Genomic DNA, 115,343 nt, shown 5'->3' on the forward strand with positions numbered 1-115,343 from the left:
ACTGACATTCATCGACACACTGTTGAGTTCTCAAAGAACACGCACACACCATCACTTCAACCAGGTTGAAAGCTCCGGGGCAAGGGTTACAATCTTAGCTTGTTCACTCCAGGGAAGCAAGTTCTCGCTGAGCGTGATTGTCTCCGACTTCGTCCAACCGCGTTTCCCCGGCCTGTCGGTCGGGGTTGGTGTCCGTGTCGCTCTGACTTGGACAAAGTTACGCGAATGAAAACTGAGCGTCAAACGTGCAGGTCGCAGATGTTCGACAGGTTAAATCCGCTGGTAGCCCGCCCGGAGGCGGGCCACCAGCGGCCACAGGAGCCCCGCTAGACAACTGTGACCCCACACACGTCAGTTTGGAAGGATTCTCACGCCGGCGAAGTTGCGCTTTCCGCGCCGGACGACCAACCAGCTGCCGTGAAGCAGATCGGATGCGGTGGGCTCCCAGTCGTCGGCCGACACCTTCTGGTTGTTCACCGAAGCACCGCCCTCTTTCACGGCGCGTCGAGCGGCCCCCTTGCTCTCGCACAAGCCGCTCGTCACGAGCAGATCGATGATCGTGCGCGGCTCCCCCGGCGCCAATTCGCTGACCGATGCTTCTTTCAGCGCCGCGGCTAGCGTCGACTCGTCGAGTTCCGCCAGCTCCGCCTTGCCGAACAACGCCTGACTGGCGAGCTCGACAGCACGGGTGTTGTGTTCCCCGTGAACCAAGGTCGTCATCTCCGCGGCAAGTCGCTTCTGCGCTTCTCGCGCATGCGGCCGCTCCGCTGTTGCAGTCTCCAGCTCCGCGAGTTCGTCCGCAGTCAGGAAGGTGAACCAGCGCAGGTACTTGATCACGTCGGCGTCGCCAGTGTTCACGAAGTACTGGTACCAGGCGTACGGGCTGGTCATCTCGGGGTCGAGCCACAAACTTCCGCCACCGGTCGACTTTCCGAACTTTTTGCCATCGGCCGAGGTCACCAGCGGAACCGTCATTGCATGAACGCTCTCACCGTCGACACGACGGTTGAGTTCGACGCCGGCAATGATGTTGCCCCACTGATCGGACCCGCCGACCTGCAGAGTGCAGCCGAGGTCGCGTCGCAGGTGCAGGTAGTCGTTGGCCTGGAGCAGCATGTAGCTGAACTCGGTGTACGACATCCCGTCCGACTCGAGACGACGCTTCACGGTGTCACGCGCAAGCATGACGTTCACGGAGAAGTGTTTGCCGACATCACGCAGGAAGTCGATGGCCGACATCTTGCCGGTCCAGTTCATGTTGTTCTCGATGACCGCGCTCGTCGGCGAATCGTCGAAATCCACGAATCGTTCGAGCTGACCACGGATGCGACCTGCCCAGTCCGCGACGGTATCGGCGGAGTTCATCGTCCGTTCCCCGACGTCACGGGGGTCTCCGATCAGGCCCGTTGCACCGCCGGCAAGAACGATCGGGCGGTTGCCGGCGCGCTGAAACCGCTTGAGCGCGAGGAGCGGAACCAGGTGACCTGCGTGCAGGCTCGGTCCTGTCGGGTCGAAGCCCGCATACAACGTGACCGGTCCGGCCTCGAGATCTTTACGCAAAGCGTCGAGATCGGTTGATTGGGCGATCAGCCCGCGCCAGGTCAGTTCGTCGAGAATATTCTCAGTCACGGACTCGATCATCCCATCTTCACGAAATGACCGGCGCTCGCGGGCTTCGGCGATACGCGGACACCGCTCGCGAGTCCGGAATCCACAGGCGCCACGGAACCTCCGCCGCGGTACTGACCCCCACCCGCGGTCCACTGACCCATTCCTTCGACTCCCCCAATTCGAGCCGAATCCGAGAGGCAGGGTTGAACACGTCTGTTCCGTTGTCCGCCAACGTGATTGCGACAGAAGCACCGAGATTACCCGGCCCTCTGGCCCATTGGTGAGACGGCCGGTCCGGCGATCTCCGAGCAGACACCACATCGTGACCGGCCTCGATTTCGGCCGCTCGGAGCAGAACACCACCCGCGACACCATCCGGGCCGTACGAGATGTTCATACAAAAGTGCATTCCATAGCTGCGGTAGACGTAGAGACGCCCCGCCCGCCCGAACATCACGCTGTTCCGCGGCGTTCTCCCCCGATACGAATGTGCTGCCGGATCCGGCCATGGCCCGTCCTTCTCCCCTCCGTACGCCTCGACCTCGACGATCCTCAGCGAGATGTCGTCGACGGTCAGGGTCGAGCCGAGAATTGTCAGGCCCGCTTCCAACGGGTTCTCCACATTTTCCAAGGTCTCGATGCTCACCCTTCGATTGTGCCCACGCCGTTGACTCATCGGTCGGCCGAGTCGCATAATTCAACAAGTGATGAATTATTGAAACGAGGCGAACCGTGACCACAACGCCGGCAATAGATATCCGCGGACTACGAGTCATTCGCGGCAAGCACGAAGTTCTTCACTCGCTTGACCTGCAGGTATCAGCAGGATCGATCACCGGACTGCTCGGCCCGTCCGGCTGCGGCAAGACAACCCTGATGCGCGCGATTGTCGGAACACAGATCGTCGAAAGTGGTGAGGTCAGAGTGCTGGGTGATCTCGCCGGTTCCGTTGCTCTTCGCCACCGGGTCGGATATGTCACCCAATCCCCCAGCGTGTACGGCGACCTGACGGTCACTCGAAACGTCCAGTACTTCGGCGCTCTATACGGCAAGTCCGGCGCCGACGTCGCAGCAGCGGTCGACGCCGTCGGATTGAGCCGATACGCCGACCAGACCGCCGCCGATCTGTCTGGTGGTCAACGCGGGCGAGTCTCGCTGGCTTGCGCGTTGGTGGCGTCACCTGATGTGTTGATCCTCGACGAACCGACCGTCGGCCTCGATCCGGTGCTTCGCGTCGAATTGTGGGAACGATTCGCTGACCTTGCTCGCAGCGGAACCACCCTGTTGGTCTCCAGCCACGTCATGGATGAGGCCGACCACTGCGCTGAGCTGATCCTGATGCGAGACGGGCACCTCCTCGCTCAACTCACACCCGATGAATTGCGCGCCAAAACCAGATGTGAACGGCTCGAGGACGCCTTTCTCGAGCTGATTCGGACTTCACCCGTCGGAGGCGAAATATCATGAGCATCAGGATCTTCGGTGCTACGACCGTACGCATTCTGCTTCAGCTCCGCCAAGATCACCGCACGGTGGCCATGATCTTGTTGGTCCCGTCGTTACTGATGATTCTGCTCTATTTCCTCTACCAAGACGTCCCGACGCCACCCGGCCAGGTTTCGCTCTTCCAACGAGTGGCGATCACGATGTTGGGAATCTTGCCGTTTGTCGTCATGTTCCTGGTCACGTCCATCGCGATGCAACGCGAACGCAGTTCAGGCACACTCGAACGCCTGCTCACCACACCGATGGGCAAACTCGACCTTCTCGCCGGATACGGGGCGGCATTTTCGCTCTCCGCCGCCGCTCAGGCAGCCCTCGCGTGCGCGGTTGCTTTCGGATTCCTCGGACTCACCATCGCCGGCAGTCTTGCCTGGGTCATCGTCATTGCAGTTCTCGGCGCAATACTGGGCGTTGCGCTAGGCCTGTTGGCCAGCGCATTCGCGAAGACCGAGTTCCAAGCGGTGCAATTCATGCCGGTAGTTGTGGTTCCACAGCTCTTCCTCTGCGGACTCCTGGTACCGCGCGACCAATTGCCGACCTGGCTCGAATGGATCAGCAACGTCCTCCCCTTGAGCTACGCCGTCGACGCACTTCAGCAAGTGTCGATGCATGCCGACGCGACGGGTCAGATGTGGCGTGATCTCGCCGTCATGGCGGGCTTCGCCGCCGCCGCACTCTCGCTGGCCGCGGCCACACTCGATCGCCGCACTCCATGACCGACAAGGACACGAGTCCTGCACCGATTCGTTCGGGGCGACGACCGGGCAAGTCGGAGACTCGCGCGCAGATCCTCGATTCGGCGCGACGGGCGTTCTCCCAGAACGGTTTTCGACGAACAACCGTTCGATCGATAGCTGCGGCCGCTGACGTCGATCCGGCTATGATTCATCACCATTTCGGGAGCAAGGAGCAGTTGTTCACCGCTGCGATCGCGCTACCGATCGATCCAGCAAAGGTACTGGGACCGGTTCACACCTCCCCGACCGAAAAACTCGGCGAAAGCCTTCTCCGGGCGGTGATCGGGCTATGGGATTCGGAACACCAGCCGGCGATTCTGGCGGCTTTTCGATCAGCCATTTCCGGCGACGGATCGCAGTTGATCCAGAGCTTTCTGCTCGATGTCGTATTGCGCGACATCATTCCGCGGGTGGACACACCACCTGGTACCGGCTTGATCAGAGCGGAATTGGTGGCATCTCAGATGGCCGGACTGCTTGTCACGCGATATGTGCTCGGACTCGAACCACTCGCATCATTGAGCGTTGACGCGTTGGTACCGCTGGTGGCGCCGAACCTCCAGCGGTACCTGACCGGTGAATTACCGATCTAGCCTTCAGCCCGCGCGAGCAACTTCTCGTGTTCGTCGTCCGCTACATCGCGTGCCTCGTCGATCAACAGAACGGGAATGCCGTTCTCGATCGGGTAGGCACGCCGCAGGCGCGGGTTGTAGAGCAACTCGTCCCCGACCAGCAGCAGCGGGCCTTTGTCCTGGGGGCAGGCCAAAATGCTGAGCAACGTCGAATCAATAGCCACGTGTGTCCTCTCGAACCGATCAAACAGAATGTCCTCAGGCTACCGTGCTCCGGTGCTCACCCTCGTCGGCATCAACTGCGCGGCAATTGCCTTGGTCAGCCGCTTGTACGACTGCGACTCGGAATCGAGGAACCAGGTCCGTGGCCCCGGCGCCGGCAATCCGGCCGCAGCCAAAGCAGTGGAGCTCGGACGGTACGACGAACCCACCGGGATCTCGTCAACCACCTGCACGATATCCGGACGAGCGTCGAAAGCGATGCGCGAGAGGGCCTCTGCAAGCTCGGCAGAACGGAACTGCCGCCCCGGACGCCAAGTCACGGCAGCGACCGCCAGCTGATGCGGCGCGTCACCGACTCCGTATGCGACGGCAAGATCCACCCGCGCCACACTCGACAACGCGTCGACGATCGGCTGGGTGAACACGGGACCGCGGAGCGTGGAAATGACCGTGTTCTTGTGGTCGATCAGCCAGTAGTCGCCGTCGGCGTCCCGGCGGAAGAGATTTTCGGTGGGAATCCACGAATCGCCGGCTTGGAAGAGACCTCGCATGGCTCCGCCCGAAAGATCGGCGGTGAATCCCGCGCGCCCGAGCAGCAATCCGACCTCGTCTTCGGCGCACTCACGGACAAATCCGTTTCCGTTCTCGAGGAGCCGACCACTCAGCGGGTCGTATGCCGCCAACCGCACCTGCGCGCTACCCGGCAGCGGGCGCCCCTTGGAACCAACTTTGGAGCCTGCAACATTGGCAAGAATCACGTCGCCTTCGGTCGACGCATAGAACTCGAGTACCTGCGCGGGGTCGAACGCCTCCGTTGTCCGCTTCCAGAGACCATGGGGCATGCCCGAACCGATGAACAGGCGGACCGGATGACTACCGTCGATGAGAAGAAGATCCTCGTCGAGTATCTCGCGCATCATCGACCACGTGTAACTCACGACCGTCACGCCGTAGCGGTGGATTTCCTCGACGAACCTCGCGGGGTTCAGTCCACGTGAGAGCGCAATGCGTGAGCCACCGGCCATGGCACCACCGATGGTCGCGAGCAGACTCGACGAATGATGGAGTGGCGCAAGGCAGTACACGGTGTCACCGCGATCGAGATCTGCCGCCGTGGCCGTGCCGAAGGCCGACAATGCCCACCGGTAGTTGGTGATCTGCTTGGCCTCGAGCACACCGCCGGATTCCGCAAAGATGATGAAGGCGAGTTCGCGGGCGACACCGGGATCCGGTCGGTACCACCCGGGCAGATTGACCTTCGTCGGATCGATTTGTTCGAGATCGATCACGTCGTGTGACGGATCCACCTCGAGGCCACGGGCATCGCCGCCGCCGAGCACCAGTACCGGCCGACCGGTAACCACTGCAGCATCGACGTTTTCCGGATCGGTGATGATCCGATCGACCGACCCCAGCTTGACCGCCGCCGTGATGTCGGAGCCTGGCGGAAGCATGACCGCGACGGCACCAAGTCGCGACAGGGCCGCGATGGCCGCGAGTGCGCTGGGGCGGGTCTCCATCAGGACACCGACATGCGCTGCCGGACGCACTCCCACGGAGATCAATCCACGCACGACATTGTCGATACGCGCGTTGACCGCTTCATAGGTGTGCACGCGATTGTCGAAGAGGAAGCACTCGCCGTTCGGCGCCTTTCGACGCTGCTCCGCCAGCAACTGGCTCAGCGAGATCTTGGTGTGCGGCTGAATCTGGTTGAGTCGAGCCAGACGTGGCAACGCTCGTGCCGCTTCTCCCGACAATTCGAAAGTGCCGCGCAACGCACCGGCGGCAAGGTCACTGATTCCCTTGGTGACTCCTGCACCTACTTCAGCGACCGAGGCGACGGTGTGGATGATCCGATTGCTGATCGACACACCGGTCTGGTCTTCGAGGTCGGCGCCGTAGACCATGTTCGCGATACGGTCCGGGAGGGGTCCACCCGTCTCGGTCCACTGTACGAATTCACCGGTGGTCGGCCAGGTGTGATTGGCCGCGGTGGAACCGACAACCAAACCGAAATGGCCTGCACGCAAGGTAGATTCGTAGACCTTCGCCCGCGGAGCGGCTTGACTGATGCCTCGAACCGCTTGCGGCTGGCCGATGTCGTCGACCTCGCCGACGAATGCCAGGATGGGGCAGGTGATCTCGGCGAGCGAGACCAATTGATCCTTGATGACGAACCCACCGGTCATCATTCGGTTGTGCACGATGAACTGCTTGAGCAGTTCGGCTACCGCGGGCCCCGACCACGCGACCCAACCCTCGGTCGCGAGGAAGCGTCGTTGCTGCTCCCGCGGAAGCAACGCCTCCCGGTCGTGCAGTTGAAGCAGAAAGTCGACGCGCATCTTCAGCGTCTTCACGGGATCGAGCAACTGGAACCCGGTACGGGCCATCCACCCGGTGACCGCCAGGCGATTGAAGACGTGATCGGCGAGGAAATCTGCACCCTTGGTTGCCAATCCCGCCGGGATGCCGAAGGGTAGCGCGGCGAGTGTGTCGACCGGACTGCCGAAGGTGATGACGCTGGCGATGTTTCGACTACGCCGATAGGCGGCAGCCTGATAGGCGAACATGCCACCCTGCGAATAACCGGAGATGTGAACATCTTTTCCGGTGTGACGGTGGATGTGATCGACGATGTCGCTGAGAGCGATGATGTGATCGGCGAGGTTACGATCCCAACCGCCCTCTTCGGAGTCGGGCGAACCGAAATCGACGACCCAGGGATCAAGGCCCATCTCGTGCAGAATTCCCACAGCGCCCTGGTCACGGGTCACGTCGTACACGTTCGCCGACATCATCATCGGCGGGATCAGCAAGATCGGTGCGCCGACGGTTTCCGGGTCACTGTCCGGGAAGTAGCGCCGTAGCCGATACATCGCTGCGCGTTCGACGATCTCGAACGGCGACGTGGTCGCATCCGTTTCCAGCCCACCCAACCGGACGACCTCGAGGCCGTTTTGTGCTGTCGCAACCACCCGACGAATCGGGCCCAGCACAGACTTGGAATTCAATCCCACCATTTCACTCCCAAGTTACTCACCATGTGACGTCAGTCTCATTTTTCCCGCGCGCGACAAGCCTACTGACGACGAATACGCGTACGCGGTCAGGGAGCAAATTCTGCTACCTGACCGCGTACGATCGAAGGACTACTGCCGAAAAGAGAGCGACAACACTCGTGACCGCGAGGTCACAGGGTCCATTCCCGCAGTGACTGCGCCACTGCTTTGACTCCGTCCAGCTGCTCGGCAACCCGCACCCCCGCAGTGCCGCCTCGCGCGTTGCGCGAAGCAATGGAACCCTCGACTGTCAGCACCTCACGAACAGCGGGTGTCAGCGCGCTGTCGACGCCGGCCAGCTCCTCGTCGGTGAGATCTTCGAGTCCGACTCCTCGTGCTTCGGCGACACGCACACACGCTCCGGCTGCCTCGTGGGCAACCCGGAACGGCACGCCCTGACGCACCATCCACTCCGCGATGTCGGTGGCCAACGTGAACCCTGCCGGAGCTAGTTCCGCCATGCGCTCGGTGTGGAACTCGAGCGTCTGCACCAGACCGGTGATGGCCGGGAGCAGCATCTCAAGCTGCGCAACCGAGTCGAAAACCGGTTCCTTGTCCTCTTGCAGATCGCGGTTGTACGCCAGCGGCTGAGCCTTGAGCGTCGCCAACAATCCGGTCAGGTTGCCGATCAAACGACCCGACTTACCGCGCGTCAGTTCCGAGACATCCGGATTCTTCTTCTGCGGCATGATCGACGATCCCGTCGACCACGCGTCGGCAAGCGTGATGTAGCCGAACTCCGGTGTGCTCCAGATGATGATCTCTTCCGCCATGCGGGAGAGGTCGACACCGATCATCGCAAGCACGAACGCTGCCTCGGCCGCAAAATCACGCGAAGCGGTTGCGTCGATCGAGTTCTCGGCCGAGCTGTCGAACTTCAATTCCGCTGCAATGGCTTCGGGGTCGAGACCGAGCGAGGAACCGGCGAGTGCACCGGAACCGTACGGGGACACCGCAGCTCGCACGTCGAAGTCGCGAAGGCGCTGCACGTCCCGCAACAGTGGATGTGCGTGAGCGAGCAGGTGATGCGCCAACAGGACCGGCTGAGCCGCCTGCAGGTGCGTCTTGCCCGGCATCACGGCATCCGGATGGGCCCCGGCCTGAGTCGCCAATGCGTCGACCACGTCGAGAACTCCGGTGGAGATGCGGCGGACCGCATCGCGAAGCCACATGCGGAACAGCGTGGCCACCTGGTCGTTTCGCGAACGTCCAGCACGCAGGCGCCCACCGACCTCAGGCCCGACACGCTCGATCAGACCGCGCTCGAGTGCGCCGTGTACGTCCTCGTCCGACTCGCTGGGCCCGAAGGCGCCACTGGCAACATCTGCCGCCAGGCGGTCGAGACCGTCGAGCATTGTCACGAGGTCGGCTTCGCTGAGCAGGCCTGCCTTGTTCAGCACACGCGCATGCGCCTGCGACGCCCGCACGTCGTACGGAGCGAGGACCCAGTCGAAGTGAGTCGACTTGCTCAGCGCCGCCATGGCAGCGGCCGGTCCGGACTCGAACCGCCCGCCCCACAGCGCACCTTCGTTGGTGCCGTGTTTTTGAGCGTCTCCGTCACCGTGAGCCGTCATGGCTCAGAGTCCCAGATCGCGCTTCGCGGCGACCTTCGACGACAGACCGTGGATCTCGACGAAGCCCTTCGATGCGGACTGGTCGAAGCTGTCGCCCTCGTCGTACGTCGCGAGGTTGAAGTCGTAGAGCGACTCCGGGCTGCGACGACCGTTGACGGTGATGGCTCCACCGTGCAGGAAGAGACGGATGTCGCCGGTAACGCGTTCCTGCGTCTTGTTGACGAACGTGTCCAGTGCGTCCTTGAGGGGCGAGAACCAGAGGCCGTCGTAGACCAGCTCGGACCAACGCTGCTCCATCTGACGTTTGTAGCGACCGAGTTCGCGTTCGAGGGTGACGTGCTCGAGTTCCTGGTGTGCGGTGATGAGAACCATGGCGCCGGGAGCTTCGTAGATCTCACGGCTCTTGATGCCCACGAGACGGTCCTCGACGACGTCGAGACGGCCGACGCCCTGAGCGCCTGCGCGCTTGTTCAGTTCCTGAATGGCTTCGAGAACCGACACCGGGCGGCCGTCGATGGCGACCGGGCGGCCCTTGTCGAAGCTGATGATGAGCTCGTCGGGTGCGTTCCAGTTGACCGTCGGGTCCTGGGTGTAGTCGTAGACGTCCTTCGTCGGCGCGTTCCACAGATCCTCGAGGAATCCGGTCTCGACGGCGCGGCCCCAGACGTTCTGGTCGATCGAGAACGGCGACTTCTTGGAGACGTTGATCGGGATGTTGTTCTCTTCGGCGAAGGCGATGGCCTTCTCGCGGGTCCAGGCGTAGTCGCGGACCGGTGCGATGACCTGCAGGTCGGGTGCGAGGGCGCCGAATCCGACCTCGAAGCGAACCTGGTCGTTGCCCTTACCGGTGCAACCGTGCGAGACGATGGTGCCGCCGTGCGAGCGTGCAGCTTCGACGATGTGCTTGACGATCAGCGGACGGCTGATGGCCGAGACGAGCGGGTAGCGGTCCATGTACAGGGCGTTGGCCGCGATGGTCGGCAGGCAGTATTCGTCCGCGAACTCGTCGCGGGCGTCGACGACAACGGATTCGACTGCGCCGCAGTCGATCGCGCGCTGACGCACGACCTCCATGTCCTCGCCACCCTGCCCCAGATCGATGGCGACGGCGACAACTTCAGCGCCCGTCTCCTTACCGATCCAACTGATGGCAACAGAAGTGTCCAGCCCGCCCGAGTAGGCGAGTACGACGCGATCGGCCATGGTTTTTGTGCTCCTTCGGTTGAAAATCTCTATCAAAGAATAAGGGGTCAGGCGAGCGATTCGATCATGGCCGCGAGTTCCGCTCCGGAAAGCGGTTCCCGGGCCACTACGAAGATGGTGTCATCTCCGGCGATCGTGCCCACGATGTCCGGCATCGAGGACCGATCCAGTGCGCTCGCGAGGTAGTGCGCGGCCCCCGGCGGTGTCCGGAGGATCGCCATGTTGCCGCTGAAATCGGTGGAGACCAACAACTCACCCAACAGCCGTGAGAGGCGGTCGGTACCGCCGGCCACACCGCGTACCGGGTTCCCGTCCTCCGGCACCACGTAAACACCGGCGCCGCCGTCGGCGGCACGCAGTTTCACCGCTCCCAGCTCTTCGAGGTCACGCGAGAGCGTCGCCTGCGTTGCTTCGATGCCCTCGGCACCGAGCAGGGCCGCCAGCTCCGTCTGACTTCGGACAGGGTGAGCCGCCAGAAGCGCGATGATGCGCGACTGGCGACCAGCCCGAGTGGGAGCGACGCTCACGCCGGGTCCAGTTGGGTTCGCTGTTCCAGCAGCCACACGAGCAATGCCTTCTGGGCGTGCAGACGGTTCTCCGCCTCGTCCCAGACAACACTCTGCGGCCCGTCGAGAACCTCGTCGGTGACTTCTTCGCCGCGATGCGCGGGCAGGCAGTGCAGGACGACGGCCTTCGGATCTGCCTTTGCGAGCAGCTCCTTGTTGATCTGGAACGGACGGAAAGGTCCGACCCGATCGAGTCCGTCGTTCTCCTGACCCATCGAGGTCCAGGTATCGGTGACCAACGCGTCGGCACCGTCGACGCCGGCCTGCGGGTCCTGCGTCAGCGTAATGGTCGCGCCGGTTTCCTCGGCGCGTTTGCGTGCTGCTGCCACTACCCAGTCCGCCGGTTCGAAGCCCGCGGGGCTGGCAATGGTGACGTCTATGCCTGCGGTCACTCCGCCGAGCATCAGCGAGTGAGCCATGTTGTTGGCGCCGTCGCCCAGGTAGGTCAGCTTCAGCCCCTTGAGCTCACCCTTCTGTTCGATCAGCGTTTGCAGATCGGCCAGAACCTGACAGGGATGAAATTCGTCGGACAATGCATTGACGATGGGAATCGTTGCGCCCGTAGCCATTTGCTCCAGGCGCTTCTGGCCGAACGTGCGCCACACGACGGCATCGACGTAGCGGGAGAGAACGCGTCCGGTGTCCGCCAAGGTCTCTTCACGACCGAGTTGAGTGCTGCGCCCGTCTACGACGACAGCGTGGCCGCCCATCTGTGCGATGCCCATCTCGAACGAGAAACGTGTACGCGTCGAGTTCTTCTCGAAGATGACACCGACTCCGCGGGGACCCTCGAGCGGACGCCGAGCGAACGGGTCCTTCTTGAGAATCGCTGCGAGTTCGAGAACTTCGGCCTGCTGCGCAGGAGTCAGATCGTCGTCCCTGAGAAAGTGTTTCACCACGGTAGTCACTTCTCCCCCGGCTGGTCAGCCGATAGTGCGCTGTCGAAGATGGCAGGTAGTGCTGCCACGAAGGTTTCGGCCTGCTCGTCCGTGAGGATGAGCGGCGGCGCCAACCGGATCACTCCGGGTTGCGCTGCATTCACAAGGTACCCGGCTTCGCGCGCTGCGTTTTCCACCGCCGGCGCGACGTCCTCGGTCAGCACGACACCCAGCAACAGTCCTGATCCCCGTACGTAGTCGACCAACGGATGGCCTAGATCTTCGATGCCCGCCGAGATGGATTTACCCAAACTGTCGGCGCGTGAGATCAGGTCTTCCGCTGCAATGGTTTTCAGCACGGCAAGTGCCGCCGCAGCACACACCGGATTGCCACCGAACGTCGTACCGTGCTTACCCGGTCCGAACAACTCGGCCGTTGCCCCGGTCGCGATGCAGGCGCCGATCGGCATTCCGCCACCGAGTCCCTTCGCGAGGGTGATGACGTCCGGCACGATGCCGACTGCCTGATGGGCGTAGAACCAGCCGGTCCGGCCGATGCCGGTCTGCACTTCGTCGAGCACGAGAAGTGCACCGCGCTCGGCGGTGATCCGCCGAGCCTCGACGAGGTATCCCTCGGGTGGCACCACGACGCCGCCCTCACCCATGATCGGTTCGAGGAACACAGCGGCGGTGTCGGAATCGACGGCCTGCTCGAGTGCCTCGACGTCGCCGTACGGCACGAACTCGACACCGGCGGGCATCGGTTCGAACGGCGCCCGCTTGGCCGGCTGACCCGTCAGAGCGAGTGCGCCCATCGTGCGACCGTGGAAGGAGCCTTCGGCTGCGATGATCTTCTTCCGGCCGGTGGCGCGAGCGAGCTTGAAGGCAGCCTCGTTCGCCTCGGTACCGGAGTTGCAGAAGAACGCGCGCCCGGTGACGTTGCCGAGATGAGCGAGCAACTGCTCCGCCAACTCGACGACCGGCTCGCTGGCGTACAGGTTGGACACGTGGCCGAGTGTCGACAACTGAGTAGTGACGGCTTCGACGACGGCCGGATGTCCGTGTCCGAGGATGTTGACGGCGATTCCGGCCAGGAAGTCGACGTACTGCTTGCCGTCGGCGTCGGTGAGTACGGCGCCGTCACCGCGGACGAGAGCAACCCGGGGTACGCCGTAATTGTTCATCAGCGAAGCGGACCACCGCTGCTGCAGATCGATCGTGCTCATGAGCTAGCTCCCTGCTGGGGACCGGCGACGGAGGGACCCGGCACGACCATCGTGCCGATTCCTTCACCGGTGAAAAGTTCGAGTAGGACTGAATGTTCGAGCCGACCGTCGATCACGTGCGCCGACGGCACACCTCCGCGCACCGCGCGAAGGCAGGCCTCCATCTTGGGCACCATGCCGGCGTCGAGACTCGGCAACAACTGGGCCAGGGCGTCGGTGTCGATCTCGGTGGCCAGCGAGGCTCGGTCCGGCCAATCGGTGTACAGGCCCTCGACGTCGGTGAGGACAACGAGCTTCTCGGCACCGATCGCCTCGGCCAGTGCTGCAGCAGCGGTATCGGCGTTGATGTTGTGGACGACACCGTCGGCGTCGGGTGCGATGGTCGAGACGACCGGAATACGTCCTGCCGCAATGAGATCGAGTACCGCGTCTGGGTTCACGGTGGTGACGTCCCCGACCAGTCCGATGTCGGTCTGCTCCCCCTCGACCGCAACAGTGCGTCGAGTAGCGGTGAACAGGTGCGCATCTTCACCGGAGATACCGACCGCGTAAGGACCGTGCGCGTTGATCAAGCCGACGAGTTCACGGCCGACCTGACCGAAAAGCACCATCCGCACGACGTCCATCACCTCGGGCGTCGTCACCCGGAAACCACCGCGGAACTCACCCTTCATGCCAAGGCGTGCCAGCATCGCGTTGATCTGCGGGCCACCGCCGTGCACGACGACGGGATGGATGCCGACAGTCCGCAGGAACGCCATGTCGGCGGCAAATGCCGTTTTGAGCGTCTCGTCGATCATGGCGTTTCCGCCGTACTTGACCACGACCACCTTGTCTCGGAATCGCTGCAGCCACGGCAGCGCGTCGGCGAGGACATGCGCCTTCTGATGCTCGCTGATCACGGGATACGTCTCGGTCATGACGAATACGCCGAGTTCTCTTCGACGTAAGCATGCGAGAGGTCCGTGGTGCGAATGCTCACGGACTCGTTGCCGATTCCCAGATCGATGTCGAGTTCGATGTCGATCCCACTCAGGTCCACCTCACGCGCCCCCGGAGCACCGACGCCGTCGATGCAGACGGGACTCCCGTTGAAGGACACACTGATTCGATCGGGATCGAGCTCGATGGGAGCGATACCCACTGCGGCGAGAACGCGACCCCAATTGGGATCGGAACCGAAAAGCGCTGTCTTGACCAGGCTGTCGCGGGCGATGGTCCGGGCGCCGATCAACGCATCGGACTCGGACGCCGCGCCGCGAACCGTCACCTTGACCCGCTTGGTGACACCCTCGGCGTCTGCCATCAACTGATCCGCGAGATCATCACACACGGCCAGCACTGCGGCGTTCAGTTCGTCCTGCGTCGGCGTGACACCGCTGGCACCGGAGGCCAACAGGAGCACTGTGTCGTTGGTGGACGTGGCGCCGTCGACGTCGAGGCGATCGAAGCTCAGGTGGGTGGCGGCGCGCAGAGCGGTATCGAGCTGATCCGCCGTTGCGACAGCATCGGTCGTGACGACGCACAGCATGGTGGCCAGTGCAGGCGCGAGCATGCCTGCGCCCTTGGCCATTCCGCCGACGTTCCATTTGTTCGCGTGGTGCAGCGACGCCTGCTTCGGCACGGTATCGGTGGTCATGATCGCGTATGCCGCGTCGGTGCCTCCGGAGATTCCGCCGGCCAGTTCGTGCACCACCTCGGTGACACCGGGGATCAGCTTGTCCATGGGCAAGCGGTCACCGATAAGTCCGGTCGAACAGACAGCGACCTCGATCGCGCCCGTCTCGGTGCCCCAATTACTCAGTGCCGAAGCAACTTCCTCGGCAGTCTTGTGTGCATCCTGGAATCCACCCGCGCCCGTGCAGGCGTTCGCGCCGCCCGAGTTGAGCACCACCGCGCGCAGCTTGCCCGTCGTCAGGACCTGCTGAGACCAGAGCACCGGAGCTGCCTTGACCTTGTTCAGGGTGAAGACGCCGGCAGCGGCCAGATCGGGTCCCTCGTTGAGCACCAATGCGAGGTCCGACTTGCCACTCTTCTTGATACCGGCAGCAATTCCGGCACCGCGGAATCCGGCAGGTGCGGTGACGCCCTGCGTGCGGAGCAGACGTCCCCCGGCGACGTGAACCACGTCTGCAACGGTCGCGTCAGGCTCGATTGCGTTGTCGATCTGCTGCGGATTGTCGGTGCTCACGGAGCTACTCCCACGGTAGAGAGACCTGCGGTCTCGGGTAGGCCAAGGGCGAGATTCATCGATTGCACCGCGCCACCGGCGGTGCCCTTGGTGAGATTGTCGATTGCCGAGATGACAACGAGCTGACCGGCGTCGGCGTCAACGGTGACCCCGATCTGCACGGCATTGGATCCGATCACGGCACCGGTCTGCGGGAAGACTCCGGCAGGCAGCACGTGGATGAACGGCTCGTCGTTGTATGCCTTTTCGTAGATTTCGCGCGCTTGCTCTTCGGTGGCCGTGGTGGCTGCCGTGCAGGTCGCGAGGATGCCGCGCGGCATGGGCGCGAGGACCGGAGTGAAGGAGACACTGATGTCCTTGCCGCCTGCGGCCGAGAGATTCTGAATGATCTCGGGGGTGTGGCGATGGACACCGCCGACGCCGTACGCACGGACGGAGCCCATGACCTCGGAACCCAGCAGATCAGCCTTCGGTGCCCGGCCGGCGCCCGAAGTGCCACTGACCGCAACCACGTTCACGTGTGAGTCCACGATCCCCGCGGCAACGGCGGGGGCCAGCGCGAGGCTCGCTGCCGTCGGGTAGCAGCCCGGAACAGCGATGCGGGTTGCGCCTACCAATTTCTCACGGGCACCGGGCAATTCAGGAAGACCGTATGGCCAGGTACCGGCATGAGTGCTCTTGTAGTACTTCTCCCAGGCTGCGGGATCCTGCAGCCGGAAGTCCGCGCCGCAGTCGATGATGACCGTCGACTCGGGCAGCAACTTGGCGTACTGAGCCGAATTTCCGTGTGGGAGACCGAGGAAGACGACGTCGTGACCCGAGAGGATTTCGACAGTGGTCTCTTCGAGTACCCGCGAAGAGAGTGGAAGCAAGTGCGGATGATGCTCACCGAGCGTCGAACCGGCGTTGCCACCGGCGGTCAGCGAACCGATCACCAGACTGCCGTCGGCATAGGAGGGGTGCCCGAGGAGCAGACGCAGAACCTCACCACCGGCGTACCCACTGGCGCCGGCAACGGCGACTCTGATCGGCTTGCGTGCGTTCTCGGTCGTACCACCTTCAGTCATGTCACACAGTATGCATCATTGTGCATCGGAATGCATAATTACTTACCCATGGATCGCCGGATCTCCTCGAGCTTGGCCTTTGCGGCCTTCTGGCGCTCGTCCCACTGCTCGTCGACGGACTTTCCGGCAGGACTCTCGTGCGCCAGTTCGGACGAACCTATTGAAGTACCGAAGCGCCCCTCTATCTTCTCCCGAACGCGGTCGAAAGTGGGCACTCCGCCTTCGGTGTAGTCGGGTTCGGGAATTCTCGGATCGGTCGCAAGTACCACCGGGACGTCGATGATCTCGTCGACCTCCACAACGGTGTCGGGCAGTTCGACTTCTTCGGCGTCGGTGATCTCGTTCTCGTCCTCGACGCGGTTCGGCTCGAGGCTCGCGGCAGCGGTGTCCACCACGGAAAGAAGGACCGACAAACTCGGACGACGCTCGACCACTGCGCGGACGACCGCGAGGAAGTCCTTGTCGTCGAGTGCACTGGCGGCCTCGACTACCTGGTGCACGGAACCATCGTGCTCGGACCCATCATGTTCGGGCCCATCATTTCGTGACACTGTCAGTCCCTTCTCGAAAATGCCGACGGACAATTCCGATCCTTCCACGACCGTCCGTCGAAGGGGTCAGCGTGACGCGAGATACGCGGCAAACGCTTCCTCGCTCGAATATTCGGGGACGTATCCGAACTGTTCCTTGAGCCGCCGATTGTCGAGAACCGGTCGGTACTGGAGAAATCCGACGCGCTCCGGACCGTGTTCCGTTACGCCCAATCGCCGTCCGACGCGTAGAACGCCTCGCAACAACCATGCAGGAAGCGTCACCGTGCTCTTGCCCATCCGGGAAGCCAACTCGTCGACGGTCAACGAGCCGTCGCCCGCGACATTGAAGATGCCCACTTGGTTTCCGGTCACGGCCTCCGCAAAAGCGCCCGCGACATCGGTGTGCCAGACGAAGACGAAGGGGCTGTCGCTCCCGGCAACCTTGAGCAGCTTGCGGCGATCGAACAACGCGGTGATCTGATTGTCGACGCTCTCACCCAAGACCGTGCCGATCCGGAAGACAACCTGTTCCAACTCCGGGTGTTCGACGCGATATTCGGCGAGCATCTCTTCGACCAGGCGTTTGTGGCGACTGTATGTGAATTCGTCGTTGCCTCGGACAGGTACGTCCTCGGTGATCCACGGTGGGCTGTCGGAGTGGTAGCCGTACGCCGCTCCGGACGAAGACACGACGATCCGTCCAACCCCGTGTTCGACGCAGGCCGCGAGCACGTTTCGTGTCCCGTCGACGTCGACGCGGTACTCCTGCTCTGCTGTCGTGTTCTTGCCGGGATTCACGATGGACGCAAGGTGGATCACGACGTTCGGTCGGTACTGACCGAACACCCGCCCCAATTCTGTGGGGTCGCAGACGTCCGCCCTGACGCGGCGGATGCGATCGTCCGGCGTGTCCTTGACCGTGAGGTCGACACAGACGACGGTGATGCCCTGCGCGATCAGTGCGTCGATGACAGCGGTACCCAGGAACCCGTTTCCGCCCGTGACGAGTGCGACGGTCATGCCGGTACCGCCTTTCGGGCGCGTCGCTTGGACCAGATCGTCGCCAGAGCCAACCCGGCGATGATGTCCCAGATCCCCCACCAGCCGGCCACGACGGCCATGCCACCGAGACCGTCGAAGAACGTGAACACCAGGCCAAGCCCCAGCCCCGCATTGCGGATGCCGACCTCGAAAGAAACTGCGCGACGGCTGTATTCGTTCAACCCGGTGACGGCGCCGCAGAAGTATCCCAGTGCGAGGGCAACCGTGTCGTGCAGGAAGACCGCGAGCAGTACCACCCCGATGTAGTCGACGAAGTACGACGCGTTCCCCGACACCCCCGCGACGATGAAGATCAACAACGCCACCAACGAACCGTTTTTCACCCAAGGCTGCGCTTTCGCGGCGATCTCCGGAAACCTTCGTGCCGCCCAGATGCCGAGAACGAACGGCACACCGATGATCAGGGCGATTTGCGCGACCATCTCGAGCGCATTCAGGTTCACGGACTGCAACAGAGCGTCGGTCTCCGGGCGTCGGCTCCCCCAGAACGCAAGATTGAGCGGCATAAGGAAGATCGCGAGGACGTTCGACACCGCCGTCATGGACACCGAGAGTGCGACGTCGCCGCCCGCCCGGTGAGTCAGGACGTTCGAGATGTTCCCTGGCGGGCAGCACGCCACCAGGATCATGCCGAGTGCTACCGACGGAGCCGGCGAGAGAATCAGCGTCAGGAGAAAAGTCACTGCCGGCAACAGCAGGAACTGCGCAGCAATACCCACCGCCATCGCCTTGGGTTTGGTGAGCGCACGACGAAAGTCGTCTACCGAGGTGTCGAGGGCGATCCCCAGCATGATCGCGGCCAGCACCACGTTGAGGATCATCAACGATCCCGGGTTGAAGTTGAGCACCACGTCGTCGATCGGCATCACTGTCCTCCCTTCGTCAGAGCGGCATCAAGCAGTCCGATGTGTCGCTTGATCGCCGATCGGTAGGCGTCCTTGTTCACGTAGTAGGCCATTCGTCCCAACTTCAGGTACTTGTATCCCCCGGACAGATCGGGAGGAGGACCGGCCGCCGCCGCCGAGAATTCCCGCGCCGCGGCGGGGGCTTCGGTACGTGCGGTGATCAATTTGGCCACCAACTCGGCCTGCTCGAAACGGCCCTGCCATCCGAGACCGGATGCTTCGACCATGCCGAGAACAAAGAGATTGTCGTGGCGGCGACTCGCGACGTTGAGGAACAGGTCCGGGGCAGCGCCCGACCAGTCCAAGTCCTCGCGCGCGATGAAGGGATAGTCGAGGTGATACCCCGTGGCGCAGAGAACGAGGTCGTAGTCGGCAGACGATCCGTCGACAAACCGCACCGTCCTCCCCTCGAACCGGTCGACGTCGGCGCGCACGTGCACATCACCGTGCCCGATGTGGTGCAGGATCAACGAGTTCACGACCGGATGCGATTCGTAGATCTTGTAGTCCGGTGCCGGAAATCCGAACCGCACCGGATCACCCGTGAACTGCTTGAGTACCAAGGTGTCGACGCGTTGTTTGATCCACGGCGGCAACGGCTTTCCCTGATTCAAGGTGTCCGAGGGTCGGCCGAACAGATACTTGGGGACGAAGTAGTAGCCTCGCCGAACGCTCAGGTCGACGCACCCGGCCTGGTGGACGGCATCGACGGCGATGTCGCATCCACTGTTGCCCGCCCCGATGACCAGTACCTTCTTCCCGCGGAAGATCTCGGCGCTGCGGTACTGGCTCGTGTGCATCAACGTGCCGGTGAAGTCGCCCCGGAAAGTCGGCATGTTCGGCTTCGACAGCGTTCCGTTCGCGATGATCACGCCTCGATACCGCGCGACTGTTGTCTCACCGCTGCGACTGCGCGTGGTGACCTGCCACAGCGAATCGACCGGCGAAACGTCGGCGACGGTAGTGCCGAAGGCAAAGTGCCTGCGAAGATCGTGAGTATCGGCGTAGTCGCGGAAATAATCGGCAAGTTCGACGTGGCTCGGGTAGTCGGCCACCGAATCCGCCATCGGGAACTCCGCGAATGCGGTGGTGCCCTTCGAAGAGATGAGGTGCGCCGACTCGTAGACGGTGCTGTGCGGGTTGTCGATGTCCCAGAGCCCACCGACGTCGTCGTGGCTCTCGAAGCCGTCGAACGCTATCCCGGCCCGATCGAGGTTTCGCGCGCCGGCCAATCCAGACGGGCCCGCTCCGATCAGCGCGTACTTCTCCTCTGTGATCATCCGTCGAGCGTCGCAGATAGTCCGAATCTTGCAGCAATATGCCGGATAATGACGTTATGAGTGCACCAGATGCCGGCAACGGTCGCAGGATAGATGAAATCGATCTGAGGATAATCAATGCGCTCCAGCTCGCACCGCGATCGAAGTGGCTTTCGTTGGCCGAACCACTCGAACTCGACGCCGCGACTCTCGCCCGTCGTTGGAATCGACTCTCCGAATCGTCGTTGGCCTGGGTCACGGTCACTCCAGGGCCACAGGTGCTGGGCAGCATCGTCACAGCGACCATCGAAATCGATTGCTCACCTGCTCTTCTCGACACCATCGCGGCACGGCTGACTCGCTCGGCCCACGCCGTGACCATCGAAGCATCAACGGGCAGAGCAGATCTGCTCGTCACAGCCGGTACCGCGGATCTGGCGTCGATGTCGCGCTTCATCTCGGAAGACGTCGCAACGATCGACGGTGTACTGGCGACACGAACCTCGATCATCACACGCTGGTTCACCGAAGGTGGGCGATGGAGACTCAATGCGCTGGCACCGTCCGAGAAGGGTGTGCTGACCACCAGCGAAAACCGTCCTGCCGTGCGCGCTCGGCCGACCGGGATATCCGAACAGGATCGCAAGGTTCTGACGAAGCTCGCTTACGACGGGCGCACTCCCATGAAGGAACTGGCCGACGCGATCGGTGTCAGTCCCGCTGCGTGCAAACGCCAGATCGACCGGCTCACGTCTTCGGGGTTGGTGGCGCTGCGGTGTGAATTTGCCCGGCCGCTGGCCGGCATTCCCGTGCTCGCCACACTGTGGTGCCGCGTCGAACCCGAGCTTCTCGATACGGCAGGACGAGTGCTGAGCCGAGCGCCGGAAGTCCGAAACTGCTTCGCTGTGGTCGGCGCCGACAACCTGGTGGTTCAGTTGTGGCTGCATTCTCCTGCAGAACTCGATGCATTCGAAACTCGTCTGCGCAAGGAGATTCCGGGTCTTTGCGTCACGGAACGATCCATCGTGCTGTATCTGCGCAAACTGCTCGGCCACGTGCTCGACCAGCAAGGGCGACGGACGGACACCGTTGCGCCAGATGTGTGGCTTTCCGATTCACCTCAGTCGAAAAGCCGATAACACGACAGAGCCCACGACCACCGGCAACGGTCGTGGGCTCTGTGATCAGTTGAGGAAATCAGCCACGCATCTGCGCACCGACAGCCTTGGAAGCCGCCTCCACTGCTGCATCGCGCGCGGCACTGGCCTCGTCCTCGGTCAGCGTCCGGTCGACACCACGGAATCGCAACGCGAACGCGAGCGACTTGCGGCCTTCACCGACCTGCTCGCCCTCGAAGACGTCGAAGAGGCGGATGTCTTCGAGAAGCTCACCGCCGCCGGAACGCAGAGCTTCCTGCACCTTGGCTGCCGGAATGTCGCGATCGACAACAACTGCCACGTCCTGGAGCACTGCGGGGAAGGGCGAAATGCGCGGCGCCGGCAGGTTCTCGACCAACGGCAAAGCGTCGAGGTCGATCTCCAGTGCACAAGTGCGCGCAGGCAATCCCGCACGCTCGAGAACAGCCGGATGCAGTTCGCCCGCATGACCGACTACGTTGCCGTCAACGACAACCTCGGCGCAACGGCCGGGATGCCACGGCAGGTACTGCGCCGCACGCAGTTCCACCTCGACGCCTGCTGCAGCTGCAATGACCCGCACGGCTGCAAAAGTGTCCGAAGCCTCGGCCTGACGGCCAGGACCCCAGGGGCCGCTCGGCTCACGCAAACCACTCAACACTGCAGCGATGTGCACCGGCTGTGCCGGCAACGACGCGATCAGGTTCGCGATCTGCTCGTCCGTCGGGCGACGATCCACCGGCAATGCATCCACCGGTTCGGTGTCAGGGCCCGGCAGGACGACCTGCGCGATGCCGTACAGCGACAGATCACGCTGACCGCGAGAAGCGTTGCGAGCCAGGATCTCCAGCAGACCCGGGAGCAGCGTGGTCGCCAACTCCGGACGATCGGCTTCGAGCGGGTTGAGGACCTTGCTGGTGTTGCGGCGCGGATCATCCGCGTCGAGGCCCCAGACGTCGAAGACGTTCGTCGGCAGGAAGACCGGAGGAAGGACCTCGATGTAACCGGCGTGAGCCACGGCCTTCGAGACCGTGCGCTTTCGCCGCTGCGACGGAGTCAACCCACGTCCGGCCGGAGCGGCGGGAAGCACAGACGGGATCTGCTCGAGACCTTCGAGGCGAAGAACTTCCTCGACGAGGTCCGCAGGCTGCACCAGGTCCGGACGCCACGACGGCGGCGTCGCGACCAACTGGCCGTGTCCCTCTTCGCTGACGCCGACCTCGACGTTGCAGCCAACCTGGGTGAGGCGGCGAGCTGCGGTGCCGTTGGGGTACGTGACTCCGGCGACACGGTCGGGCAGGTCGATATCCATGCGAATGGCAGCGCGAGGGGCGACATCGCCCACGTCGGTCAGGACCGGTTCGATCCGTCCGCCGGCAATCTCGACCAGCAGAGCGGCTGCGCGGTCGACGGCCGCGAGCGGAATCGCCGGATCGACGACGCGCTCGAAACGCTTGCTCGCCTCACTCGGCAGCTTGTGCCGGCGCGCCGTCTTGAAGACTGCGAGCGGATCCCAAGTAGCTCCTTCGAGGAGGATGTCCGTCGTTGCCGTTCCCACCTCGGTGGTTGCGCCGCCCATGACGGCAGCCAGCGAGATGACTCCGGAATCGTCGGCGATGACAACGTCTTCGGGATCGAGCGTGCGTTCGACGTCGTCGAGCGTCGTCAGCTTCTCCCCCGCCTTGGCGCGACGGACCACCAGGTCGCCCTGCACTGCGGTCGCATCGAACGCGTGCAGAGGCTGACCGAGTTCGAGCATCACGTAGTTGGTGACGTCGACGGCCGGCGAGATCGGGCGAACACCCGAGAGCAGAAGTCGACGCTGCAGCCACCACGGGCTCACTGCCTGCGGATCGATACCCGTGATCTTCCGCATCACGAAACGCGAAGCCTTGGACTCCGGTTCGAGGCGCACCGGCCAGGCTTCACCCTCAGCCGGGTGCGCGGGAACCGAAGCAGGATCGGCGTATTCGAGATCGAAGCCGCACGCGAGCTCTCGCGTGAGACCGCGGACCGAGAAGCAGTAGCCACGGTCCGGGGTGATGTTCAGTTCGATGATCGTGTCACCGAGACCGAGCAACTCGTTGCCATCTGCGCCGGGTTCGGCGGTACCAGGCTCGAGCACCAAGATGCCCGAATGGTCTTTGCCGATACCGAGTTCCGAGACGGAGCAGATCATGCCGTCGGACACCTGGCCGTACGTCTTGCGAGTGGCGATTTCGAATCCGCCGGGCAGCACCGCGCCGGGCAACGCAACGACGACGAGGTCACCCTCGTTGAAATTGCGCGCGCCACAGACGATGCCACGGGGCTCGGGTTCGCCGACCTCGACCTGGCAGAAGCGGATCGGCTTCTTGAACTCGGTCAGTTCGGTGATGGAGACGACCTTGCCGACGACCAACGGGCCGTCGATCGCCTCGAGTGTGTCGAGTTCCTCGACTTCGAGTCCCACCCGGACGAACCCGGCGTCCAGCTCTTCCGGGGTCACCTCCCAGTCCGGAGTTGCCCGCTGCAGGATCTCGGTCAGCCAGGATTGCGCTACTCGCACGTCTGCTCAGCTCTCTCGTTTGTCGATAAGTCTTTGTGAAGGTTCCGCGGACCGGATCGGTCAGCCTGCGACACCGAAGGGCAGCGTGAAACGCACGTCACCCTCGACGATGTCGCGCATGTCCGGGATACCGTTGCGGAACTGCAGGGTCCGCTCGAGGCCCATGCCGAATGCGAAACCCGAGTACTCGTCGGGATCGATACCGCTGGCGCGCAGAACGTTCGGGTTGACCATGCCGCAGCCGCCCCACTCGACCCAGCCTGCGCCGCCCTTCTTGTTCGCGAACCAGACATCGACCTCGGCCGACGGTTCCGTGAACGGGAAGTAGTTGGGGCGCATACGGGTACGCGTCTCGGGGCCGAAAAGGGCACGAGCGAACGCGTCGAGAGTCCCGCGCAGGTTGGCCATGGTCAGGCCCTTGTCGACGGCCAGGCCTTCGACCTGCGAGAAGACAGGCGTGTGGGTCGCATCGAGTTCATCGGTGCGGAACGTGCGGCCCGGGCACACCACGTAGATCGGTACCTCACGCGAGAGCATGGTGCGGACCTGCACCGGCGAGGTGTGGGTACGCAGCACCTGGCGCGAGTTCTCGGGTGCCAGGTGGAAGGTGTCCTGCATCGTGCGGGCAGGGTGATCCGGCAAGAAGTTGAGCGCGTCGAAGTTGAAGTGCTCGGTCTCCACCTCCGGACCCTCGGCAACTTCCCAACCCATCGCGACGAATACGTCGGCGACCTGCTCGGAAATCAGGCTGATCGGGTGACGCGCCCCGACGGGGTGACGATCGGAAGGCAGAGTGACGTCGATTGCCTCGGCAACCAACACCGCGGCGTCACGCTCGGCGAGGAGGACCTCACGACGAGCGTCGTACGCGTTGTTGATCCGAGTGCGGAAGATGTTGACGCGCTTACCGGCGTCCGCCTTTTCCTTGCCCGGAAGGCTGCCGAGTCCCCGGCGAGCGAGGGCGATCGGGGACTTGTCCCCCAGGTGCTCCACCTTGACGTGCGCCAGCGCATCCAGGTCAGCGGCGTCCGCCAGCGCCTTCTCGGCGTTCTCAGCCGCAGCGGTCAACGCCTCTTCGGTGAGTACACTCGCGTCGACCTCCGGCGGTGTCGCGCCCTCATTTTTGGCCACGGCTGTGACGCTCCTGTCGCTTCTCGGTTTACTTCTCGTACTGCGTGCTTCTTGTACTGCTTACTTCTTGTACTGCGAGCGAGCTTTCGAACTCGCTCGAGCATTGTCTCTGCTCTTGTATTGTCTCAGGCTTCCGCAAATGGGATTCCGTGAGGTCTTCGCGTGCGTTTTCAGCCGTGATCGGTGGCGCGATTTTGCACCCGCGCGCTTGCGTACAGGCAAATTGCCGCCGCTGTCGCGAGGTTCAAGCTTTCGGCGCGGCCATGGATCGGAATCCTGACCCGATGATCAGCCTGCGCGGCGATCGCCGGATCGAGACCGTGCGCTTCGTTACCGAACAGCCAGGCCGTCGGCTTGCCCAGCAACTCGTCGGCCTCGTCGAGATCGACCTCGCCGTCAGCTGCAGTCGCGAGAATCTGAATGCCGGCTGCGCGAATCTGCTCGATCACCGACACTGTGTCTCGATCGCGGACGACTGGCAGGTGAAACAGGCTGCCCGCCGACGAACGAACGACCTTGCCGTTATGCGGATCGACGCTGTCGCCGGCGAGGATTGCCGCATCGGCACCCACTGCGTCGGCGATGCGAATGACGGTGCCCGCGTTACCTGGTTCGTTGACCTCGACCGGCACTGCGAGCAGGCAGGTCTCCTGATGGACGGCTGCGCTCAGCGGTACATCCAGTAGATCGCTGACGGCAACGAGACCGGGCGGCGTGACGGTATCGCTCAGAGCTTTGATTGCTCGATCGGTCACAAGAGCAACACGAACTCCAGCGGTCAGCGCCCGATCGATGACGTGCTGATAGCGCTCGGCTGCGTCCTCGGTGTAGAAGAGGTCGTGTACCGGGCGGGCCTCGCCATTCGAGAGTGCACCGTTCAACAGTTCGGTGACCGAGTTCTCGCCCTCGACGAGGAAACGTCCTGCTTTGCGTCGTTCTGCTGTGCGCAGGAGCTTGACAGCAGAAACGACCCGCGGAGTCCGCTCGGTGAGCGGGTCCACGGGCCGTTGCTGTGATGCGTGAATCAGGCTGCTTCTCCGGCAGGAGCGTTCACGTCAGCCGGCAAAGCGGCCTTCGCGAGTGCGACCAGGCCGGCAAAGGCCTCGGCATCGGAGACAGCGAGCTCGGCCAGGATCTTGCGGTCGACGTCGACCTCTGCCAGACGCAGGCCCTGGATGAGGCGGTTGTACGTGATGTCGTTTGCACGAGCTGCAGCGTTGATACGCGTGATCCACAGCTTGCGGAACTCGCCCTTGCGCGCACGACGGTCGCGGTACGCGTAGGTGAGCGAGTGGAACTGCTGCTCCTTGGCCTTGGTGTACAGACGCGAACGCTGTCCACGGTAGCCGCTGGATGCAGCAAGAATTGAACGACGCTTCTTCTGGGCGTTGACCGCCCTCTTTACGCGTGCCACTTGAAAAATCCTGTCAATCTAGGGGCTGAAAGTGCGGCCCCGGGTGGTCAGTAAGGGGGCGACTCAGATGCCGAGCATGCGCTTGATGCGCGGAGCGTCGTCAGGGCTGACAACAGCGACACCGTCGAGACGACGGGTAACCCTGCTGGACTTGTGCTCGAGAAGGTGGCGACGGCCGGCCTTCTGGCGCATGAGCTTTCCGCTGCCGGACACCTTGAATCGCTTCGAGGCGCCGCTGTGGCTCTTCATCTTGGGCATGGAGTCCTCAGTTCTTGTTACGTGGTGGATCTTGGGAAATCGACTAGCTGGCCGGAGCCTCGGGAGCGGCATCGCCGGTCGCCGGTGCTTCCGGAGCTGCTTCACTGGAAGCCGGTGCGGCCGGAGCCGGACGCGGAGCAGCCTGAGCCACTGGCGCCTGAGCGCTCTCCTGCGCCTTGACACGAGTCTTGGCGCCCTTGTGCGGTGCCAGGACCATCGTCATGTTTCGGCCGTCCTGCTTTGCCGAGGTTTCGACGAATCCGAGATCTGCGACGTCTGCTCCCAGACGCTGCAGAAGGCGGTAGCCGAGTTCGGGGCGTGACTGCTCACGTCCGCGGAACATGATCGTGACCTTGACCTTGGAACCGGCTTCGAGGAAGCGAACGACGTTGCGCTTCTTGGTCTCGTAGTCGTGGTCGTCGATCTTGGGTCGGAGCTTCTGCTCCTTGATGACCGTCAGCTGCTGGTTCTTACGTGACTCACGTGCCTTCTGTGCAGCCTCGTACTTGAACTTGCCGTAGTCCATGATCTTGCAGACCGGTGGACGGGCGTCAGGAGCTACCTCGACCAGGTCGAGGTCGGCCTCAAGGGCCAAGCGGAGTGCATCTTCAACACGCACGATGCCTACCTGTTCGCCGCCAGGTCCGACCAAACGAACCTCGGGAACGCGGATACGATCGTTGATGCGGGTCTCAGTGCTGATGGGGCCTCCTAGGTTGAACGGTGCGGTCTTCATGACCGCACGCAGCCCGTACCGCCCGCACCCCAACAAAAAAGCCCCGCTGTGATGATTGCTCATCCGCGGGGCCCGATGTCGACCGATCACATAAGATCCAGCTCACGCCGAAACCTATCTCCTCGACTGAGCGAGGAACCTGACGAAGAATGATCTCCGATAACAGGTGACCGGAACCACTGAACTGCAGTTTCACCTGCCGCGCAGAGGTGGGAGTCGGACTCCACTTGCTGCCCCCGAACAAGTCGGAGGCGGTCGTTGCAACAAGAGTAACAGGTCGCCACAGATGAAAGAAATCGGTGCCGCTCCCAGTGCTGCCGGGAGAGGCCCGATTCAACACCGTCACGGCCTGATGGAATCCTTACATCCATGAGTGAGAACTTCGAGGCAGAACAGAACACCGACGGCGCGAACCCCGACGTCCGCGAACTCTCCGAAGTTCCCGCGGTCGAGGTCATCAGCCGCGCTGCAGTGATGCTGATGAGTTCAGCTGCCGAAAAACTCGGCCTCTCCGACGCCGATCCGTCTTCCAGCCCCTACCTGGACCTCGACGAAGCGCGTCGCGTCATCACGGCACTTGCCGGACTCGTGACTGCGTCGGTCGAATACCTCGGCCCTCATGCCGGACCCATCCGTGAAGGCCTCCAAGCCCTGCAGCGCGCATTCCGTGAGGCGTCCTCGCACCCGGACGAGCCAGGAAAGGGACCGGGCGAGAAGTTCACCGGTCCGGTCTACTGAGTTGGCAACCGCCAACAAGACTCAACCGACGCCCGAGGACGTCGACGCATTCATTTCACGCGTCGACGACCGCAAACGCGCCGACGCCGTGGAGCTGATCTCCCTGCTGTCGGCCGCAACCGGCGAGCCTGCTGTCATGTGGGGCTCGAGCATCATCGGATTCGGGGCACGGCACTACCGATATGCGAGTGGCCACGAAGGTGACACCCCACTGATCGGATTCTCCCCCAGGGCCACCGCGCTCACGTTGTACTTGTCGCTGAACTTCGACGACTTCACCGACACGCTCGCTCGCCTCGGCAAGCACAAAATCGGCAAGGGCTGCCTGTACGTCAAACGGCTGAGCGACGTCGATATGACGGCCCTGACCGAACTGATCACGGATTCCGTTGCCGCAGCCCGCAACATGATCGACTGAGTCACTCACCTACGGGAAGAAACAGGCCGAGCGTCTTCGGGCGGTTGCCCGAAGACGGTCGAATCGCGTGGTGTGAAGTGATCGTTCGTCAGCGTGGCCCGACGCATTCGATCAAGTCGAAACCACCGCACGGCGTCGCGCTCGCGACACCAGCCGATGAGAAACCACTGACCACGGTCCTGCGCCAGAATGTGCGGCTCAACTGCCCGCACCGTCTCCGCACCGTCCCCATCCACGTAGTGCAACGACACGACGCGACTCTGCTCGAGACCCTGCTCGACGGCCTGCCGGTTCGCGCGCGAATCCGTCAGAGCCCCGCCGTCACCGCGAATCCACACGCGGCCACCGAGCTCCGCGACCTTGCGACGACTCTCCTCGTCCATCACATCGAGCAGTTTCGCCAGCGCTGCTCGCCCATCCGGCGCAAACGGAGCATCACCCATCGCCGTCAAGGCCAATGCGATCGAAACTGCTTGCGGAACAGTGAAATTCACCGGCGGTAGCGTAGCGCGACCTACGAGTCGGTAACCACCCCCGGGGCCTGAGCGCGCTTCGATCGCCGCACCCGACATCATCAGCGTCTCGATATCCCTCTTGATCGTCCGGGTGGTGACACCGAATTCCTCGGACAATCGGGAGCACGTAGTCCCTCGATCACCCTGTCGCCGAAGTTCCTCGACGAGAGCATGCAATCTCGCAGCTCGATTCACGTTCACCAGTGTCTCAGATTCCGATACCAAACGGTGACATAATTGGTGACACTCTGTTGTCACCAACCCGGGTGCACTGTGAGTACATGAAAACTCACATCGTTCTTGTTCCCGGATTCTGGCTCGGTTCATGGGCTTGGGATGCAGTACTCCCACACCTCGAACGTTCCGACACCCGCGTGACCAGCCTGACACTGCCCGGGCTCGACGCAGTAGACACAGATCGATCAGCGGTCACCTTCGACGCTCACGTCCGTGCAGTCGTCGACGCCGTATCGGACTCCGACGAGCGCACGGTCTTGGTCGTACACAGCGGCGCCGGCCCGGTGGGGTACGCCGTCACCGATCGCATCCCGGATCGCGTCGCTCGGATCGTCTACGTCGACTCGGGCCCCATGCCCGACGGCGCGGCGCTGCGACCGGATCTGGCCGCTGACGTCGTCGAGATACCGCTGCCGACGTGGGCAGAACTTGAAGCAGACGGCAGCAGCCTCGAAGGACTCGACGAGAAGGCTCTCGAGGCGTTTCGCGCCAACGCCGTCCCCGAACCGGCCGGGCCGGCGCGTGAGCCGATTGTCCTGACGAACGAAAAGCGCTACCAGGTGCCGTCAACCGTCGTTTGCAGCACGTTCCCGTCCGCGGTGATTGCCCAGATGGCCGACGGAGGTCATCCGATGGCCGCCGAACTGGCGAAACTCCCCGTGACGTACGTCGACCTCCCGACCGGCCATTGGCCGATGTGGTCGCGCCCCGAAGACGTCGCCCAGGTGATCCTCGAGGCCGCCGCTTCCTGATCGACAAAGCAGTGATGCCGGATCGGATTCCGACCCGGCATCACTGACCGACTTCTACTTGCTCACCTTCTACTAGCTCACGGAAGCAGCTTTCTTCCGTGGCGCCGCCTTCTTTGCGGCAACTGCCTTCGTTGCACGCTTCTTGGTGATCGGCTTGGCCTTGACCGGCGCGTGCTGTGCGGTGAGAACCTCACTGAGGAACTTGCCCGTGTAGCTCTCGGGGACCGCGGCAACGTCCTCCGGGGTACCTTGCGCCACAACGGTTCCGCCGCCGGATCCACCTTCGGGCCCCATGTCGACGACCCAGTCCGACGTCTTGATCACGTCGAGGTTGTGCTCGATCACGATCACGCTGTTGCCCTTGTCCACCAGACCGTTGATCACGATCAGGAGCTTGCGGATGTCCTCGAAATGCAGACCCGTGGTGGGCTCGTCGAGGATGTACACCGTGCGACCGGTGGACCGCTTCTGCAATTCGGCGGCGAGCTTGACGCGCTGCGCTTCACCACCGGACAGAGTCGGAGCCGGCTGACCCAGTCGGACATAGCCCAGGCCGACGTCGACCAGCGTCTTGAGGTACCGGTGAATTGAGGTGACCGGCTGGAAGAACTCGGCTGCTTCCTCGATAGGCATGTCGAGTACCTCGGCGATCGACTTGCCCTTGTAGTGGACCTCGAGCGTTTCGCGGTTGTACCGGGCGCCGTGGCATACCTCGCAGGGCACGTACACGTCCGGCAGGAAATTCATCTCGATCTTCAGCGTTCCGTCGCCGGAGCACGCCTCGCAGCGTCCGCCCTTGACGTTGAACGAGAATCGGCCGGGCTGGTAACCGCGGACTTTCGCTTCCGTGGTGGCCGCGAACAGGGTTCGGATCTTGTCGAACACGCCGGTGTACGTCGCCGCGTTCGATCGTGGAGTCCGGCCGATCGGAGACTGATCGACCTGCACGAGCTTGTCCAGCTGATCGAGACCGTTGATTCGTGTGTGACGCCCAGGTACCTGGCGTGCACCGTTGAGCTTGTTCGCCATGACGGTCGCGAGAATGTCGTTGACCAACGTCGACTTGCCCGAACCGGAGACACCGGTGACAGCGGTGAGAACACCCAGCGGGAAACTCACGTCGATGCCGTCGAGATTGTGCTCGCGAGCTCCGACGACCGTGACCTGGCGTTTGCGGTCCACCGGTCGACGAATGGCCGGAACCTCGATGAAGCTACGACCTGACAGGTAGGCGCCGGTCAGAGATTCTTCACACGTCAGCAGTTCTTCGTATGGCCCGCTGTGGACGACCTTGCCGCCGTGCTCGCCGGCGTACGGTCCGATGTCGACTACCCAGTCGGACGTGCGGATCGTGTCTTCGTCGTGCTCGACGACGATCAGCGTGTTGCCGAGGTCGCGCAAGCGCGTCAGGGTTTCGATCAGTCGTCGATTGTCACGCTGATGCAGGCCGATGGACGGCTCGTCGAGTACATACAGCACGCCGACGAGTCCGGAACCGATCTGCGTTGCCAAGCGGATTCGCTGGGCCTCGCCACCGGACAACGTGCCAGCGGCACGCGAGAGGGAAAGGTATTCCAAGCCGACGTCGAGCAGGAACCCGAGTCGTGCCTGAACTTCCTTGAGGACCTGACCCGCAATCGCCTCTTCGCGCGAGCCGAGAGTGAGGCTGTTCAAGAAGTCCGCGCAATCGGAGATCGACAGTTCACAGACCTCGGCGATGGACTTACTGCCGAAGTCCCCAGCCGCGATAGTTACCGACAGGATTTCCGGGCGCAGGCGAGCACCACCACACGCCGGGCACGGGGTGTCGCGCATGTACCCGTCGTACCGTTCCTTCATCTGATCCGATTCGGTCTGCTCGAGCCGGCGATGCAGGAACGGCATCACACCTTCGAACTCCGCGTAGTAAGAACGGGTACGGCCGTACCGGTTCTTGTACCGGACGTGAACCTGCTCCTCGCTGCCTTCGAGGATTGCTTTACGGGCCTTCGCCGGCAACTTGTTCCACGGCGTCTTCATGTCGAATCCGAGAATGTCGCCGAGGCCGGACAGCAAACGTCCGAAGTACTCCGAACTCTGGCCCATCGACCACGGCGCGATTGCTCCGTCTTCGAGACTCAGGTCGGGATCGGGAACCACCAGATCCGGGTCGACCTCCTTGCGGATACCGAGGCCGGTGCATTCCGGGCAGGCGCCGTAGGGCGAGTTGAAGGAGAACGAGCGCGGTTCGAGATCGTCGATCGCGAGTGCGTGGCCATTCGGGCAGGCCAACTTCTCGGAGAAACGACGCTCACGATCAGGTGCATTTTCTTCACGGTCGACGAAGTCGAGGACCACGATGCCTTCAGCCAAGCGAAGTGCGGTCTCGACGGAGTCGGTCAGGCGCTGCTTCGAACTCGCCTTGACCTGCAATCGGTCGACCACTACTTCGATGTCGTGCTTTTCCTGCTTCTTGAGCTTCGGCGGATCGGCCAGCGAATGGACGACACCGTCGACGCGCACTCGCGAGTAGCCCTGGGTGTTGAGCTGATCGAAGAGATCGACGAACTCGCCCTTACGAGTACGGACCACTGGTGCGAGGACCTGGAACTTGATGCCCTCCTCCATCTCGAGCACCTGGTCGACGATCTGCTGGGGCGTCTGACGTGCGATCTTCTCACCACACACCGGGCAGTGCGCCGAACCCGCGCGGGCATAGAGAAGTCGGAGGTAATCGTAGACCTCGGTAATGGTGCCCACCGTCGAACGGGGGTTGCGGTTGGTCGACTTCTGGTCGATCGACACCGCAGGAGACAATCCCTCGATGAAGTCCACATCCGGCTTGTCCATCTGACCGAGGAACTGACGCGCGTATGCCGAGAGCGACTCGACGTAGCGGCGCTGACCTTCGGCGAAGATCGTGTCGAACGCGAGGCTGGACTTGCCGGAGCCGGACAACCCGGTGAAGACGATCAGGCTGTCTCGCGGGAGGTCGAGATCGACTCCTCGCAGATTGTGCTCACGCGCACCCCGCACGATCAGGCGATCCGCCACACCAATTCCCTTCATTGTCAATCGTCCGGGGCCGTCCCCCCGGAGAAGTCTCGAGTGGCCTCGCAAACGCGAGTCCTCGAGCGATCGTCATCGTAGGCCGAGCCACCGACACGTTTTTCTCACCAGGCGAGCCCATCGCTCTACCTGCCCCTATTCGAAGGTAGCCTGCGTTTCATGACGAATCAGCCCATCGTGATCGACGACTCCTACACCGGTCAGGTCTCCCCCGATTCTGCCCCTCAGCGGCGCACAGTCGAAGGCGCCGTCATCACGAAGATGTCGGTCGGCCCCATGGACAACAACACTTACCTCGTCGCCTGTTCCACGACCGGGAAATCTCTCCTGATCGATGCGGCCAACGAAGCCGAGAAGATCATCGCGCTCATCGAACAGGAAGCACCTGTTTTCGATTCCATCGTCACCACCCACCAGCACGGCGATCACTGGTTGGCACTCGAAGACGTTCACGCCGCAACCAAGGTGCCGACCGCCGCGCACCCCCTCGACGCAGAGGTCCTTCCCGTCACCCCGGACGTACTCCTCGAAGACGGCGACAAGGTGACCGTTGGCAACTTGAGCCTCGACGTCATTCACCTGTCCGGCCACACGCCCGGCTCCATCGCGCTGGCTCTCACCGAACCGAGCGGACAGGTTCACCTCTTCACCGGCGACTCACTCTTCCCCGGCGGAGTAGGCAAGACCGCAGACCCCGAGAAGTTCACTTCTCTGCTCGACGACGTGGAAAACAAGCTGTTCGGAAGGTACGACGACGCGACCGTCGTCTACCCCGGGCATGGCAAGGACACGACGCTCGGCGCCGAGCGCCCGCACCTGGCGGAATGGCGCGAGCGCGGTTGGTGAAGTGTCAGGTTTTGGTTGGTCTTATGTGAGCGTTTATCGGATGTCGCGTCGGAGTTCTTTCAGCCGCGAACGTACAGGTGATATGGCCATCCCCTTCAGGTTCAGCGGAGGGTCGATATCTGCCAGTACATCGTGCTCAAGGGATCCGAGATTGTCGGGATCATCACTAGGAATCGCGATGACCTTTAGGTGCTCCTTCATCCACGAGGTGAGATACGCCTCATCGATTCGTGGGCTTTCAGCGGCGTGGGCGAGAATCGACCCTAGTGTCTTTCGAAATGTCGAGAATTCGTGATTGCCGCCAAGGTGCATGCCACAGACACGAGTCCACAATGTGTTCGCCGAACGCTTCCCACTCGGCCATCGGGTCGCACCAGCCAGTCCTGCGTAGATCAGTCCGGGTTCGACCAGTAGTTCGAGACCATCAGTCAGGTCAGATGCGCCGTCCTGGTCAACCCACCAGCTATAGAGACCAGGGGACTGTAGCTCCTCGCGCTTGCTCTCAAGCAACTCAGAGGGGGTGATCGAACGTGACTCGTCCAGCAGCATCGCGACGAATGATGCGGTGCCGCTCGGGAAGAATTCACCCGACCCGTGGTAAGACTCATCGATCACCTCCGGGTCTGACGAATACCACGCGAGTCGCTCGCCCAACGCGAGCCCTTCGAGTGGAGTAGTCACCGTGGCTCCCTTGGAGCTCAGCGCCGCTTTCGCCGCGTCGACATAGGCAGCGCCCGCGTGCATCTCGATGACCTTGCCTTGTAGGGGACCCGCCAATAATTCGAGACGTTCCGCGGTCCACAATCCCCACGCTGCGCGGTAGGCGGCGGGCATTTCCGGCAAGTACCGCTCATACGGTGCAATCCACGAATCTGGGGCCACAGGTCCGTGCTCTGCGGAGAGGACGAACCAGGGAACACGCTTGCTTTCTGCATACGCGCGTTGTTTTTTGAACAGCGCCGAGACATACAAGTCCTTGGCAGCGGCGGGCGCGGATCCCTTCGACTTGACACACGTGACAAGAAGGAGATCCGGCCGGGCGACGTTGTTGTCTGTGCCGGCTCCCAAAGCCAGCACAGTCGCGGCCGGAGAATACCGGTCAGATGTTGAAGTAGCCGCTTGAACTCGTTCTGCACGAACAAAAGTAACTTCCTGCCCCAGTTCCAGGCTGGCCACGCTGAACCCCGCTCGTTGCCACATTCGAACGTGAGGACGATCGCCCGACCACCAAGCTCGGTACCTCGATGCAGACGGCGGTAGCTCACCGACGATTGACTCAAGTTCCTGCCAGGTCAGATGAATCGAATCGTTGACCTCGACCAATGTCACTCTTAATGTGTCCCACTGCGCCACAGAAACAGTGTGCACCATATGACCCACAATCTATTGCAGACACGATTCCTTGCGCCTCAACTAAGTGGGCGCTTCGTCCGAACCATCGACGTGCGCACGTGCGGCAACCACGAACACGCCGTAAGCGGACAAACGGTAACGGATACTTCAGAACGGTGTGTCCGGATCAGTGGAGAAGTCATCGTCGCAGTACAGCGCGTTTCGGCGACCAGGAATCCGTCAACCGGGTCAGGCGTGCCGGGATCGCCGAACCGGACCAATTCCTTGTGAGATCGCTAGGGTGGAAAACGAACCTACATCGGGAGGCTTGAAACATGCTGGTACGTCGAATTGCTCGTCCACTGCTTTCCACGATCTTCATCGCCGGGGGAATCGATGCTTTGCGCAACCCTGCTCAGCGAGCAGCCAAAGCGTCACCGCTGATCGACAAATCCGTCGAGACGCTGCCAGGAGCAGTGACGCAGAAGGTGCCTGCTGATCCGGAAACACTCGTCAAGATCAACGCCGCCGTCCAGATCGGCGGCGGTGCCCTGCTGGCCACCGGCAAGGCGCCGCGGCTCGCGTCGTTGGTGCTCGCGGGGAGCCTGGTACCGACCACGCTTGCCGGTCACGACTTCTGGAACGAAACCGATCCGTCACTGCGAGCGATGCAGCGCACAAACTTCATCAAGAACGTCAGCTTGCTCGGCGGACTGATGATCGCCTCCGTCGACACCGAGGGCAAGCCGTCGCTCGGCTGGCGCGGCCGTCGCGCCGCGAAGAAAGCCCAGGCGTCTATCGCCGCAGCACTTCCATTGGTCGCATCGCAGACCGATCACACGAGCGATCGCGTCGAGCATGCTCTGTCGGTGGCTTCCGAACGCGGTTCCGAGCTTGCCGAAACCGCGAAGGCACACGGCACGGATTGGCTCGAACTTGCGAAGGAACGCAGCTCCGAGTTTGCGGAGATCGCGAGCAAGCGAGCCGCGGAATTCGGAGAGGTCGCCAAGGAACGCGGCCCGGACATCCTCGAAGTCGCGCAGAAGCGCGGCTCCGAACTGGCCGAGACCGCACGCGAGCGCAGCGCCGAACTGGCAGAGCTGGCGAGCAAGCGCAGCTCTGAGTTCGCCGAACTCGCCCTCGAGAAGAGCAACGAGTGGGCCGAAACGGCGTCGGAGCAGACCGAGGTGCTGGGTAAGCGTGCCCGAAAGCGCGCCGAGAAGGCGCTCGAAAAGGCTCGCGCCAAGAAGGACGAATTGACGCACTGAGTGCACCGAAAACACGGTCAGGCCACCTTCGGGTGGCCTGACCTGTATCTATGCGGCAGTTCATCTGGGGGAACTAGACTGTCTTGGCGCTTTTGCAGCGCGTGAATTTCTCATCAAGCCTAGGAGATCCTTTGCCCGACGCGGACCCGTCACTGAACGAGCAAGAGCTCGAGCAGCAGTACGTGACGATGTTGTACTCCCGTCTCGACGATCTTCGAAAGTATGCCCAAACTCGCTTGAGCACGGTGCTCCTCGAGACCGGCGGAACCCCGCAAGCACGCAGTGAACGCGAATCCTTCAATGCCATGTACACCGAGGATCTCGCCAAGTACGACGCAGCCGAGAACGGAATGTGTTTCGGACGCATCGACTTCGACGACGAGCGACGCTACGTCGGCCGACTCGGAATTCTGGACACCGACAACGACTACGAAACGCTACTGCTCGACTGGCGAGCTCCGATGGCACGCCCGTTCTATCTGGCGACGCCCGCGGCACCTGAGGGCGTCAAGCGACGACGCCATATCCGCAGTCGGAGCCGAACAGTCACCGGAATCAACGACGAATACCTGGACCTCGACGCTGCCCGAGCCGCCGGCGTGGTGACCGAAGCCGGTGGCGTCGCCGGTGAGAGCGCACTCCTGGACGCTCTGAACGCAGCGCGTACGGGTCAGATGAACGACATCGTCGAGACCATTCAGAGTGAGCAGGATGCCATCATCCGCTCCGAGCACAAAAGCGTTCTGGTGGTCCAGGGCGGTCCGGGTACCGGCAAAACCGCAGTCGCCCTTCACCGTGCCGCCTTCTTGCTCTACACCTACCGCCAGCAACTGGCCAAGGCCGGTGTTCTCATCATCGGGCCGAACGCGACGTTCCTCGACTACATCAGCCAGGTCCTTCCTTCACTCGGTGAGACCGGAGTTCTACTCTCGACGATCGGGGACCTGTACCCCGGAGTGCGTGCGACTCGTACGGATTCCCTCGCCGCCGGTGAGATCAAGGGTTCCCTCGCGATCCTCGACGTGCTCAAGAACGCCGTCCGGGATCGGCAGGAAGTTCCGTCGAAGCCGATTACCCTTCGATTCGACACGTACGACTTGAAGCTGGATCGAAAGACTGTCACGAAGGCGCGCGGGCGTGCTCGGTCGTCGCGTCGCCCACACAACCTGGCGCGCCCGATCTTCGTGGCAGCAGTCATCGAGGCGTTGGCACTGCAGATGGCCGAACTCATCGGCGGAAACCTCGTCGACGGTGGGTCACTCCTCAGTCGGGACGACATCGCCGACATTCGCGACGAGATGCGTGAGGACCCTGACATCATGTCCGCCATCGGAAAGCTGTGGCCCGAATTGTCGCCGCAGCAAATCCTCGCGGAACTGTGGACGTCGCCGGCGAGGTTGGCCAAGGCAGCGCCGCAACTCGACGACGCCCAACGCGACGAGCTTCTGCAGAGCGTCGGACCGGGTTTCAGTGCGGCCGATGCTCCCCTGCTCGACGAACTGGCCGAGATTCTCGGCGTCGACGACGCCGCCGAACGCGAACGCGCACAACGTGAATGGCGCGCGCAGATCGCCGACGCCCAGGGCGCCCTCGACATCCTCACCGGGTCTGCACCACAGGATCTCGAAGACGAGATGGATCCCGAGATCTTGATGGCGTACGACTTGATCGACGCCAGCCAACTCGCCCAACGCCACGATCAGGGCCAGCGCCAGACCACGGCAGAACGCGCTGCCGGCGACCGAACCTGGACCTACGGTCACGTGATCGTCGACGAAGCCCAAGAGCTCTCCGAAATGGCGTGGCGAATGCTGATGCGGCGCATACCGAATCGCTGGATGACGTTGGTCGGCGATACAGCTCAGACCGGTGATCCCGCGGGAACTTCGTCCTGGCAGAAGATTCTCGAGCCTTACGTCGCCAAGCGCTGGAAGCTCACCGAACTGACCGTCAACTACCGAACTCCCTCGGAGATCATGGATGTCGCGCACCGTGTGCTCGAAGAGATCGACCCGGAGCAATCCGTGCCCCGGTCGGTACGCGACAGCGGATTCGCGCCGTGGGCGCTCAAGACCACGGCCGAAGAATTGGAATCGACCGTGCGCCGTTGCATCGAGTCCGAGTCGCATCCCGGTATCACCGCAGTGATCGCCGGTTCCGAGGTTGTTGCCGATCTGGCGGGCCTAGCGAGTGACACCGTAAGCGTCCTGTCCGTCAAGGACGTCAAGGGACTCGAGTTCGACACCGTGTTGATCGTCGAACCTGCCGACATTCTCGACGAGTCACCACGCGGAATGAACGACCTCTACGTCGCATTGACCCGCGCTACCCAGAGGCTCGGCATCATTCACGTCGAGTCGCTCCCCGCGGTTCTCGACGGCGTCGAAGCAGCAGAGTTGGCCTTCGATTCGTGAGCATCACGGAGTAGGTTCGTGCGTGACACCACGAATGGTGGTGTCACTCCAATTTGTGTCGACGACTGAAGGAATGACCCCTCGTGCTTGGCCTGCCCGCAAGTTCCGCCGCACCCATCCGCAAGATCGCTCGCGTGGTGATCGGCGTCGGGATGCTTGCGGCGGTGACAGCCGGTTGCTCAGAGGATGATTCGAGTTCGACGGCTGCTGCCGGCAGCGACGACATCGCTGCTGTTGCTGCCGCACCGACAGAAAAACCGGTAGACGAGGCAGATCGGCTGCGGGCGGCGCTTGCGTCTACCGGGGTCACGCCCGCCTTTTCCGACGACATGTTGCAGGCGCTCGGTGACGGCGTCTGCCAGCAGCTCGCGGCCGGAACGGATCGAGCGATGATCATCGCGAATCTGCGGGCGGTATCGCTGAACGGAGCAAGCGAACCAATGGTCACCTCCGGAAACGGCTCGGCCGCATCGACAACACCCCCCAGCGCCGATCAGCTGGCTGAAGTGTTCGTCGATGCGGCCGAGGCCGACTACTGCCGGTAGTTCAGCGAACGGTGTGCACGATCAGGACATCGGACGTCGCCTTGCGAGCGGCATCGGAAGGCACCGATCCGAGTAGACGCCCGGTCAACGTGTTCAATCCGCGATTTCCGACGACCAGCAAGTCGCCCTTCACCTCGTCGAGCAAAGCGAGAAGCGATTCGACGGGAGCGCCGACGACGGCGCGCTCGACAACATCCTTTGCCCCCTGGGCATGTGCGCGCTCACGAGCGGTGCGAAGGATCTCGTAGGTCGGAGCGGAACCGGTGACCTGGTAGGCCTCGTTACCCAACGCATCAGCGGCAGCGCTCACGTCCTTGGGATCAGCCGGGTAGTACGCACACGCGATGACGAGCTGAGCGTCCGAGCCACTGGCAATGGCGGCAGCTCTGTCGACTGCCTTCAGTGACGACTCGGAGCCATCGGTTCCTACGACAACGGTCCGGTAGGCACTCATTCATTCCTCCATGGTTACGGGACGGACGGTACGGCCGGCACCGGGCGCAACGCTGTTGCGCCCGCTCGACAACCGCTGCGCTGACATTAGCGGGATTGTGCCGCGGATAGTGTTATTTGCAGTACACGCCACAAGCCCACAGTGAATGTGATTCTTCGTCACAGACACATTTGTTCGGTGGTGACCACTCAGCGAAGTTTGCCAAAGCGGGGCCCGAACAGCGCCGCCGGAAATACTTCCTGCTCGACCAGGGCGGTACGCCACGGCGTCGCCAATTCCAGCAACCGCTTGGCACCCTCCTCACCCAGCGCATCCCACGGAGCCAAAGCGAGGTCGTCCGTCAGGTCTTCGACGACGTCACGCAAGTCCTGCCCGTCCTCGGTCAGCGCACCGGACGAACGATCCAGCAGTTCGCGGTCCTTCAAACTCTCGACGGCCTCGTCCCACTGTTCCTGCGACCATCCGCGACGAGTCTGCGCGAATTTGCGCTGAAACCCGATTCCCGTCGCGGTGTGCGTGATCAACGCGTCCAGGCCGTTCAATCCCGCGGTCTGAAGGGCCGCAATGTGGCCGTCACCGCGATACTCACGCAGCAGTGTCAGCGCGTGCCAGAAACGCAGGTGCGGCTCGGCCGGCCAGTCGAGCGACGCCCAACCCGCGTACAGAGGGCGGCCGTCCACTCCAGGAATGTTCTGGGCAGCGATCGACACGAGTTCGGCGGCCTCGGCCATGTCCGCCGATCCTGTCACGTCTGCACCGAACAGGCGGACGTACGCCGCGTCGATTGCCCGATACCGCGCGGCGACAACCTCTGTGGGCCTTGCCAATTCCCAGGCACGTGGGATGACACTGGCGATCAATTCAGGATTGAAGTTGAAGAAGGTGGCCGTGACGACAGTCGCGGGTGGAGCGCCGAGCGGAGCTGATCGCCCGGCAAAGTACACCATTCGGCCAGGCTCCAACCCGACGCCGACAAGTTCCTTCTCCGTCTCCGGGACGAAGTACGCCAAGGAATGGAGAAGTTCGAGAGTCCGCGCGGTCTTGCCTGCAGTCTGTGCATCCATACCTGAAACCGTAGCGGTCGAAAGCACGAACGCACGCGAGGCGACCTACTTGAGACCCGCGGCGTCCATTCCTCGAAGCTCCTTCTTCAAATCCGAGATTTCGTCTCGCAATCGCCCAGCCAACTCGAACTGAAGGTCACGTGCAGCGTTCATCATCTGATCGGTGAGTTCCTTGACCAGATCTGCCAATTCGGCCCGAGGCATCGATTTGGTGTCGCGCCCCTCGTACACACCCGCACTGACCGCACGACCGGCCTCACCCTGCGCACGCCGACCACGCGTCGCATTGCGACCCGAACCACCGACGTCCACGGACGCCGCAGTGTCCTCTGCCTCCTCGTACACCTGATCGAGAATGTCCGCGATCTTCTTGCGTAGAGGTTGTGGGTCGACGCCCATCTTCTCGTTGTAGGCGACCTGCTTCTCGCGTCGTCGCTCGGTTTCCTCGATGGCCTGCGCCATGGAAGCGGTGATCTTGTCCGCATACATGTGCACTTGACCGGATACATTTCGAGCCGCTCGGCCGATCGTCTGAATGAGGCTGGTGGAGCTACGTAGGAAACCTTCTTTGTCGGCATCGAGAATCGCGACCAGCGACACCTCGGGAAGGTCGAGTCCCTCACGCAGGAGGTTGATGCCGACCAGCACGTCGTACTCCCCCAGGCGGAGCTGACGGAGCAACTCGACTCGCCGGAGCGTATCGATATCCGAGTGCAGGTAGCGGACGCGAATACCGAGTTCGAGCAGGTAATCGGTCAGATCTTCCGACATCTTCTTGGTCAACGTCGTGACCAGCACACGCTCGTCACGTTCCGCTCGCTCGCGGATTTCGTGAACGAGATCGTCGATCTGTCCCTTGGTGGGTTTGACGATGACCTCGGGATCGATCAATCCGGTCGGGCGGATCACCTGCTCGACGAACTCACCGCCGGACTGACCCAACTCGTACTTACCTGGTGTCGCCGACAAGTAGACGGTCTGACCGATCCGCTGACTGAATTCTTCCCAAGTCAGAGGGCGGTTGTCTGTTGCCGACGGTAGCCGGAATCCGAACTCGACCAGGTTTCGCTTGCGCGACATATCGCCCTCGTACATGGCGCCGATCTGAGGAACCGTCACGTGCGACTCGTCGATGACCAGAAGGAAATCTTCCGGGAAGTAGTCGATCAAGGTTGCGGGGGCAGTTCCAGGGCCACGGCCGTCGATGTGGCGCGAGTAGTTCTCGATGCCGGAGCAGAATCCGACCTGTTTGATCATCTCGAGGTCGTATTGCGTACGCATGCGCAGACGCTGAGCCTCGAGGAGCTTGCCCTTGCCTTCGAGCTCGGCGAGTCGCTCTTCGAGTTCCGCCTCGATGTCCTTGGCGGCACGCTCCATGCGTTCAGGGCCGGCGACGTAGTGCGTCGCCGGGAAGATACGAACCGTGTCGACCTGGCGAACGATGTCACCAGTCAGTGGATGGAGGTAGTACAGTGCCTCGATCTCGTCACCGAAGAATTCGATGCGGACCGCCAGCTCTTCGTACGACGGAATGATCTCGACCGTGTCGCCGCGCACGCGGAACGAACCTCGCGTGAACGCCATGTCGTTGCGGTTGTACTGAACGTCGACGAGCAGACGCAGGAACGCATCCCGCGGCACCTCCACACCGACGTCCAGCTGAATCGAGCGATCGAGGTACGACTGCGGTGTACCGAGGCCGTAGATGCACGACACCGATGCCACCACGACCACGTCCCGTCGTGACAGAAGGCTGGACGTCGCCGAGTGGCGCAGCCGCTCGACATCGTCGTTGACGGACGAATCCTTCTCGATGTAGGTGTCCGTCTGGGCGATGTACGCCTCGGGTTGGTAGTAGTCGTAGTACGAGACGAAGTACTCGACCGCGTTGTTGGGTAGCATTTCCCGAAGCTCGTTCGCGAGCTGAGCCGCCAAAGTCTTGTTCGGAGCCATCACCAGAGCCGGGCGCTGCAGCTTCTCGATCAACCACGCAGTCGTGGCCGACTTACCGGTACCGGTCGCACCGAGGAGGACTACGTCCTTCTCCCCCTCGTTGATTCGTTTCTCCAGCTCGGCGATAGCTGCCGGCTGATCGCCTGCCGGTTCGTACGGGCTGACGACCTCGAAGCGCGCGTCTGAGCGCTCGATGTCACCAACCGGCCGAAACTCGGAATGCGCGACCACGGGATGTTCGGAAGCAAACGCCATGAAACCAGGGTAAGCGCACCTACCGACACAATGCCCGCTCGTCCGCGTTCAGCCGAAAATGCAGTTCGGCGGTAGGTTCTTCGACCATGAGCGAGGAACGTCCCCACATTCACCGGCCGAAGGTCGAAACCTTCGACATCGCAGCTCGCACCAACGTCGATCCCAAGGGCTTCGTTCGCCCGGTCGAGCACTACCGCGAAGAACCGTGGGGGCTGTACATGGCGCGCCACGCCGACCATCCCCGGTTTCACTACCTGGAGTCCTGGATCATTCCCGAACTCGGAATTCGGGCGTCGATCCTGCACTTCACCCCGGAACACATCCGAGACTGGGATTTCTATGTCGACATCGGCGACTTCATCCGCGGCGACCAGGTCTGGACGTCCGAGGACCACTACCTCGACCTGATCGTGCAGACCGGACGCAGCGTCGAATTGCTCGACGTCGACGAATTGCTCGAGGCGAACACCGCCGGGATTCTCGACCCGAAGACGTCAGAGCGTGCGATGCTGAACGCGGCCCGCGCTATCGACGGCATCGCCGCCCACGGTCACGATCTCGACGCCTGGCTCACCTCGGTGGGCATGCCGGTCACGTGGCGCTGAGTGGCTAGAGGGACCAGCCTGATTTCTCGGCCCACTCCCATGCCCGGTGGAAAGCGGCGTCGAACCACGGCGTCTTGACTCCCAGGTAGGCGTCGATCGCAGCGGCGTAGTCGTCGATGCCGGCGGCACTCTCGGCTGCCTTGACCTTGAGTTCGGCATATTCGGCACGCGCCGACGCATCGGAGCGAAGCCAGTCGCGGAAGAGGATCGCGAACTGCTGACCTGGCCAACCGTCCACCCGAATGTGAATGTTCGCGCGGCGCCCTGGATCGGCACTCCCGTGGATCCGCTTCGCCCACACCGCCGGATCGGTCTCGCCACCGAGGTACGACGGTTTCGGGTCGTCGGCGACGATGTGCTCGATCCGGGGGAACCCGGCAGCGGCCAGATCTTCCGCGAGGTCGTCGGCAACGCCGAGGTGCTCGACAGTGATCTGAATGTCGATCACGTCCTTGGCATCGAGACCAGGCACTGCGGTCGATCCGATGTGATCGATACGGCGCGCGCGGTCACCGGACGCCAACGACAACCGGCCGATGATTCGTTCGGCCTGCGCCGGCCACGACGGGTCGGCTGGAGTCAGCTCGGGCAGTGCGCGCACTACCGTGCCCTCGCGGAGGTTCTTCTCGAAGGGAACAAGTCGATTCGCCCACAAGTCGCGGACCACGTCGTCGAGTGAACCCGGCTCTCCGCTGTTGTCGAGCCACACGTCGGCAACAGCACGACGCTGATCGTCATTTGCCTGCGCTGCGATGCGCGCACGAGCGTCGGATTCAGGCATGCCGCGCGAGTCCACCAAGCGTCGAACTCGTTCCTCCTCGTCGACGTAGACGATGACGACCAGATTGAATGCCGGCGCCATCGAACCCTCGACCAACAGCGGAATATCTTGAACGAGCACTGCATCCGACGGCGCAGACGAAATCTGCTCCATCGTCCGCGCACCGATCAGTGGGTGGAGGATGCCGTTGAGAGTTCCGCGTGACGTGTCGTCGGCAAACGCCAACGACGCCAGCGCGGGTCGGTTGAGGCTGCCGTCCTCGGACAGAATCCCGTCGCCGAATGCATCGACCAGAGCGGCAAGTCCCGCAGTACCGGGCTCGACCACTTCTCGGGCGATCAGGTCGGCGTCGACGATGACGGCTCCCAGTTCGCTGAGGATTTTCGACACTGTCGACTTACCGGCTCCGATGCCTCCAGTGAGGCCAACTCTCAACACACTCGACAGTCTCTCATCTCCGCGCCCGAGAGATTCAGACACGCCTACTGATCGAACACGCCGGGGCGTTCGAGGCTCAAATACCACAATTTCGGTGACCGTGCGGTTATGTTCTAGCGAACGCACCTGTACCTGCACCTTCTCGAGAAAGTGGACGCCATGCGAGCAGATCGCGACCATCACGGTCAGCACCGCCTCGGAATGCCGAACGGCGTGCACTGCATAGAGTTTCCCGAAGTTGCTTTTGCCCTGGCAGAGCACCGTCGTACGTGGTTCACGATGCTCGTGAGCCAAGGCCGACACAGCTTCGCGTCGATGCGTAAGCGCACAGCCGAAGCGACCGCCACCTACTGGGTGCCTGCTCCCGCAAACTGAGTTCTCTTCACGAAGTACAAAATGACCGGCAACCCTTCGGTGCCGGTCATTTTTGTGTTCACTCACTGAATTGATTCTTCGCTCGCAAGTGACACCTGGCAGAGAAAAGAACCCCGCCCCTGCACGTGCAGGGGCGGGGTTCTTCACAGATCTCGCCTGATCAGATCAAGCGGTAATCCTTATGCGTTGCCCGACAGCTTCTCGCGAAGTGCGGCGAGCTGTGCATCGCTGGCAAGCGATCCGCCAGCGGACTCGGCCGGAGCGGAGCCGGCAGCAGCCGGAGCCTCGGCGTCGTCTGCAGCAGCCGTCTCCGAGGAGTAGCCGGCAGCAGCGGTGGCAGCCTCAGCGGCCTCGTCTGCAGCGGTCTTCTCCATCTGAGCGGTGTGCATCTTGTGGCGACGCTCAGCCTCGGCGTAGCGGTTCTCCCACTCTTCACGCTGCTTGTCGAAGCCCTCGAGCCATTCGTTGGTCTCGGGATCGAAGCCCTCGGGGAAGATGTAGTTGCCCTGCTCGTCGTACGAGTCGGCCATGCCGTACTTGGACGGATCGAACTCGGCGTTGTAATCCTCGTTGGCCTGCTTCAGCGACAGCGAGATACGACGACGCTCGAGGTCGATGTCGATGACCTTGACGAGTGCATCGTCGCCGACGCCGACAACCTGGTCCGGAACCTCGACGTGGCGCTCAGCGAGCTCCGAGATGTGAACGAGGCCTTCGATTCCCTCTTCGACGCGCACGAATGCACCGAACGGAACCAGCTTCGTGACCTTGCCGGGCACGATCTGGCCGATGGCGTGCGTGCGGGCGAACTGACGCCACGGATCTTCCTGCGTTGCCTTGAGCGACAGGGAGACGCGCTCGCGGTCCAGGTCGACGTCGAGAACCTCGACGGTGACCTCGGTGCCGACCTCGACAACCTCGGACGGGTGATCGATGTGCTTCCAAGACAGCTCGGAAACGTGAACCAGACCGTCTACGCCGCCCAGGTCCACGAATGCACCGAAGTTGACGATGGAGGACACGACGCCCTTGCGGACCTGGCCCTTCTGGAGCTGGTGCAGGAATTCGCTGCGAACCTCGGACTGAGTCTGCTCGAGCCATGCGCGGCGCGACAGGACCACGTTGTTGCGGTTCTTGTCGAGCTCGATGATCTTGGCCTCGATCTCCTTGCCGACGTACGGCTGGAGGTCGCGGACGCGACGCATTTCGACGAGCGAAGCGGGGAGGAAGCCACGAAGACCGATGTCAAGGATGAGGCCGCCCTTGACGACCTCGATGACGGTGCCCTTGACGGCCTCGTCCTTCTCCTTGAGCTCCTCGATGGTGCCCCAGGCACGCTCGTACTGAGCGCGCTTCTTCGACAGGATCAGTCGACCTTCTTTGTCCTCCTTGGTGAGGACGAGAGCCTCGACCGCATCTCCCACGGAGACGACCTCATTGGGGTCGACGTCGTGCTTGATGGAGAGCTCACGAGAAGGGATGACGCCTTCGGTCTTGTAACCGATGTCGAGCAGAACCTCGTCGCGGTCGACCTTGACGATGGTTCCTTCGACGATGTCGCCATCGTTGAAGTACTTGATCGTGGCATCGATGGCGGCGAGGAAGTCCTCGGCGGAGCCAATGTCGTTAATGGCAACCTGCGGCGAGGTGACGGTTGTGGAGGGCATATGTTGAATTGCTCCGGACGAGTTGTGGTCGGTTGATGGATTTTGTCGGACGAGATGCGCAACTGTGGCGTACAAATGTTGGAAGTACTTTGTGAAGTACTAGATCGAAGTACCCAGCTGCATCAATAACGAACAACCGAATACCGGATCACATTCCACACCGCGGAAGCGCACCGCGAGCTCCCTCGGTCCGACTGATTCCGAGACCTTGGTAAAGATCTCGTATAGACAATCGGTCGGATGACAGACACTCGCGTGAGTAAGACTACGCGTCGGCTATCTTGCCGGGCAAACCCGGGTACCCTGCGCCCGCATCACCCGTTCTACTGTGTTGTTCATGTCTGACGAGCGCCATGCCGCTGCCAATTCCATTCTCGGTACCAGCGGCGTCGGCCGAGTCCGTGTCGATTCGAGTGCCAGCGACCGCGCCAGCCGTGCGTGGTGGGACGCCGACGCCGACGATTACCACCGAACCCACGGCGAGTTTCTGGGCGTGAACAGCGCGGAAGGTGAATTCGTCTGGTGCCCCGAAGGGCTGCACGAGGGCGATCATCACTTGCTCGGCGACATAGTCGACAAAGACATATTGGAAGTGGGTTGCGGCTCGGCACCGTGTGCCCGATGGCTCGCCGGACATGGTGCTCGGGCCGTCGGTCTCGACATCTCGATGGGGATGCTCGCCCGCGGGCAGGACGCGATGAATGCCGGCGGACCGGCAGTCCCGTTGATTCAGGCAAGTGCGGAACTCCTGCCGTTTGCCGACGAGAGTTTCGACATCGTCTGTTCCGCGTTCGGCGCCGTCCCGTTCGTTGCCGATTCGCAGCGAGTGATGAACGAAGTCGCCCGGGTTCTGCGTCCCGGCGGATCGTGGGTCTTTGCCGTCAACCATCCGATTCGATGGATCTTCCCCGACGATCCCGGGCCGAAGGGCTTGACCGCGACCCTCCCCTACTTCGACCGCACCCCGTATGTCGAGGTCGATGACAACGGAGTCCCCACCTACGTCGAGCATCACCGCACCATCGGCGACCGGGTTCGTGAGATCGTCGCCGCCGGACTTCAGGTGCGCGACATCATCGAGCCCGAATGGCCGGAGTGGTTGGACCGCGAATGGGGACAGTGGAGTCCCCTGCGCGGCCAACTCTTTCCGGGCACTGCAATTTTCAGCGCCGTCAAACCCTGACGGCTACAGCAGCTTCGACAGGAAAGCCTTGGTCCGGTCGTGCTGAGGATTGGCCAGGAGTTCCCGCGGCTCGCCTGCCTCGACCACAACTCCCCCGTCCATGAAGACCAACTGGTCGGCGACCTCGCGGGCGAAACCCATCTCGTGGGTGACGACCACCATCGTCATGCCTTCTTTGGCCAACTGCTTCATCACGGTGAGAACTTCACCGACCAGTTCGGGGTCGAGCGCGGACGTCGGCTCGTCGAACAGCATGAGCTTCGGGTCCATCGCGAGAGCGCGGGCGATGGCAACTCTTTGCTGCTGACCACCCGACAACTGGGCCGGGTAGGCGTTGGCTTTGGCGCTCAACCCGACCTGATCGAGGAGGTCCTTCGCTCGTTCGACAGCCTTCTTCTTACTGACGCGCTTCACCTGCGTCGGCGCTTCGATGATGTTCTCGAGAGCGGTGCGGTGCGGGAACAGATTGAAGTGCTGAAACACCATCCCGATGTCGCGGCGTTGTTTGGCCGCTGCTCGCGGGTGAAGTTCGTACAGTTTTCCGTTCTTCTCCGAGTAGCCCACCAGGTCGCCGTCGACGTACAGTCGGCCGGCGTTGACCTGCTCGAGGTGATTGATGCAGCGCAAGAACGTCGACTTGCCCGACCCGGACGGCCCGACGAGACACAGGACCTGACCGGGGTCGATTTCGAGCGAAATCCCTTTCAGGACCTCCAATGCGCCGAAGTTCTTACAAACTCGGTCTGCTTTCACCATGGGGGTCATTTGCGTTCTCCTCCGGGGGTATCCGGAAGCGTTTCCACTACCGTAGCTTTTCCTTGCGCGTCGGCCAGTGCCTGAAGTTGGCGTGTGGTCAGTGCTCGGGTTGCGCCCTTCGAATAGTGACGCTCGACGTAGTACTGCCCGATCATGAGCAGACTCGTGATTGCGAGGTACCACGTCGCCGCCACCATCAACAGGGGAATCGGCTCGAAGTTGGCGCCCGAGATATCGCGCGCTCGACCGTACAACTCGAAGCTGTAAGGGACCGCCGTCACGAGCGAGGTGGTCTTGAGCATGCTGATGACCTCGTTACCGGTCGGCGGAATGATGACGCGCATCGCCTGCGGTAGAACGGTTCGTCGCATCGTCTGACTCCACGTCATACCCAATGCAACAGATGCTTCGGTCTGGCCCTCGTTGACCGAACTCACGCCGGCGCGGACGATCTCGGCCATGTAGGCGGCCTCGTTCAATGCCAAACCGATCACGGCAAACAGAAACGCTGCCTGCAAGTCCTGGAGATTGATGTGCGCAAACTGATGTACGAAGGGAATACCGAGATCGATGCTCTTGTAAATCGACGGGAACAGGCCCCAGAAGACCAACTGCACGTAGACAGGTGTTCCTCGAAAGATCCACAGATAGCCCCAAGCCGCGGCGCGAAGCACCGGGTTGGGAGAGAGTCGCATGACTGCCAGAATCACACCGAGGACGATCGCGATCACCATTGCCAGCACCGTCAGCTGGATCGTTGTCCACGCACCAGCGGAGATGCGTTTGTCGAACAGATACTGACCGTAAGTCCCCCATGCAAAGGCTTCGTTGGTCGCCGCGCCGTAAACGAACAGTCCGAAGAGGACCACGACGACGACCGCGGCAATCCAACGACCAGGTCTGCGTAGTGGAATCGCCTTGATCGGCACCGGATCGCCGGTCTCAGTTGTTGTCATGTTCATCAGCTTTCCGCGCCGTTGATCTTGGATACTTCGATGACGCCGGCCTCGACACTCCAGGTCTGCGCGATCTGTTGATAGACACCGTTGTCGATCAGGTACTGCATTGCCTGCTGCAGGGCGGGACCGAGGGCGGAGCCCTTCACGATCGGCCAGCCGTAAGGCGCCGAATCGAAGGGTTCTCCCGCAGCTTCCATCCGGCCCTTGCTCCGTTTGATCGCATAGCCGGTCACTGGTGAATCAGCGGACAGCGCGTCGACTCGACCGAGAATGAGCGCGTTGGCCGCGTCGTCCTGGCTGTCGTACTTGATCTTGTCGATCGGGGGTTTGCCCTCGGCCACGCAGGCCTCGCTCTTGGCAGGCACCTCGTCGATGTCCTCGGTGGTCGTGGTCTGCACCGCCACCCGAAGCCCGCACGCATTGTTCGGATCGACTGGCTTGTCCGGCCGCTGGGCCCACTGGATACCCGCGCTGTAGTACGTGACGAAGTCGACCGTCTTCTCGCGCTCCTTGGAGTCGGTGAACGAAGACATGCCGAGGTCGTAGCTTCCCGACTGAATAGCGGGGATGATCTTGTCAAAGTCGGCTTGGTTGAAGACAGCTTCGACCCCGAGCACGGCGGCAACGGCATTCATCAGGTCGACGTCGAAACCGACGATGTTGCCGTCCGCGTCCTTGAATTCGTTTGGCGCGTAAGGAATGTTGACCCCGACCTGCAGTTTGCCCGAATCCGTGACCTTGGACGGCAGAAGTGCGGCGATCTCGGGCACCTTCTGGACATCAAGTGGCGGCCCTTCCGGAACGAGACCCTCGTTGTTGGTGACACATCCGCCGCACAATGCGACGATCAAGCCCACCAACAGGACTCGCACCACGTTGGCGCGGATACGCCCGCCACTGCTCGAGCCATAACTCACGCCACGTGGCCTTGGTGCCCGTGCGTTTTCATCGACCACGACTCTGCTCTCCACTCGTCGATCGCCGCACTTGCAACGTCCATCCGAAATTCAGTCGAACGGTAGGTTACGGCAGGAGTTCCACCGTCGCCGACTTCGCAAGATTCCGGCCTGTCGTACAAGAATCAGCGACGCAGAGTGTGTGCGTACACGACTTCGGAAAATTCGCTGGTCGATGCCAAACCGCCGAGGTCGGCGGTCGCGATGCCCGACGCGATGGTCGTGCGAACCGCGTCTGAAATGCGGCGTGCTGCCGCAGACAACAACCGATCGCCACGCGCATCACCGAGCCAGTCGAGCATCATTGCACTCGAGAGGAACAGTGCCGTCGGGTTAGCCCGATTCTTCCCGGCGATGTCGGGTGCTGCACCGTGCGCAGCCTGAGCCATGACCTGCGTCTCGGAAGCGTTGATCGACGGCGCGGTTCCGAGTGAACCGGACAGCTCGCCCGCCAGATCCGACAAAATGTCGCCGAACATGTTTTCGGTCACCACGACATCGAAGTCGCCGCCGCGTCGAACCAGGTGCGCCGCCATCGCGTCGACGTGCTCGTCGTCGACGACTACGTGTGGGTACTCCGCAGCGACGGTTCGGCAGGCGTCACGGAACAGGCCGGTGGTCAGTGTGAGGACGTTGGCTTTGTGGACGATCGTGACGTGATTGCGCCGTCGCGACGCCAACGCGAAGGCAGTGCGTGCGATCCGTTCACACGCAGCGCGGGTGAACACACCGACGGCCAGCGCGATGTCGGGCGTCGGCATGAACTCGCCGCTGCCGACTGCCATGTTCCGATCCGCGTACAACCCCTCGGTGTTCTCGCGGACGATCACCAGATCCATGTCGGGGACCATTGCCTTGACACCGGGGAACGCCGCTGCCGGCCGAATGTTCGCGAACAGCTCGAACTTCTTCCGGATGACGCCGCCGGGTGTGAGTTGTCCGCGAAACCTCTCCGGATAGGACGCACTGTCGTGGGGTCCGAGAATCCAACCCTGCAGCTGCCCCAACCCATCGATGGTCTCGTCGGGAATCGGCGTGCCGTGGCTGTCGATGGCCGTACTCCCGAGCGGAAGCTCGACCCACTCGACGGGCGGAGCATGAACCGCTGACAACGCCGCATCCACGATCTGCCGTGTCGCCGGGACGATTTCGTGGCCGATTCCGTCGCCGTGCATGAGCCCCAGCCGCATGGCCGAAGTACCGATTGCGCTCGCACCTGTCATCAGGCAATCATTGCTCACCATGGTCCAGTCGGTGGAATTGCTCCTCGATCCAGTGAGTGAGTCGGCAGTGCGTGCACAATGGCAGCTACTCGCCGACGCCGGTTTACCGAGTCAGGCCTCTCATCACAGCCCGTCCAACCGTCCGCACATCACGCTGTTCGTCGCCCGTGAGATCCCCGCGGAGATCGACGAACTGTTGAAGCGGCGCTTCTCGGCCCCGGACTTCGAGGTCCGACTCGGTGGCTACGTCGTGTTCGGCGGCAAGCAGATGGTCTTGGCGCGCTCGGTCATTCCTTCGCGCGCACTCCTTCACCTGCACCGAGAAATAGCCGAGTCAACAGTTGGCTCGACGGCACTTCCCGCCCACGTCGAGCCCGGCGCGTGGACGCCTCATGTAACGCTCGCCCGACGCGTCGAACCTGCACGTCTGGGTGAAGCCATCGCCCTGCTGGGCACCGACGTGATTCACGGGCGCAGCGGCGCGATCAGGCGCTGGGACGGCGAACAGAAGACGGAATGGTTACTGACGCCGCCGCTGTGACAGAGCGGGTTGCACGTCGGGTCACCAGGATTCCCGCGATCACCGCGAGTGCACCAACCGGCTGATTCCAGCCAACGCTTTCGTTCAAGACTATTGCGCCGAGAGCGACGCCCACCACTGGACTGAGATAAGTGACGGTGGACGCCGCAGTCGGCCCCCACCCCTGAACGACATTGGTGTTCCAGATGAATGCGAGCCCGGTCCCCAGTGCGCCCAGAGCGATCATCGACAGGACAACTGCCGGCGTCAGGTGCATCGGTGTATTCGCGATGACCGGTGAGGCCAGAACCATCACGAATGCACCGATACTGATCTGCAATAACGCGACCGTGCGGGTGTCGACGCCGAGAGGAAGCACGAAACGTCTGAGGTAGACAAACGAAATCCCGTACGAGGCAGTCGCTCCCAGGCAAGCGACCTGAGAACTGACACTTCCGCCGACGCCGAGATTCCACGGCGCCAATACGATCAGCACCCCACCGAATCCGAGAAGCAACCCCAGCGATTTGTATCGCGTCAGCGTCTCCCCCGGCAGAAAGGCAAGGGAGACAGCCATAGTCATCAGTGGCGTGGTGGCGTTGTAGATGCTCGCGAGTCCCGAGGACATGTTTTGCTCCGCCCAACTGAACAGCAGCCACGGCACGATGCATTGTGTCGCTGCGAGAAAAGCCATGTGTTTCCAGACGCGAAAGTCCCTCGGTAGGCCGATCCGGCTGACCGCTGACACGAGAACCAGCGCGAGCGCACCGAAGACCAAGCGCCACAGAACTACCTGCGTGAAGGACAGACCTTCGAGCCCGATCTTCATGAAGAGGAAACTGGCTCCCCACACCACCGCAGCTGCGGTGTATTGAAAGGCCAGACTTGCCCTCAAAGGGTGAAGTCTCCGTGCGGACTGACGTCGTGACGAGTGTCGGGCGTTCGGCCGGCAAGAGCTAGTACGTTCAGGACCAGTAGGACCAAGACGCTGACGACGATGATTGCCATGTGTCCAGCCTGACGGAATGTCCCACGTGGCAGTAGTGGCAGAAAAGCCAGACTTGGACGATTTTCTGCCACTTTCCTGTTTTTCTGTCACACTCGAAAGATGCTCGCGAAAGTGGTGGTCCCACTGATGCCGATGACCGAGGCGTTCGAACTCGGCGTGGCATGTGAAGTCTTCGGCTTCGACCGATCCGACGACGGCCTCCCCACGTACGACTTCTCTCTGATCGCCGCAGTTCCGGGTCCGATCCGAACGCGGTTCGGGTACAACATCGATGTTCCGTACAACCTCGATTCTCTCGACGACGCCGATCTCATCGTCGTTTCCGCCGGCGGAACCTACGACGCCGGCGACGCGTACATGTGCTCACCGAGTCCCGACTCGAGTGTCGATCCCCTGTTGGTCAAACTCAACGAGGCCGTAGCCCGGGGCGCCAAGGTGGCGAGTCTGTGCACCGGAGCGTTTGTCCTCGGGGCGGCTGGACTACTGGACGGAAGGCGATGCACGACGCATTGGCGGCATGCAGAGAGGCTTGCCCAGACGTATCCGGAAGCCAAGGTCGATCCGGACGTGTTGTACGTGGACGAAGATCCGGTGTTCACCAGCGCAGGCACCGCGGCAGGAATTGACCTGTGCCTGCACATCGTCCGAAAAGAACAGGGTTCTCGCGTTGCCAATGGCATCGCGAGAAGGATGGTGGTGCCGCCCCATCGTGACGGTGGGCAAGCCCAGTACGTTGCCACTCCCCTCGCCTCGACGCCGAGTGCAACCCTTGCCCCGCTCCTCGACTGGATGACGGAGAACCTCGCCCTCGACCTCACTGTGGGCATGGTCGCAGCCCGCGCGAACATGTCCGCGCGCACGTTCGCGCGCCGTTTCCAAGCGGAAACGGGAACAACCCCCGCCCGCTGGCTCAGCGATCAGCGAGTACTGGCCGCCCAACATCTCCTCGAGAATTCCGACCTCTCCGTCGACGTCATCGCAGAACGCGTCGGATTCGGCGGCGGTGCCGTGCTTCGCCAGCACTTCATTCGTCTGCGTTGCACCACGCCGCAGGCCTACCGCCGGACGTTTCGGGCGACCGAGAACGCAAGCTGAAATCGGCTCAGGGAAGAATCAGCGGTTCCGGGGCGTTGCACACACCAACAGCCCGCACAATGGAAAGGACCCCTGTGGCCACCCAGACACTCACCCAGCAGAACTTCGACGAAACGATCAACGGCAGCGACGTCGTCCTCGTGGACTTCTGGGCCTCCTGGTGCGGCCCGTGCCGCCAGTTCGCACCGACGTTCGAAGCCTCTTCGGAGAAGCATGCCGACGTCGTTCACGCCAAGGTCGACACCGAGGCCGAGCAGGGAATCGCAGCGGCCGCCAACATCCGCTCCATCCCCACGATCATGGCCTTCCGCGAAGGCGTACTCGTGTTCAACCAGGCCGGCGCGCTTCCCGCCGCTCAGCTCGAGGAGCTCGTCACTCAGGTCAAGGCACTCGACATGGACGAGGTCCGCAAGCAGATCGCAGAGCAGACCGCATCTGCTGAATAGCGTGAAAAGGCTGGGCCGGAATCGAAGTCGATTCCGGCCCAGCCTTTTTCGTTGCTGCCTAGTGAGCCGCGCTGTCCCAGCTTCGACCGGTTCCCACCGAAACATCCAGAGGTACCGACAGCTCGATGGCTGTGGCCATCTTGTCCTTGACCAGCGCGGTGACCTCCTCCAACTCGGAGGCAACCACTTCGAGCACCAATTCGTCGTGCACCTGCAACAGCATGCGCGACTTCAATCCGGCGTCAGCGAGAGCCTTCTGCACGTTGATCATCGCCACCTTGATGATGTCGGCCGCAGTGCCCTGGATCGGCGCATTGAGGGCAGCACGTTCGGCAACCTCACGACGCTGACGGTTGTCGCTGTTGAGGTCCGGCAGGTAGCGACGACGACCGTAGAGCGTCGAGGTGTAGCCGTCCTTACGTGCCTGCTCGACCACCGCGTGGAGGTAATCCCGCACGCCGCCGAAACGAGCGAAGTACGCATCCATCTGCTGCTTCGCTTCTTCGGTCGAAATCTTCAGCTGCGACGCCAATCCGTAGGCACTGAGCCCGTAGGCCAGACCGTAGGACATCGCCTTGACCCGGCGCCGCAGTTCTGGAGTCACCTCTTCGATCGGTACACCGAATGCGCGCGAGCCGACAAAGCTGTGCAGGTCCTCACCGGTGTTGAATGCCTCGATCAGTCCCTCGTCGCCTGATACGTGCGCCATGATGCGCATTTCGATCTGGCTGTAGTCGGCAGTGAGTAGAACGTCGAACCCTTGCCCGACTACGAATCCGTCGCGAATCTCGCGCCCCGCGTCGTTTCGCACCGGGATGTTCTGCAAGTTCGGATCGGTCGACGACAGACGTCCGGTCGCGGCAACCGTCTGGTTGAACGTCGTGTGAATGCGTCCGTCTTCGGCTACGGCCTTGAGAAGACCGTCGACGGTCACCTTCATACGCGTCGCATCACGGTGCGCGAGAAGGTGTTCGAGGAACGGGTGTCCTGTCTTGTCGAACAGACCCTGCAACGCCTCGGCGTCGGTGGTGTAGCCCGTCTTCGTCTTCTTCGTCTTGGGCATGTCGAGTTCTTCGAACAAGACCACCTGCAGCTGCTTCGGCGAACCCAGGTTGATCTGCTTGTCGATCACCTCGTAGGCCGAGTTTGCTGCGTCGGCGACCTGGGAGGCGAAACGGCTCTGAAGATCGTGCAGATGCGCGCTGTCGACGGCGATGCCGGTGGCCTCGATCTGAGCGAGCTCGATCGTCAACGGCAGTTCCATGTCGGAGAGGAGCGACTTGGATTCGATCGACTCCAACTCGGTGTCCAGTGCAGCTGCCAAGTCGAGAACGGCCTGAGCGCTGAGCATCGCGGTCTCGGCCGCTTCGGCATCGAGCTGCTCGGTGTCGTCGAGCAGTGAAAGCTGTTCCTGGCCGGATGTTTCGGCGCGCAGTTCACGCTTGAGGTAGCGGAGCGAGAGGTCGTCGAGATTGAAGCTGCGCTGGCCCGGCCGGACGAGGTACGCGGCCAGAGCAGTGTCGCTGGTCAGTCCACCGAGCGTCCAACCACGCCCACGCAGAGCATGGATCGCCCACTTGGCTTCGTGCAGCGCCTTCGGCTGCGATGCGTCGGCGAGCCAATCACCGAGAGCTGCTTCGTCTTCCGGTGTTGCCGTCGACGCCGCGATGTATGCACATTCACCGTCGGAGGCCGCGATCGCGAGTGCAGTGACGTCGCCGGCGAACGGAGTTCTGGTTCCGAGCACCGTCACGCCGTGACGCTCACCGGTTCGTGCGTGGGCGTCGAGCCACGCGGCAACCGCACCCGGGGCGAGTGCGTCGCCGCTGACCTCGAACCCTTCCTCTGCTTCGGGCTCGGACGACGACAGGGTCGCGAACAGTCGATCGCGGAGAACCTTGAACTCGAGATCGTCGAACAACGCATGAATCTTCTCGCGGTCCCACGGGGCCAACACCAACTGCTCGGGCGTGTACGGCAAGGGAACGTCGCGAACCATTTCGGTGAGCTGACGATTGAGCAGGACGTTCGCGAGGTTCTCCCGCAGTGAGTCGCCCACCTTGCCGCGGACCTTGTCCACGTTGTCGACCAGTCCCTGCAGGTCGCCGTACTCACGGATCCACTTGGTGGCGGTCTTCTCGCCGACGCCGGGGATGCCGGGGAGGTTGTCACTCGGGTCGCCGCGCAGTGCAGCAAAATCGGGATACTGCGCCGGGCTGAGGCTGTACTTCTCCTCTACGGCCGTCGGCGTGAATCGGGTGAGCTCCGAGACACCCTTCTTCGGGTAGAGCACAGTGACGTTGTCGGTCACCAGTTGCAGCGAGTCACGGTCACCGGTCACGACGAGAACCCGGTATCCGAGGGCCTCCGCCTGCGTGGTCAAGGTGGCGATCACGTCGTCGGCTTCGAAACCTTCCTCGGCCATGACCGGGATGCCCAGCGCGCCGAGAACGTCCTTGGTGATGTCGATCTGACCCTTGAATTCGTCCGGAGCCTTCGCGCGCTGCGCCTTGTATTCGGGGAACAGGTCGGCGCGAAACGTCTGACGCGACACGTCGAAGGCCGCGGCCAGGTGGGTGGGCTGCTCGTCACGAAGAAGGTTGATCAACATCGACGTGAAGCCGTACACCGCGTTGGTGGCCTGCCCACTGTGTGTCTTGAAGTTCTCTGCAGGCAGCGCGTAGAAGGCGCGAAACGCCAACGAATGCCCGTCGAGAAGCATCAAGAGAGGGCGATCGTCCGCCTTGCCGGTGGTGCCGGCTGGAGCGGTGGACGTGCTGGACCGAGTTGTGGTTGCGGGGCTCACGGTTCATCAGTCTAGGGATCGCGACCGACATCGACGCCTTCGCCGTTGTTTACGCAGGAACAGACACAAGAATCGGACAATTGATGCAGCCTTCGGCCTTCGATACGGAACCGAAACATCCCGGAAATCTCAGAACCCCATCTGAAGCGAACGGAGCCGTTAGAGTCCGGAAATCGCAGCAGCGAAACAATCCCTCTGCTGCGCGGCACTTTGTCCAGACGCGCTATTCCCGACCCGCTCGGAGGACGTACGTGGCCCCACCCGTAGTGAAACGGCAGACCCTCGCGACACTCAGCCGACTACTGGCCTTTGCATTACTGACGTTCTTCGCATTACTCAGCCTGGCCGGAACTGCTTCGGCTCAGGAACCGACCACTTCCCCTACACCGCCGACCCCGACAGCATCCGCAACACCGACAGCACCGGTTCCCGACAACGCTGTCCCCGTCAGCGGCAATCTCAACAACGGCGGCACACGCCTCGAGGGCGTCACCGTCCGTGCGCTCGATTCTTCCGGCACGGAAGTCGCCACCGGAGAATCGGCATCGAACGGCCGTTGGGAACTGGCCGTGGCACCGGGCACCTACACCTTCGAGATCGTTGCCGACACACTTCCCGACGGGGTCAGTGTGCAAGCCGCTGTCGAACGCGAGGTGGTGGCCGGCCGCGCGAACACCGTGATCTTCTCGTTCGGCGAGGTGCGTACCGCCTCGAATGTCAGCTTCGGCGAGAAGCTGATCCGCACGACGGTCGACGGTCTGCGGTTCGGCCTCGTGATCGCGATCGCCGGTGTGGGTTTGAGCCTGATCTACGGCACCACTGGCCTGACCAACTTCGCTCACGGCGAGATGGTGACCTTGGGAGCCGTTGCTGCCTGGGTGATCAACACGTCCTTCGGCGTTCCGCTGATTCCCGCCACGATCCTCGCGATCTTCGTCGGCATCGGCATCGGCCTGCTGACCAACGGAATCGTCTGGAAACCACTGCGTAAGCGCAAGACCGGGTTGATCGCGCAATTGGTGGTCTCGATCGGTCTCGCGATTTCATTGCGTTACTTGATCCTGATCTTCTTCTCCGACCGCGCAGAACCGTTCGACGACTACCAGGGCCAGGTCGAGAAGAACTGGGGCCCGATCGCACTGACCGACGCCAACGCGATAGTCATGATCGTCAGTCTGGTCGTCCTGGTCGGCGTCGCACTGCTTCTGCAGAAGACTCGCATCGGAAAGGCCATGCGTGCCGTCTCCGACAATCGTGACCTCGCCGCTTCGTCCGGAATCAACGTCGAGCGCGTGATCATGTTCGTCTGGGGTCTCGGCGGCGGATTGGCCGCCCTCGGCGGTGTGCTGTTCGGCATCTCCGAACTCGGCGGACGCGTCCAGTGGGAAATGGGATTCAAACTGTTGCTGCTCATGTTCGCCGGAATCACCCTCGGTGGTCTGGGAACCGCGTACGGGGCGCTACTCGGCTGCGTCATCGTCGGACTTCTGGTCCAACTCTCGACGCTCATCATCAACCCAGACCTCAAATACATCGGCGGACTTCTCGTCTTGATCGTGATCCTCGTGGTTCGCCCCCAGGGCATCCTCGGATCCAGACAAAGGATCGGGTGACGAATATGGACATCATGGGAGCTTTCCAGGTTTCCTTCGCCCAGCTGATCGGGCCGTCGGCAATCTTCTACGCACTGTTGGCAATCGGGTTGAACCTGCACTTCGGCTACGCCGGGCTGCTCAATTTCGGTCAGATCGGTTTTGCCCTTCTCGGCGGCTACGGCGTCGGCATCATGACCGTGACCTACGACCAGCCGCTCTGGCTCGGCATCCTCGTCGGACTCACCGCAGCCGGGCTCCTCGCGCTCGTGCTCGGTATCCCGACGCTGCGTCTGCGCGCCGACTATCTCGCCATCGTGACCATCGCGGCCTCGGAGATCTTGCGTCTGATCTTCCGCTCGACCGCGTCGGATTCGGTGACCGGTTCCACCAATGGCCTGTTCGGTTTCGCAGACCCGTTCACCGCACTGAGCCCCTTCGACTCGGCCAAGCAGTACTCATTTCTCGGCGTGAAGTTCTACGGAGACGACCTCTGGTCGATGGTCGTGGGGTGGACGCTGGTCTTGATCTTGTGCGGATTTGTCTACCTGTTGACGCACAGCCCGTGGGGGCGCGTCCTCAAGGCGGTACGCGAAGACGAGGACGCAGCGCGATCGTTGGGCAAGAACGTGTTCGTGTACAAGATGCAGGCGCTGGTTCTCGGCGGCGTGATCGGTGGTCTGGCCGGAGTGTTCAACGCTTTGCAGACCAAGTCCATCAACCCGGACTTCTACTCGACCGCGCAGACGTTCTTCGCGTTCGGCGCACTGATTCTGGGCGGGGCGGCAACGGTATTCGGCCCGGTGGTCGGCGCAATGTTGTTCTGGTTCCTCCTCGCCATCCCTGATGCCTTGCTGCGTCAGGCGATCTCCGGCGAGAATCCGCTGCTCTCGCTGACCGAACAACAGGTCGGAGCCACCAGGTATGTCCTGCTCGGATTGATGATTGCTCTCCTGATGGTCTTCAGACCGCAGGGAATACTGGGTAACAAGCGGGAGGTGCAACTCAATGCTTGACGCCGATACCAGAGCACAGATCTTTGCCGACGTTCCTCACCTTCCCGGATCGGCGAAACCCGATCCGGTGTTGGTCGCTGACAACGTCTCGCGGACGTTCGGCGGTCTCAAGGCCGTCGACGTCGATCACCTCGAGATTCAACGAGGGTGCATCACGGGTCTGATCGGTCCAAACGGTGCCGGAAAAACGACGCTCTTCAACCTCCTTACCGGATTCGACCGGCCGGACACCGGTACGTGGTCGATGGACGGTCAATCGCTGGGCCGCATGTATCCCCACCAGGTAGCCAGGAAAGGAGTGGTACGGACGTTCCAGTTGACCAAGGCGCTCTCCAAACTCACCGTGCTGGACAACGTACGTCTCGGTGCCACCGGCCAACGTGGTGAACGCATTTTTGCATCTCTCGTCCCGTGGATCTGGAAAGGCCAGGAACGCGAGATCACCGAACGCGCCAACGAACTCCTCGCACGATTCAAACTCGACACCAAGGCCGACGACCTCGCCGGTTCACTCTCCGGTGGGCAGCGCAAACTGCTCGAAATGGCTCGCGCACTCATGACCTCGCCCTCGGTGGTGATGCTGGACGAACCGATGGCGGGGGTCAATCCTGCTCTGACGCAAAGCCTGCTCGGACACATCAAGTCATTGCGCGACGACGGAATGACAGTGGTGTTCGTCGAGCACGACATGGACGTGATCCGAGACATCAGCGATTGGGTGGTGGTCATGGCGCAGGGCAGCGTCATCGCCGAATCCACCCCGGACGAACTCTCGTCCAACGCAGCCGTCGTCGACGCATATCTGGGCAGCCACCATGACCAGGCCCTCGAGTTCGACGACAACGGAAATCCGGTGGGCGAGACGGCCGTTCTGGCCGCCGCCCTGGCTGAAGCCGAGGTCGAAACCCTCGAGTCGGGCGGGGACCTGTCGGAACCCGACGTCGACAACCTTCCGGCCGATCTCGCCGCGACGCTGGAATCGAGTCCCGAGGAACCGCGCGGAAGGCACGAGAAGCCATGAGCGAGAACCACGCACGTTCACTCACGCCTGCAGAGTTCGCCGCGACGGCCGAGGAGCATCAGCGACTGTCGGCAGGTGCCCTGCTCCGCGCCGACAGCCTCGTCGCGGGCTACATTCCCGGCGTCAACATCCTGCGTGAATGCAACTTCTTCCTGAAGGAAGGGGAAATCGTCGGGATCATCGGACCGAACGGCGCAGGCAAATCGACACTCCTGAAATCACTGTTCGGACTGATACCGGTACGCGAAGGGTCGGTCACCCTACGCGAGGACAACATCACGTCTGCGCCCGCTCACGTCCTCGTTCAGAAGGGAGTCGGGTACGTCCCTCAAACGCAGAACGTCTTTCAGACTCTGACCATCGAAGAAAACCTCGAAATGGGCATTTATCTGCGTCCCAAGGCATTCGCGGAACGATTCGCCTTCGTGAGTGAACTGTTCCCCCTTCTGAGTGAACGACGAAAGGTGAAGGCCGGCGCACTCTCCGGCGGCGAACGCCAGATGGTCGCGATGGGCCGGGCCCTGATGATGGATCCGTCGGTGCTGCTGCTCGACGAACCGTCCGCGGGCCTGTCCCCCATGTTCCAGGACGAGGTGTTCATCCGCTGCAAGAAGATCAATGCTACCGGTGTCTCGGTCATCATGGTCGAGCAGAACGCGCGCCGCTGCCTTCAGATCTGCGACCGCGGTTACGTACTCGATCAGGGTAAGAACGCGTACACCGACACCGGCGCCAATCTGATGAACGACCCCAAGGTGATCGAGTTGTACTTGGGAACGCTCGCTGGAAGCAAAGAGAAGTAGTACAGACACGAGAATGGGCCAGGGTCGCGAGACCCTGGCCCATTCTCCTTGGCTGCTTACTTGCCCACCACCACGAATCCTTCTGTGGTCAGGGTGTTCTCAGGGCCGAACTTGAGCTTTCCGTACGAACCGATGGACGGCTCCCCCGAATCGTTGAAGTCCAACTCACCGGTGATGCCGTCGTAGTCGATGTCGGTTCCCGCCTTCACCAACGGCAGGCACTCGACGTAAGACGTGCACTTGGTGCCGCCTTCGGTGACGCTGTTGATGTTGGCCGCGATGTCGGTACCGGCCGTCGACTTCGCCTGCTCGGCAGCGAGCGCTGAGATCACCACCGCGTCGTATGACTCTCCGGCGTAGTTGAAGTCGATCAGAGAGGGGTTCACAGCCTTCAGACGATCCTGGAAGGCAGCTCCGACGTCCGTCAGGGGCGTCGTTCCCTGCATGGTGTCGAGCAACGGCTTCGCCACGGATTCGCCGAGAGCGTTGCCCATGTTGCCGTCGACGCCGTACATCGCCATTCCGTCCGACGGGCCGATGCCCACTTCGTGCATGCGCGTGATGATCTTCGCCGACTCTTCGAAGCCCACCAGTGCCACTGCATCCGGATTGAAGTTCTTGACTTGATCGACTTCGGAGTTGAACGACTGCGCGTTCGGGTCGTAGATGATCTTCTCGATCTGATCGGAGGGGACACCCGAATCGATCAGATTCTTTTCGATGTTGTCCGCCAGACCCGTCCCGTACGGGTCGTTGAGGGCCATGATCGCTACGCGCTGACCACCGTCGTCCGAAATGAGCTGTGCGACGGCCTGAGCCTGCAGTACGTCCGTCGGAGCGGTGCGGAAGTACATGCCCTTGTCGGGGTAGCAGACGAATTGGTCCGAGGTGTTGGCAGGCGAGAACATCACGACGCCTGCGCTGGCGATCTTGTCGATCACCTTGAGCGAGACCGAAGACGACGCGGCGCCGACGATGACCTGAGTGCCTGCAGCCAATTCGCGGTCGACGGTGGTGTTGGCGGTGTCCGTTGTGGTGTCACCCGAATCGCCGGGAATCAGCTGGACCGGTTGGCCGAGAACGCCTCCGGCTGCATTGACGTCGTTGACTCCCAGCTGGGTGCCCGCGACCATCGGCGGCCCGAGGAACGACAAGCTGCCTGTATCGGGAAGAAGCGTGCCGATACGCAGCGCTTCCGTGGACGGGGTGGCGCCGGCCTTGGCCTGCTCCGGGGTGCAATCAGTCGTGACGGATGTCGTCGCGGCGGAAGCGCCGGACGTAGAGCCACTCGAAGACGAGTCATCCGACTTGTCCGAGCTACAGCCTGCAAGTGCCAGTGATGCCGCGCCGAGAACTGCAGCAGTACGCACAAGTGTTCGTCTAGCCATCCCACGCTCCTAAGATCAGCCGGTGCTCGCGCCACCCGAACTGGCGCTCGCTGTGGGATCAGACGCTAGACCTTGGAACCGTTTCGCGATCCTTCAAGAAAGCCCTGTGACCTGACTGTTATCTGAAGGCGCACAGTGTTTACACGGCTGTAGCGCTGCGCGACGTTTCGACGGTCGACGCAGCCACTCAGTGCAGCCGGATAACCCGGACACTTTGCTCAAGCGTCCGGTTCACCGCCCAGAGTTTCCAGTACGACCTGTGCGACCGCCTTCATCGTGGAGCGCCGATCCATCGCGGCGCGCTGAATCCACTTGAACGCCTCAGGTTCGGTGAGCGCTTGGCGAACCATCAGAACACTCTTGGCTCGCTCGATCAGCTTGCGTGCTTCGAGCCGGTCGGAAAGATCAGCGACCTCACGCTCGAGCGCCGTCACCTCGCGGAAACGACTGACCGCCAATTCGACAGCGGGAACGAGGTCACTGATCGAGAACGGCTTGACCAAGTAAGCCATGGCGCCGGCATCGCGTGCGCGCTCGACCAACTCGCGCTGACTGAACGCTGTGAGAATGACAACAGGAGCGATCCGTTTGGCGGCAATCTCCGAAGCGGCGTCGATGCCGTCTCTCCTGGGCATCTTCACGTCCATGATGACCAGATCAGGCTTGAGCGACTCGGCCAACTCCACCGCAACCTGCCCGTCACCGGCCTCACCGACGACGTCGTAGCCCTCTTCGCGGAGCATCTCGACCAGATCCATGCGGATCAACGCCTCGTCTTCAGCGACGACAACACGACGGGGTGCGAGCTGATTGCCTTGCGGCTGCGGCGAATTCATGGCCACCATCCTCCTCCATCGAACCGCCCCGACACGAGACGCGAACGATTAGAGGGTACCGGTGTTTGACATTGAAATCGCATCTTCTAATGTAGTCATCGCAACAAGCCCTCGTATCCCAATTGGCAGAGGAAACGGATTCAAAACCCGTCCAGTGTGAGTTCGAGTCTCACCGAGGGCACCACCTGCCGCAGCTGGCCGCACCGCAAGGTTTCGGCATTCGGCTGTACCCCAGATCGACCGCCGTTAGATTCGATCCATGAACGGTCACCGGCTGATTGCTCTGCTCGGAGCCATATCGATTCTCGCGCTGCTCACCGGGTGTCAAACAGACGGCCAATCCAATACTGCCGGCGAATCCAGCACTGCCGGCGAATCTTCCACCCAGGCCACGCTCGATGCTGCAACACAGACCGGCACCCTTCAGGTCGGCTCTCCCCCTATCGATGCCCCATCCACCGAGATCTCCATGCCTCCCCCGTTCCCGAACGACACGGAGGTCCCTTCACCGACTCCGCGCGTCGACGTGACCGAGATCGACGTGATCGATCACGATGGTTTCACCCGCATCACCTATCGCTTCGACGGAAGCGGATCTGTGTTCTGGAAAACCGAATACGTCAGTGAAGCAATCCGAGCGGGTGACAGCACAGTCGTGGACGTCGGAAGTCGATCGATACTTCAAGTCGACCTGATGGGAGTCCAATCGGATTCGTCGCTCAACTCCGTATCTCACGAGGGCGAAAACATCACGCGCATAGACAGTGCAGCCAGGAACAGTGCGATCCTGCAGTCGTTTGTCGGCACGGTCGACATCCGTCCGGCATACACCGTATCGACATCCGATTCACCGTCCCAGTTGACGATCGACATCCCCAAGGCAGACAGCTGACTGTCGAATACCCAATTGCGCGCTCAGCTCAGCCATTCCAGCGCAGCGGTGCTCGACGCGGTAATTCGGTTATCGCGGGGCGGATGACTACTCCGTCTCGAAACCGAGGTCTCACAATCGATCCGAGGCGATTGCGGGGTCCGGTTCAACACGACTGTCATGATTCTCACTGCATGCCCGAACGTCCGCTGCTCGAACTGCTGCTGCCAGTGTTTGTTCCAGCAGGACTGCCACCGTCATGGGGCCGACGCCACCCGGCACTGGTGTGATCGCACCGGCATGTGGGAGCGCAGCGGCGTACTCCACATCTCCGACGTTGCCCTCGTTGTACCCCGCATCGATCACCACTGCCCCAGGCTTGATCCACGCCCCTTTGATCAGTTCCGGAACACCGACGGCCGCGATGACGACGTCTGCCGAGGCGACGTGGGCGGCCAGGTCGACGGTGCGCGAATGGCAGTATGTCACCGTTGCGCCTCGACGCAGGAGGAGCATTCCCATCGGCAATCCGAGTATCGGGCTTCGGCCGACCACGACAGCATGCTTTCCGGAGAGTTCGACGCCTGTGGCGTCGAGCAGGCGCAGGATGCCACTCGGCGTACACGATTCGAATCCCCCACCGGTCAACGCCATTGCCGCAAAAGATGCCGAAGTGACGCCGTCAACGTCTTTGTCGGCCGAGATGGCATCGAACGCGGCCCGTTCGTCGATGTGGTCTGGCACCGGGTGTTGCAGCAGTATGCCGTCGATCGAAGGGTCCGCCGACAACGCTCTCAGCACGCCGACCAGTTCTTCGGTGGTTGTACTCACCGGGAGTTCGACCGTCCGCGACGTCATTCCGACGGCGACAGATCGTTTGGCCTTCATCTGTACATACGCCTTCGAGGCCGGGTCCGCTCCCACGATGACGGCGGCCAGGCAAGGAACGTGCCCCGCCTCATCACGAAACTGCCTGGTGCGCACTGACAGGTCCGCGAGCGCACCATCGGCAATTGCGCGTCCGTCGATTATTCGAGCGGGCGCGGTCTGGGTCGACAGATTCTTGGTAGAGACGTTTTCGGTAGGCCGATTCTCGGTAGACATGGATCCCCCTTCACACAAGATGTGTGAAGCACCCAGGCGGTCGATGCCTCGCGATGTGCACTCCCCGGTGGTAATCCCCACCCGCGCCAGTCGTGCGTGGTCAGCGTACCGCGCGGTTGCTTCACCGCCACGAAACGCGTCGAGAACGCCACTCACAAAACGAGACAAATCGACATAACCTATCAATAGGTAACGATCTGACCTGCAGTTATTCCATCCTGTGCAATTAGATGGCACGATGGGGGCAACCGCACGGGCACCAAGCATTGGAGGCACCGATGGACAACGGCAAGATAAACCTGACCTATGACGGTCGGGTGTCACTGAGCTTCCAACTGGCGATTCCGCACGCACCGGACAAGGTCTGGAAAGTGATAACGGAACGCGAGTACCTCGACGCCTGGTTTCCGGCGGACGTCGATTTCGATCTCACTCCCGGCGCGGATCTACTGTTCAAGGTGACACCGGAACAAGTCGAGCGTTTCCGACTGCCCGCAGATCACGTGACGCGCGGGACGGTCATCAGCGTCCACCCGCACCGAATTCTCGAATTCCTCTGGGACGCAGACACTCTTCATTGGGAACTGGCACCGGACGGCACCGGCGGCTGTTGGCTGACTCTCACCCACACGATGGAGGACGAGGAATCCGCGTACGCGCACGCCGCCGGCTGGCACGCGGGCTTGGAAGTTGTTGCGGCCCAACTCGATGGACGCGAAGTCGACTGGTCTCCGTGGGACCGCGCCGACGAACTCTCACCGCAATATCGCAAGTCTGCTTGATTCTGGGCCCGAGTTCAGTCTCGGGCCCGCATCTCATTCCCCTTTACGCGGGAAATGCCTGATCATTCCTTCTTGGACCACCGTCGCCAACAGCAGTCCTTCCACCGAGAAGTACCGTCCCGTTGCCAGACCGCGCGAACCTGCGGCGACCGGCGATTCGGTGGCGTACAGAACCCAGTCGGTGAACCGGAACGGGCGATGGAACCAGATCGAATGATTGACCGTCGCCGCGACGATACGATCATGACCCCAGGACAAACCATGAGTGGTCAGAATCGAATCGAGCACGGTGGTGTCGGACGAATATGCCAGCGTCGCAGCGTGAATGAGCGAATCGTCCGGCAGATCACCGTCGGGGCGCATCCACACCCGATTGTGGTTGAGTTTCTCGCCGGTGCCCTTGAGGATCCACGCCGGATCGTTGGCGTACCGCATGTCGATCGGCTTGAGCGCCGCACTGAAATGCGGCAGTTTTTCCTCGTACCCCACCAGATGATCGCCGATGGGAGGCAACGACTCCGGAAGTGGAACATCCGGGATCTCGACAGCATGGTCGAGCCCCTTGCCGGAGTCCTGGAACGCCGCGAGCATCACGAACAATTCGTTCTCACCCTGATAGGCAGTCACCTGACGGTTGGCGAACGCCCGCCCGTCGCGATGACGATCCACCCGATACTCGATGGGCGCCTTGACATCTCCGCCGCGAATGAAATGGGCATTCACCGCATGGATGGGGCGATCACCGTCGACGGTCCGCCCGGCGGCCATCAGTGCCTGAGACACCAACTGACCGCCGAACGTCCGCGAACCTACCTGTTTCGGGTGGTATCCACGGAACGCGTCTTCACCGATCTGCTCCAGATCCAACAGACCGAGGAGAGTACCGAGGTCGGTGGACGCGTTCGCGTGGGTCACTCAGTGGTCCTCTTCGCCGATACGGTGGACGTGAATGAGGTTGGTGGAACCGACAGTTCCCGGAGGGGATCCGGCAACGATGACCACGAGGTCGCCCTTGACGTACCGCCCGAGGGAGAGCAACGCACTGTCCACCTGACGCACCATCTCGTCGGTGGTGGCCACCGCATCGACCAGGAACGTCTCGGTTCCCCACGTCAGCGTCAGCTGACTGCGCACCGCGGGCAGCGGTGTGAAGGCGAGCAACGGCAGCGGCGTGTGCAGACGAGCCAGTCGACGCACCGTGTCACCGGACTGAGTGAACGCAACCAAGGCCTTGGCGTCGAGACGTTCGCCGATGTCGCGTGCTGCGTACGAGATGACACCGCGCTTGGTGCGCGGGACGTGGGTCAACGGTGGGACACGGGTCGATTCGTTCTCGACGGCCTCGACGATGCGGGCCATGGTGCGAACGGTTTCCATGACGTACTTGCCCACCGAAGTCTCGCCCGAGAGCATGACTGCGTCGGCGCCGTCGAGAACGGCGTTGGCGACATCGGATGCCTCTGCGCGAGTGGGACGTGAGTTCTCGATCATCGACTCGAGCATCTGCGTCGCGACGATGACCGGCTTCGCGTTCTCACGAGCAATCTGGATTGCGCGCTTCTGAACGAGCGGGACCTGCTCGAGCGGCAACTCGACACCGAGGTCACCGCGGGCGACCATGACGGCGTCGAACGCGAGCACGATGGCTTCGAGATTGTCGATGGCCTCGGGCTTCTCGAGCTTCGCGATGACGGGAACGCGGCGCCCGACTCGATCCATGATGGCGTGAACCAATTCGACGTCCGCCGGTGAGCGAACGAAGGAGAGTGCAATGAAGTCGACACCCAGCTTGAGAGCGAACTCGAGGTCGGCGATGTCCTTGCCCGACAGGGCTGGAACGGAGACGTTCATACCGGGCAGTGAGAGGCCCTTGTTGTTGCTGACCGGACCGCCTTCGGTGACCCGACAGACGACGTCGTTGCCGTCGATGGACGTGACGACCAGGCCGACCTTTCCGTCGTCGACCAGCAGTCGATCGCCGGCCTTGGCGTCGCGCGCCAATTCCTTGTACGTGGTCCCGACGCGATCGTGCGTTCCCTCGACGTCGTCGACGGTGATACGAACCTCTTCACCGTTGGCCCAGGTGGTCCGCTCGTCCTTGAATCGGCCGAGGCGAATCTTGGGCCCCTGAAGGTCGGCGAGAACACCGACGGCCTTTCCGGTGGCGTCCGACGCGGCGCGGACGCGAATGTAGTTTTCTTCGTGATCGGCATGCTCGCCGTGGCTGAAGTTGAGGCGCGCCACGTCCATGCCGCTCTCCACGAGCTCACGGATGCGGTCGCCAGAAGCTGTCGCAGGTCCAAGTGTGCATACAATTTTTGTCCGTCGGTTCACGGCTCGAGCCTAGTCGCTACCCCACCGCACTTCTATCCGGCATTTTGCGACCTGCACTTTCTGTACTTACTCGATTCAGTTGGTCAGCTCACGAACAGCGGAAATGCCTTTGGATGAACCGGAGCCGGAAGCGCCGACTCGCCTGTGAGAAACATGTCGACGGCACGTGCGGCCGACCGTCCCTCGGCAATCGCCCACACGACCAGCGACGCCCCGCGATGCGCGTCGCCGCAGACGAATACGCCGGGTGTCCGGGTCTGCCACCCGACATCACACTCGATTCTGCCGAGTGGATCGGTGCCGACATCAAGGTCGGTGAGCAGCGGGGCGGTTTCGACGCCGTCGAAACCCAGAGCGAGCAGGACCATCTCGCACACCAGATCCGTCGTGTCGCCGGTCTCCACCAGGGTCCGTTGTCCGTCCTTCGCTCGTGACACGGCTACCGGAACCATCCGGATTGCGCGGACCGCACCCCCACCGTCGTCGAGAAATTCCTGCGCCGCCCATCGGAATCGTTTGTCACTGCCCTCCTCGTCCGCCGGCGAGGTGCGTAGGAGCCGCGGCCACAGCGGCCATGGGTCGCGATCTCGATCGCGGTGTGCCGGAGGTGGGACGTGGTAATCCAATTCCGTCACCGAGAGGGCGCCTTGGCGATGCACCGTGCCGAGGCAGTCGGCGGCCGTGTCGCCGCCACCGATGATCACGACGTTCTTACCTCGCGCCGAGATGCTCGACGCACCATCAACCTCGCATTCGTGGTTGGCCGCACGCAGGTACGTCATCGCACGATGGATTCCGCGAAGACTACGACCCGGTACGTCGGTGTCTCTGGCACGATCAGCCCCGACCGCCAGGACTACCGCCTCGAATTCCGTCGAGAGGTCGTGCGCGCTCACGTTCACTCCGACGGCGCAGTCGGTGACGAATCTGATCCCCTCGGCGGTCAGTTGGTCCAGCCGCCGGTCGATGAGGGCCTTGGGCAACTTGAATTCCGGAATTCCGTAGCGAAGCAGTCCCCCGATCCGATCGCTCCGCTCGAACACCGTGACACTGTGTCCGGCTCGTGTCAGTTGTTGAGCCGCGGCCAGTCCCGCCGGTCCCGAACCGACAACCGCAACACGGTTTCCGCTGTGAACTACCGCAGCCTGCGGCCCCAACCAACCCGACTCCCAGGCGTTGTCGACAATCGCCTGTTCGATGCGCTTGATGGTGACACCCCCCGACGTGTGCTCGTCGTCGAGTGCGAGAACGCACGCCGTTTCGCACGGTGCGGGGCACAGATGTCCGGTGAACTCGGGGAAATTGTTGGTGGAATGCAGATTCTCCGAGGCTTCGGACCACCGTCCACGCCGAACCAGGTCGTTCCATTCCGGAATGAGATTGCCGAGCGGACACCCTACGTCGGCCGAATGGCAGTACGGCACAGCGCAGTCCATGCAACGCGAGGCCTGTGCAGATACGTCTCGATTTCGCACGACGGGATCCAGCGACTCGTATACCGACGCGCAGTCGCCGACACGCACATCGGGCGGTCTGGTCGGTGCGTCGGATCGTTTCACGTTGAGGAACCCGCGTGCGTCAGGCATGAGCCGGCTCCACCAGTTCGCTCTCTTCCACGACCTTCCGGTAGTCGACAGGCAAGACTTTGGTGAATCTCGGACTCTGGCCAACCCAGTCGTCGAGAAGTTTCGCAGCCACCGGCGAGCCGGTAGCGGCCAAATGCTCGCCGAGAATGTCGACCAGCTGACGACAGTCTTCCGCCGAAGGCCGCTCCAGCACGACCATGTCGCGGTTGACCTTCTCTGCCTTCACATCGAGTACGAAGGCAATTCCGCCCGACATTCCCGCAGCAAGGTTCCTACCAGTTGGGCCGATGATGACGACGCGACCCCCGGTCATGTACTCACACGCATGGTCGCCGACGCCTTCCACCACAGCGACCGCACCCGAGTTTCGCACCGCGAATCGTTCCCCGACACGCCCCCGGGCATAGAGCGCACCGCTCGTAGCGCCGTACAGCAGCGTATTGCCGGCAATCACCTGCTCCTCGGCCACGAAGGGTGCGTCCTCACTCGGCCGAAGCACAATTCGTCCACCCGAGAGCCCCTTTCCCACGTAATCGTTTGCATCGCCGACGACGACCAGCGAGATGCCGGGCGGCAGGAACGCACCGAGTGACTGGCCTGCCGTTCCACTGAGCACGACGTCGATGGTGCCTTCAGGTAGCCCAACGGCGCCGTAGCGTCTGGTCACCTCTGCGCCCAGCCTCGTTCCCACCGCCCGATCCGTATTGTGTACTGGCAGTTCGATATGCACGGGTCGAGCGTCCTCGAGTGAGTTCGCGGCGCACTCGATCAGGGTGCGTTCGAGTTCGCTCGAAACAGGTACACACGGCGGGTAGGCCGCGCCGGTCGGCGCGGCCGGAACGTCGAAGAGTGGTGAGAGGTCCAACGTGCGACTCTTCCAATGCGCCACCGCCGGAGACATTTCCAATACGTCTGCGTGGCCCAGAGCGTCGTCGATACTTCGAAACCCCAGTTCTGCCAACAGCCGTCGTACGTCGTCGGCGATGAAGCGAAAGAAGTTCTCGACGTACTCGGGCCGGCCGGTGAATCGCTCGCGCAGTTCGGGATTCTGCGTTGCTACTCCGACGGGGCAGGTGTCGAGGTGACATACCCGCATCATGACGCAGCCGGCCGCGATGAGTGGCGCCGTGGAAAACCCGTACTCCTGCGCCCCCAGCAACGCGGCGACGACGACGTCCCGCGCCGTGCGCAAACCGCCATCACACTGGACGACGATTCGATCGCGTAACCCGTTGAGCACCAGAGTCTGCTGAGTTTCGGCCAGCCCGACCTCCCACGGCGTACCCGCGTGGTGGATGGACGAGAGTGCCGCAGCACCCGTCCCACCGTCGTGACCGGAGATCAGCACCACGTCGGCGTGCGCTTTGGCCACACCTGCCGCAACAGTCCCGACTCCGACTGCGCTGACCAACTTCACGTGTATCCGCGCACGATCGTTTGCGCATCTGAGGTCGTAGATCAATTGGGCGAGATCCTCGATCGAATAGATGTCGTGGTGCGGGGGCGGAGAAATGAGCCCGACCCCAGGCGTCGAGTACCGGGTTTCCGCGATCCACGGGTACACCTTGGACCCCGGAAGCTGCCCTCCTTCACCGGGCTTGGCACCTTGGGCCATCTTGATCTGAATGTCGGTGGCATTGACCAGGTAATCGCTGGTCACCCCGAAGCGCCCACTCGCGACCTGCTTGACTGCGCTTCGACGCTTGTCGTCACGCAACCGCTCCGGCGACTCTCCGCCCTCACCGGTGTTGGAACGCCCGCCGAGAGCATTCATCGCAACCGCCATCGTCTCGTGCGCCTCCGCAGAGAGGGAGCCGTAGCTCATCGCACCGGTGTTGAATCGAGCGAGAATCATCTCGACGGGTTCGACCTGATCGAGCGGAATCGGCGGACGAACCTCACACCGAAATCGAAACAATCCCCGCGGTGTTCCGCCCTGCGCGCTCAGTCGATCGACTTCATCGCTGTAGCGGCGAAAGATTTCACTTCGCGCCGTCCGGGTCGCGTGCTGAAGGAAGAACACGGATTCGGGTGTGAACACATGCAATTCACCATCGCGGCGATACCGGTACTGTCCGCTGTCGGTCAACTGACGATTGTCGAACTGACGATGCTGCACTGCGGACGACGAGAACGCAGCCGTGTGGCGCATCAGAACTTCGCGCGCGACTTCGGTGATACCGATCCCGCCGATCCGGCTCCGTGTGTTGCAGAAGTATTCGTCGACCAACTCTCGACCCAAGCCCACGGCCTCGAATACCTGTGCGCCCGTGTAGGAGTGAACCGTAGCGATTCCCATCTTCGACATCACTTTGAGCACGCCGAAATTTGTTGCTCTCAGGTAGTTGTCCGACGCAGTCTTCGGATCTATCCCGGGAAGTTCGTCCTGCTCGCTGAGGGCTTGGACAGATTCGAGAGCAAGATACGGGTGGACAGCCGCCGCACCGTAGCCGATCAGCAGCGCGATGTGATGAACTTCGCGCGCGTCACCCGAGTCGACGACAAGGGAAACCTTGGTCCGCAGGCCATGACGAACCAGATCGTGGTGCACGGCTGATACTGCGAGCAATGACGGAATGGGAGCCTGCTCAGGGCCTGATCCACGGTCGGAGATCACCAGAATCTCGATTCCGGCTGCGGCGGCTGTTCGGGCGGACTCACGAAGCCTCTCGACGCCTTCGGTGAGACTGCCCCTCGGATCGAAACCTGCGCGAAGGACAGCGCTTCTCGGAGTTCTTGCGCCGTATAGTTCGGCGACCTTCGCCATCTTCCCCGGTCCGATCACCGGTTTGTCGAGAACAATCCTTCGGCACGACAGCGCCGACGCTTCGAACAAGTTCTGCTCAGCGCCGAGGGTGACACCAAGCGTAGTGACGACTTCCTCGCGAATCGCGTCCAAAGGCGGGTTGGTCACCTGAGCAAAGAGCTGAATAAAGTAGTCGTACAACAGCTTCGGCCGATCCGAAAGAACGGCGAGAGGCGTGTCGACACCCATCGATCCCAACGGCTCCGATCCTGAGCTTGCCATCGGGACAAGAATGTCCCGCAGGTCCTCGGCGTGGTATCCGAAGAGCAACTGCCGTTGCAACAGCGGAGCCGGATCGCCTCGGGCGGGCGCAGTCTCGGGGATTTCCTCGAGGTCGACCAATCCCCCGTCGACCCAGTCCCGGTAGGGGGCCGTGCTCGCGAGTTCGGACTTGATCTCCGCATCGGAAACGATCCGATGGCGAGCGGTGTCCACGAGAAACATGCGTCCCGGTTCGAGGCGCCCCTTCTCCAACACCTCGGACGTGGGAGCGTCGAACACACCGCTCTCACTGGCCAACACGATACGGTCGTTCTTCATCCGCCACCATCGCCCTGGGCGAAGACCGTTGCGATCCAACACGGCCCCGACAACAATGCCGTCGCTGAACGTCACGGACGCCGGACCGTCCCACGGTTCCATCAGACAACCGTGAAATTGGTAGAAGGCCTTTATCTCGTCGGGCATCGAAGAATCGTTCTCCCAGGCTCCGGGAATCATCATCGCGATGGCGTGTTGCACACTGCGGCCCCCGAGCGTCAAAAACTCCAGTACTTCGTCGAACGACGAAGAGTCGGATCCTCGCGGGGTGCAGATCGGAAACAGGCGATCGATGTCCCCACCTAAAAGTGTGCTCCGCAGCATCGGCTCGCGAGCGCGCATCCAATTCCTGTTTCCCACAATCGTATTGATCTCGCCGTTGTGGGCGATGCAGCGATACGGCTGAGCGAGTGGCCACGACGGAAATGTGTTCGTGGAGTATCGACTGTGCACGACTGCCAACGCAGTTCGCATTCGGTCGTCGCGTAGGTCGGTGAAGTAACCGGATAACTGCGTCGGCGTCAGCATGCCCTTGTACACGATGGTTCGGGCGGACAACGAGGGAAAATACACTGCAGTGTCGGCCGAGTGAATCCGCTCGGCTTGTCTCCTGAGGGCAAAGACTCGTCGGTCCAAGGCAATTCCGCCCACACTACGATCTCGTGACTCGGCGCACGTCACAAAACACTGACTGATGTACGGAGCGCACTGCGCGGCAACGGTTCCGACGCAGTCGCGGTCGACCGGCACCTCTCGCCACCCGATAATCCGCAGTCCTTCTGCCGCTGCGTACCGGTGTATCCGAACGACCGCGCGCCGACGTGCTTCCTGATCCACCGGGAGAAAGCAGTTTCCGGCCGCGTAGGTGTTCTCACCCATCGCATTGGGCGGTGGAAGCTCGAACTCGGTCACCGCGTCGAACAACTCCGTCGGCAGCTGAATCAGAATGCCCGCGCCGTCTCCGCTGTTGGATTCGCGCCCAACTGCGCCGCGATGGGAGAGATTGCCCAGGACCGCGAGCGCATCGTCGACAACGGAATGCAGGTGGCGTCCAGAGGTGTCTGCTACCACGGCTACACCACACGAATCGGTTTCCTGATCGGGGTCGTACAGGCCCCGAGGTTCAGGTATTCGAGAAAACAGCACTCGGCGACCTCCACGCGGACATGCAGCCGACGTGCGCTAGTTTATCAGCCCATAACCGCAGGTCGCGAGAGCAAAACGGTGACCCCCTGATACCGAGGCATCAGGGGGTCACACTTGCCGAGGGTCGTTTCGATCAGCTACGCAAAGGGCGGTTGTACTGATCGCGCACACTGCCGGTCAACATCATGATTCCGTCGATGAGCGGCCAGATGCCACCGATTCCACACGTCAACCAAGTGACCGCGATCTGTGCGACAGCCATGCCGGGCTGGTTGAGATAAAAACGTCCTGCACCGAATCCGCCGAGCAGAATGCCCAGCAATCCGGCAGTCGTCTTCGACTTGTCCGAGTACGGTTCACCGGTCATCGGGTCACGTCCGTATGGTGCGGACGGGTCGACCAGGCCGTAGCCAGGCTGAGGATAACCCTGAGCTTGTGGGTACCCCTGAGGCTGACCGTAACCCGGCTGTGAGTATCCCGGCTGGGGGTAGCCCTGCGGCGGAGCCGCGTAGGGATTCGGAGTCTGATCTGCCGGTGCACCGTAGACGGGACCGTCCGTCGGGGTTTGGGTCGGCCTCGAGTAGTCCGGCGCCGGATAGTCGGTCGCCGGATAGTTCTGAGCGGCGTAGCTTTCCTGCGACGTGTACGGCGCTGTCGGCTGATTCGGGGTGGAATCAGAATCGGCAGCGGGAAACGCTGTGGTCGATTCGGTTCCGGTCGGCGGCGGGTAGATGGGGTGGTTTCCCCACCCCGGACCGTTTCCGACTCCCGAATACGTGTCCCAGCCTGGACCGGTGCCGGTGGTCTCCGTCGACGGCGTCTTTTCGGTGGGTGCCGAGGTTTCCGTCAACGACGCATCCGCCGTCGCGTCGTAGTCGAACGGCGACCCGAACTGCGGTGGAACCGGCGGCTGTGATCCAGACGAGTCCCCCGACTCGGAAGGTTCCGGATTCTTGTTCAAGTTAGGCAACGTACTTTCCTTCGATTCGACGACGGTACGTAATAGCTTTTGTTATCGGACTTCGAGAAGGTTCGACCTTCTCGAGGCCAGTCCCCCACACATGTTTCCTCGGTTCGCGCTCGCGACTCATCCTCGCAATGGCCGGCGAGCACCGTCCCGCGCATTGCCCGAAAGTATCACGATGCCGTCGACGAACGCCCAGATCCAGATTCCGATCGCAAATGGAATTCCGATGAGGAACGCCGACATGAACAGCGCGAAGAACATGCCGAGCAGTTGGCACAATCCGATGCCGACACTTCCGATATAGAGGCGCCCGACTCCACAGATTCCGAAGAAGCCCAGCAAGATCTGCAACAGTCCAGCGGTGGCCTTCGACTTGTCGGAATACGGTTCCCCGGTTACCGGGTGCCGACCGTACGGGGCGTAGGGATCTCCGAACCCGTACATCGATGGAGGCGGCAATGGCTGCTGATATCCGTACGGATTGGGCGCGCCGTAGACCGGTCCCTGATCCTCGGGGAATCCCCCCTGCGAATAGGGACCTGTCACGGCTTGTCTTTCTTCGACAGCTTCACCGCGTCCGACGACTCATCCGACGCTGCCGTGGAGGCGCTTGCCTCACTGGAAGCGGATTCAGCAGCATCGGATTCAGAATCTTCAGCGTCGGCGACTTTCGCGTCGGCCTTCGCCGAATCAGTTTCGGTAACTGGCGCCGCGACTCCTGCTTCGCCGGCAGCTACCGCAGCGACGTAGTCCTTCGACTTCAAATCAGCCGGATCCTCACGACCCTTCTTCGCCAGGAAGAAGTAGGCCAGTGCGGCGAAGAACACGATCCCCGAAGTGAATGTGTTGACGCGAATGCCGGCGATCTCATAGGCGAAATCGTCGCGCATCAGTTCGACGACGAACCGGCCCAGGCAATAGCCCGCGACGTACAGAGCAAACAGACGTCCGTGGCCGATCTTGAATCGGCGGTCGACGAGGACCAGCAGGATCACGATCAGGACGTTCCACACAGCTTCGTAGAGGAACGTCGGGTGAACGACCCGAATGACTTCTCCGTTGGAGACACCTGCCAGTTGATCGAGCTGGCCGGAAGAGTTCACACGCTCGAAGATCTCGAGGCCCCACGGGACGGTGGTCTCGCGACCGTACAACTCCTGGTTGAAGTAGTTGCCGATACGACCGATGGCCTGCGCGAGCAAGATTCCGGGCGCAATCGCATCACCGAGCGCGGACACCGGAATGCCGCGTCGACGGCAGCCGATCCACGCACCGATGCCGCCGAGGAACACTGCTCCCCAGATTCCGAGGCCTCCCTGCCACACCTTGAGTGCGTCGAGTGGCTGACCGTTCTCGCCGAAATAGGCGGGCCAGTCGGTCAAAACGTGGTAGAGCCTGCCACCGATCAGACCGAAGGGAACGGCCCAGATCGCGATGTCGAGAACGGTCCCCTTCTCGCCGCCGCGGGCGACCCAACGACGATCTCCCCACACGATCGCGACGATGATGCCGAGGATGATGAAGAGCGCGTAGGCGCGAAGCGCCACCGGTCCGACGTACCAGACGCCTTGGGGCGGGCTGGGGATATAGGCCAGCAGGTCCACAGTTGAGGTCACGACGCCACGGTAGCCGAGCGGACGCCCTCGGCGAGTTCTTCGGTGAGCGAGCGAACCGCTCCCAGGCCGTTCTCGACCGCGGAGACCAGAGCCGAGCCGACGATGACGGCATCGGCGTATGCCGCGATTTCGGCAGCCTGTGCGCCGGAGCGAACTCCCAATCCGACGCCGACGGGAATGTCGGAATGCGCGCGGATTCGTGCGGTCAGTTCCGGAGCCATCGAAGACACGGCGTCGCGAGCGCCGGTGACACCCATCGTCGAGGCCGCGTAGATGAATCCACTACTCGCATCGAGTGTCATCGCGAGTCGTTCTTCCGTCGAGGACGGAGCGACAAGGAAGATCCGGTCGAGGTGGTGCTCCTCGGATGCTTCCATCCAGGCGCCGGCTTCTTCCGGAATGAGGTTGGGGGTGATCAGTCCGAGCCCGCCGGCGGAAGCGAGGTCTCGTGCGAACTTGTCGACGCCGTACTGCAGTACCGGGTTCCAGTACGTCATCACGACGGCCTTGCCGCCGACCGAACTGATCTGCTCGATCACGGTGAAGATGTCGCGAAGGCGAACGCCGTTGGTGAGTGCAGTTTCGGCTGCACGCTGGATGGTCGGACCGTCCATGACCGGATCGGAATACGCGACACCGACTTCGATGATGTCGCAGCCGCCGTCGACCATCGCCTTGAACACGTCGATCGATTCGGGAACGGTCGGATAACCGGCAGGCAGGTAACCGACGAGGGCGGCACGCTTGTCAGCCTTGCACGCGGCAAAGGTGGGTGCGAGGCGTGATGGTCGTTCGCTCACTTGTCCGAGCCTTCCGTGTTGTCGTTCTCGTCTGCTGCATCATCCGGAGCGGCTGCCTGACCTGAGGCGCCGTCGAAAAGACCGAACCAGCTTGCGGCGGTGTCCATGTCCTTGTCACCGCGACCGGAGAGATTGACGACGATGATCGCGCCCTCACCGAGTTCTTTGCCCAGTCGGAGTGCGCCGGCGACGGCGTGGGCCGATTCGATGGCCGGGATGATGCCCTCGCGGCGTGAGAGCAGCAGCAGCGCATCCATGGCTTCACTGTCGGTGACGGGTTCGTAGGTCGCGCGCCCGATATCGCTCAGGTAAGCGTGCTCGGGTCCGACGCCCGGGTAGTCCAGACCAGCAGAGATCGAGTGCGATTCGATGGTCTGACCGTCTTCGTCCTGGAGCAGGTACGAGTAGGCACCCTGGAATGCGCCAGGGGTACCGCCGGCGAACGTTGCTGCATGCCTTCCGGTTTCGACACCGTCGCCGGCCGCTTCGTAGCCAACCAGCCGTACCGACAGATCGTCGATGAACGGGTGGAAGATTCCGATTGCGTTGGAGCCGCCTCCGACGCAGGCTGTGACTGCATCGGGCAGGCGGCCGGTCAGTGCCTGAACCTGGACGCGTGTTTCGAGGCCGACCACTCGCTGGAAGTCCCGAACGATGGTGGGGAACGGGTGCGGGCCTGCCGCGGTACCGAAGCAGTAATAGGTGTTGTCCGCGTGGGAAACCCAGTCGCGCAAGGCTTCGTTGATCGCGTCCTTGAGCGTGCGCGAACCGGTCTCGACCGAAACGACCTCCGCGCCGAGCAGGCGCATGCGTGCGACGTTCAGTGCTTGACGTTCGGTGTCGACAGCACCCATGTAGATGACGCACTCGAGACCGAGCAGTGCACAGGCGGTGGCCGATGCCACACCGTGCTGGCCCGCTCCGGTCTCGGCGATGATGCGGGTCTTGCCCATACGCTTTGCCAGCAGAACCTGACCGAGAACGTTGTTGATCTTGTGAGAACCGGTGTGGTTCAGATCTTCACGCTTGAGAAGGATGCGCGCACCGCCGGCGAACTCGCTCATTCGCGTTGCCTCGAAAATCGGCGACGGGCGCCCGGTGTAATCGCGCTGCAAGCGGTCGAGTTCGTTCAAGAACGTGTCGTCCGCTCGAGCCTTTTCGTACTCCGCAGTGACTTCGTCGATAACCGCCATGAGGGCTTCCGGCACATGCCGTCCGCCGTAGACGCCGAAATGGCCTCCGGCGTCGGGATCGTGGGAGCGCTCGGTGAGTCCCGCGCTGGCCGGCGGCAGATTGCCGCCCTTGAATATTGCACCGGAGCCTGGTTCCTGAGTACGTGAAGTCACCCCACCAGTCTGCCCCAACGGTGTCGCTGGTCACCGCCCGGGTGCATCAAAGCACGCCGGGCGGGTGAAGCGATTTATCGAGACGGTTTGGGGCAGGACGGGTGCGCACCTGCATTGACCAGATCTGCGACGGCCTTGCGAGGGTCGCCGCTGGTCACGAGGCCTTCACCGACGAGCACTGCGTCGGCGCCCGCCCCGGCGTACGCCAACAGATCGGCAGTTCCGCGAACACCGGACTCGGCAATCTTGATCGTCTCGGTCGGAAGACCGGGAGCGATGCGACCGAAGGTGTTCTTGTCCACCTCGAGAGTCTTGAGATTGCGGGCGTTCACACCGATCACCTTGGCGCCGGCTTCGAGCGCGCGGTTGGCTTCTTCCTCCGTGTGCACCTCGACGAGGGCAGTCATTCCCAGAGATTCGGTGCGATCGATCAACGAGGCGAGCGCCTGCTGCTCGAGTGCCGCGACGATCAGCAAGATGACGTCGGCGCCGTGAGCGCGAGCCTCGTGAATCTGGTACGGCCCCACGATGAAGTCCTTGCGGAGCACCGGAATGGTGACCGCTTTACGGACTGCGTCCAGGTCGGCCAACGAGCCGTGAAAACGGCGCTCTTCGGTGAGAACACTGATGATGCGTGCGCCACCGGCTTGGTACGCCGCGGCAAGCTCAGCGGGATCGGCAATGTCGGCCAACGCACCCTTTGACGGGCTCGCTCGCTTGACCTCGGCGATGACGCCGATGCTCGATTCCAGAAGTGCTGCTGCAGCATCGAGTGCAGGCGGTGCAGCGGCCGCAGCAGCCTTGACTGCAGCGAAGTCGAGTACGGCTTCGCGGGCGGCGACATCAGCGCGCACCCCGTCGAGAATCGAGTCGAGTACGGTCATCGTGGCCCGAATCCTTTCTGGGCAAGAGCCCGATGTGAGATACGTCATCAGGGTGGTCTCAGCCTAGTGGGACGAAATTTTGCTACTCCGTCGGGGTACCCACGCAGGTGAGGGTTCAGTCTTACTCAGTGGGACGACCCCGGTTTCGCGCCGTTGTCTCCCCCAACTCCGTCGTCCCCGTCAGTCGCTGTCGGGTCCTCTCCGGCGTCGAGCGCATCCCACAACATCCGTTGTGTCACAGGCTCGTCCGATGCGGGTTTGTCTCCCTGACCGAGCTTGGCTGCGGCCTCGCGGCGCGCGGCAGGGTTGTCGTATTTCGACGACAACCCGCCTCGCACTGGAGGTTTGCGCATCAGAAGTACCGCCGCGCCGAGCGCCGCCACCGCTCCGACCAACGCAAGCAAGGCAGGCAATACCGAAACAGTCGTCGAGAGATCTTCCGGGTGACCGGACAACTCGGCCAAGTCCACCGCTCGGTCCGCAGAGGCTCCGGACACCAACAACTGCACTGCCGGAACCGCTACCGCGACGGCGACGAGGGCAACCAACAGTCCGACTACCCGAAGTGCCCAACCTCGCACCGCAAACGACGCCGCGATCGCCGCCAGAAGCGCGAGCGCGAGCGGAGTCATCGCCGCCGCCCAGGTGCTGCCGTCGAGATCCGTCGTCCTCTCCAGCGTCTTGCCGTCGCTCGAGGTCAGATGAACCCACGTCATTCGTGAGCTGCCCCACAGAGCTGCTGCCGACAACGCCAGCAGAAGCGTTCTCGGCACGGCGGTGCCACGAGAAGCGCTTGTAGGCTCCGCTGCACTCGACTCGTTCTCACTCACTGATCGTCACCTCCGATGGTGCGCAGGGTGTGCGCCGACGCAATCGCGCTCAGCACTGCCATCGCCTTGTTGCGGGCCTCGGTGTCCTCGTAGACCGGATCCGAGTCGGCGACGACGCCGGCGCCCGCCTGGACGTATCCGATCCCGTCCTTGATCAATGCCGTTCGGATCGCGATCGCGGTGTCGGCGTCGCCGGCGAAGTCGAGGTAGCCGACGATGCCGCCGTAGATACCGCGCCTGGTCGGTTCCAGTTCTTCGATCAGCTGCATCGCACGGACCTTGGGCGCCCCCGAGAGGGTTCCAGCGGGGAAGCATGCGGTGACGGCGTCGAGAGCGTGCTTTCCCTCGGCCAGATGTCCGGTGACCGTCGATACGAGATGCATCACGTGGCTGTACCGCTCGATGTGCCGGTAGTCGTGCACCTTCACCGTGCCCGGGCGACAGACACGACCCAGATCGTTTCGCCCCAGATCGACGAGCATGAGGTGCTCGGAGTTTTCCTTCTCGTCGGCGAGGAGGTCCTTCTCGAGCAGGATGTCGTCCTCCTCTGTGGCACCGCGCCATCTGGTTCCAGCGATCGGGTGTGTTGTCGCGACGCCCTCGGCGACGGTTACCAGTGCCTCAGGGCTCGAACCGACGATCGAAAACGCCGTCTCTCCATCACCGTTCGGCACGTTGAGCAGATACATGTACGGGCTGGGGTTCGACGCTCGCAGCATCCGGTACACGTCGATCGGTGCTGCAGTGCAATCGATCTCGAATCGCTGCGAGAGAACTACCTGGAATGCCTCGCCCGCTTCGATGTCGCCGATCAACTTGTCGACATCGACACCGAAGCTCTCGGTGGTGCGCTGACGACGGTAGTTCGGAGTCGCTTTCGAAAATGTCGACACCGTCGATTTCGCCGGCGCCGCGAGAGCACGAGTCATCGCGTCCAACCTGGCGACTGCGTCGTCGTACGCCGTGTCGACGCGCTCGTCCGTGCCGTCCCAGTTGACGGCATTGGCGATGAGGGTGATCGCCCCTTCGTGGTGATCGACTGCGGCGATGTCGGCGGCAAGCAGCATGACCATTTCGGGGATCTGCAGGTCGTCGACCGCGGAGTCACCCAATCTCTCGAGGCGCCGCACCGCGTCGTAGCCGAGGAATCCGACCATTCCGCCGGTCAGCGGGGGCAGGTCGGGCAGCCGCTCCGAACGAAGCAGCTCGAGGGTGGCACCGAGCGCGTCGATCGGGTCGCCGCCGGCCGGAGCGCCGGCCGGAACGTTGCCGTACCAGGCCGCCTCTCCGTCCACGACGGTCAGTGCAGCCGGACTCCCGACGCCGATGAACGACCACCGCGACCACGAACGACCGTTCTCGGCCGACTCGAGCAAGAAGGTGCCGGGACGATTGCCGGCCAACTTCTCGTACGCCGAGAGCGGAGTTTCGGAGTCCGCCAACACTTTCCGAGTGACCGGAACGACCCGGTGATCAGCTGCGAGAGCTCGGAACTGCTCCCGGGTCGTGGTGGAATCGGACGCGTCACCGACGATCGCGGTGTCGGATGACCGTGCGGACATGGAGGTGGGCTCGCCGTGCATGGCTCCATCATCCCAGGCTCCCCCATGTGGCCGTCGTGCGCGGGTAACCTCGGCCGAATGAAACCAGGCCAACTCGCTCCCGATTTCTCACTGCCCGACCAGGACGGGACTCCGCGCTCGCTGACGAGCCTGCTCGAGAACGGACCCTTGGTCCTCTTCTTCTACCCGGCAGCCTCGACGCCGGTGTGCACCGCCGAGGCGTGCCACTTCCGTGACCTCGGCAGCGAATTCGCCGCGGTGGGCGCTTCGCGAGCGGGCATCAGCACCGATACGGTCGAAGCTCAGTCCACCTTTGCCACCGCACAATCCTTCGACTACCCCCTACTCGCCGACACCGAGGGCAAGGTAGCCGAACAGTTCGGCGTCAAGCGCGGACTCCTGGGCAAGTTGGCTCCGGTCAAACGCTCGACCTTCGTGATCGACACCGACCGCACCGTCCTCAAAGTCATCTCGAGTGAACTACGCGCCAACACCCACGGAGACCAGGCGCTCGAGTTCCTTCGCAATCGAAGCTGACGTGCCTGGGCACCTGATTCTCTGCGCGATTTAAACCCTCTATGTGACCTGAATCGAGCGCTTCGCAAGCCCCATCCAGAATCCGTCGATCACCTGGGTGGGCACCTGTTCCGGATCGGACGACGCACCGAGCGTGACGAACAACGGGGCGAAGTGCTCGATGGTCGGATGCGCGTACGGCATCCCGGGAGCTTGAGCGCGGAAGTCGATCAAGGAATCGACGTCACCGGCAGCGAACCTCTCCCCTGCCCACACGTCGAATTCCGCCGACCATCCCGGGGCCTGCGCCTCCGGTGACGGATCGCGCAGGAACGGTAGCCCGTGCGTGGTGAATCCGGATCCCACGATCAGTACACCTTGCTCACGGAGTGGCCGTAGGCGCTGTCCGAGATGGAGCAAACGCTCGGGATCGAGGGTTGGCAGCGAAATTTGCAGTACCGGGATGTCTGCGTCCGGGTACATCACCGTGAGCGGCACGTAGGCACCGTGATCCAGGCCTCGATTCGGCTGCTGAACCACGCGTTCGTTGTCCGGCATCAACGCGGCAACCTGGGCGGCGAGTTCCGGAGCGCCGGGAGAGTTGTACTTCGCGCGGTAGAACCTCTCGGGAAAACCACCGAAGTCGTAGATGAGCGGGGTGCCCGTGGTCGTCGATCCGATCGTCAGCGGTGCTGATTCCCAGTGCGCCGATACGACGAGGATTGCCGTCGGCCGCGGAAGATCGCCGGCCCACGCCCCCAACTGGTCGACCCACAACGCGCTGTCCACCAGCGGCGGAGCACCGTGGCTGAGATACAGCGCAGGCATGGTTGTGGTGGACATACGGACTCCTCGGGATAGACATTCGTCGTAAGTTGAAGGTTCAACCTAATATAGAACTCAACACTTGCGTCCCGCAACTATTCCCCGCAGGATTCTTCTGGACATGCGTCTGAGACGCTGTACACAAGCACGCTCCGTGCACGAAGAATGCTCGACCCGAAGGAGAAGTCACCGATGAGTGAACCGACCGCGCAGCCCGACGCGCAGTCTCAGACGAAGTGGCTCACAGCCGAGCAGCAAGAAGCATGGCTGACACTGATCGCTCTCGTGACACGGTTGCCTGCCGCACTCGACACTCAACTACAACGCGATTCGGCACTCACACACTTCGAATACTTCGTACTCGCGGCACTCTCGGACGCCCCCGAGCACAAGCTCCAGTTGTCGGTACTGGCCCAGCGCGCGAACGCGTCCCTGTCCCGCCTCTCGCACGTGATCACGAAGATGGAGAAGGCCGGCTGGGTGAAACGGGAAGTCATTCGTGGCAGCCGCGGCTCCAACGCAGTGCTCACCGACGAGGGAATGGCAAAGGTGGTCGCGGCCGCACCGCCGCACGTCGCCTCAGTTCAAGGTCTCCTCTTCGAGGGCCTCGACGATCGCCAGGTCGCCCAGCTTTCGTCGTTGGGTACAGCAATGCTCACCCAACTGGACAAGGGAATCGCCGCCGGACTCGGCAAGGCCTGACCACATCCCCGAGACGAGCGACTGATGATCAAGACGGCAGCTTCGCGAGGTCGAGAGCAGCCAAGTGACTGAACAGCATGCTCGCTCCGATCGGGTTTCCACCGCCGGGGTACGTAGTCCCGCTGGCCGCTGCCATCGTGTTCCCCGCCGCGTACAACCCGGCAATCGCCGTACCGTCGGCTTTGAGCACCCTCCCGGTCGCGTCGGTGCGTAGACCACCTTTGGTCCCGAGGTCGGAGATGTCGAACGCGGCAGCGTGAAACGGCCCTTGGTCGATCGGTACGAGCGGCGAAGCCCCCTCGGAGAAGGCGCGGTCGTACGCAGTGTCTCCTCGACCGAAGTCCGTGTCGACGCCAGTCGCCGCAAACGCGTTGAATCGCTTCACGGTCTCCACCAGTTCCGCTGCGGGAACATCGATCTGGGCAGCGAGGTCTTCGAGTGTCTGTGCACTCTTCCACAACCCCGCAGCCACATACTGCTCCGTCTGGGCCATGGGTACGTTGGGCGCCTTCACCGGCGGCACTGCGCCTTCTCTGTTGTCGTAGATCATCCAGTACGGCGTGGTTACTTTCCCTGCCCGCATGTGTTCGATGACGGCGCGACCCAAGCGGTCGTACGGCGCTGATTCGTTGACGAATCGACGACCGTCGTCGTCCACGAAGATTCCGCCGGTGAACCACAGCGCAAACGCGGAGCGCCCATCTGGATGGGTGAGTCCCGGCGACCACCAGGCCTCGCCCATCAGGTCGGTGTCGGCACCCGCGGCGACCGCCGCCTGGTGCGCCTTCCCGAGGTTGCCGGGGCAGCCCATCGTGTCGAGAGCGGATCCGGGGACACCGAATTCGGCACGCATGGTCTCGTTCTGCTCGAATCCACCGGCGGCGAGGATCACTCCTCTGCGTGCCTGAATGGTTCGACGCCGACCATCTCGGTCGACGACGGCTCCGACCACCACTCCGTCCTCGACAACCAGTTCCTCGAGAGTGGTCTTCAGGTCCATGGTGGCGTTCGGGAGTTCCGCAAGAGCCAACAGGAATCGACCGATCAACGACTGGCCGCCGACGAGGTACTTCGGCAACTTCTCCCCCAGACGTTCCGTCGCCAGCGGCGAACGAAGCGAATCACGAAGCGCACCAAGCTTGTTCGCGTTCATCGGCTTGGGAACAATGTGCCGTCCGCTCGCTCGAGCCTTGGGCTCTTCACCGAAGTAGTCGGGCCACGGCAGTATCTGGAACTCGAAGTTCGAGTCCTCTTCGAGGTAGTCGATCAACCCGGCGCCACCTCGAACGTAGGCTTCCTGAACGTCGGCGGGCGTACGATCACCCACCACTGATCGGTAGTACTCCAGCGCATCCTCGATGGTGTCGTCGTCCCCGCCCCGACGAAGAACGGCGTTGCACGGGAACCACATCCCGCCGCCGCCCGAGTACGCCGTTGTTCCGCCATACCTGTCGGTCGCTTCGATCACAATGACGTCGAGGCCTTCGCGGGCTGCCGTGTACGCGCCGGTGAGTCCACCGCCTGACCCCACAGCGAGTACGTCGCACGTCTCGTCCCACTTCGTCATAATCAGCCTCTCCGATTCTGGGCACAATTTCCGAACATGTTCTAGAAATCGTTCTAACACATGGACTTAGCGATCGCGGGGGTTCGAAATTCTGTCCCACCGAGCGGGAGCGAGACATGACGCCGAGCGGGAGCGAGACATGACGCCGAGCGGGAGCGAGAACGAGCGGAGATAGCGCACACTTTGCCCGCACGGGTCCGATCCCGTAGTGTCTGGACACATGTCTGGTAAGACCAAGTTCGAGTCCACTCGCCGCCGACTGACCCAGCAGCAAGCCGAAACCGTCGATCGATTGACCGCGGCAGCGATCACGGTCCTGCGCGACAAAGGGTTTGCCGATCTGACTGTGCGAATGGTGGCAGCGGAAGCCGGTGTCGCCGCGGCTACGGCGTACACCTATTTTTCGTCCAAGAGTCACCTTGTGGCAGAACTGTTCTGGCGCCGACTCGACGCGGTACCTCACGAGCCCTCCCCCGAGGCGGAACGAGAAGCGCAGGTCTGCTCGGTCCTTCGAAGCGTCGCACTCCTCGTTTCCGACGAACCGGAGCTGGCCGCGGCCGTGACCACGGCGATGATGGGCAATGATCCCGACGTCGAACACCTCCGCGGACGTATCGGCAAGAACATCCGCGAGCGGCTCATCGAGGCGCTGGGGCCGTCATACGATCCCGACGTACTCGAAGCACTCGAAATCTCCTGGTCCGGAGCGCTTGTTCGAGCCGGCATGGGTTACGAGTCCTATTCGCAGATCGCAGACCGGCTCGAAGTCACTGCCAGGCTGATCATGGCGGGTCGCGACAACCTCCACTAGACCGGAGTCATGGCACTCACCAACCATGTTCCCTCGACTCGATCGAGCGTCACCTCGACTCGGCTCGACGTCGACGCAGGTGCCGGTTGCGCGGCACTCGTCGTGATCTGATCGACGAACACGAGCACTTCTGCGCGGTCCGCAGCAACGGAGAGCACACCGACATCGACGACTCGGGCTTTCGTGCTGATTCCCTGCTCCTTCGACTGTGGGGCAACTGTTTTCGATCCGAATTCGGTGAAACTGTCCTGAAACGATCCGCCGGCGCCTTCGGCCGCTCGTGCGAGGTCGTCGTCGACGGTATCGCTGTTGTAGCTCAAGAGCTTCTCGACGAGCATCGGCGCCACACCGATCACCTCGGCACGTGCGGTTTCGGCTGCTGCCGAACGGTGGTGACTCCAGAGCAGAGTCCCGCCGGCTCCCACCAAGATCAGCGCTGCAAACGCCAAGACCACGCGCTTCACGGGACGAACTCCACACTCGACATCAGTACCCGACCGTCGACCTCTTCGACACCGACGCGAAGACGGTAGGTTCGCGCCGAAGACTCTCCCGCTGAATTGGCGACCTGAGCAGAGGCGGCGATCAGTACCACCCCCGAGGTTCCGGATTCCGATGCCAACGCTGCGGTGTCGACACGACCGTCGGAATCGACGGCAAAATCACGGATGGACGCGACGAACGCAGATTCGCCGGACTTCAGTTCGTCGGCAAAGGCTCCCGTACTCAGGGCCTGTAGCGTCGCGAGATTCTCGTCGACTGTGGCGGAGTGAACGTCGATCAGAGCGAGGGCTCCTGCGACCGCACCGTCGACGTACTCTTGACGCTGGGACTCTCGCGCGCGGTCCGATCGAACTGCCAGAGCACCGAAGACCACAACGACGCTCAGCGCCGCGAGTGCAATCCAGACGAGGGCAGTGAGTACACCGCGCTTCCCTCCGACCGGATCCAGCACCTCACCTCTCAGCGATTCGTCGGCGTCAGCAACTGTTGCCACGGCTCACCCTCCCCCGGACCGGAGTCAGCCGGAGCCAACTCCGTGTGTCGATAGTCGACTCCGTCAGGCCCGGTGTACAACTCGCCGGGCGCATTGGTCCCCGACGGCACGTACGCTTCGGGGCTCCGGCAGATCTCCGGGCTCGGTGCTCGTTTGCCCGGTACCTCCATACAGGGAATGTTCCGAGATCCACGAACGGCGAAGACCGAGTTCTGTGGCACTTTGCAGTACAGATCAGCCGGGGTGTCCGGCACACTCGTCTGGGTCGGGTCCCGTCGCTGATCGGCCGGAAGGTAGCCGGTCGAGCACGCCGCAGGGTCCTGCGCTTGGAGATGGAAGTTGACGTTCGCGGCGCCGTCCACCTGCCCGCGTTGGACAACGGTTTCCTGTGCCGCGACCAGTGGCGGCAAGATGACGAGCACCTGCTCCAACCCGGCGTTGTACGTCAAAGCCACCTGAGCGGTGCTGGTGAAATTGGCAAGCAGCACAGGCAAAGTGGGTTTGAGGCCTTGAAACAGCAGGTCGGCTTCAGTCGCGAAGCCCGGTCCGGTCTCGAGGATATTGCGCACGGACCCGTCGGCGATCTCCAACTGTCCACTGAGTTGAGCGACGCTGGACGCCCACTGGCGAATCTGATCGCCCGTCACCACCTGGGTCTGCAGGAGCGGATCCAACTGCTGTACGAGCGTCGTGGCCGGGGTTGTGGCAGCAGACATCTGATCGACGAACGAGGTGGTCGAATCCAGCAGACGAGCCAGGTCCTCTCCCCTGCCACCGAATGCTGCCGCGGACTCGTCGATCACCGACCGCAACTTGTCCTGCGGTACCGATGCGAGCATCGCCTGCGCCTGATCGAGGACCGGTCCGATCTCGGTCGGGATCGTGACAGCGTCGGGGCCGATCACGTCTCCGTCGGCCAGAAACGGTCCGTCCGCGGTTCTCGGTTGCATGTCGACGTATTGCTCGCCGATGGCCGACACACTTCGCACCGCTACTGCGAGCCCGCTGGAGGGAACGGGAACCGCACTCTCCAAAGATAATTCGGCGCGTACCACTCCCGGAGACAGACGCACCGATCTGACCTGACCGATGGTGTCGCCGCGATAGGTCACGTTCGCGTTCCGATACAGGCCACCGGCGTCGGGCAGTTCGACTGTCACCGAATAGCGCCCGATTCCGAGCATGGTCGGAACTCTCAGGTACGAGATAGCCGCTGCGCTCATGCCTATCACCGCCAGGATCGCGAAGATCGTCAATTGCCTTCGCACCAACTTCGTGAGAATCATCGTCCACCTCCCTGGGCGGGCTGCGCTGTGCCAAGTGGGCCGGGCTGCCCTGTGCCGAGTGGGGCGGTCAAGGGATCGACCAGTATTCCGTTCTCCACGGGGGTTTGCGGCGCCCCGAACGGCGTACCGAAGCCGAGACCTGACTGGAGGCGATTACTCGTGAGGTCGATCAGCGCCCACAGATTGGTGTAATCGCCGCGCATTCCGTCGTCGATGGTCGTCTGGGGGAAGGGGAAGGTACTCAGGTTGCCCAAATTGTTGATCAGGTCCGGTCCTGTTTCGACCACCTTCTGCAGCGTCGATTCCAAGGCGCTCAAATTGGCTTTCAAATCGTCGCGGGTCCGGTCGACCAGATCGGTCCCGACGTCCCCGAACCTGCCGACCGCATCGAGGGCGGTGGTCAGGTCGACGCGTTGGGCGCTGAGTTCCGCCAAGGCCGGATCAAGGGTCTCCAACGCCTCACCGAGAACGTCTCGCTGAGCCGTGATCTCGCCGGCGAAGACGTCGAGATTCTCCATGGTCGTGACCATCGCATCACGTTGGCGGTCGAGTGTTTCGGTCACGGTATCCATCTGACTCAGCAGGTCGCGCGCCGCGTCGGTCCGTCCGCCGAGCGCCGTGTTCAGCTCCGTGGTGATGCTGTGAATCTGAGCGAGCCCGCCGCCGTTGAGGACCAATGACAGTGCCGTCAACGCTTCCTCGGTGGTGGGATAGACACTGGCCGATGCAAGGGGAATCACGGATCCTTCCGACAACCGCCCTTCCGGCGCCACCTCGGTGGGCGGCGCGAGCGCGACGTGTTTGGATCCGAGCAGACTGGTTTGGCCGATCTTGGCAGTCGCGTTGGCGGGCAGCGACACCGAGCCGTCGAGCGCAACCGTCACCCGTGCGTGCCAGTTGTCGGTCTCGATCGCACTGATACTTCCGACTGTCACGTCGTTGACCATGACCGGAGAGTTGGGACTGATCGACGTGACGTCCGGCATCTCGATCACGACCGAGAAACTTCCCTCACCGCGGCCGGCCGCGCCCGGCAGCGACACCGAATTCAGCCCGCTCCATTGACAACCCGTCAGAACGAGCACGGCGCTCGCCGCCACACACACTGTTCCCCACCGGCGGCCAGTCATCGTGATCCTGTCGACGGCATGAGCAAGCCGGTCAGATCAGACGCCACCGGTACCGTCGGAAAGCCCAAGGCGCCAGTCGGTTCCAGATCAGGCTCGCTGTACACCAGTTGGTCCGGAAGAGCGCCGAGCGCCCGGGTCGGATTGATGCTCAGGTCCGGGTAGTTGGCCTTGATCGTGTTGAGCAACGGGCCGAGGTATTCGATGCACAAATCCGCGCCCTTCTTCGAGGTGTCGTTGGCCAGGCCGGCGATTCCGCCGCAGATCAAGTCGATCGGGTTGCCGACGTTCTGGAATGCGGGCACACCCACCATCGCTCCTTGGGCCGGCCGGTAGACGTTGTAGTAGTTCGACAACGCTGTCGGAGCCAGATGCAGTACCTTCTCGAGGCCTGCGCGCTTGTCGACCAGTACCTGGGACACGTCGGCCAACTTCGCGATCTGCTCCGTCAAGCCGGTTCGGTTCTGTTCGACGAACCGCTGTACGTCGACGACGGCGGCGTCCAGATCGGCGAGAGCCGGAGCCAATTGCGTCCGGCTCTCGGCGAGCACACTCGAGACATTTGCCAGTCGTCCTTGGAACTGAACGATCTGTTCGTCGCTTGCGGCGAGTGCGGTCGTGAAGGTCTGCAGGCCGCGGATGGTGCCGAACAGATCGGCTCCGCCTTCGTCGAGTGTGCTCATAGCCTCCGAGAGTTCGGTCACCGAGCGCCCCAGCGCTTCCCCGTTGCCGGCCAGTGCGGATCCGGCACCGTCAAGGAAGTTGGCGGCGGGACCGCGATCGTCCCCGACGGGACCCAAAGCATCGGCAGCCCGGCCCAGCTGTTCCTTGATCTGGTCCCACTCGACCGGGACGGCCGTTCTGTCGAGTGGGATCTCCGCACCGTCATTCAGTGCGTCGGCGCCGTCCGTCACCGCCGGCGTCAACTGCACGAAGCGGGCCGAGACCAGCGACTGGGCAACGATCACCGCTTTCGCGTCCTCGGCGACGGGAACCTCGCGCGCCAATTTCAGTTCGACGCGCATTCGATCTCCCTGTGGGGCGATCGCGGTGACGCGGCCGACGTCGACTCCCACGACACGAACGTCGTCACCGACATACAGACCGGTCGTCGAGGTGAAGTAGGCCGTCACGTTGTAGTAGCGCAGATGTTGCACCGCAAGGTATCCCGACACGACGACGATCGCCGCACCGATGACGCTTCCACCAACGACGGCGATTCGACGCCAGTTCACCGGTTTGCGAACTCGTAAGGCACCCATCATCGAACCTCCGGAATCGGTAGCGGCGCAGGTGGTAGCCCGAACATCGCGTTGATCAACGGTTGGGTGTATTGCGCTGGCACCAGGTTCTGAACGTAGGCGTAGTAGAAGGGGCCGCTGGCCACGGTGTCACCGAGCGTGCCCACGTACGTACCGAGACCGTCGATTCCCTGAGAAAGGTTGTCCTTGTTGTTCTGCAGAATTCCGACAACCGTGTCGAGTTTGCCGAGGACCGGCTGCAATTGCGCCTCGTTGTCGTGGACGAGTCCGCTCAGCTGGGTCGACAACGCCGAGATGTTCGTGATCACTTCCCCCAGCGCCGCCTGTCGCCGATCCAGTTCTCCCAACAAGGCGTTGCCGTCGACGAGTAGCGCGTTGACCTGTGGTCCACGCTCGGCCAGCGTCCCGGCGACGTCGTTTGCATCGGACAGCAAGGTGCGCAACATGTCGTCGCGTCTATTGACGCTGTCGGAGATCCGTGCGACACCGTCCAGCGCCGGCCTCAGGTTCGGCGCACTGTCGGACATCACCTGCCCCACTGCGTCGAGCGATTCGGAGAGTTGGTCGAGATCGATGTCCTCGACCGTCGTGGTGAGGTCACCGAGCACGTCGGGCAGCGAGTACGCCGATCTTGTTCGCTCGACCGGGATCTCGCCGCCGACCGCGATCCTTCCCGGACCGTCCAGATCGAGCGATACCGCTCGCTTGCCGAGCAACGACATCGTGGTGACGGCCGCCGATGTGCTTTCTCCCAAACCGATCGAGCCTTCCAGTGTGAAATCCACGCGCGCAAGTCCGTGCTCGACCTCGATCCGATCCACCGTTCCGATCTTCACTCCGGCGGCGTTGACTTCGTCTCCCGGCGCGAGACCGCTGGCGTCGGCGAACACCGCGCTGTACCCGACACCCGATTTCAGGAACTGCAGATTCTGATACTGGAGCGATGCCAATACGACGGCGGCCGTGACGACCAATCCCACGACCCCCACGCGTACGGCCTGGCTCTGTGCCATCTCTCTCATCGTGGTGCGCACCTTCCGGTCGTCTGATCCACCAGGTCGACAGTGAGCGGCGTACCGTCGGCACCGTCGACCTTCAGTGCGATTCCGCACAGATAGAAGTTGAAGAACGACCCGTACGAGCCGACTCGGATCAGCTGCTTGTAGTTCGAGGGCATGGACGCGAGAATCCGATCGAGCTCACTTTGTTGCTCGATCAGCGGATTCAGGCTTGCGTCCAGCTTCGACAGGTTTCCCGCGATGTCCGGGCGAACTCCGGCGAGGAGATCGGCGAAGGCGCCTGATGCGGTGTTCACACTCTCGACGGCAGTCCCGATCATCTCCCGGTCCGCCGCGAGCCCGCTGACCAGCTGTTGTAGGTGATCGAGAGTGTCACTGAACTGACCACCGCGGCTGCGCAATTCGCTGAGCACACCGTCGAGGTTGCCGATCACTCGACCGATCAGTTGGTCGCGGTCTGCGAGAGTGTTCGTAATCGATCCGGTGTGCACCAGCACCGATGCCACAGTTCCGGACTGGCCTTGAAACACCTCGAGCAAGGACATCGACAACGCGTTGACCTGCTCCGGGTCCAGGGCTTGAAACAGCGGCTTGAAACCACCGAGTAGCGCATCGAGGTCGAGTGCCGGTGCGGTGCGATCGACGGGGATGCTCTCGCCCTCCGGTTGCGGTTCCGCGATCCCCGGATCGTCGAGCAGTTCGAGGTATCGATTACCCACCAGATCCTGATATCGAACAGCGGCCCTGGTCGATACGGTCACGGTGTCACCCGTATCCACACTGAAACTCACGTGGGCACGGTGATTCCCACCGAATTCGACGGAGCCGACAGAACCGACCGGCACACCGGCGATGCGCACCTTGTCGCCGGCTCTGAGCCCGGAGGCGTTGACGAACTCCGCCGAGTACGACCTCGCGTCGCCACCCCGCAGCTGGCCGAACACGAGGATCAGCCCGGCGTTGACGAGGATCATCACCAGAACAAAAATTCCGAACTTGACGGTGTACCCACGAACTTTCATCGGATCTCCGTCCCGAACAGGTAGCTCATCAGATCCGGGACCGTGTTCATCGGTTGCCCACCATTCGGCTGACGCTCGGGCGCAAACGGATTCACCCCGGTATCGGTCACCAGGTACGGCGCATTGACGTTCGGATCACGCAAAGGGAGACCCATACACTGCGGACCGCCGGTTGCCGCCACCTTGGGCAGGTCGTCGGGATAGCGGTACGGTTCGGTTCCGGCAATCAGACCTATCGACATCTTGATGCCCGGTTGACCGTTGTAGGCGCCGTCGCCGATCCGCTTGCTCTCCTGCAGACCGTGGAACATACAGGGAATCACCGGGGAGTATTCCTCGAGCAGAGCGGTCGTCGGACGTAGCAGGGAAAGAACGGTGTCGACGCCGTCGGCGTTGGCTCCCAGTACGTCCTCGCCGGTGCGGGCCAGCCCGATCACGTTGAGCAAGAGGAGATCAAGATTCTGCTGCTCGTCGAGAACAGTGGATCCCGTCGTCGTGAGCGAGTCGAGCGTGTCCATCAAGTCGAGAACAGCGTCGCGGTAGGTCTGTGTGACGGCTGGCAGGTCAGTCAACACATGATCGAGAGCCTCACGTGCAGTGTTGAATTCGAGCAAGGAGGAATCTGCTTGTTCGAGTGCGACCCCGAGCCGTTCGCCGCGTCCTTGCAGAGCAGTCGAGAGGGCACCCAATGTCGAATCGAGTTTGCCCGGGTCCACTGTCCGGAGCACGGTGGTGAGTTTCTCGAACACCGTGTTCAGCTCGACGGTCAACCGGGATGCGTCGATCGTCGCCCCGGCGGCAAGTCGCGCGTTACTCGGCTGCTCCGGCGAGGACAGGCTGACGAACTTCGCGCCGAAGGCCGTGTTCGACGTGATCGCCACATCCACGTTTGACGGAATCGACTCGAGCGCTTCGGGATCGATCGACAACGACAGTTGCGCGGTGGCGTCGTCAGTCGGCGTGATGGACTCCACCGAGCCCACGGTCACCCCGGCCATCTTCACCCGCGCGCCCGGATCCATCACGAGCCCCGCGCGCTCCGCGATCACCGTGATCGGGACGCGAGCGACAAACACCTGGTTGAAAGACGCGACCGACAAAGCGATGACCCCGACGATCGCCGCAGCCAAGCCCAGAGCAGCCAACTTGTAGCCGTATCTGTGCACGCAGTCCCCCTAACCGGACAGATTGAAGTTGCCGGAACCGCCGTAGAGCGCGAGTGAGACGAGCAGGGTCACCGCCACGACGCAGATCAGCGAGAGCCGAACCCCGCGGCCCACTGCAGTTCCCACGCCCGACGGTCCCCCGGACGCGTTGTATCCGTAGTACGTGTGGATCAGCATCACCAGTAGTGCCATCACGAGCACTTGAACGAAGGACCATGCGACATCGACCGGATCGAGGAACGTCGTGAAGTAGTGGTCGTAAAGACCGGAGGACTGACCGAACAGCACGACCGTGGTGAACCTTCCGGCCAGAAAAGATCCTACGAGCGCCAATGAGTACAGCGGCAAGATCGCGATCATCCCTGCGGTGACGCGGGTGCTGACGACGTACGGGACCGAACTGATCGCCATCGATTCGAGGGCGTCGATTTCCTCACTGATGCGCATGGCACCGATCTGCGCGGTCGAACCTGCGCCGATCGTGGCCGACAGGCCGATTCCCGCGATGACCGGCGCAGCGATACGAACATTGATGAAGGCGGAGAAGAATCCGGTGAGCGCTTCGACTCCGATATTTCCCAGTGAGCTGAAACCTTGGATCGCAATGGTGCCGCCCGAGGCGAGAGTCAAAAATCCTACGACCGCAACCGTGCCGCCGATCACTGCCAAAGCTCCGGTGCCCATGCTGATCTCGGCTACCAGCCTCAACACTTCTTTCGGGTGTTTGCGAATTGCCCACGGGATGTGAGCGATGGCGCGCGCGAAGAAGACAGCTTGTCGCCCGACGTCGTCGATCGAGCGTGACGTTCGAGCCACCCGCGCCCGCGTGCGTCCGAACTTGCCGATTTGTGCCAGCGAATCCGACAGCGTCACCTCGATCACCCCGCCGTCAATCGGATGCCGACCGCGGTGACGATGGTGTTGACGACGAACAACGCCATGAATGCGTACACCACCGTTTCGTTGACGGCCTCCCCCACGCCTTTCGGCCCACCCCGTACCGACAGTCCGCGATAGCAGGCCACCAATCCCGCCAGCATCCCGAACAGTGCAGCTTTGACCATCGACAACGCCACCTCGGGCAGGCCGGTCAGCAACGTGATTCCCTCGACGAAGGCGCCAGGGTTCACTCCCTGGAGAAACACCGAGAAGGCGTAACCGCCGGCGATGCCGATGACGCAGACGAGTCCGTTGAGCAGCAAAGCCACCACGGTCGACGCGACCACCCGAGGAATCACCAGCCGAGTGATCGGATCGATCCCGAGCACCTCCATGGCGTCGATCTCTTCACGAATCGTTCTCGATCCCAGATCGGCGGCGATGGCTGTCGCGCCCGCACCTGCCACGATCAGCACCGTCACCACCGGACCGACCTGAGTCACGGCACCGAGCGCGGCCCCGGCGCCGCTGAGGTCGGCGGCACCGATTTCGCGGAGAAGGATGTTGAGGGTGAAACTCACCAGGACCGTGAACGGCACGGCTACCAACACTGTCGGCACGATCGACACCCGGGCGATCGTCCAACTCTGCTCGAGAAACTCCTGCACCTGAAAGCGGGTGCGGAACAAGCCCACTGCGACATCGGCGCCCATCCGGTAGAACTGGCCGAGTTCGCGCATCGGGCCCGCAAGTGCAACTCTTCCGCTGTACACGTCAATGCCCCGAAGGACATGACGTGGAGTTGCCGTAGTCGACCTTGAATTCCTTGATCCCGTTGAGCCAACCGGACGAGAGCCTGCTCGGATCGCCGAGCTTGCTGATGTCGGGCATGTGATCGGCGATCTTGCCGAAGATCAGATCGACCTCCATTCTGGCCAGGTTGGCGCCGACGCAGTAGTGCGGCCCGGTTCCTCCGAACGCGAGGTGCGGGTTCGGGTCTCGGGTGATGTCGAAGACGTCGGGGTTCCCGAAGACGGTTTCGTCGAAGTTCGCCGAGCCGTAGAGCAGTACGACGCGCTGCCCCTTCGCAATCGCAGTGCCGGCAATCTGTGTGTCCACCACTGCTGTTCGTTGCATCGACGTCAGTGGCGAAGCCCAGCGGATGATCTCGTCCGCGGCGGTGCGCGGACGCTCGCGCTTGTACAGTTCCCACTGATCCGGATGCTCGAGAAATGCCATCATGCCGAGTGTCGTTGCGTTTCGCGTCGTTTCGTTGCCCGCGACAGCCAACATGATGACGAAGAAACCGAACTGTTCCGGGGTGAGTTTCTGCCCGTCGATGTCGGCATGCACCAAGCGCGAGATGATGTCGTCGAGCGGTTCCTCCCGTCTCGCCTCAGCCAGTTGATAGGCGTAGCCCAATATCTGCGCCGACGCCATCCGAGACTCGCCGGCGAGTGACTCGTCGTCGTATCCCGTCATCTGATTCGACCATTCGTACAGCTGACGGCGCCCGTCCTGCGGTACACCGATCAGCTCCGAGATCGCCTGCATGGGTAACTCGCTGGCGACCTGGCTGACAAAATCACCGCTACCTTCCGCCACGGCAGCCGACGCTATGTCTTCTGCCCGCGCTTCCAACCCGGCCCGCATCGCTTCCACCGACCGCGGAGTGAACAAGCGTGCCACCAACTTGCGCAGCTGTGTGTGCTCAGGGGCGTCCTTGTTGATGAGGACGTGTTTCGTCGCCTCCAACTCCTCCGCCGAGATGTTGTCTTCATGCCGCGGAATGCAGCCGTTGACGTTGCTCGAGAACTCCTCGCTGCGCAACGAGACGTCGCGGACGTCTGCGTGGCGGGAGACAACCCAACAACCACCGTCGTGAAATCCGCCGGTACCCGGTTCCTGGGCGTTCCACCAGACCGGAGCGCATCGTCGTAGTTCGGCGAACTCGGCAAGCGGGACGCGCTCGCCGTACAGATGTGGGTCGGTCACGTCGAACCCGTCGGGAAGGTCGATCTCAGGCATTGCAGATGCTCCTTTACGGATGGGTGCCGGGTGCCGGGTGTTGCGTGTGAGCGCTAGTCGATCCGGTGGACCGGGTCGCGGTTCTGTGAGAACTCCTTGGCCCAGCGGTAGTCCGGCTTGCCGCTCGGCGCTCGAACGACCTCGTCGGCGATCCAGAAGGAACGCGGAATCTTGTAGCCGGCGAGGTGACTGCGGGCGTGCTTCTCGATGGATTCGAAATCCGGTTCCACACCGTCGCGGATGCGAAGCACTGCCGCCACCCGATTGCCCCACCGCTCGTCCGGAACACCGATCACTGTCGCATCGTAGATGTCGGGATGGGCCTTCACCACGGCTTCGACTTCTTCCACGAAGACCTTCTCGCCGCCGGTGTTGACCACCATGTTTCCCCGTCCGAGGAGGGTGACCGAGCCGTCGTCCTCGATCCGCGCCCGGTCTCCGGTCACCACTGCCCGTGCGCCGTTCACCTCGCGGAATATCTCGGCCGACTTCACCGGATCCTTGTAGTAGCCGAGTGGAACGTTTCCGAGTTTCGCCAGCCATCCTTCGGCGCCCGAGCCCGGCTCCAACACACGGTTGTCGTCGTCGACGACGACCGTGAATCTGTTGGCACCCACTTTGGGTCCGCCACGCTGCTCGAGCCCTTTGGTTGCGAATCCGATTCCGCCGAAGCCTGTTTCGGACGATCCAACCGAATCGGAGATCATCAGATTCGGAAAGACGTCGAAGAACGCATCTTTGACCGATCCGGAGAAGAGCGCAGCGCCAGAGGCGAGCACAGCCAGGCTCGACCCATCCGGTTGCAATTCGTGATGGGCTTCGACCAGTGGACGGCCCATGGCGTCGCCGGTGATGACCATGACCTGCGGCCGATACTCGGCGACGACTTTCCAGACCTGTGCCGCATCGAACTTCGGTTCGAAGATGACGGTGTTTCCGGAGAACAGAGCGTTGAACGTCGGCATCAGTGCCGAAGTGTGGATCAGCGGTGGAAGCATGCACCACCGCATCGGTTCGGCTGCCGCGGCGCCACCGCGCGACTGCTGGTACTCGTCGGCGATCGGCTCACCCGAATAGAAGTCGTAACCGCCGGCCAATACGCGCCAGATGTCTTCCTGCCGCCAGACGACGCCTTTCGGTCGTCCGGTTGTTCCGCCGGTGTAGAGAACGTAGACGTCATCGCCGGAACGCTCGGGAAATGCATGTTCACCTGTGCGAAGCGAGGATTGGTTGCCGAGCGCATCCTCGTACGCCACTGCCCCCGGAATCGACGGTTCGTTCCCGAGAGCGAGTTCGTCCGCCGCCTCGATCACGTACTTGACCCGCGGCGTGGCCACCAAGGCCTCGGCGACCCGCTCAGCGAAACCACGATGGAAAACCAACGCCGTGAGATCCGCGTTCTCGTACAGGTAAACCAATTCGTCGCTCGTGTAGCGGTAGTTCACCGTGATGGGAACGCCGCGGATCTTGAAGGCCGCGAGGACAGCAACCATCGCCTCGATCGAGTTGTGCAGCTGAATACCGATGTGCGAACCGACACCCAACCCGACGGACTGGAAGTAATGCGCCAATCGGTTGGCCCGCTCGTCGAGCTCACGGTATGTCACCTCCTCGCCGGAAACGATCAGCGCGAGGCGATCGGGCATCACATCGACGGAATGCTCGAACAGGTCTGCAAACGTGTACGCCATAGGTTGAGTCCTTCGGGTTCGGCCGGTCAGACGACGAAGAGAGGCAAGGGGATTCCGCGATCTTCGAATACGAATGCCGCGCCGGTACTGACCTTCGTGATGGCGACTTCGACGCATTCCGGAGCGGGAGCCTCGGTGATGTCGACGGCCAGAAGAAGCCCCGCGGCATCTTCGGCCACCACTCTCACGGTGAAGTGCGGATTCACGCCGCGGACCAAAGCTTGGAGAGGATCAAGGTGCTCGCTGCCGAGCAAGGTCGGCCAACCGCCGTCGCGGTCGACAAGAGCTTCTCGCGAGATCCGCAGCTCCAGAGCACCGCCGTCCTGTCGAATCTCGCTCTCCACATACTGCTTCGGATTCAGCAAGGGATGCACGGACAGGACCAATGCCAACGATTCCAGCGTCGAAGGAAGCCCGAGCGCATCTCGAATACGCTGTGCCGCAACTCCCGCGATTCCGGTCAATTGCTTTCGCGTGATCTCGCGAGCCTTGTCTTCGTCGGCACGGCGGCGAACCGCTGCCAGAAAGCCCAACGCCAACAGATGATGCTGCACGCAGATCTCCTCTGCGATACGAACCAAGGCTGATCGCGAGAAGTCGGAAAACCTCAGGTCGGACAACAACGGACCCGAGTAGTCCGCCCTGCCGTCCCCACCGTGATCGATCGGGCTCAGCTCGACCGTCACCGCGGCGGTGCGTCCGATCTGCTCGGTGTGCGCGGTCATCACGGGAGGCGTGTGCGACGGGTCGATGGAAACGGTCCAGGCGCAGTGCGGATGTCGGTCGGCGGGCCTGCGCGGTGGTCGGTGAATCGGCCGGATCTGGGCGCGCGGGTTGGTCGCGATGGCCGTTGCATCGAAAGTCGGATCCTCGATGTCGTGACACATCGAGGTCACGAACTCATCGCCCAACGGCTCGACGTCCATGAGTGCTCCGCAATGATCGAGCCAGAATTCACCGTGCAGCGGATCGTCGACCCGGTATCGAAAGTCCATGAACTGTGGCGGAGCGCCGATGTCGAGTTGTAATCCTTTGAAGATCGTCACGACGTCGTCGCCCTCGTATCCGAGAGCCTTCTGCATGCGGCGGGTGTACCAGGGGCTGGCCGATTCCCACTCCTCGACGGCCACCTGTGCCATACCCTCGCGCCCGAATTCGACGATCAGATGCGCCATGCCCGAGCGGTCGATGAGTTGCCCGCACAGGAGCAACTCGGGCACCAGCACGGCAAGGTCGCGCTGCGAGAGTGCCTCGAAGGAATCGCGCACCGACATAGGACTCACCACAGCGAAACCGGCGCGGTGCCCACCGGATACCAGCCCGGCAGCGGGTTGCCCGAGATCGATCGCTGGATCCGCCCCTGCATCCCCTTCGAGAGAGCATTGTTGCCGATCATCTCCATGAACAATGCCGACACGTTCCCGAAATCGAAGAAGTCACGCTGCCAGGACCATTGGAAATCCCCGCCGTAGCGGAACCAACTACCACCGATACCGTAGACGGAGTAGTTGCTACCGTCCTCACGCTTGGCATCGGAAATCTGCTTCCACAAGCCGATCACGTTTCCGCTACGGTCGTCGATCACAAAGTCTTGATACGGATACTCCCAGCCTTCGAGGCCCTTCATCTCGAGACCGAGCGCGACTTCACGAATCTCCTCGCGCCCCACCGCCATGAAATCCTGCTTGGGGCCGTAGTTCCACCCGTACGTGGCGTCCTCGGTATACATGTCCGCCAACGGTTTCCAATCGCCGGCGGCTTCGGCCTTTTTGTTCGCCTCGATCCAGCGTTGGACCATCTCGTCGAGCTCTGCGCGGTCGAAACCCGTCATCTGAACTTCCTCCCTCGAGCACATGAATTCGCTGCAATCAATCGACAATTCTCAGGGCGCCGGTCGGGCAGTACCTGACCGCCATCTCGGCTTCACCGCGGAGCGACTCGGGTGGGTCGGAGTCCAGAAGACTGACCTTCCCCCGCTTCGGGACGACAAAGATCTCCGGTGCCTCCAGCTCGCATGCCGCATGGCCTTGGCACAGGTCGAGGTCGACTTCGACGTGCATGATCACCCCTCACGCCCGGGACGTGTTCGGCGCCGGTACCTCACCGCGCACGGCTGCTGCAACTGGACGACCATCTTGCTGTGGTCGTTTCGGTAGGATTCCGACGGCTGCGCCATCTCGAACTCGAAGTCCCGCAGCAGGATCGAGAAGATCGCTTTGAGCTGCATCTGGGCGAACGCAGCGCCGACGCAGCGATGCCGGCCGGCTCCGAACGGAATCCACGTCCAGCGGTTGACGATGTCCTCTTGATTCGGGTCGATGTACCTCCCGGGATCGAAGGTGTCCGGCCGGGGAAAGTCCTCGGCGATTCGATTGGAGATCGCGGGTGTCGCGGCGACAAGATGGCCCTCTCGGATCTCGAAGCCTCCCACTTCGAAATCTCCACGTGCCACCCGCAACAGGATGATCAACGGCGGATGCAGTCGAAGGGTTTCCTTGACCACAGCCTCCAGAACCGGAATCTGGCGCAGGGCATGAAAACTGATGTCGGCGCCGTCGGAGTACAGATTGTCGAGTTCGTCGACGACGTCCGTCATGGTGTCGGGATGCCGCAACATCTCGATCAACGACCACGCTGCCGTGCCGGAAGTCGTGTGGTGGCCGGCGAACATCATCGAGATGAAGATGCCGGTGATCTCGTCGGCACTGAACCGGAGGTCGCCGTTCTCGTCCTTGACCGAGACCAACACGTCCAACATGTCGCGGTCATCCTTGCCCTGCGGAGGATTCGCGATGCGCCTGTTCATGATGTCCTGTACCAGAGCGACCAACGCCAACCGGGCCTCGTCGCGGCGGCGGAAACTCTCGATCGGCGCGTACGGATCCACGAAAGCCAATGCATCCGTTCCCTGTTCGAGCTCGTGATACAGCTTGGCGAAGCTATCATCCAGTTCGTCGCGGAACTTCTTGCCGATCAGGCACGCCGACGAGGTGTAGATGGTCAGCTCGGCGAAGAAGTCGAGCAGATCGATCTCGCCTTCGTCTCCCCACTGCGCGACCATCGCCTCGACTTCGCGGCCGATCGTGGCGGCGTGCCCGCGCATCTGTTCGCCGCGCAGAGCCGAGTTGTGCAGCATCTCTTTACGCCGCTCCGGGCTGGCGTCGAAGACGACGCCTTCACCGAATATCGGCTTCATGAAGGGGTAAGCCGCTTGTTGGTCGAGGTCCTCGTCGGTGGAGCGGAAGAAGAACTCGTTTGCCTCGGCTCCGGACAGCAAGATCACTGTGCGGTCGGCAAGTTGAAAGGCGCCGACGTCACCACATTCCTCACGCACCCGGCGCATGAGCGCTATCGGGTCGGTTCGCAGTTCCTCGAGATGCCCGTGCGGGAGATCCCCGCCGGACACCCGCGGCGGCTCTGGCAGTGTTCGCGACGTCTCTTGCACTCCGTGCGTCATGTCGTCTCCTGTGAGTTCGCAGTGGGAAGTTTGTCCAGTGGCGCCTCGGGCTGAACTTCGACGAGCACGATGTGTGCTCCTCGCGGCGCCGACACAACGGCGACGATGGCATTGGCGATGTCCGAGGCGCGCAGAAAGTAACCATGGCGGGCGAACCCCCACTTGCTCCACGATTCCCCGACCGGTCCGATGATCTCCGGCGTCGTGTCCATCCCCATGCCGGTCAGTGTCGGCCCGGGTCGCACGATCGACGCGCGAATGCCTGTTCCCTCGAGCTCCATTCGCATCTGACGCCCCATTGCCTCGAGCCCGGCCTTCGCTGCGTCGTACGCACCCATGAGTGGACGCTGGCGCTCGGCACAATCCGAGCCGATCAGTACGAAGTCACCGCGCTGTCGTTGCCTCATACCGGGGAGAACACGATGCGCCAATCGCTGCGCACCGACGAGGTGAACTTGGATCTGCCGTAGAAACGCCTCAGGATTCATCTCGTCCGCAGCCCCGAATTCGAGGTCTCCGGCACCGGAGACGACGATTTCCGCGGGGCCGTGGACTGCCTCTGCGGCCGAGACGAACCCGTCGACCGAATCACCGTCCGTGACGTCGAGGAAGTGGGCGAACGCTTCACCACCGTTGCTGCGGATCTTCTCGGCGATGGCTTCGCATTCGGCGACTCGACGCGCACCGAGTGCAACCGGATGCCCGAGTTCGGCCAGGGCATACGCGGTGGCTGTGCCGATTCCCGACGACGCACCACTGATCAGTGCCGGCCGGCGAACAGGATTGGGTTCGAAACGAGGCATCAGCGCACCTGCACTTTCACCGGCAGGGCCGCAAAGCCCCGGACATTTGTCGAATGAACACGCTCGATTCCGGACTCGACGACTTCGTAGTCGCTGACCCGACGCCCGAACTCCGCCAGGGCGATCTTGGCTTCGAGCTTGGCAAGGTGGGCACCGAGGCAGAAGTGCACGCCACCACCGAAACTCGCGAGTTTTCCCGACGAACTCCGGCCGATCTGGAAGCTGTCGGCATCGTCGAAGACGTCGGCGTCTCGGTTGGCCGATCCGATCAGGAGCAGGACCTTCTCCCCCGCTGGAATGGTGCGCCCGTGGTATTCGAGGTCGACAACCGAAGTCCGAGCCACGATCTGACTCGACGTGTCGTAGCGAAGAGTCTCTTCCACCCATTCCGAGGCTCGTTCGGGATCGTCGAGGACCGGTGCGATCTGCTCCCGGTGGTGCGAACCCCAGTACAGAGCGTTTCCGAGAAGCTTGGTCGTGGTCTCGTTTCCGGCCACGACCATCAGAAACATGAATCCGACGATCTCCTGGTCCGAAAGCTTGTCTCCGTCGATCTCGGCGTCGAGCAAGGCCGAGGTCAGATCGTCCGTCCGCGATCGGCGACGCTGCGCGATCATCTCCTTGTAGTAGCCCATCAAACTGATCGAAGCCTCCACCGCAGGTTGCGGCACGTCGAGAACACCCGCCTCTCGATGCACCACCAGATCCGCCTTGCGCCGCAGTTCGGCTCGGTCGGGTTCGGGGACACCCATGAGTTCGGAGATGACGTCCATCGGCAGCTTTCCCGCCACCTCCGTAATCCAGTCGAACTCCCCCGCGCCCAGCGCGGGTATCAGATGTTGCTTCGTCAGTTCGAGTATCCGGCCGTCGAGCTCCGCAACACGCCGCGGTGTGAATCCGCGAGAAACCAACTGGCGCAACCGCATATGGCGGGGATCATCCATAGCGAGAAACGACATCACATAATGCGCGTGTGGACCGTATGCAGCGGGGTCGAGTGATACTCCGTTTGCGCTCGACAGACGCTTGTTGTCCTTGAATCCGTCGACCACGTCCGCATATCGCGACAATGCCCAAAAGCCCACGTCCGGATTGTGATACAGGGGTGATTCTTCGCGCAGACGCTTGTACGTCGGATACGGATCGTCGTGAAAGTGGTAGTCGTACGGATTGAAGACCACCGGATCGATCAAAGCTTCTGTCATGATTTCTCCAGGATCAGTAGAGCTGAGGCCTCGAGGCGTCCAGCGATTTGCGCGTAGGTTCCGTAGCCGATCCCTGCCCGCAGAAGCGCCCCGGCATAAAGCATTTCGAGCGCTTCCAACACTTCGGGTTCGCCATTCGGATCCAACGCCGAGGCGAGTCGTTGATGGATCTCGAGCCCGATCCGGCCGCGAAGATGTTCCACTTCAGGGTCGGATCCGAGCAGTGCATTGGTCACGGCGGCCGATACCTCCGGTTCGTCCGCGAGAAGCAGCGCGATATTTCGAAGTACAGACAGCACGTGCGCGGTGCGATCCAACCCTGAGCCATCAGGCGCCGACGAGTTCTGAAGTCTTCGCCAGAAAACCTCTGCGACGAGATGCTCCTTGGACGCGAAATACGTGTAGGCGGTCGCAGTTCCTACGCCCGCTTCGGCCGCAACCGAACGGACAGTCAGTCCGGAAAACTCTTGTTTGCGTAGAACTTTCACTGTTGCTTCGGCAAGCCTGGCCACAGTTTCCGCCTGTTTGCCCGTGAGGCGCCTGCGAGTGGATTCGTAGACAATCGATCCCCCGCCACTTGAATCGCCCCGTTTGCTGGACACGTGTCTGGACGTTACTACAGCGTCCTGTCCAGGGCAACGAAATGGGGAAACTTGGAAAATTCACCACGAAAAGGCAGCAGCGACGCGAAAAGTTTCTACTACAGACCGATCTTCATCCCGGCACCAGCGTCCACGCGCAGTTGCTGGCCGGTGACGAATCGCGACTCGTCCGAGGACAGGTACACGACTGCATGCGAGATGTCCGCGGGTTCGACCCACGGGATCGGCATCGCCTGCATGAACGGGAACGTCACAGCCGCATCCTCGGCGGTCGGATTCTCGAGGTCGGGACGGAACGTCCGGTACATCGGCATGCTCTGCAACATGTCGGTGTTCACATTGGTCGGATGAATCGCGTTGACGCGAATGGAACTCGGCCCGAGGGTCAGCGCCAACGAACTGGTGTAGGCCTGAATCAGCTTCTTGGCCAGGCCGTATCCGTCGCCACCCGGACCCTGGAGCGCCTGTTGCCCGTTGAATCCGGTCTGCGGCACCAGACCGGCAACAGAGCCGATCGCGATGATCGAACCCCCTTCGCCGAGGTATTCCATCGACGCGTGCACTGTATTGACGACACCGAGAAAGTTCACATCGAAGGCGTCGACAAAACCGGCGGTCGACACGTGTTTGCCCAGCGGACAGATACCGGCGTTCGCCACGACGACATGCAATCCGCCCAACTGCCCTACCGCCTCGGCAAGTGCTGTTTCGAGTCCGGCCCGATCACGGACGTCGACACGCGCCGTCACCACCTGCTGCCCGGCCTCTTTTACCAGGCGAGCGGTTTCCTCCAGATCGGCTGGACTGGCGAGCGGGTATTCGTTGCTGGCGATGTCTGCGCACAGATCGAAGGCGATGATGTGCGCGCCCTCCTGCGCGAGACGGACGGCGTGACTGCGCCCCTGACCTCGAGCAGCGCCGGTCACCAACACCACTTTTCCGTCAACTCTGTTCATTTCGACCTCTCTCCTGTGGATGTGAAGACGTGGTTGTGAATGTGCGGTGAACCGTAGCGGCGCCGCACCGGACACGAGGCGCTTTTCGTCGAAGCAGATCCGAGACCCTCTCGAGACTGCTGGGCTCTCGAAATCTCTTATGCCCCAAAAACCATTGCCTCAACCAAAAGTGTGAACTAGAGTCCAGACACATGTCCAGAAAGAGAGGGCTTGCGCTATGACGCTTCGACCCGCAGACAGTTCTGCACTTCTCGTCGACGGAAAACTGGTTCCCGGATCCGGCGGGACCTTCGAAGTTTTCAACCCGGCGACCGAGGAACTGATCGGCCGTGCGGCCGAAGGCACCGCCGCGGACATGGACGCGGCCATCGCCGCTGCGCGCCGTGCGTTCGACGACACCGAATGGGCACGCGATCACGGGTTTCGCGCTCGCTGCCTGCGCCAACTGTGCGATGCACTCCAGTCCCACATCGAGGAGTTGCGTGAGATCACCGTCGCCGAGGTCGGCGCACCGGTCATGCTGACGAGCGGTCCGCAACTCGAAGGCCCGATCGAAGATCTTCGCTACTGGGCCGATCTGATCGAAACCTATTCGTGGGAACAAGATCTCGGGCACGCGTCACCCATGGGGATTCCGACCCATCGCCGACTGCTCAAGGAAGCCGTCGGCGTCGTCGGCGCAATCACACCGTGGAACTTTCCGCACCAGATCAATTTCGCCAAGCTCGGTCCCGCCCTCGCAGCCGGCAACACCATCGTTCTCAAACCCGCGCCGGACACGCCCTGGTGCGCCGCGCTGGTCGCCAAGGTGATTGCAGAAGAAACCGAGATCCCGGCCGGCGTAGTCAACGTCGTGACGTCGACGGATCACTCCCTAGGCGCGCAGCTGTGCAGCGATCCGCGCGTCGATCTCGTGTCCTTCACCGGTTCCACCGCCACCGGACGCACAGTGATGGCCACGGCCGCGCAAACTCTCAAGAAGGTCTTCCTCGAACTCGGGGGTAAGTCCGCATTCATCGTCCTCGACGATGCGGACATCAAGGGTGCATGCTCGGTTGCCGCGTTCTCCGTCTGCGTTCATGCCGGTCAGGGATGCGCGCTCAGTACCAGACTTCTGGTGCCGCGCTCTCGGTACGACGATGCTCTGGCCGCGGCATCTGCCGCGATGGCGGGTATCCGAGCCGGCGACCCCAGCGCGCGCGGAACGGTGTGTGGCCCGGTCATCTCGGCGCGCCAGCGCGCCAGGGTGGAGAGCTACCTCGCCCTCGCGGTCGAAGAGGGCGGCACGATCGTGACGGGTGGGGGCCGTCCCGACGATCGCGAGAGGGGTTTCTTCGTCGAACCCACTCTCATTGCCGGGCTGGACAACTCGTCTCGCGTAGCGCAGGAGGAGATTTTCGGGCCCGTCCTCGTGATCCTTCCGTACGACAACGACGACGACGCTATCCGGATTGCCAACGATTCCCCATACGGCCTGTCCGGGTCGGTGTGGGGCACCGATCCCGATCGCGTCGCGCACGTCGTTGCCGGTGTCAGAACCGGAACGCTGAGCGTCAACGGCGGCGTCTGGTATTCGGCCGACGCACCGTTCGGCGGCTACAAACAATCCGGGATCGGCCGCGAAATGGGCCTCGCGGGTTTCGAGGAATACCTCGAAACCAAGCTCGTCGCTTCACCTTCCTGACATTCCACACCCTCACCCCACACCCTCACCACAGAATGATCACCACGAAAGTAGGTCGACATGGGACGTTTCGACGGTCGCACCGCGATAGTCACCGGAGCAGCGCAGGGTATCGGAGAGGCGTATGCCCGCGCTCTGGCCGCGGAGGGGGCCAACGTGGTCGTGGCGGACCTCAATCGCGAACTCGGTGAAGCAGTCGCCAAGCAGATCAACGCGGACGGCGGAAATGCCGTGTTCAAGGACGTCGACGTCGCCGACGGGGAGTCGACTGCGGCACTCGCCGACTTCACGATCGCGCAGTTCGGCAGCATCGAGCACCTGGTGAACAACGCTGCCATCTACGGCGGAATGAAGATCGATTCCCTGTTGACGGTGGACTGGGACTACTACCGAAAGTTCATGAGCGTCAACATGGACGGCGCATTGCACGTGTGCCGGGCGGTAGTACCTCACATGCGAGTGAAGGGCGGTTCGATCGTCAACCAGTCCTCCACAGCAGCCTGGCTGTACTCGAATTACTACGGACTCGCGAAGGCCGGCGTCAACAGCCTGACACAACAACTCGCGACCGAACTCGGCTGGTCGAACATCCGGATCAACGCCATCGCTCCCGGCCCTATCGACACGGAGGCGACTCGAACCGTCACCCCCGGCAACATCGTCAAGGACATGGTGAAACGAATCCCGTTGCAGCGCATGGGAACACCGGACGATCTCGTCGGCATGTGCCTGTTCCTCCTCTCCGACGACGCAGGCTGGGTGACCGGGCAGATCTTCAACGTCGACGGAGGCCAGGTGTACCGGTCATGACGCAATCGGCGCCGAAAGCCAGCGCTTCGAAAACCAGACTGGGATACATCGGCCTAGGCAAACATGGGCGCGCCGATGGCGCAGCGCCTCCTGGACTGGCCGGGCGGACTGGTGGTGTGTGATGCCCGCGCAGAAGCGCTCGAACCGTTCACCGCTGCGGGCGCGAGCGCAGCATCGACGCCCGCCGACGTTGCAGCGCAGGCGAGCATCATCTCCGTCACGGTGCTCGACGACGCGCAGGTACGCGAGGTTGTGTGCGGGCCGCACGGGATTCTGTCGACCGCACAGCCAGGCACTGTCGTCGCGATTCACTCCACTATCTCGGACACCACGGCGGTGGAACTCGCTGACATCTGTCAACAGCGTGGTGTTCTGCTGGTCGACGCGCCGATCAGTGGCGGTGCCGGCGGCGCAGCGCAGGGCAGGCTGGCAGTGATGATCGGCGGCTCCGACGAGGCGTTCGAAGCCGTCCGCGAGCCCTTCGGATCCTGGGCCGAGCTGGTGGTTCACGCCGGTGACGTCGGCGCGGGAACGCGAATGAAGCTCGCACGCAACCTTCTTCACTTCGTCTCGTTCACCGCCACGACCGAGGCCGCGCGACTCGCCGAAGCAGCAGGACTCGATCTCCGCACGCTCGGAAAGGTCGTCAGGCACACCGATGCGATCACCGGTGGCGCGGGCGCGATCATGCTCCGCGACACCACCGCACCGGTCTCGGAGGACGACCCGTGGTTCTCGATACTGCGGCATGTTCGCAATCTCGGGGAGAAGGACTTGGCCTTGGCCATCGACCTCGGTGATCGGCTGAATCTCGACCTGCCGCTCGCGCACCTTGCGCTCGCCGGACTCGGTGCCGGTCTGGGCGTCGGGAATGACAGCGAAGACAGGTCGGCCGAACCTTCGACGGCATCTACTATTCGGGAGCACGCATGACCGACACCACTCACATGACCGATGCCGGTGGAACCGACGAAAGCCGCATCTCCGAGGCCCGTGCTCGTGGCGTCGCGAAGATGAACGAGGTGTACGGCTGGGAGCTTCCCGCCGACGTTCCCGGCGACTTCTTCGCGGTCACCGCCGACCACCTCTTTGCCGACATCTGGACGCGACCGGGACTGTCGGTACGTGATCGACGACTACTCCTGATCGGTGCCATCACCGCCCAGGGGCAGAACGATGTGGCGAAGATCCAGATCAACGCTGCTCTCCACAACGAGGAGTTGACCGAGCAGCAGTTCGAAGAGGCCGCAATCTTCCTGTGCCACTACGTCGGCTGGCCGCTGGCCACCGGGCTCAACAATGCGCTGATCGCCGTGAAGGCCGACAGACGTAAGGCCGCGCGCGCCAAGGAGAAGGCCGCGGCCGATTCCGCGAAAACGGACACCGACTGACTTTCGGTCGAGATACTGCCATCAGGGCATCGATCACACCCACCGATTCCCCCACCAACCAACCAGAAGAACGAAGGATCCGAATCCATGGCCGAGGCCAGCTCAATCCGTCCGCAGTCCTCCGCAAACATCGAGCAGTGGCACTTCGAGGCTGACGTCGTCGTCGCCGGCTACGGCATTGCCGGAGTGAGTGCTTCGATCGAGGCCGCGCGAGCGGGCGCCGACGTGTTGGTGCTCGAGCGCACGAGCGGCTGGGGCGGCGCTGCGGCGCTGGCAGGCGGATTCATCTATCTGGGCGGCGGGACCCCGTTGCAGCAGGCACTCGGGTTCGAGGACTCCCCCGCCAACATGAAATCGTTCATGATGGCCGCACTCGGTCCCGGCGCCGACGAGGAGAAGATCACCGACTACTGCGAAGGCAGCGTCGAGCACTACAACTGGCTCGTCGACAACGGTGTGCCGTTCAAGGAGAGTTTCTACGGCCAACCCGGCTGGGAAACACCCTTCGACGACGGACTCATGTATTCCGGCGGCGAGAACTCGGCACCGTTCAACACGATCGCGACACCGGCCCCTCGCGGGCACGTTCCACAGATGAGCGGCAAGCGCACCGGGGAGAAGGGCGGTGGTTTCATGTTGATGAGGCCACTGATCGAGACGGCCGAAAGCCTCGGCGTACGAGCAGAATACGACATGCGAGTCCAGCGCCTGGTCGTCGACGGAGATCGAGTGGTCGGCATCATCGCCAAGCAGTACGGCAAGGAAGTGGCAGTTCGAGCACGCACGGGTGTCGTACTGGCGACGGGAAGCTTCGCCTACAACGAAGCGATGATTCAGTCGTACGCCCCACGGCTGATCGGGCGCCCCGGTGCGGCTATCGAAGAGCACGACGGAAAGTCCATCCAGATGGCGCAGGCTCTCGGGGCCGACCTCGCGCACATGGACGCCACCGAGGTCGCATTCTTCGGCGACCCCCAGTTGATGATCCGCGGCATTCTCGTCAACGGACGCGGCCAGCGCTACGTCAACGAGGACACGTATCCGGGAAGAATCGGCCAGGAGACGCTGCTGCGCAACGAGAATCAGGCCTACCTGATCATCGACGAAGCTTCCTACGAAGAGGGCTGCGCCGCCGACAGTTCCACACCGTTCTTCAGATTCCAGCCCAAGTGGGTGGCCGAGACCGTCGAGGAACTCGAATCCGACATGGGCCTGCCGGAAGGCACCCTTCAGTCGACGGTCGAGGTCTACAACCGGCACGCCGCCCGTGGTGAAGACCCGGTACTCGGTAAGAAGAAGGAGTGGGTCAAGCCGATCGGCTCACCCGTCGCTGCGCTCGATCTTCGCAATTTCACCGCCGGATTCACGCTCGGCGGTCTGCGCACGTCGATCAACTCGGAGGTCATGCACGTCTCCGGCGAACCGATCCCGGGTTTGTTTGCCGCTGGACGATGCACCGCCGGTGTCTGCGCTGGAGGGTATGCCTCCGGAACGTCCCTCGGAGACGGCAGCTTCTACGGGCGACGCGCCGGAGTCAGCGCTGCCAAGGGCTGAGCGTCTCTTCTCAGATGTCAGCGTCCTCGCTGCGACGTTCGAGGAACAACGTGTCACGCCACCGCCCACCCAGTTGAGCGATACGCGAGCGAGTGCCGACGACTCGGAATCCGACGGCCTGGTGCAAGGCGACGCTTGCCCGGTTCTCCGGGAAAATCGACGACTGCACTGTCCAGATCTCACTGGCGTCGGCGGCTTGCACCTGTCGGCGAAGCAGCAGCTTGCCCACGCCGCGCCCGCGAGCGCCGCTACCGATGTAGATGGAGTTCTCGGCGACCCCGCGGTAGCAGTCTCGCGAGGACACCGGGCTGAGGCTCGCCCAGCCTTCGACGCGGCCGTCGATCTCGGCCACCCATCGATGATCGGGTAACCATTGCGCGTCGAGCTTCTCGGCGGATGGCACCGAGGTGGTGAACGTCGCGGTTCCGGTGTCGATTCCTTCGCGGTAGATCGAGCGGACGGCATCCCAGTCGCCGGATTCCATGCGGCGCACCACCACGTCATCGGGAAGAACTCCCAGTGTGTCTTCGACCGGACCACGAGCAGCCACGACGGCGGCCGCTGCCATCAGATCGGAGTATGCCGTTCCGGCAACACTGACAACCGAAGTGCCTTCACGCACCGAAGCCTCGACAAAACCGACCTCGATCAAGGCCTCGAGGTGGGCACTCAACGCCGACGGCTCGAGTGATGCGGCGTGTGCAATCGTGTCGACGTCGATCGGACCGCCGGCAGCAAGTCGGAGCACTCGCAGCCGCGTCGGATCACCCAGGCACGCAAACCTGCGCGCAAGTACGTCGGTGTCGAGGGGAGCGAGTGTTTCTGAACTCATGAGGCGACTATAACGCCGCTGACCTGCAGTTCGGTCGGCTAGGTTCGGCAAGAGTGTCCCGGAGTGAGAAACAACTCAGCCACCGACCCCAGGGTTCGCCGGCTAACGCGCACCGATCGACGCGGCAATCATCGACCACGAGTTGTGAAGATCGTCCTGCCAGTAACCCCAAGAGTGAGTGCCAGTTGCCCGGAAATCATAGGTGGCCGGGATGCCCAAGGAGTCGAGCCGCTCGGCCAAACGCTGGGTGCACTGGTTCGTCCCGGCCTCGATGACTCCACCCACGATCACCTGGTTCGCCAGAACGCCGAGGTCGCCGTTGACCATCGGTCCGCCCAGATTCTCGTGTGGGCCGGGCAGGCCCGATCCATTGCTGATGTAGAGGTCGACCCCCCGCAATCTCTCGGCGTTGACCACAGGATCGTTGGCTACCCAGCCCGGACCGCCGGGAGGACCCCACATGTTGTCCACGTTGCCGCCGCGGAATCCGACCACGAATCTCACGTAGTCCTGACCGGGTTGAGTACTCGTCTCGGCACACCCGCTGAAAGCACCGACGGCACGGTAAACGGATGGCGCCGCCTCGGCCAGGCTCAGAACCGAGGTACCTGCCATCGACAATCCGGCAACGGCATTCGTACCCGTAGTCCCGAGCGTGGCATCGACGATCGGTGGCAACTCCTGGGTGAGAAATGTGGTCCACTTGTTCAGTCCGAGAACAGGATCGGGCTTCTCCCAGTCGGTGTAGTAGCTGTAGGCACCGCCGATCGGGTTGACGACGTTGACGTTCTTGTCGCCGAAGAAGTCGACGACGTCTGTCCGTGTCTGCCACGTCGCCGTGTCCTCGCCTCCGCCGGCGCCATTGAGTAGATAGAGGGTCGGCCGGGGCGCACTCGTGTCTGCCGGCCGAATCACCTCGAGCGGAATCACCTTGTCCATCGCAGCCGAGTAGACGTACATAGTCAGCTGACGGGCGTTGATCTCCTCGACGTGATCGAGAGCTGAACCGCCTGAAGGGGATGTCGGGGCCGGGTCAGCCGAGGCCAACGCTGCTTCGCCGAACAGTCCCGTCCACGCGACGAGTGCGACGACAAGCATTGCCCGAGTACGTCCGATTCTTCTCATTGCCGCTCCTCGTGCTCGATTGCGGTGCCCGGCAACAGCTCGGTGGCGCTCGCTTCGCGGGCGTGCGGCTTGGTGGCTTGAAGTTGTCATGCCCGTTCGGAGTATCCGGAAAACATCGAGAGCACCCGGGCGAGCTCCGGTCCG

General features: G+C 62.5%; 106 protein-coding genes, 1 tRNA gene and 1 pseudogene (1 of these 108 running past the window's edge). 32 read left to right on the forward strand and 76 right to left on the reverse strand.

All coding sequences use genetic code 11. The annotated features are described in order from the left end of the window. Positions 1-351 precede the first annotated feature (351 nt). Entirely contained in the window at positions 352-1,629 is a 1,278-nt protein-coding gene (tyrS, locus tag M1L53_RS24705) for a tyrosine--tRNA ligase (RefSeq protein ID WP_007736194.1), read from the reverse strand. 19 nt (positions 1,630-1,648) lie between these two features. Continuing rightward, the gene (locus M1L53_RS24710) at positions 1,649-2,257 is read right to left on the reverse strand and encodes a DNA-3-methyladenine glycosylase (protein ID WP_003944023.1); all 609 of its coding nucleotides are present in this window, start codon (positions 2,255-2,257) and stop codon (positions 1,649-1,651) included. A gap of 86 nt (positions 2,258-2,343) precedes the next feature. On the opposite strand from M1L53_RS24710, the gene M1L53_RS24715 reads away from it, so the two are divergent. The 3 genes from M1L53_RS24715 to M1L53_RS24725 are packed head-to-tail and all read left to right on the forward strand — an operon-like array spanning position 2,344 to position 4,444. After that, positions 2,344-3,078 (forward strand): ABC transporter ATP-binding protein, encoded by a 735-nt coding sequence (locus M1L53_RS24715; RefSeq protein WP_021334043.1) that lies wholly within the window; start codon positions 2,344-2,346, stop codon positions 3,076-3,078. After that, positions 3,075-3,830, forward strand: coding sequence for an ABC transporter permease (locus M1L53_RS24720; protein ID WP_003944033.1), 756 nt, complete (start codon positions 3,075-3,077; stop codon positions 3,828-3,830). Before M1L53_RS24715 ends, M1L53_RS24720 begins: the two co-directional genes overlap by 4 nt. Beyond that, positions 3,827-4,444: a TetR family transcriptional regulator gene (locus M1L53_RS24725; RefSeq protein WP_054187398.1), complete on the forward strand. Its 618-nt coding sequence runs from the start codon at positions 3,827-3,829 to the stop codon at positions 4,442-4,444. Before M1L53_RS24720 ends, M1L53_RS24725 begins: the two co-directional genes overlap by 4 nt. Here the strand turns inward: M1L53_RS24725 and M1L53_RS24730 are convergent. From M1L53_RS24730 to M1L53_RS24795, 14 genes are all read right to left on the reverse strand, one after another. Next, complete coding sequence (locus tag M1L53_RS24730; RefSeq protein WP_003944045.1) at positions 4,441-4,647, reverse strand: Trm112 family protein; 207 nt, start codon at positions 4,645-4,647, stop codon at positions 4,441-4,443. The genes M1L53_RS24725 and M1L53_RS24730 overlap by 4 nt on opposite strands. A 39-nt stretch (positions 4,648-4,686) precedes the next feature. After that, positions 4,687-7,668 carry an acyl-CoA synthetase gene (locus M1L53_RS24735; RefSeq protein WP_054187399.1) on the reverse strand — a complete coding sequence of 994 codons (2,982 nt, stop codon included), beginning with the start codon at positions 7,666-7,668 and terminating at the stop codon, positions 4,687-4,689. A 170-nt stretch (positions 7,669-7,838) separates the two neighbouring features. Next, the gene (gene argH / locus M1L53_RS24740) at positions 7,839-9,281 is read right to left on the reverse strand and encodes an argininosuccinate lyase (RefSeq protein ID WP_003944092.1); all 1,443 of its coding nucleotides are present in this window, start codon (positions 9,279-9,281) and stop codon (positions 7,839-7,841) included. A gap of 3 nt (positions 9,282-9,284) precedes the next feature. Further along, complete coding sequence (locus tag M1L53_RS24745) at positions 9,285-10,484, reverse strand: argininosuccinate synthase (protein ID WP_007736221.1); 1,200 nt, start codon at positions 10,482-10,484, stop codon at positions 9,285-9,287. A 47-nt stretch (positions 10,485-10,531) separates the two neighbouring features. After that, a complete protein-coding gene (locus tag M1L53_RS24750; RefSeq protein ID WP_007736224.1) occupies positions 10,532-11,011 on the reverse strand; it encodes an arginine repressor in 480 nt (159 codons plus the stop codon). Beyond that, a complete protein-coding gene (gene argF / locus M1L53_RS24755; RefSeq protein ID WP_054187400.1) occupies positions 11,008-11,958 on the reverse strand; it encodes an ornithine carbamoyltransferase in 951 nt (316 codons plus the stop codon). Before argF ends, M1L53_RS24750 begins: the two co-directional genes overlap by 4 nt. Next, complete coding sequence (locus M1L53_RS24760; protein WP_007736227.1) at positions 11,955-13,154, reverse strand: acetylornithine transaminase; 1,200 nt, start codon at positions 13,152-13,154, stop codon at positions 11,955-11,957. The genes argF and M1L53_RS24760 overlap by 4 nt, the downstream gene beginning before the upstream one ends. Next, on the reverse strand, positions 13,151-14,074 hold the full coding sequence (argB, locus tag M1L53_RS24765; RefSeq protein WP_054187401.1) for an acetylglutamate kinase: 924 nt from the start codon (positions 14,072-14,074) through the stop codon (positions 13,151-13,153). The genes M1L53_RS24760 and argB overlap by 4 nt, the downstream gene beginning before the upstream one ends. After that, a complete protein-coding gene (argJ, locus tag M1L53_RS24770) occupies positions 14,071-15,309 on the reverse strand; it encodes a bifunctional glutamate N-acetyltransferase/amino-acid acetyltransferase ArgJ (protein ID WP_050656537.1) in 1,239 nt (412 codons plus the stop codon). Before argJ ends, argB begins: the two co-directional genes overlap by 4 nt. 32 nt (positions 15,310-15,341) lie before the next feature. Further along, complete coding sequence (argC, locus tag M1L53_RS24775) at positions 15,342-16,412, reverse strand: N-acetyl-gamma-glutamyl-phosphate reductase (RefSeq protein WP_019748609.1); 1,071 nt, start codon at positions 16,410-16,412, stop codon at positions 15,342-15,344. A 38-nt stretch (positions 16,413-16,450) separates the two neighbouring features. After that, complete coding sequence (locus M1L53_RS24780) at positions 16,451-16,912, reverse strand: hypothetical protein (RefSeq protein ID WP_054187435.1); 462 nt, start codon at positions 16,910-16,912, stop codon at positions 16,451-16,453. A 117-nt stretch (positions 16,913-17,029) separates the two neighbouring features. Next, a complete protein-coding gene (locus tag M1L53_RS24785) occupies positions 17,030-17,965 on the reverse strand; it encodes an SDR family oxidoreductase (RefSeq protein ID WP_054187402.1) in 936 nt (311 codons plus the stop codon). Continuing rightward, the gene (locus tag M1L53_RS24790) at positions 17,962-18,873 is read right to left on the reverse strand and encodes a bile acid:sodium symporter family protein (protein ID WP_042450555.1); all 912 of its coding nucleotides are present in this window, start codon (positions 18,871-18,873) and stop codon (positions 17,962-17,964) included. The genes M1L53_RS24785 and M1L53_RS24790 overlap by 4 nt, the downstream gene beginning before the upstream one ends. Beyond that, positions 18,873-20,192, reverse strand: coding sequence for an NAD(P)/FAD-dependent oxidoreductase (locus M1L53_RS24795; RefSeq protein ID WP_054187403.1), 1,320 nt, complete (start codon positions 20,190-20,192; stop codon positions 18,873-18,875). Before M1L53_RS24795 ends, M1L53_RS24790 begins: the two co-directional genes overlap by 1 nt. A gap of 56 nt (positions 20,193-20,248) precedes the next feature. On the opposite strand from M1L53_RS24795, the gene M1L53_RS24800 reads away from it, so the two are divergent. Next, positions 20,249-21,310: an Lrp/AsnC family transcriptional regulator gene (locus M1L53_RS24800; protein WP_054187404.1), complete on the forward strand. Its 1,062-nt coding sequence runs from the start codon at positions 20,249-20,251 to the stop codon at positions 21,308-21,310. A 58-nt stretch (positions 21,311-21,368) separates the two neighbouring features. Here the strand turns inward: M1L53_RS24800 and pheT are convergent, their stop codons facing one another. The 6 genes from pheT to infC all read right to left on the reverse strand — a co-directional run bounded on the left by pheT (position 21,369) and on the right by infC (position 27,394). After that, positions 21,369-23,855, reverse strand: a complete 2,487-nt coding sequence (pheT, locus tag M1L53_RS24805) for a phenylalanine--tRNA ligase subunit beta (protein WP_054187405.1) — start codon at positions 23,853-23,855, stop codon at positions 21,369-21,371. Positions 23,856-23,915: 60 nt separating this feature from the next. After that, positions 23,916-24,986 (reverse strand): phenylalanine--tRNA ligase subunit alpha, encoded by a 1,071-nt coding sequence (gene pheS, locus M1L53_RS24810; RefSeq protein WP_003944109.1) that lies wholly within the window; start codon positions 24,984-24,986, stop codon positions 23,916-23,918. Positions 24,987-25,156: 170 nt separating this feature from the next. Next, complete coding sequence (locus tag M1L53_RS24815; RefSeq protein WP_054187406.1) at positions 25,157-25,987, reverse strand: RNA methyltransferase; 831 nt, start codon at positions 25,985-25,987, stop codon at positions 25,157-25,159. A 23-nt stretch (positions 25,988-26,010) separates the two neighbouring features. Continuing rightward, complete coding sequence (rplT, locus tag M1L53_RS24820; RefSeq protein WP_261949276.1) at positions 26,011-26,400, reverse strand: 50S ribosomal protein L20; 390 nt, start codon at positions 26,398-26,400, stop codon at positions 26,011-26,013. Between the two features lie 63 nt (positions 26,401-26,463). Next, positions 26,464-26,658: a 50S ribosomal protein L35 gene (gene rpmI, locus M1L53_RS24825; protein WP_003944043.1), complete on the reverse strand. Its 195-nt coding sequence runs from the start codon at positions 26,656-26,658 to the stop codon at positions 26,464-26,466. Positions 26,659-26,701: 43 nt separating this feature from the next. Beyond that, positions 26,702-27,394 (reverse strand): translation initiation factor IF-3, encoded by a 693-nt coding sequence (gene infC / locus M1L53_RS24830; RefSeq protein ID WP_003944008.1) that lies wholly within the window; start codon positions 27,392-27,394, stop codon positions 26,702-26,704. A gap of 369 nt (positions 27,395-27,763) precedes the next feature. Here infC and M1L53_RS24835 point away from each other — a divergent pair, with 369 nt between their 5' ends. Both M1L53_RS24835 and M1L53_RS24840 read left to right on the forward strand, forming a co-directional pair. Further along, complete coding sequence (locus tag M1L53_RS24835) at positions 27,764-28,132, forward strand: DUF1844 domain-containing protein (protein WP_007736262.1); 369 nt, start codon at positions 27,764-27,766, stop codon at positions 28,130-28,132. Between the two features lies 1 nt (position 28,133). Further along, entirely contained in the window at positions 28,134-28,550 is a 417-nt protein-coding gene (locus M1L53_RS24840; protein WP_054187407.1) for a DUF1801 domain-containing protein, read from the forward strand. Between the two features lie 5 nt (positions 28,551-28,555). Here the strand turns inward: M1L53_RS24840 and M1L53_RS24845 are convergent, their stop codons facing one another. Next, the gene (locus tag M1L53_RS24845; protein WP_054187408.1) at positions 28,556-29,266 is read right to left on the reverse strand and encodes a YafY family protein; all 711 of its coding nucleotides are present in this window, start codon (positions 29,264-29,266) and stop codon (positions 28,556-28,558) included. An 80-nt stretch (positions 29,267-29,346) separates the two neighbouring features. Here M1L53_RS24845 and M1L53_RS24850 point away from each other — a divergent pair, with 80 nt between their 5' ends. Further along, positions 29,347-30,054: an alpha/beta fold hydrolase gene (locus M1L53_RS24850; RefSeq protein ID WP_054187409.1), complete on the forward strand. Its 708-nt coding sequence runs from the start codon at positions 29,347-29,349 to the stop codon at positions 30,052-30,054. Positions 30,055-30,126: 72 nt separating this feature from the next. On the opposite strand, the gene uvrA is transcribed toward M1L53_RS24850, so the two are convergent. Beyond that, positions 30,127-33,087 (reverse strand): excinuclease ABC subunit UvrA, encoded by a 2,961-nt coding sequence (gene uvrA / locus M1L53_RS24855; protein WP_024487477.1) that lies wholly within the window; start codon positions 33,085-33,087, stop codon positions 30,127-30,129. 174 nt (positions 33,088-33,261) lie between these two features. Here uvrA and M1L53_RS24860 point away from each other — a divergent pair, with 174 nt between their 5' ends. Beyond that, positions 33,262-33,948, forward strand: coding sequence for an MBL fold metallo-hydrolase (locus M1L53_RS24860; protein ID WP_054187410.1), 687 nt, complete (start codon positions 33,262-33,264; stop codon positions 33,946-33,948). A gap of 33 nt (positions 33,949-33,981) precedes the next feature. On the opposite strand, the gene M1L53_RS24865 is transcribed toward M1L53_RS24860, so the two are convergent. Next, the gene (locus M1L53_RS24865; RefSeq protein ID WP_231783408.1) at positions 33,982-35,124 is read right to left on the reverse strand and encodes a DUF6884 domain-containing protein; all 1,143 of its coding nucleotides are present in this window, start codon (positions 35,122-35,124) and stop codon (positions 33,982-33,984) included. Positions 35,125-35,615: 491 nt separating this feature from the next. On the opposite strand from M1L53_RS24865, the gene M1L53_RS24870 reads away from it, so the two are divergent. The 3 genes from M1L53_RS24870 (at position 35,616) to M1L53_RS24880 (ending at position 39,507) form a co-directional block, all read left to right on the forward strand. Further along, positions 35,616-36,548: a DoxX family protein gene (locus tag M1L53_RS24870; RefSeq protein ID WP_003944048.1), complete on the forward strand. Its 933-nt coding sequence runs from the start codon at positions 35,616-35,618 to the stop codon at positions 36,546-36,548. A 131-nt stretch (positions 36,549-36,679) separates the two neighbouring features. Further along, positions 36,680-38,962 (forward strand): ATP-binding domain-containing protein, encoded by a 2,283-nt coding sequence (locus M1L53_RS24875; protein ID WP_054187411.1) that lies wholly within the window; start codon positions 36,680-36,682, stop codon positions 38,960-38,962. Between the two features lie 83 nt (positions 38,963-39,045). Further along, on the forward strand, positions 39,046-39,507 hold the full coding sequence (locus tag M1L53_RS24880) for a DUF732 domain-containing protein (RefSeq protein WP_007728747.1): 462 nt from the start codon (positions 39,046-39,048) through the stop codon (positions 39,505-39,507). 1 nt (position 39,508) lies between these two features. Here M1L53_RS24880 and M1L53_RS24885 read toward each other — a convergent pair whose 3' ends face one another. From M1L53_RS24885 to uvrB, 3 genes are all read right to left on the reverse strand, one after another. After that, positions 39,509-39,961 (reverse strand): universal stress protein, encoded by a 453-nt coding sequence (locus M1L53_RS24885; RefSeq protein ID WP_003944055.1) that lies wholly within the window; start codon positions 39,959-39,961, stop codon positions 39,509-39,511. 188 nt (positions 39,962-40,149) lie between these two features. Beyond that, entirely contained in the window at positions 40,150-41,025 is an 876-nt protein-coding gene (locus M1L53_RS24890; protein WP_007728746.1) for an SCO6745 family protein, read from the reverse strand. 45 nt (positions 41,026-41,070) lie between these two features. Beyond that, the gene (gene uvrB / locus M1L53_RS24895; RefSeq protein ID WP_007728743.1) at positions 41,071-43,233 is read right to left on the reverse strand and encodes an excinuclease ABC subunit UvrB; all 2,163 of its coding nucleotides are present in this window, start codon (positions 43,231-43,233) and stop codon (positions 41,071-41,073) included. 86 nt (positions 43,234-43,319) lie between these two features. Between uvrB and M1L53_RS24900 the strand changes: the two genes are divergently transcribed. Continuing rightward, a complete protein-coding gene (locus M1L53_RS24900) occupies positions 43,320-43,838 on the forward strand; it encodes a DUF402 domain-containing protein (RefSeq protein ID WP_054187412.1) in 519 nt (172 codons plus the stop codon). Positions 43,839-43,842: 4 nt separating this feature from the next. Here the strand turns inward: M1L53_RS24900 and coaE are convergent, their stop codons facing one another. Then, positions 43,843-45,057 (reverse strand): dephospho-CoA kinase, encoded by a 1,215-nt coding sequence (gene coaE / locus M1L53_RS24905; RefSeq protein ID WP_054187413.1) that lies wholly within the window; start codon positions 45,055-45,057, stop codon positions 43,843-43,845. A 159-nt stretch (positions 45,058-45,216) separates the two neighbouring features. On the opposite strand from coaE, the gene M1L53_RS24910 reads away from it, so the two are divergent. After that, positions 45,217-45,432, forward strand: coding sequence for a hypothetical protein (locus M1L53_RS24910; protein ID WP_003944056.1), 216 nt, complete (start codon positions 45,217-45,219; stop codon positions 45,430-45,432). A gap of 179 nt (positions 45,433-45,611) precedes the next feature. Here M1L53_RS24910 and rpsA read toward each other — a convergent pair whose 3' ends face one another. Next, on the reverse strand, positions 45,612-47,099 hold the full coding sequence (gene rpsA, locus M1L53_RS24915; RefSeq protein ID WP_003944095.1) for a 30S ribosomal protein S1: 1,488 nt from the start codon (positions 47,097-47,099) through the stop codon (positions 45,612-45,614). Between the two features lie 337 nt (positions 47,100-47,436). Here rpsA and M1L53_RS24920 point away from each other — a divergent pair, with 337 nt between their 5' ends. Then, the gene (locus M1L53_RS24920) at positions 47,437-48,282 is read left to right on the forward strand and encodes a class I SAM-dependent methyltransferase (protein WP_007728737.1); all 846 of its coding nucleotides are present in this window, start codon (positions 47,437-47,439) and stop codon (positions 48,280-48,282) included. A 3-nt stretch (positions 48,283-48,285) separates the two neighbouring features. On the opposite strand, the gene M1L53_RS24925 is transcribed toward M1L53_RS24920, so the two are convergent. The 4 genes from M1L53_RS24925 to M1L53_RS24940 all read right to left on the reverse strand — a co-directional run bounded on the left by M1L53_RS24925 (position 48,286) and on the right by M1L53_RS24940 (position 52,176). Then, entirely contained in the window at positions 48,286-49,047 is a 762-nt protein-coding gene (locus M1L53_RS24925) for an amino acid ABC transporter ATP-binding protein (RefSeq protein WP_019748634.1), read from the reverse strand. Further along, complete coding sequence (locus tag M1L53_RS24930; protein ID WP_019748635.1) at positions 49,044-50,000, reverse strand: amino acid ABC transporter permease; 957 nt, start codon at positions 49,998-50,000, stop codon at positions 49,044-49,046. The genes M1L53_RS24925 and M1L53_RS24930 overlap by 4 nt, the downstream gene beginning before the upstream one ends. Continuing rightward, positions 50,000-50,872, reverse strand: a complete 873-nt coding sequence (locus M1L53_RS24935; RefSeq protein WP_024487476.1) for an ABC transporter substrate-binding protein — start codon at positions 50,870-50,872, stop codon at positions 50,000-50,002. Before M1L53_RS24935 ends, M1L53_RS24930 begins: the two co-directional genes overlap by 1 nt. Positions 50,873-51,078: 206 nt before the next feature. After that, on the reverse strand, positions 51,079-52,176 hold the full coding sequence (locus M1L53_RS24940; RefSeq protein ID WP_039972997.1) for an isocitrate/isopropylmalate dehydrogenase family protein: 1,098 nt from the start codon (positions 52,174-52,176) through the stop codon (positions 51,079-51,081). Here M1L53_RS24940 and M1L53_RS24945 point away from each other — a divergent pair. After that, a complete protein-coding gene (locus tag M1L53_RS24945; RefSeq protein WP_185744459.1) occupies positions 52,142-52,717 on the forward strand; it encodes a 2'-5' RNA ligase family protein in 576 nt (191 codons plus the stop codon). The genes M1L53_RS24940 and M1L53_RS24945 overlap by 35 nt on opposite strands. Here the strand turns inward: M1L53_RS24945 and M1L53_RS24950 are convergent. Continuing rightward, positions 52,662-53,591 (reverse strand): DMT family transporter, encoded by a 930-nt coding sequence (locus tag M1L53_RS24950; protein WP_054187415.1) that lies wholly within the window; start codon positions 53,589-53,591, stop codon positions 52,662-52,664. The two genes, M1L53_RS24945 and M1L53_RS24950, sit on opposite strands and share 56 nt — an antisense overlap. Positions 53,592-53,804: 213 nt before the next feature. Between M1L53_RS24950 and M1L53_RS24955 the strand changes: the two genes are divergently transcribed. Together M1L53_RS24955 and trxA are read left to right on the forward strand one after the other, a co-directional pair. Further along, positions 53,805-54,800 (forward strand): helix-turn-helix domain-containing protein, encoded by a 996-nt coding sequence (locus tag M1L53_RS24955; RefSeq protein WP_003944097.1) that lies wholly within the window; start codon positions 53,805-53,807, stop codon positions 54,798-54,800. A 74-nt stretch (positions 54,801-54,874) separates the two neighbouring features. Continuing rightward, complete coding sequence (gene trxA, locus M1L53_RS24960; RefSeq protein WP_003944106.1) at positions 54,875-55,246, forward strand: thioredoxin; 372 nt, start codon at positions 54,875-54,877, stop codon at positions 55,244-55,246. A 58-nt stretch (positions 55,247-55,304) separates the two neighbouring features. Here the strand turns inward: trxA and polA are convergent, their stop codons facing one another. Continuing rightward, positions 55,305-58,052, reverse strand: coding sequence for a DNA polymerase I (gene polA / locus M1L53_RS24965; RefSeq protein WP_007728727.1), 2,748 nt, complete (start codon positions 58,050-58,052; stop codon positions 55,305-55,307). A gap of 302 nt (positions 58,053-58,354) precedes the next feature. Between polA and M1L53_RS24970 the strand changes: the two genes are divergently transcribed. From M1L53_RS24970 to M1L53_RS24985, 4 genes are read left to right on the forward strand one after another with little or no spacing between them, the layout of a single operon-like run. Next, complete coding sequence (locus M1L53_RS24970; RefSeq protein WP_037120375.1) at positions 58,355-59,665, forward strand: branched-chain amino acid ABC transporter permease; 1,311 nt, start codon at positions 58,355-58,357, stop codon at positions 59,663-59,665. Between the two features lie 5 nt (positions 59,666-59,670). After that, a complete protein-coding gene (locus M1L53_RS24975) occupies positions 59,671-60,660 on the forward strand; it encodes a branched-chain amino acid ABC transporter permease (RefSeq protein ID WP_003944088.1) in 990 nt (329 codons plus the stop codon). After that, positions 60,653-61,681: an ABC transporter ATP-binding protein gene (locus tag M1L53_RS24980; RefSeq protein ID WP_054187416.1), complete on the forward strand. Its 1,029-nt coding sequence runs from the start codon at positions 60,653-60,655 to the stop codon at positions 61,679-61,681. Before M1L53_RS24975 ends, M1L53_RS24980 begins: the two co-directional genes overlap by 8 nt. Then, positions 61,678-62,484 (forward strand): ABC transporter ATP-binding protein, encoded by an 807-nt coding sequence (locus tag M1L53_RS24985; RefSeq protein WP_054187417.1) that lies wholly within the window; start codon positions 61,678-61,680, stop codon positions 62,482-62,484. Before M1L53_RS24980 ends, M1L53_RS24985 begins: the two co-directional genes overlap by 4 nt. A 56-nt stretch (positions 62,485-62,540) precedes the next feature. On the opposite strand, the gene M1L53_RS24990 is transcribed toward M1L53_RS24985, so the two are convergent. Further along, positions 62,541-63,872: an ABC transporter substrate-binding protein gene (locus tag M1L53_RS24990; protein WP_003944031.1), complete on the reverse strand. Its 1,332-nt coding sequence runs from the start codon at positions 63,870-63,872 to the stop codon at positions 62,541-62,543. A gap of 218 nt (positions 63,873-64,090) precedes the next feature. Continuing rightward, complete coding sequence (locus tag M1L53_RS24995; RefSeq protein WP_003944029.1) at positions 64,091-64,708, reverse strand: ANTAR domain-containing response regulator; 618 nt, start codon at positions 64,706-64,708, stop codon at positions 64,091-64,093. A 107-nt stretch (positions 64,709-64,815) separates the two neighbouring features. Here M1L53_RS24995 and M1L53_RS25000 point away from each other — a divergent pair. Continuing rightward, positions 64,816-64,892: transfer RNA gene (locus tag M1L53_RS25000), tRNA-Leu, on the forward strand. Positions 64,893-64,967: 75 nt separating this feature from the next. Then, positions 64,968-65,600, forward strand: coding sequence for a hypothetical protein (locus tag M1L53_RS25005; RefSeq protein ID WP_054187418.1), 633 nt, complete (start codon positions 64,968-64,970; stop codon positions 65,598-65,600). A gap of 111 nt (positions 65,601-65,711) precedes the next feature. On the opposite strand, the gene M1L53_RS25010 is transcribed toward M1L53_RS25005, so the two are convergent. Then, complete coding sequence (locus M1L53_RS25010) at positions 65,712-66,683, reverse strand: bifunctional 5,10-methylenetetrahydrofolate dehydrogenase/5,10-methenyltetrahydrofolate cyclohydrolase (RefSeq protein WP_054187437.1); 972 nt, start codon at positions 66,681-66,683, stop codon at positions 65,712-65,714. 278 nt (positions 66,684-66,961) lie between these two features. On the opposite strand from M1L53_RS25010, the gene M1L53_RS25015 reads away from it, so the two are divergent. After that, entirely contained in the window at positions 66,962-67,465 is a 504-nt protein-coding gene (locus M1L53_RS25015) for an SRPBCC domain-containing protein (protein ID WP_261949277.1), read from the forward strand. 33 nt (positions 67,466-67,498) lie between these two features. Here the strand turns inward: M1L53_RS25015 and M1L53_RS25020 are convergent, their stop codons facing one another. The 12 genes from M1L53_RS25020 to M1L53_RS25075 all read right to left on the reverse strand — a co-directional run bounded on the left by M1L53_RS25020 (position 67,499) and on the right by M1L53_RS25075 (position 83,903). Beyond that, positions 67,499-68,380 (reverse strand): acyl-CoA thioesterase II, encoded by an 882-nt coding sequence (locus tag M1L53_RS25020; protein ID WP_003944096.1) that lies wholly within the window; start codon positions 68,378-68,380, stop codon positions 67,499-67,501. Beyond that, positions 68,381-69,799, reverse strand: a complete 1,419-nt coding sequence (pyk, locus tag M1L53_RS25025; RefSeq protein ID WP_003944038.1) for a pyruvate kinase — start codon at positions 69,797-69,799, stop codon at positions 68,381-68,383. It abuts the gene before it with no gap. An 83-nt stretch (positions 69,800-69,882) separates the two neighbouring features. Beyond that, complete coding sequence (locus M1L53_RS25030) at positions 69,883-71,385, reverse strand: glutamate synthase subunit beta (RefSeq protein WP_054187419.1); 1,503 nt, start codon at positions 71,383-71,385, stop codon at positions 69,883-69,885. Then, complete coding sequence (gene gltB / locus M1L53_RS25035) at positions 71,378-75,877, reverse strand: glutamate synthase large subunit (protein WP_054187420.1); 4,500 nt, start codon at positions 75,875-75,877, stop codon at positions 71,378-71,380. The genes M1L53_RS25030 and gltB overlap by 8 nt, the downstream gene beginning before the upstream one ends. 133 nt (positions 75,878-76,010) lie before the next feature. Next, a complete protein-coding gene (locus M1L53_RS25040; RefSeq protein WP_007728705.1) occupies positions 76,011-76,838 on the reverse strand; it encodes a TM2 domain-containing protein in 828 nt (275 codons plus the stop codon). Between the two features lie 126 nt (positions 76,839-76,964). Beyond that, the gene (locus M1L53_RS25045; RefSeq protein WP_030536756.1) at positions 76,965-77,390 is read right to left on the reverse strand and encodes a TM2 domain-containing protein; all 426 of its coding nucleotides are present in this window, start codon (positions 77,388-77,390) and stop codon (positions 76,965-76,967) included. Next, a complete protein-coding gene (gene lgt, locus M1L53_RS25050; protein ID WP_180279703.1) occupies positions 77,387-78,460 on the reverse strand; it encodes a prolipoprotein diacylglyceryl transferase in 1,074 nt (357 codons plus the stop codon). Before lgt ends, M1L53_RS25045 begins: the two co-directional genes overlap by 4 nt. Continuing rightward, a complete protein-coding gene (gene trpA / locus M1L53_RS25055) occupies positions 78,457-79,260 on the reverse strand; it encodes a tryptophan synthase subunit alpha (RefSeq protein WP_003944010.1) in 804 nt (267 codons plus the stop codon). The genes lgt and trpA overlap by 4 nt, the downstream gene beginning before the upstream one ends. Continuing rightward, the gene (trpB, locus tag M1L53_RS25060; RefSeq protein ID WP_007728699.1) at positions 79,257-80,606 is read right to left on the reverse strand and encodes a tryptophan synthase subunit beta; all 1,350 of its coding nucleotides are present in this window, start codon (positions 80,604-80,606) and stop codon (positions 79,257-79,259) included. Before trpB ends, trpA begins: the two co-directional genes overlap by 4 nt. Before the next feature lie 74 nt (positions 80,607-80,680). Continuing rightward, positions 80,681-81,490 (reverse strand): indole-3-glycerol phosphate synthase TrpC, encoded by an 810-nt coding sequence (trpC, locus tag M1L53_RS25065; protein ID WP_003944016.1) that lies wholly within the window; start codon positions 81,488-81,490, stop codon positions 80,681-80,683. 125 nt (positions 81,491-81,615) lie between these two features. Next, positions 81,616-82,320 (reverse strand): TIGR02234 family membrane protein, encoded by a 705-nt coding sequence (locus tag M1L53_RS25070; protein ID WP_054187421.1) that lies wholly within the window; start codon positions 82,318-82,320, stop codon positions 81,616-81,618. After that, a complete protein-coding gene (locus M1L53_RS25075; RefSeq protein WP_054187422.1) occupies positions 82,317-83,903 on the reverse strand; it encodes an anthranilate synthase component I in 1,587 nt (528 codons plus the stop codon). The genes M1L53_RS25070 and M1L53_RS25075 overlap by 4 nt, the downstream gene beginning before the upstream one ends. A gap of 57 nt (positions 83,904-83,960) precedes the next feature. On the opposite strand from M1L53_RS25075, the gene M1L53_RS25080 reads away from it, so the two are divergent. After that, positions 83,961-84,419 (forward strand): peroxiredoxin, encoded by a 459-nt coding sequence (locus M1L53_RS25080; protein ID WP_030536758.1) that lies wholly within the window; start codon positions 83,961-83,963, stop codon positions 84,417-84,419. Between the two features lie 39 nt (positions 84,420-84,458). Here M1L53_RS25080 and M1L53_RS25085 read toward each other — a convergent pair whose 3' ends face one another. Next, positions 84,459-85,241 carry a dioxygenase gene (locus tag M1L53_RS25085; RefSeq protein ID WP_054187423.1) on the reverse strand — a complete coding sequence of 261 codons (783 nt, stop codon included), beginning with the start codon at positions 85,239-85,241 and terminating at the stop codon, positions 84,459-84,461. A gap of 174 nt (positions 85,242-85,415) precedes the next feature. Between M1L53_RS25085 and M1L53_RS25090 the strand changes: the two genes are divergently transcribed. Beyond that, positions 85,416-85,925: a MarR family winged helix-turn-helix transcriptional regulator gene (locus M1L53_RS25090; protein WP_039973005.1), complete on the forward strand. Its 510-nt coding sequence runs from the start codon at positions 85,416-85,418 to the stop codon at positions 85,923-85,925. Between the two features lie 28 nt (positions 85,926-85,953). Here M1L53_RS25090 and M1L53_RS25095 read toward each other — a convergent pair whose 3' ends face one another. Continuing rightward, positions 85,954-87,492, reverse strand: coding sequence for an FAD-binding protein (locus tag M1L53_RS25095; RefSeq protein ID WP_054187424.1), 1,539 nt, complete (start codon positions 87,490-87,492; stop codon positions 85,954-85,956). 220 nt (positions 87,493-87,712) lie between these two features. Here M1L53_RS25095 and M1L53_RS25100 point away from each other — a divergent pair, with 220 nt between their 5' ends. Continuing rightward, complete coding sequence (locus M1L53_RS25100) at positions 87,713-88,303, forward strand: TetR/AcrR family transcriptional regulator (protein WP_003943994.1); 591 nt, start codon at positions 87,713-87,715, stop codon at positions 88,301-88,303. On the opposite strand, the gene M1L53_RS25105 is transcribed toward M1L53_RS25100, so the two are convergent. The 20 genes from M1L53_RS25105 to M1L53_RS25200 all read right to left on the reverse strand — a co-directional run bounded on the left by M1L53_RS25105 (position 88,300) and on the right by M1L53_RS25200 (position 107,803). Continuing rightward, positions 88,300-88,767: a hypothetical protein gene (locus tag M1L53_RS25105; protein ID WP_054187425.1), complete on the reverse strand. Its 468-nt coding sequence runs from the start codon at positions 88,765-88,767 to the stop codon at positions 88,300-88,302. The two genes, M1L53_RS25100 and M1L53_RS25105, sit on opposite strands and share 4 nt — an antisense overlap. Next, positions 88,764-89,300, reverse strand: coding sequence for a hypothetical protein (locus M1L53_RS25110; RefSeq protein ID WP_232319018.1), 537 nt, complete (start codon positions 89,298-89,300; stop codon positions 88,764-88,766). Before M1L53_RS25110 ends, M1L53_RS25105 begins: the two co-directional genes overlap by 4 nt. Then, on the reverse strand, positions 89,267-90,586 hold the full coding sequence (locus tag M1L53_RS25115) for an MCE family protein (protein WP_054187426.1): 1,320 nt from the start codon (positions 90,584-90,586) through the stop codon (positions 89,267-89,269). Before M1L53_RS25115 ends, M1L53_RS25110 begins: the two co-directional genes overlap by 34 nt. Further along, positions 90,583-91,716, reverse strand: coding sequence for an MCE family protein (locus M1L53_RS25120; RefSeq protein WP_185744460.1), 1,134 nt, complete (start codon positions 91,714-91,716; stop codon positions 90,583-90,585). The genes M1L53_RS25115 and M1L53_RS25120 overlap by 4 nt, the downstream gene beginning before the upstream one ends. Then, a complete protein-coding gene (locus M1L53_RS25125) occupies positions 91,713-92,975 on the reverse strand; it encodes an MCE family protein (protein WP_042450459.1) in 1,263 nt (420 codons plus the stop codon). Before M1L53_RS25125 ends, M1L53_RS25120 begins: the two co-directional genes overlap by 4 nt. Then, positions 92,975-93,997: an MCE family protein gene (locus M1L53_RS25130; RefSeq protein WP_030536766.1), complete on the reverse strand. Its 1,023-nt coding sequence runs from the start codon at positions 93,995-93,997 to the stop codon at positions 92,975-92,977. The genes M1L53_RS25125 and M1L53_RS25130 overlap by 1 nt, the downstream gene beginning before the upstream one ends. Further along, a complete protein-coding gene (locus tag M1L53_RS25135; protein ID WP_054187427.1) occupies positions 93,994-95,016 on the reverse strand; it encodes an MCE family protein in 1,023 nt (340 codons plus the stop codon). The genes M1L53_RS25130 and M1L53_RS25135 overlap by 4 nt, the downstream gene beginning before the upstream one ends. Continuing rightward, positions 95,013-96,182: an MCE family protein gene (locus M1L53_RS25140; protein ID WP_054187428.1), complete on the reverse strand. Its 1,170-nt coding sequence runs from the start codon at positions 96,180-96,182 to the stop codon at positions 95,013-95,015. The genes M1L53_RS25135 and M1L53_RS25140 overlap by 4 nt, the downstream gene beginning before the upstream one ends. A gap of 9 nt (positions 96,183-96,191) precedes the next feature. Continuing rightward, complete coding sequence (locus tag M1L53_RS25145; protein ID WP_003944051.1) at positions 96,192-97,064, reverse strand: ABC transporter permease; 873 nt, start codon at positions 97,062-97,064, stop codon at positions 96,192-96,194. Then, on the reverse strand, positions 97,061-97,801 hold the full coding sequence (locus M1L53_RS25150; RefSeq protein ID WP_054187440.1) for an ABC transporter permease: 741 nt from the start codon (positions 97,799-97,801) through the stop codon (positions 97,061-97,063). Before M1L53_RS25150 ends, M1L53_RS25145 begins: the two co-directional genes overlap by 4 nt. Positions 97,802-97,835: 34 nt before the next feature. Beyond that, positions 97,836-99,089, reverse strand: coding sequence for a cytochrome P450 (locus M1L53_RS25155; RefSeq protein WP_030536770.1), 1,254 nt, complete (start codon positions 99,087-99,089; stop codon positions 97,836-97,838). A 53-nt stretch (positions 99,090-99,142) separates the two neighbouring features. Next, positions 99,143-100,780, reverse strand: a complete 1,638-nt coding sequence (locus tag M1L53_RS25160) for an acyl-CoA synthetase (protein ID WP_054187429.1) — start codon at positions 100,778-100,780, stop codon at positions 99,143-99,145. Positions 100,781-100,806: 26 nt separating this feature from the next. Further along, the gene (locus M1L53_RS25165; RefSeq protein ID WP_087503877.1) at positions 100,807-102,054 is read right to left on the reverse strand and encodes a hypothetical protein; all 1,248 of its coding nucleotides are present in this window, start codon (positions 102,052-102,054) and stop codon (positions 100,807-100,809) included. A 5-nt stretch (positions 102,055-102,059) separates the two neighbouring features. Further along, on the reverse strand, positions 102,060-102,611 hold the full coding sequence (locus M1L53_RS25170) for a hypothetical protein (protein ID WP_042923098.1): 552 nt from the start codon (positions 102,609-102,611) through the stop codon (positions 102,060-102,062). Positions 102,612-102,648: 37 nt separating this feature from the next. After that, positions 102,649-102,840, reverse strand: coding sequence for a ferredoxin (locus M1L53_RS25175; protein ID WP_020907945.1), 192 nt, complete (start codon positions 102,838-102,840; stop codon positions 102,649-102,651). A 2-nt stretch (positions 102,841-102,842) separates the two neighbouring features. Continuing rightward, entirely contained in the window at positions 102,843-104,237 is a 1,395-nt protein-coding gene (locus tag M1L53_RS25180; protein ID WP_003944094.1) for a cytochrome P450, read from the reverse strand. Next, on the reverse strand, positions 104,234-105,040 hold the full coding sequence (locus M1L53_RS25185; RefSeq protein ID WP_003944110.1) for an SDR family oxidoreductase: 807 nt from the start codon (positions 105,038-105,040) through the stop codon (positions 104,234-104,236). Before M1L53_RS25185 ends, M1L53_RS25180 begins: the two co-directional genes overlap by 4 nt. Beyond that, complete coding sequence (locus M1L53_RS25190) at positions 105,040-106,245, reverse strand: cytochrome P450 (protein WP_054187431.1); 1,206 nt, start codon at positions 106,243-106,245, stop codon at positions 105,040-105,042. Before M1L53_RS25190 ends, M1L53_RS25185 begins: the two co-directional genes overlap by 1 nt. Then, the gene (locus M1L53_RS25195) at positions 106,242-106,808 is read right to left on the reverse strand and encodes a TetR/AcrR family transcriptional regulator (RefSeq protein WP_024487471.1); all 567 of its coding nucleotides are present in this window, start codon (positions 106,806-106,808) and stop codon (positions 106,242-106,244) included. Before M1L53_RS25195 ends, M1L53_RS25190 begins: the two co-directional genes overlap by 4 nt. Before the next feature lie 137 nt (positions 106,809-106,945). Beyond that, positions 106,946-107,803: a mycofactocin-coupled SDR family oxidoreductase gene (locus M1L53_RS25200; protein WP_047272231.1), complete on the reverse strand. Its 858-nt coding sequence runs from the start codon at positions 107,801-107,803 to the stop codon at positions 106,946-106,948. 217 nt (positions 107,804-108,020) lie between these two features. On the opposite strand from M1L53_RS25200, the gene M1L53_RS25205 reads away from it, so the two are divergent. The 5 genes and pseudogenes from M1L53_RS25205 to M1L53_RS25225 all read left to right on the forward strand — a co-directional run bounded on the left by M1L53_RS25205 (position 108,021) and on the right by M1L53_RS25225 (position 113,242). After that, on the forward strand, positions 108,021-109,487 hold the full coding sequence (locus tag M1L53_RS25205; RefSeq protein WP_030536772.1) for an aldehyde dehydrogenase: 1,467 nt from the start codon (positions 108,021-108,023) through the stop codon (positions 109,485-109,487). A 60-nt stretch (positions 109,488-109,547) separates the two neighbouring features. Further along, complete coding sequence (locus M1L53_RS25210; RefSeq protein WP_054187432.1) at positions 109,548-110,297, forward strand: SDR family oxidoreductase; 750 nt, start codon at positions 109,548-109,550, stop codon at positions 110,295-110,297. Then, a pseudogene (locus tag M1L53_RS25215) lies at positions 110,294-111,230 on the forward strand (NAD(P)-dependent oxidoreductase). The gene M1L53_RS25210 and the pseudogene M1L53_RS25215 overlap by 4 nt, the downstream one beginning before the upstream one ends. Next, the gene (locus M1L53_RS25220) at positions 111,227-111,688 is read left to right on the forward strand and encodes a carboxymuconolactone decarboxylase family protein (protein WP_003944075.1); all 462 of its coding nucleotides are present in this window, start codon (positions 111,227-111,229) and stop codon (positions 111,686-111,688) included. The pseudogene M1L53_RS25215 and the gene M1L53_RS25220 overlap by 4 nt, the downstream one beginning before the upstream one ends. A gap of 87 nt (positions 111,689-111,775) precedes the next feature. Further along, positions 111,776-113,242, forward strand: coding sequence for an FAD-dependent oxidoreductase (locus M1L53_RS25225; RefSeq protein WP_054187434.1), 1,467 nt, complete (start codon positions 111,776-111,778; stop codon positions 113,240-113,242). Between the two features lie 10 nt (positions 113,243-113,252). On the opposite strand, the gene M1L53_RS25230 is transcribed toward M1L53_RS25225, so the two are convergent. The 3 genes from M1L53_RS25230 to M1L53_RS25240 form a co-directional block, all read right to left on the reverse strand. Beyond that, positions 113,253-114,074 (reverse strand): GNAT family N-acetyltransferase, encoded by an 822-nt coding sequence (locus M1L53_RS25230; protein WP_003944042.1) that lies wholly within the window; start codon positions 114,072-114,074, stop codon positions 113,253-113,255. A 102-nt stretch (positions 114,075-114,176) separates the two neighbouring features. Further along, a complete protein-coding gene (locus tag M1L53_RS25235) occupies positions 114,177-115,199 on the reverse strand; it encodes an alpha/beta hydrolase family protein (RefSeq protein ID WP_003944025.1) in 1,023 nt (340 codons plus the stop codon). An 86-nt stretch (positions 115,200-115,285) separates the two neighbouring features. Then, a protein-coding gene (locus M1L53_RS25240; RefSeq protein ID WP_261949278.1) for a non-ribosomal peptide synthase/polyketide synthase crosses the window boundary here: on the reverse strand, positions 115,286-115,343 show its final stretch. It continues 26,735 nt past the right edge of the window; the window shows 58 of its 26,793 coding nt (coding positions 26,736-26,793); its start codon lies beyond the right edge, outside the window; the stop codon is at positions 115,286-115,288.

The sequence above is a fragment of the Rhodococcus sp. T9N genome, assembly GCF_024436645.1.
GTDB lineage: Bacteria > Actinomycetota > Actinomycetes > Mycobacteriales > Mycobacteriaceae > Rhodococcus_F > Rhodococcus_F qingshengii.

Bases quoted from the DNA above. Each gene is read 5' to 3' on its own strand.
- M1L53_RS24720 (WP_003944033.1), top strand. From the start codon at position 3,075: ATGAGCATCAGGATCTTCGGTGCTACGACCGTACGCATTCTGCTTCAG.
- M1L53_RS24725 (WP_054187398.1), top strand. From the start codon at position 3,827: ATGACCGACAAGGACACGAGTCCTGCACCGATTCGTTCGGGGCGACGA.
- M1L53_RS24735 (WP_054187399.1), bottom strand. From the start codon at position 7,668: ATGGTGGGATTGAATTCCAAGTCTGTGCTGGGCCCGATTCGTCGGGTG.
- argH (WP_003944092.1), bottom strand. From the start codon at position 9,281: ATGACGGCTCACGGTGACGGAGACGCTCAAAAACACGGCACCAACGAA.
- M1L53_RS24745 (WP_007736221.1), bottom strand. From the start codon at position 10,484: ATGGCCGATCGCGTCGTACTCGCCTACTCGGGCGGGCTGGACACTTCT.
- M1L53_RS24760 (WP_007736227.1), bottom strand. From the start codon at position 13,154: ATGAGCACGATCGATCTGCAGCAGCGGTGGTCCGCTTCGCTGATGAAC.
- argB (WP_054187401.1), bottom strand. From the start codon at position 14,074: ATGACCGAGACGTATCCCGTGATCAGCGAGCATCAGAAGGCGCATGTC.
- argC (WP_019748609.1), bottom strand. From the start codon at position 16,412: ATGACTGAAGGTGGTACGACCGAGAACGCACGCAAGCCGATCAGAGTC.
- M1L53_RS24785 (WP_054187402.1), bottom strand. From the start codon at position 17,965: ATGACCGTCGCACTCGTCACGGGCGGAAACGGGTTCCTGGGTACCGCT.
- M1L53_RS24790 (WP_042450555.1), bottom strand. From the start codon at position 18,873: ATGCCGATCGACGACGTGGTGCTCAACTTCAACCCGGGATCGTTGATG.
- M1L53_RS24795 (WP_054187403.1), bottom strand. From the start codon at position 20,192: ATGATCACAGAGGAGAAGTACGCGCTGATCGGAGCGGGCCCGTCTGGA.
- M1L53_RS24800 (WP_054187404.1), top strand. From the start codon at position 20,249: ATGAGTGCACCAGATGCCGGCAACGGTCGCAGGATAGATGAAATCGAT.
- rpmI (WP_003944043.1), bottom strand. From the start codon at position 26,658: ATGCCCAAGATGAAGAGCCACAGCGGCGCCTCGAAGCGATTCAAGGTG.
- infC (WP_003944008.1), bottom strand. From the start codon at position 27,394: ATGAAGACCGCACCGTTCAACCTAGGAGGCCCCATCAGCACTGAGACC.
- M1L53_RS24835 (WP_007736262.1), top strand. From the start codon at position 27,764: ATGAGTGAGAACTTCGAGGCAGAACAGAACACCGACGGCGCGAACCCC.
- M1L53_RS24850 (WP_054187409.1), top strand. From the start codon at position 29,347: ATGAAAACTCACATCGTTCTTGTTCCCGGATTCTGGCTCGGTTCATGG.
- M1L53_RS24860 (WP_054187410.1), top strand. From the start codon at position 33,262: ATGACGAATCAGCCCATCGTGATCGACGACTCCTACACCGGTCAGGTC.
- M1L53_RS24870 (WP_003944048.1), top strand. From the start codon at position 35,616: ATGCTGGTACGTCGAATTGCTCGTCCACTGCTTTCCACGATCTTCATC.
- M1L53_RS24885 (WP_003944055.1), bottom strand. From the start codon at position 39,961: ATGAGTGCCTACCGGACCGTTGTCGTAGGAACCGATGGCTCCGAGTCG.
- M1L53_RS24890 (WP_007728746.1), bottom strand. From the start codon at position 41,025: ATGGATGCACAGACTGCAGGCAAGACCGCGCGGACTCTCGAACTTCTC.
- uvrB (WP_007728743.1), bottom strand. From the start codon at position 43,233: ATGGCGTTTGCTTCCGAACATCCCGTGGTCGCGCATTCCGAGTTTCGG.
- M1L53_RS24900 (WP_054187412.1), top strand. From the start codon at position 43,320: ATGAGCGAGGAACGTCCCCACATTCACCGGCCGAAGGTCGAAACCTTC.
- M1L53_RS24910 (WP_003944056.1), top strand. From the start codon at position 45,217: ATGCGAGCAGATCGCGACCATCACGGTCAGCACCGCCTCGGAATGCCG.
- rpsA (WP_003944095.1), bottom strand. From the start codon at position 47,099: ATGCCCTCCACAACCGTCACCTCGCCGCAGGTTGCCATTAACGACATT.
- M1L53_RS24920 (WP_007728737.1), top strand. From the start codon at position 47,437: ATGTCTGACGAGCGCCATGCCGCTGCCAATTCCATTCTCGGTACCAGC.
- M1L53_RS24925 (WP_019748634.1), bottom strand. From the start codon at position 49,047: ATGACCCCCATGGTGAAAGCAGACCGAGTTTGTAAGAACTTCGGCGCA.
- M1L53_RS24930 (WP_019748635.1), bottom strand. From the start codon at position 50,000: ATGAACATGACAACAACTGAGACCGGCGATCCGGTGCCGATCAAGGCG.
- M1L53_RS24945 (WP_185744459.1), top strand. From the start codon at position 52,142: ATGGCCGAAGTACCGATTGCGCTCGCACCTGTCATCAGGCAATCATTG.
- M1L53_RS24940 (WP_039972997.1), bottom strand. From the start codon at position 52,176: ATGACAGGTGCGAGCGCAATCGGTACTTCGGCCATGCGGCTGGGGCTC.
- M1L53_RS24955 (WP_003944097.1), top strand. From the start codon at position 53,805: ATGCTCGCGAAAGTGGTGGTCCCACTGATGCCGATGACCGAGGCGTTC.
- M1L53_RS24975 (WP_003944088.1), top strand. From the start codon at position 59,671: ATGGACATCATGGGAGCTTTCCAGGTTTCCTTCGCCCAGCTGATCGGG.
- M1L53_RS24980 (WP_054187416.1), top strand. From the start codon at position 60,653: ATGCTTGACGCCGATACCAGAGCACAGATCTTTGCCGACGTTCCTCAC.
- M1L53_RS24985 (WP_054187417.1), top strand. From the start codon at position 61,678: ATGAGCGAGAACCACGCACGTTCACTCACGCCTGCAGAGTTCGCCGCG.
- M1L53_RS24990 (WP_003944031.1), bottom strand. From the start codon at position 63,872: ATGGCTAGACGAACACTTGTGCGTACTGCTGCAGTTCTCGGCGCGGCA.
- M1L53_RS24995 (WP_003944029.1), bottom strand. From the start codon at position 64,708: ATGAATTCGCCGCAGCCGCAAGGCAATCAGCTCGCACCCCGTCGTGTT.
- M1L53_RS25005 (WP_054187418.1), top strand. From the start codon at position 64,968: ATGAACGGTCACCGGCTGATTGCTCTGCTCGGAGCCATATCGATTCTC.
- M1L53_RS25010 (WP_054187437.1), bottom strand. From the start codon at position 66,683: ATGTCTACCGAGAATCGGCCTACCGAAAACGTCTCTACCAAGAATCTG.
- M1L53_RS25015 (WP_261949277.1), top strand. From the start codon at position 66,962: ATGGACAACGGCAAGATAAACCTGACCTATGACGGTCGGGTGTCACTG.
- M1L53_RS25030 (WP_054187419.1), bottom strand. From the start codon at position 71,385: ATGCCTGACGCACGCGGGTTCCTCAACGTGAAACGATCCGACGCACCG.
- trpC (WP_003944016.1), bottom strand. From the start codon at position 81,490: ATGACCGTACTCGACTCGATTCTCGACGGGGTGCGCGCTGATGTCGCC.
- M1L53_RS25075 (WP_054187422.1), bottom strand. From the start codon at position 83,903: ATGCACGGCGAGCCCACCTCCATGTCCGCACGGTCATCCGACACCGCG.
- M1L53_RS25080 (WP_030536758.1), top strand. From the start codon at position 83,961: ATGAAACCAGGCCAACTCGCTCCCGATTTCTCACTGCCCGACCAGGAC.
- M1L53_RS25085 (WP_054187423.1), bottom strand. From the start codon at position 85,241: ATGTCCACCACAACCATGCCTGCGCTGTATCTCAGCCACGGTGCTCCG.
- M1L53_RS25090 (WP_039973005.1), top strand. From the start codon at position 85,416: ATGAGTGAACCGACCGCGCAGCCCGACGCGCAGTCTCAGACGAAGTGG.
- M1L53_RS25095 (WP_054187424.1), bottom strand. From the start codon at position 87,492: ATGACGAAGTGGGACGAGACGTGCGACGTACTCGCTGTGGGGTCAGGC.
- M1L53_RS25100 (WP_003943994.1), top strand. From the start codon at position 87,713: ATGTCTGGTAAGACCAAGTTCGAGTCCACTCGCCGCCGACTGACCCAG.
- M1L53_RS25115 (WP_054187426.1), bottom strand. From the start codon at position 90,586: ATGATTCTCACGAAGTTGGTGCGAAGGCAATTGACGATCTTCGCGATC.
- M1L53_RS25120 (WP_185744460.1), bottom strand. From the start codon at position 91,716: ATGACTGGCCGCCGGTGGGGAACAGTGTGTGTGGCGGCGAGCGCCGTG.
- M1L53_RS25125 (WP_042450459.1), bottom strand. From the start codon at position 92,975: ATGGGTGCCTTACGAGTTCGCAAACCGGTGAACTGGCGTCGAATCGCC.
- M1L53_RS25130 (WP_030536766.1), bottom strand. From the start codon at position 93,997: ATGAGAGAGATGGCACAGAGCCAGGCCGTACGCGTGGGGGTCGTGGGA.
- M1L53_RS25135 (WP_054187427.1), bottom strand. From the start codon at position 95,016: ATGAAAGTTCGTGGGTACACCGTCAAGTTCGGAATTTTTGTTCTGGTG.
- M1L53_RS25150 (WP_054187440.1), bottom strand. From the start codon at position 97,801: ATGCGCGAACTCGGCCAGTTCTACCGGATGGGCGCCGATGTCGCAGTG.
- M1L53_RS25155 (WP_030536770.1), bottom strand. From the start codon at position 99,089: ATGCCTGAGATCGACCTTCCCGACGGGTTCGACGTGACCGACCCACAT.
- M1L53_RS25160 (WP_054187429.1), bottom strand. From the start codon at position 100,780: ATGGCGTACACGTTTGCAGACCTGTTCGAGCATTCCGTCGATGTGATG.
- M1L53_RS25165 (WP_087503877.1), bottom strand. From the start codon at position 102,054: ATGTCGGTGCGCGATTCCTTCGAGGCACTCTCGCAGCGCGACCTTGCC.
- M1L53_RS25170 (WP_042923098.1), bottom strand. From the start codon at position 102,611: ATGACGGGTTTCGACCGCGCAGAGCTCGACGAGATGGTCCAACGCTGG.
- M1L53_RS25175 (WP_020907945.1), bottom strand. From the start codon at position 102,840: ATGCACGTCGAAGTCGACCTCGACCTGTGCCAAGGCCATGCGGCATGC.
- M1L53_RS25180 (WP_003944094.1), bottom strand. From the start codon at position 104,237: ATGACGCACGGAGTGCAAGAGACGTCGCGAACACTGCCAGAGCCGCCG.
- M1L53_RS25185 (WP_003944110.1), bottom strand. From the start codon at position 105,040: ATGCCTCGTTTCGAACCCAATCCTGTTCGCCGGCCGGCACTGATCAGT.
- M1L53_RS25190 (WP_054187431.1), bottom strand. From the start codon at position 106,245: ATGACAGAAGCTTTGATCGATCCGGTGGTCTTCAATCCGTACGACTAC.
- M1L53_RS25200 (WP_047272231.1), bottom strand. From the start codon at position 107,803: ATGAACAGAGTTGACGGAAAAGTGGTGTTGGTGACCGGCGCTGCTCGA.
- M1L53_RS25205 (WP_030536772.1), top strand. From the start codon at position 108,021: ATGACGCTTCGACCCGCAGACAGTTCTGCACTTCTCGTCGACGGAAAA.
- M1L53_RS25210 (WP_054187432.1), top strand. From the start codon at position 109,548: ATGGGACGTTTCGACGGTCGCACCGCGATAGTCACCGGAGCAGCGCAG.
- M1L53_RS25220 (WP_003944075.1), top strand. From the start codon at position 111,227: ATGACCGACACCACTCACATGACCGATGCCGGTGGAACCGACGAAAGC.
- M1L53_RS25225 (WP_054187434.1), top strand. From the start codon at position 111,776: ATGGCCGAGGCCAGCTCAATCCGTCCGCAGTCCTCCGCAAACATCGAG.
- M1L53_RS25230 (WP_003944042.1), bottom strand. From the start codon at position 114,074: ATGAGTTCAGAAACACTCGCTCCCCTCGACACCGACGTACTTGCGCGC.
- M1L53_RS25235 (WP_003944025.1), bottom strand. From the start codon at position 115,199: ATGAGAAGAATCGGACGTACTCGGGCAATGCTTGTCGTCGCACTCGTC.